General features: G+C 43.7%; 112 protein-coding genes, 5 tRNA genes and 1 pseudogene (1 of these 118 running past the window's edge). 32 read left to right on the forward strand and 86 right to left on the reverse strand.

What is annotated here, in order from left to right:
- Nucleotides 1-189, reverse strand: a 189-nt coding sequence (locus tag A8806_RS07515) for a helix-turn-helix domain-containing protein (RefSeq protein ID WP_146203261.1), incomplete at its 3' end; no start/stop codon positions are given.
- Between the two features lie 213 nt (nucleotides 190-402).
- On the opposite strand from A8806_RS07515, the gene A8806_RS07520 reads away from it, so the two are divergent.
- Nucleotides 403-1,260: a MurR/RpiR family transcriptional regulator gene (locus A8806_RS07520; RefSeq protein ID WP_109730584.1), complete on the forward strand. Its 858-nt coding sequence runs from the start codon at nucleotides 403-405 to the stop codon at nucleotides 1,258-1,260.
- A 68-nt stretch (nucleotides 1,261-1,328) separates the two neighbouring features.
- On the opposite strand, the gene A8806_RS07525 is transcribed toward A8806_RS07520, so the two are convergent.
- Complete coding sequence (locus A8806_RS07525; protein ID WP_109730585.1) at nucleotides 1,329-2,654, reverse strand: APC family permease; 1,326 nt, start codon at nucleotides 2,652-2,654, stop codon at nucleotides 1,329-1,331.
- 24 nt (nucleotides 2,655-2,678) lie between these two features.
- Nucleotides 2,679-3,800 carry a tyramine oxidase subunit B gene (locus A8806_RS07530; RefSeq protein WP_109730586.1) on the reverse strand — a complete coding sequence of 374 codons (1,122 nt, stop codon included), beginning with the start codon at nucleotides 3,798-3,800 and terminating at the stop codon, nucleotides 2,679-2,681.
- Nucleotides 3,801-4,153: 353 nt separating this feature from the next.
- Here A8806_RS07530 and A8806_RS07535 point away from each other — a divergent pair, with 353 nt between their 5' ends.
- From A8806_RS07535 to A8806_RS07545, 3 genes are read left to right on the forward strand one after another with little or no spacing between them, the layout of a single operon-like run.
- Nucleotides 4,154-5,557: a glycerate kinase type-2 family protein gene (locus tag A8806_RS07535; RefSeq protein WP_109730587.1), complete on the forward strand. Its 1,404-nt coding sequence runs from the start codon at nucleotides 4,154-4,156 to the stop codon at nucleotides 5,555-5,557.
- A 10-nt stretch (nucleotides 5,558-5,567) separates the two neighbouring features.
- Nucleotides 5,568-6,842, forward strand: coding sequence for a phosphopyruvate hydratase (eno, locus tag A8806_RS07540; RefSeq protein ID WP_109730588.1), 1,275 nt, complete (start codon nucleotides 5,568-5,570; stop codon nucleotides 6,840-6,842).
- A gap of 42 nt (nucleotides 6,843-6,884) precedes the next feature.
- Entirely contained in the window at nucleotides 6,885-8,147 is a 1,263-nt protein-coding gene (locus A8806_RS07545) for a Glu/Leu/Phe/Val family dehydrogenase (protein WP_109730589.1), read from the forward strand.
- A gap of 85 nt (nucleotides 8,148-8,232) precedes the next feature.
- Here A8806_RS07545 and A8806_RS26125 read toward each other — a convergent pair whose 3' ends face one another.
- A complete protein-coding gene (locus tag A8806_RS26125; RefSeq protein ID WP_181368624.1) occupies nucleotides 8,233-8,394 on the reverse strand; it encodes a hypothetical protein in 162 nt (53 codons plus the stop codon).
- 187 nt (nucleotides 8,395-8,581) lie between these two features.
- On the opposite strand from A8806_RS26125, the gene A8806_RS07550 reads away from it, so the two are divergent.
- Together A8806_RS07550 and A8806_RS07555 are read left to right on the forward strand one after the other, a co-directional pair.
- Nucleotides 8,582-9,775, forward strand: a complete 1,194-nt coding sequence (locus A8806_RS07550; RefSeq protein WP_109730590.1) for a helix-turn-helix domain-containing protein — start codon at nucleotides 8,582-8,584, stop codon at nucleotides 9,773-9,775.
- 131 nt (nucleotides 9,776-9,906) lie between these two features.
- On the forward strand, nucleotides 9,907-11,919 hold the full coding sequence (locus A8806_RS07555; RefSeq protein ID WP_109730591.1) for a beta-galactosidase: 2,013 nt from the start codon (nucleotides 9,907-9,909) through the stop codon (nucleotides 11,917-11,919).
- Between the two features lie 44 nt (nucleotides 11,920-11,963).
- Here A8806_RS07555 and A8806_RS07560 read toward each other — a convergent pair whose 3' ends face one another.
- Nucleotides 11,964-13,313: an APC family permease gene (locus tag A8806_RS07560; RefSeq protein ID WP_109730592.1), complete on the reverse strand. Its 1,350-nt coding sequence runs from the start codon at nucleotides 13,311-13,313 to the stop codon at nucleotides 11,964-11,966.
- A gap of 2 nt (nucleotides 13,314-13,315) precedes the next feature.
- On the reverse strand, nucleotides 13,316-15,064 hold the full coding sequence (locus A8806_RS07565; RefSeq protein ID WP_109730593.1) for a PatB family C-S lyase: 1,749 nt from the start codon (nucleotides 15,062-15,064) through the stop codon (nucleotides 13,316-13,318).
- Between the two features lie 271 nt (nucleotides 15,065-15,335).
- Between A8806_RS07565 and A8806_RS07570 the strand changes: the two genes are divergently transcribed.
- Complete coding sequence (locus A8806_RS07570) at nucleotides 15,336-15,854, forward strand: MarR family winged helix-turn-helix transcriptional regulator (protein ID WP_109730594.1); 519 nt, start codon at nucleotides 15,336-15,338, stop codon at nucleotides 15,852-15,854.
- A gap of 103 nt (nucleotides 15,855-15,957) precedes the next feature.
- Here the strand turns inward: A8806_RS07570 and A8806_RS07575 are convergent, their stop codons facing one another.
- The 21 genes from A8806_RS07575 to A8806_RS07680 form a co-directional block, all read right to left on the reverse strand.
- Nucleotides 15,958-16,485, reverse strand: a complete 528-nt coding sequence (locus A8806_RS07575; RefSeq protein ID WP_181368625.1) for a GNAT family N-acetyltransferase — start codon at nucleotides 16,483-16,485, stop codon at nucleotides 15,958-15,960.
- An 85-nt stretch (nucleotides 16,486-16,570) separates the two neighbouring features.
- Nucleotides 16,571-17,032, reverse strand: a complete 462-nt coding sequence (locus A8806_RS07580) for a hypothetical protein (protein WP_109730596.1) — start codon at nucleotides 17,030-17,032, stop codon at nucleotides 16,571-16,573.
- 75 nt (nucleotides 17,033-17,107) lie between these two features.
- Nucleotides 17,108-17,683, reverse strand: a complete 576-nt coding sequence (locus A8806_RS07585; RefSeq protein ID WP_109730597.1) for a GNAT family N-acetyltransferase — start codon at nucleotides 17,681-17,683, stop codon at nucleotides 17,108-17,110.
- Between the two features lie 68 nt (nucleotides 17,684-17,751).
- Nucleotides 17,752-18,105 (reverse strand): DUF4299 family protein, encoded by a 354-nt coding sequence (locus tag A8806_RS07590; RefSeq protein WP_109730598.1) that lies wholly within the window; start codon nucleotides 18,103-18,105, stop codon nucleotides 17,752-17,754.
- Nucleotides 18,106-18,171: 66 nt separating this feature from the next.
- Complete coding sequence (locus tag A8806_RS07595) at nucleotides 18,172-19,065, reverse strand: carbon-nitrogen hydrolase family protein (RefSeq protein ID WP_109730599.1); 894 nt, start codon at nucleotides 19,063-19,065, stop codon at nucleotides 18,172-18,174.
- Nucleotides 19,066-19,123: 58 nt separating this feature from the next.
- On the reverse strand, nucleotides 19,124-19,840 hold the full coding sequence (locus A8806_RS07600) for a hypothetical protein (RefSeq protein ID WP_109730600.1): 717 nt from the start codon (nucleotides 19,838-19,840) through the stop codon (nucleotides 19,124-19,126).
- Nucleotides 19,841-19,898: 58 nt separating this feature from the next.
- Nucleotides 19,899-20,504, reverse strand: coding sequence for a DUF6064 family protein (locus A8806_RS07605; protein ID WP_109730601.1), 606 nt, complete (start codon nucleotides 20,502-20,504; stop codon nucleotides 19,899-19,901).
- A gap of 24 nt (nucleotides 20,505-20,528) precedes the next feature.
- A complete protein-coding gene (locus tag A8806_RS07610) occupies nucleotides 20,529-21,023 on the reverse strand; it encodes a GNAT family N-acetyltransferase (RefSeq protein ID WP_109730602.1) in 495 nt (164 codons plus the stop codon).
- 4 nt (nucleotides 21,024-21,027) lie between these two features.
- Nucleotides 21,028-21,360 (reverse strand): DUF3795 domain-containing protein, encoded by a 333-nt coding sequence (locus tag A8806_RS07615; protein WP_109730603.1) that lies wholly within the window; start codon nucleotides 21,358-21,360, stop codon nucleotides 21,028-21,030.
- Nucleotides 21,361-21,393: 33 nt separating this feature from the next.
- A complete protein-coding gene (locus tag A8806_RS07620) occupies nucleotides 21,394-21,816 on the reverse strand; it encodes a GNAT family N-acetyltransferase (protein WP_109730604.1) in 423 nt (140 codons plus the stop codon).
- A 70-nt stretch (nucleotides 21,817-21,886) separates the two neighbouring features.
- Nucleotides 21,887-22,612, reverse strand: a complete 726-nt coding sequence (locus A8806_RS07625) for a helix-turn-helix transcriptional regulator (RefSeq protein WP_109730605.1) — start codon at nucleotides 22,610-22,612, stop codon at nucleotides 21,887-21,889.
- A 262-nt stretch (nucleotides 22,613-22,874) separates the two neighbouring features.
- Nucleotides 22,875-23,099, reverse strand: a complete 225-nt coding sequence (locus A8806_RS07630; RefSeq protein WP_109730606.1) for a hypothetical protein — start codon at nucleotides 23,097-23,099, stop codon at nucleotides 22,875-22,877.
- A 315-nt stretch (nucleotides 23,100-23,414) separates the two neighbouring features.
- Nucleotides 23,415-23,774, reverse strand: a complete 360-nt coding sequence (locus A8806_RS07635) for a hypothetical protein (RefSeq protein WP_109730607.1) — start codon at nucleotides 23,772-23,774, stop codon at nucleotides 23,415-23,417.
- Between the two features lie 83 nt (nucleotides 23,775-23,857).
- Nucleotides 23,858-24,349, reverse strand: coding sequence for a nucleotidyltransferase domain-containing protein (locus A8806_RS07640; RefSeq protein WP_109730608.1), 492 nt, complete (start codon nucleotides 24,347-24,349; stop codon nucleotides 23,858-23,860).
- On the reverse strand, nucleotides 24,331-25,014 hold the full coding sequence (locus tag A8806_RS07645; RefSeq protein WP_109730609.1) for a phosphatase PAP2 family protein: 684 nt from the start codon (nucleotides 25,012-25,014) through the stop codon (nucleotides 24,331-24,333). Before A8806_RS07645 ends, A8806_RS07640 begins: the two co-directional genes overlap by 19 nt.
- Before the next feature lie 387 nt (nucleotides 25,015-25,401).
- A complete protein-coding gene (locus tag A8806_RS07655; RefSeq protein WP_109730610.1) occupies nucleotides 25,402-25,731 on the reverse strand; it encodes a helix-turn-helix domain-containing protein in 330 nt (109 codons plus the stop codon).
- Nucleotides 25,732-25,802: 71 nt separating this feature from the next.
- Nucleotides 25,803-26,471, reverse strand: a complete 669-nt coding sequence (locus A8806_RS07660; protein WP_109730611.1) for a class I SAM-dependent methyltransferase — start codon at nucleotides 26,469-26,471, stop codon at nucleotides 25,803-25,805.
- 21 nt (nucleotides 26,472-26,492) lie between these two features.
- Entirely contained in the window at nucleotides 26,493-27,350 is an 858-nt protein-coding gene (locus tag A8806_RS07665) for an alpha/beta fold hydrolase (RefSeq protein ID WP_109730612.1), read from the reverse strand.
- Nucleotides 27,351-27,392: 42 nt separating this feature from the next.
- Nucleotides 27,393-27,833 (reverse strand): DUF3795 domain-containing protein, encoded by a 441-nt coding sequence (locus A8806_RS07670; RefSeq protein ID WP_109730613.1) that lies wholly within the window; start codon nucleotides 27,831-27,833, stop codon nucleotides 27,393-27,395.
- A gap of 275 nt (nucleotides 27,834-28,108) precedes the next feature.
- Nucleotides 28,109-28,474, reverse strand: coding sequence for a hypothetical protein (locus A8806_RS07675; protein WP_109730614.1), 366 nt, complete (start codon nucleotides 28,472-28,474; stop codon nucleotides 28,109-28,111).
- Nucleotides 28,467-28,862 (reverse strand): hypothetical protein, encoded by a 396-nt coding sequence (locus A8806_RS07680; RefSeq protein WP_109730615.1) that lies wholly within the window; start codon nucleotides 28,860-28,862, stop codon nucleotides 28,467-28,469. Before A8806_RS07680 ends, A8806_RS07675 begins: the two co-directional genes overlap by 8 nt.
- Nucleotides 28,863-29,067: 205 nt before the next feature.
- Here A8806_RS07680 and A8806_RS07685 point away from each other — a divergent pair, with 205 nt between their 5' ends.
- Nucleotides 29,068-29,715 carry a hypothetical protein gene (locus A8806_RS07685; protein WP_109730616.1) on the forward strand — a complete coding sequence of 216 codons (648 nt, stop codon included), beginning with the start codon at nucleotides 29,068-29,070 and terminating at the stop codon, nucleotides 29,713-29,715.
- Between the two features lie 92 nt (nucleotides 29,716-29,807).
- Here the strand turns inward: A8806_RS07685 and A8806_RS07690 are convergent, their stop codons facing one another.
- Complete coding sequence (locus tag A8806_RS07690) at nucleotides 29,808-30,185, reverse strand: carboxymuconolactone decarboxylase family protein (protein ID WP_109730617.1); 378 nt, start codon at nucleotides 30,183-30,185, stop codon at nucleotides 29,808-29,810.
- Nucleotides 30,186-30,275: 90 nt separating this feature from the next.
- On the opposite strand from A8806_RS07690, the gene A8806_RS07695 reads away from it, so the two are divergent.
- Nucleotides 30,276-30,629, forward strand: coding sequence for a MerR family transcriptional regulator (locus tag A8806_RS07695; protein WP_109730618.1), 354 nt, complete (start codon nucleotides 30,276-30,278; stop codon nucleotides 30,627-30,629).
- Nucleotides 30,630-30,894: 265 nt separating this feature from the next.
- On the opposite strand, the gene A8806_RS07700 is transcribed toward A8806_RS07695, so the two are convergent.
- From A8806_RS07700 to A8806_RS07755, 13 genes are all read right to left on the reverse strand, one after another.
- A complete protein-coding gene (locus tag A8806_RS07700; protein ID WP_109730619.1) occupies nucleotides 30,895-31,785 on the reverse strand; it encodes a Fic family protein in 891 nt (296 codons plus the stop codon).
- 249 nt (nucleotides 31,786-32,034) lie between these two features.
- Nucleotides 32,035-32,172: a hypothetical protein gene (locus tag A8806_RS26130; RefSeq protein WP_181368626.1), complete on the reverse strand. Its 138-nt coding sequence runs from the start codon at nucleotides 32,170-32,172 to the stop codon at nucleotides 32,035-32,037.
- Between the two features lie 17 nt (nucleotides 32,173-32,189).
- The gene (locus A8806_RS07705; RefSeq protein ID WP_109730620.1) at nucleotides 32,190-32,480 is read right to left on the reverse strand and encodes a hypothetical protein; all 291 of its coding nucleotides are present in this window, start codon (nucleotides 32,478-32,480) and stop codon (nucleotides 32,190-32,192) included.
- A gap of 64 nt (nucleotides 32,481-32,544) precedes the next feature.
- On the reverse strand, nucleotides 32,545-33,192 hold the full coding sequence (locus A8806_RS07710; protein ID WP_109730621.1) for a TetR/AcrR family transcriptional regulator: 648 nt from the start codon (nucleotides 33,190-33,192) through the stop codon (nucleotides 32,545-32,547).
- A 224-nt stretch (nucleotides 33,193-33,416) separates the two neighbouring features.
- Complete coding sequence (locus tag A8806_RS07715) at nucleotides 33,417-34,058, reverse strand: TetR/AcrR family transcriptional regulator (RefSeq protein WP_109730622.1); 642 nt, start codon at nucleotides 34,056-34,058, stop codon at nucleotides 33,417-33,419.
- A 75-nt stretch (nucleotides 34,059-34,133) separates the two neighbouring features.
- Nucleotides 34,134-35,060 carry a DUF4097 family beta strand repeat-containing protein gene (locus A8806_RS07720; protein WP_109730623.1) on the reverse strand — a complete coding sequence of 309 codons (927 nt, stop codon included), beginning with the start codon at nucleotides 35,058-35,060 and terminating at the stop codon, nucleotides 34,134-34,136.
- Nucleotides 35,061-35,134: 74 nt separating this feature from the next.
- Nucleotides 35,135-35,833 (reverse strand): helix-turn-helix domain-containing protein, encoded by a 699-nt coding sequence (locus A8806_RS07725; protein WP_109730842.1) that lies wholly within the window; start codon nucleotides 35,831-35,833, stop codon nucleotides 35,135-35,137.
- An 80-nt stretch (nucleotides 35,834-35,913) separates the two neighbouring features.
- Nucleotides 35,914-36,120, reverse strand: coding sequence for a helix-turn-helix domain-containing protein (locus A8806_RS07730; protein WP_109730624.1), 207 nt, complete (start codon nucleotides 36,118-36,120; stop codon nucleotides 35,914-35,916).
- A 129-nt stretch (nucleotides 36,121-36,249) separates the two neighbouring features.
- Nucleotides 36,250-36,320 (reverse strand) — tRNA-Cys (locus tag A8806_RS07735).
- Nucleotides 36,321-36,324: 4 nt separating this feature from the next.
- Nucleotides 36,325-36,396 (reverse strand) — tRNA-Glu (locus tag A8806_RS07740).
- 240 nt (nucleotides 36,397-36,636) lie between these two features.
- A complete protein-coding gene (locus tag A8806_RS07745) occupies nucleotides 36,637-37,734 on the reverse strand; it encodes a DUF3810 domain-containing protein (RefSeq protein ID WP_109730625.1) in 1,098 nt (365 codons plus the stop codon).
- A gap of 169 nt (nucleotides 37,735-37,903) precedes the next feature.
- On the reverse strand, nucleotides 37,904-39,670 hold the full coding sequence (locus tag A8806_RS07750; protein WP_109730626.1) for a glycoside hydrolase family 3 protein: 1,767 nt from the start codon (nucleotides 39,668-39,670) through the stop codon (nucleotides 37,904-37,906).
- Nucleotides 39,671-39,733: 63 nt separating this feature from the next.
- Entirely contained in the window at nucleotides 39,734-40,570 is an 837-nt protein-coding gene (locus A8806_RS07755) for an HAD family hydrolase (protein ID WP_109730627.1), read from the reverse strand.
- A 243-nt stretch (nucleotides 40,571-40,813) separates the two neighbouring features.
- On the opposite strand from A8806_RS07755, the gene A8806_RS07760 reads away from it, so the two are divergent.
- Nucleotides 40,814-42,046 (forward strand): helix-turn-helix domain-containing protein, encoded by a 1,233-nt coding sequence (locus A8806_RS07760; protein ID WP_109730628.1) that lies wholly within the window; start codon nucleotides 40,814-40,816, stop codon nucleotides 42,044-42,046.
- Between the two features lie 64 nt (nucleotides 42,047-42,110).
- Here A8806_RS07760 and A8806_RS07765 read toward each other — a convergent pair whose 3' ends face one another.
- The 7 genes from A8806_RS07765 to A8806_RS07795 form a co-directional block, all read right to left on the reverse strand.
- Complete coding sequence (locus A8806_RS07765; RefSeq protein ID WP_109730629.1) at nucleotides 42,111-43,154, reverse strand: ribonucleotide-diphosphate reductase subunit beta; 1,044 nt, start codon at nucleotides 43,152-43,154, stop codon at nucleotides 42,111-42,113.
- A 25-nt stretch (nucleotides 43,155-43,179) separates the two neighbouring features.
- Nucleotides 43,180-45,714 (reverse strand): ribonucleoside-diphosphate reductase subunit alpha, encoded by a 2,535-nt coding sequence (locus tag A8806_RS07770; protein ID WP_109730630.1) that lies wholly within the window; start codon nucleotides 45,712-45,714, stop codon nucleotides 43,180-43,182.
- Nucleotides 45,715-45,876: 162 nt separating this feature from the next.
- Nucleotides 45,877-46,857, reverse strand: a complete 981-nt coding sequence (locus A8806_RS07775; protein ID WP_109730631.1) for a glycoside hydrolase family 43 protein — start codon at nucleotides 46,855-46,857, stop codon at nucleotides 45,877-45,879.
- Nucleotides 46,850-48,367, reverse strand: coding sequence for an arabinosylfuranosidase ArfA (gene arfA, locus A8806_RS07780; RefSeq protein ID WP_109730632.1), 1,518 nt, complete (start codon nucleotides 48,365-48,367; stop codon nucleotides 46,850-46,852). The genes A8806_RS07775 and arfA overlap by 8 nt, the downstream gene beginning before the upstream one ends.
- A 10-nt stretch (nucleotides 48,368-48,377) precedes the next feature.
- Nucleotides 48,378-49,205, reverse strand: a complete 828-nt coding sequence (locus tag A8806_RS07785) for a carbohydrate ABC transporter permease (RefSeq protein ID WP_109730633.1) — start codon at nucleotides 49,203-49,205, stop codon at nucleotides 48,378-48,380.
- Entirely contained in the window at nucleotides 49,202-50,095 is an 894-nt protein-coding gene (locus A8806_RS07790) for a carbohydrate ABC transporter permease (protein ID WP_109730634.1), read from the reverse strand. Before A8806_RS07790 ends, A8806_RS07785 begins: the two co-directional genes overlap by 4 nt.
- A 60-nt stretch (nucleotides 50,096-50,155) precedes the next feature.
- Nucleotides 50,156-51,424 (reverse strand): ABC transporter substrate-binding protein, encoded by a 1,269-nt coding sequence (locus A8806_RS07795; RefSeq protein ID WP_109730635.1) that lies wholly within the window; start codon nucleotides 51,422-51,424, stop codon nucleotides 50,156-50,158.
- A gap of 219 nt (nucleotides 51,425-51,643) precedes the next feature.
- On the opposite strand from A8806_RS07795, the gene A8806_RS07800 reads away from it, so the two are divergent.
- Nucleotides 51,644-52,342: a response regulator transcription factor gene (locus A8806_RS07800; RefSeq protein WP_109730636.1), complete on the forward strand. Its 699-nt coding sequence runs from the start codon at nucleotides 51,644-51,646 to the stop codon at nucleotides 52,340-52,342.
- A gap of 10 nt (nucleotides 52,343-52,352) precedes the next feature.
- Entirely contained in the window at nucleotides 52,353-53,561 is a 1,209-nt protein-coding gene (locus A8806_RS07805) for a sensor histidine kinase (protein ID WP_181368627.1), read from the forward strand.
- Nucleotides 53,562-53,604: 43 nt separating this feature from the next.
- Here A8806_RS07805 and A8806_RS07810 read toward each other — a convergent pair whose 3' ends face one another.
- A complete protein-coding gene (locus A8806_RS07810) occupies nucleotides 53,605-54,207 on the reverse strand; it encodes an ECF transporter S component (RefSeq protein WP_109730638.1) in 603 nt (200 codons plus the stop codon).
- Between the two features lie 241 nt (nucleotides 54,208-54,448).
- Here A8806_RS07810 and A8806_RS07815 point away from each other — a divergent pair, with 241 nt between their 5' ends.
- From A8806_RS07815 to A8806_RS07845, 7 genes are all read left to right on the forward strand, one after another.
- Nucleotides 54,449-55,156: a LytR/AlgR family response regulator transcription factor gene (locus tag A8806_RS07815; protein WP_109730639.1), complete on the forward strand. Its 708-nt coding sequence runs from the start codon at nucleotides 54,449-54,451 to the stop codon at nucleotides 55,154-55,156.
- Nucleotides 55,153-56,478, forward strand: a complete 1,326-nt coding sequence (locus tag A8806_RS07820) for an ATP-binding protein (RefSeq protein ID WP_109730640.1) — start codon at nucleotides 55,153-55,155, stop codon at nucleotides 56,476-56,478. The genes A8806_RS07815 and A8806_RS07820 overlap by 4 nt, the downstream gene beginning before the upstream one ends.
- 168 nt (nucleotides 56,479-56,646) lie before the next feature.
- On the forward strand, nucleotides 56,647-59,070 hold the full coding sequence (locus A8806_RS07825; protein ID WP_109730641.1) for a glycoside hydrolase family 3 C-terminal domain-containing protein: 2,424 nt from the start codon (nucleotides 56,647-56,649) through the stop codon (nucleotides 59,068-59,070).
- 22 nt (nucleotides 59,071-59,092) lie between these two features.
- Nucleotides 59,093-59,692, forward strand: a complete 600-nt coding sequence (locus A8806_RS07830) for a hypothetical protein (protein WP_109730642.1) — start codon at nucleotides 59,093-59,095, stop codon at nucleotides 59,690-59,692.
- A 176-nt stretch (nucleotides 59,693-59,868) separates the two neighbouring features.
- The gene (locus A8806_RS07835; RefSeq protein WP_242995998.1) at nucleotides 59,869-60,408 is read left to right on the forward strand and encodes a sigma-70 family RNA polymerase sigma factor; all 540 of its coding nucleotides are present in this window, start codon (nucleotides 59,869-59,871) and stop codon (nucleotides 60,406-60,408) included.
- The gene (locus A8806_RS07840) at nucleotides 60,401-61,144 is read left to right on the forward strand and encodes a DUF4179 domain-containing protein (protein ID WP_109730643.1); all 744 of its coding nucleotides are present in this window, start codon (nucleotides 60,401-60,403) and stop codon (nucleotides 61,142-61,144) included. Before A8806_RS07835 ends, A8806_RS07840 begins: the two co-directional genes overlap by 8 nt.
- A 33-nt stretch (nucleotides 61,145-61,177) precedes the next feature.
- Nucleotides 61,178-62,665, forward strand: coding sequence for a L,D-transpeptidase family protein (locus tag A8806_RS07845; protein ID WP_181368628.1), 1,488 nt, complete (start codon nucleotides 61,178-61,180; stop codon nucleotides 62,663-62,665).
- A gap of 73 nt (nucleotides 62,666-62,738) precedes the next feature.
- On the opposite strand, the gene A8806_RS07850 is transcribed toward A8806_RS07845, so the two are convergent.
- A complete protein-coding gene (locus A8806_RS07850) occupies nucleotides 62,739-65,723 on the reverse strand; it encodes a glycoside hydrolase family 3 C-terminal domain-containing protein (protein ID WP_242996000.1) in 2,985 nt (994 codons plus the stop codon).
- A 227-nt stretch (nucleotides 65,724-65,950) separates the two neighbouring features.
- Here A8806_RS07850 and A8806_RS07855 point away from each other — a divergent pair, with 227 nt between their 5' ends.
- From A8806_RS07855 to A8806_RS07870, 4 genes are all read left to right on the forward strand, one after another.
- The gene (locus tag A8806_RS07855; protein ID WP_109730645.1) at nucleotides 65,951-66,679 is read left to right on the forward strand and encodes a LytR/AlgR family response regulator transcription factor; all 729 of its coding nucleotides are present in this window, start codon (nucleotides 65,951-65,953) and stop codon (nucleotides 66,677-66,679) included.
- Nucleotides 66,680-67,963, forward strand: a complete 1,284-nt coding sequence (locus tag A8806_RS07860) for a sensor histidine kinase (protein WP_109730646.1) — start codon at nucleotides 66,680-66,682, stop codon at nucleotides 67,961-67,963. It abuts the gene before it with no gap.
- A 382-nt stretch (nucleotides 67,964-68,345) separates the two neighbouring features.
- Nucleotides 68,346-69,227 (forward strand): Rpn family recombination-promoting nuclease/putative transposase, encoded by an 882-nt coding sequence (locus A8806_RS07865; protein ID WP_109730647.1) that lies wholly within the window; start codon nucleotides 68,346-68,348, stop codon nucleotides 69,225-69,227.
- Nucleotides 69,228-69,514: 287 nt separating this feature from the next.
- Nucleotides 69,515-70,384 carry an Rpn family recombination-promoting nuclease/putative transposase gene (locus A8806_RS07870; RefSeq protein ID WP_109730648.1) on the forward strand — a complete coding sequence of 290 codons (870 nt, stop codon included), beginning with the start codon at nucleotides 69,515-69,517 and terminating at the stop codon, nucleotides 70,382-70,384.
- A gap of 127 nt (nucleotides 70,385-70,511) precedes the next feature.
- On the opposite strand, the gene A8806_RS07875 is transcribed toward A8806_RS07870, so the two are convergent.
- From A8806_RS07875 to A8806_RS07985, 24 genes are all read right to left on the reverse strand, one after another.
- Nucleotides 70,512-72,113, reverse strand: coding sequence for an alpha-L-rhamnosidase-related protein (locus A8806_RS07875; RefSeq protein ID WP_109730649.1), 1,602 nt, complete (start codon nucleotides 72,111-72,113; stop codon nucleotides 70,512-70,514).
- 3 nt (nucleotides 72,114-72,116) lie between these two features.
- Entirely contained in the window at nucleotides 72,117-73,532 is a 1,416-nt protein-coding gene (locus A8806_RS07880) for a glycoside hydrolase family 1 protein (RefSeq protein ID WP_109730650.1), read from the reverse strand.
- A 22-nt stretch (nucleotides 73,533-73,554) separates the two neighbouring features.
- Nucleotides 73,555-74,478, reverse strand: coding sequence for an ROK family protein (locus A8806_RS07885; RefSeq protein WP_109730651.1), 924 nt, complete (start codon nucleotides 74,476-74,478; stop codon nucleotides 73,555-73,557).
- Nucleotides 74,479-74,495: 17 nt separating this feature from the next.
- Complete coding sequence (locus tag A8806_RS07890) at nucleotides 74,496-75,422, reverse strand: nucleoside hydrolase (RefSeq protein ID WP_109730652.1); 927 nt, start codon at nucleotides 75,420-75,422, stop codon at nucleotides 74,496-74,498.
- 22 nt (nucleotides 75,423-75,444) lie between these two features.
- Nucleotides 75,445-76,875: an MFS transporter gene (locus tag A8806_RS07895; protein ID WP_109730653.1), complete on the reverse strand. Its 1,431-nt coding sequence runs from the start codon at nucleotides 76,873-76,875 to the stop codon at nucleotides 75,445-75,447.
- A gap of 13 nt (nucleotides 76,876-76,888) precedes the next feature.
- Nucleotides 76,889-77,497 (reverse strand): hypothetical protein, encoded by a 609-nt coding sequence (locus A8806_RS07900; protein WP_109730654.1) that lies wholly within the window; start codon nucleotides 77,495-77,497, stop codon nucleotides 76,889-76,891.
- Between the two features lie 47 nt (nucleotides 77,498-77,544).
- Nucleotides 77,545-79,074, reverse strand: coding sequence for an alpha-N-arabinofuranosidase (locus tag A8806_RS07905; RefSeq protein ID WP_109730655.1), 1,530 nt, complete (start codon nucleotides 79,072-79,074; stop codon nucleotides 77,545-77,547).
- A gap of 95 nt (nucleotides 79,075-79,169) precedes the next feature.
- A complete protein-coding gene (locus tag A8806_RS07910) occupies nucleotides 79,170-80,387 on the reverse strand; it encodes a helix-turn-helix domain-containing protein (RefSeq protein ID WP_109730656.1) in 1,218 nt (405 codons plus the stop codon).
- 161 nt (nucleotides 80,388-80,548) lie between these two features.
- Nucleotides 80,549-82,504, reverse strand: coding sequence for an NlpC/P60 family protein (locus tag A8806_RS07915; protein ID WP_242996001.1), 1,956 nt, complete (start codon nucleotides 82,502-82,504; stop codon nucleotides 80,549-80,551).
- A gap of 39 nt (nucleotides 82,505-82,543) precedes the next feature.
- Nucleotides 82,544-82,666: a hypothetical protein gene (locus tag A8806_RS26745; protein WP_278321107.1), complete on the reverse strand. Its 123-nt coding sequence runs from the start codon at nucleotides 82,664-82,666 to the stop codon at nucleotides 82,544-82,546.
- A gap of 90 nt (nucleotides 82,667-82,756) precedes the next feature.
- Entirely contained in the window at nucleotides 82,757-83,167 is a 411-nt protein-coding gene (locus tag A8806_RS07920; protein WP_109730657.1) for a YbaN family protein, read from the reverse strand.
- Nucleotides 83,168-83,379: 212 nt separating this feature from the next.
- A tRNA-Asn gene (locus A8806_RS07925) sits at nucleotides 83,380-83,451 on the reverse strand.
- A 36-nt stretch (nucleotides 83,452-83,487) separates the two neighbouring features.
- Nucleotides 83,488-83,560, reverse strand: a tRNA-Ala gene (locus tag A8806_RS07930).
- Between the two features lie 122 nt (nucleotides 83,561-83,682).
- Nucleotides 83,683-84,735: a sulfate/molybdate ABC transporter ATP-binding protein gene (locus tag A8806_RS07935; protein ID WP_109730658.1), complete on the reverse strand. Its 1,053-nt coding sequence runs from the start codon at nucleotides 84,733-84,735 to the stop codon at nucleotides 83,683-83,685.
- A gap of 19 nt (nucleotides 84,736-84,754) precedes the next feature.
- The gene (modB, locus tag A8806_RS07940) at nucleotides 84,755-85,459 is read right to left on the reverse strand and encodes a molybdate ABC transporter permease subunit (RefSeq protein WP_109730659.1); all 705 of its coding nucleotides are present in this window, start codon (nucleotides 85,457-85,459) and stop codon (nucleotides 84,755-84,757) included.
- A gap of 36 nt (nucleotides 85,460-85,495) precedes the next feature.
- Nucleotides 85,496-86,410 carry a molybdate ABC transporter substrate-binding protein gene (modA, locus tag A8806_RS07945; protein ID WP_109730660.1) on the reverse strand — a complete coding sequence of 305 codons (915 nt, stop codon included), beginning with the start codon at nucleotides 86,408-86,410 and terminating at the stop codon, nucleotides 85,496-85,498.
- Between the two features lie 144 nt (nucleotides 86,411-86,554).
- Nucleotides 86,555-87,499, reverse strand: coding sequence for an NTP transferase domain-containing protein (locus A8806_RS07950; protein WP_109730661.1), 945 nt, complete (start codon nucleotides 87,497-87,499; stop codon nucleotides 86,555-86,557).
- Nucleotides 87,500-87,925: 426 nt separating this feature from the next.
- Nucleotides 87,926-88,915, reverse strand: a complete 990-nt coding sequence (locus A8806_RS07955; RefSeq protein WP_109730662.1) for a hypothetical protein — start codon at nucleotides 88,913-88,915, stop codon at nucleotides 87,926-87,928.
- Between the two features lie 38 nt (nucleotides 88,916-88,953).
- Nucleotides 88,954-89,496 (reverse strand): hypothetical protein, encoded by a 543-nt coding sequence (locus A8806_RS07960; RefSeq protein WP_109730663.1) that lies wholly within the window; start codon nucleotides 89,494-89,496, stop codon nucleotides 88,954-88,956.
- Between the two features lie 51 nt (nucleotides 89,497-89,547).
- Nucleotides 89,548-90,117 (reverse strand): hypothetical protein, encoded by a 570-nt coding sequence (locus tag A8806_RS07965; RefSeq protein ID WP_109730664.1) that lies wholly within the window; start codon nucleotides 90,115-90,117, stop codon nucleotides 89,548-89,550.
- Nucleotides 90,118-90,128: 11 nt separating this feature from the next.
- Nucleotides 90,129-90,722, reverse strand: a complete 594-nt coding sequence (locus A8806_RS07970) for a hypothetical protein (protein WP_109730665.1) — start codon at nucleotides 90,720-90,722, stop codon at nucleotides 90,129-90,131.
- 9 nt (nucleotides 90,723-90,731) lie between these two features.
- Complete coding sequence (locus tag A8806_RS07975) at nucleotides 90,732-91,241, reverse strand: tRNA (uracil-5-)-methyltransferase (protein WP_109730666.1); 510 nt, start codon at nucleotides 91,239-91,241, stop codon at nucleotides 90,732-90,734.
- Nucleotides 91,242-91,257: 16 nt separating this feature from the next.
- Nucleotides 91,258-91,845 (reverse strand): hypothetical protein, encoded by a 588-nt coding sequence (locus A8806_RS07980; RefSeq protein WP_109730667.1) that lies wholly within the window; start codon nucleotides 91,843-91,845, stop codon nucleotides 91,258-91,260.
- On the reverse strand, nucleotides 91,835-95,455 hold the full coding sequence (locus A8806_RS07985; RefSeq protein ID WP_109730668.1) for a hypothetical protein: 3,621 nt from the start codon (nucleotides 95,453-95,455) through the stop codon (nucleotides 91,835-91,837). Before A8806_RS07985 ends, A8806_RS07980 begins: the two co-directional genes overlap by 11 nt.
- A gap of 268 nt (nucleotides 95,456-95,723) precedes the next feature.
- Between A8806_RS07985 and A8806_RS07990 the strand changes: the two genes are divergently transcribed.
- On the forward strand, nucleotides 95,724-96,548 hold the full coding sequence (locus A8806_RS07990; RefSeq protein WP_109730669.1) for a LytTR family transcriptional regulator: 825 nt from the start codon (nucleotides 95,724-95,726) through the stop codon (nucleotides 96,546-96,548).
- 29 nt (nucleotides 96,549-96,577) lie between these two features.
- On the opposite strand, the gene A8806_RS07995 is transcribed toward A8806_RS07990, so the two are convergent.
- From A8806_RS07995 to A8806_RS08030, 8 genes are all read right to left on the reverse strand, one after another.
- Nucleotides 96,578-97,492 (reverse strand): sugar phosphate isomerase/epimerase family protein, encoded by a 915-nt coding sequence (locus A8806_RS07995; RefSeq protein ID WP_109730670.1) that lies wholly within the window; start codon nucleotides 97,490-97,492, stop codon nucleotides 96,578-96,580.
- A 16-nt stretch (nucleotides 97,493-97,508) separates the two neighbouring features.
- Nucleotides 97,509-98,465: a flavodoxin family protein gene (locus A8806_RS08000; protein ID WP_109730671.1), complete on the reverse strand. Its 957-nt coding sequence runs from the start codon at nucleotides 98,463-98,465 to the stop codon at nucleotides 97,509-97,511.
- Between the two features lie 11 nt (nucleotides 98,466-98,476).
- Nucleotides 98,477-98,869 (reverse strand): C-glycoside deglycosidase beta subunit domain-containing protein, encoded by a 393-nt coding sequence (locus tag A8806_RS08005; RefSeq protein ID WP_109730672.1) that lies wholly within the window; start codon nucleotides 98,867-98,869, stop codon nucleotides 98,477-98,479.
- Nucleotides 98,870-98,879: 10 nt separating this feature from the next.
- Nucleotides 98,880-99,881 carry a sugar phosphate isomerase/epimerase family protein gene (locus tag A8806_RS08010; protein ID WP_109730673.1) on the reverse strand — a complete coding sequence of 334 codons (1,002 nt, stop codon included), beginning with the start codon at nucleotides 99,879-99,881 and terminating at the stop codon, nucleotides 98,880-98,882.
- 17 nt (nucleotides 99,882-99,898) lie between these two features.
- Nucleotides 99,899-100,969, reverse strand: coding sequence for a Gfo/Idh/MocA family protein (locus A8806_RS08015; RefSeq protein ID WP_109730674.1), 1,071 nt, complete (start codon nucleotides 100,967-100,969; stop codon nucleotides 99,899-99,901).
- 27 nt (nucleotides 100,970-100,996) lie between these two features.
- Nucleotides 100,997-102,112, reverse strand: a complete 1,116-nt coding sequence (locus tag A8806_RS08020; protein ID WP_109730675.1) for a Gfo/Idh/MocA family protein — start codon at nucleotides 102,110-102,112, stop codon at nucleotides 100,997-100,999.
- A 34-nt stretch (nucleotides 102,113-102,146) separates the two neighbouring features.
- The gene (locus tag A8806_RS08025) at nucleotides 102,147-103,511 is read right to left on the reverse strand and encodes an MFS transporter (protein ID WP_109730676.1); all 1,365 of its coding nucleotides are present in this window, start codon (nucleotides 103,509-103,511) and stop codon (nucleotides 102,147-102,149) included.
- A gap of 211 nt (nucleotides 103,512-103,722) precedes the next feature.
- Nucleotides 103,723-106,128, reverse strand: coding sequence for a GH39 family glycosyl hydrolase (locus A8806_RS08030; RefSeq protein ID WP_181368629.1), 2,406 nt, complete (start codon nucleotides 106,126-106,128; stop codon nucleotides 103,723-103,725).
- Nucleotides 106,129-106,357: 229 nt separating this feature from the next.
- On the opposite strand from A8806_RS08030, the gene A8806_RS08035 reads away from it, so the two are divergent.
- From A8806_RS08035 to rhuM (A8806_RS26410), 8 genes and pseudogenes are all read left to right on the forward strand, one after another.
- Nucleotides 106,358-106,624, forward strand: a complete 267-nt coding sequence (locus tag A8806_RS08035) for a TnpV protein (protein ID WP_109730678.1) — start codon at nucleotides 106,358-106,360, stop codon at nucleotides 106,622-106,624.
- A gap of 2 nt (nucleotides 106,625-106,626) precedes the next feature.
- Entirely contained in the window at nucleotides 106,627-106,854 is a 228-nt protein-coding gene (locus A8806_RS08040; protein ID WP_242996002.1) for a hypothetical protein, read from the forward strand.
- 279 nt (nucleotides 106,855-107,133) lie between these two features.
- On the forward strand, nucleotides 107,134-107,751 hold the full coding sequence (locus A8806_RS08045) for a TetR/AcrR family transcriptional regulator (RefSeq protein WP_109730679.1): 618 nt from the start codon (nucleotides 107,134-107,136) through the stop codon (nucleotides 107,749-107,751).
- 108 nt (nucleotides 107,752-107,859) lie between these two features.
- Nucleotides 107,860-109,635, forward strand: coding sequence for an ABC transporter ATP-binding protein (locus tag A8806_RS08050; protein WP_109730680.1), 1,776 nt, complete (start codon nucleotides 107,860-107,862; stop codon nucleotides 109,633-109,635).
- Nucleotides 109,632-111,362 carry an ABC transporter ATP-binding protein gene (locus A8806_RS08055; RefSeq protein ID WP_109730681.1) on the forward strand — a complete coding sequence of 577 codons (1,731 nt, stop codon included), beginning with the start codon at nucleotides 109,632-109,634 and terminating at the stop codon, nucleotides 111,360-111,362. The genes A8806_RS08050 and A8806_RS08055 overlap by 4 nt, the downstream gene beginning before the upstream one ends.
- 197 nt (nucleotides 111,363-111,559) lie before the next feature.
- A pseudogene (locus A8806_RS08060) lies at nucleotides 111,560-111,829 on the forward strand (RNA polymerase sigma factor); the annotation flags it as partial.
- A gap of 168 nt (nucleotides 111,830-111,997) precedes the next feature.
- The gene (rhuM, locus tag A8806_RS26990) at nucleotides 111,998-112,234 is read left to right on the forward strand and encodes a RhuM family protein (RefSeq protein WP_242996008.1); all 237 of its coding nucleotides are present in this window, start codon (nucleotides 111,998-112,000) and stop codon (nucleotides 112,232-112,234) included.
- A complete protein-coding gene (gene rhuM / locus A8806_RS26410) occupies nucleotides 112,191-112,475 on the forward strand; it encodes a RhuM family protein (protein WP_207657855.1) in 285 nt (94 codons plus the stop codon). The genes rhuM (A8806_RS26990) and rhuM (A8806_RS26410) overlap by 44 nt, the downstream gene beginning before the upstream one ends.
- 49 nt (nucleotides 112,476-112,524) lie before the next feature.
- Here the strand turns inward: rhuM (A8806_RS26410) and A8806_RS08070 are convergent.
- From A8806_RS08070 to A8806_RS08085, 4 genes are all read right to left on the reverse strand, one after another.
- Nucleotides 112,525-112,596, reverse strand: a tRNA-Asn gene (locus A8806_RS08070).
- Between the two features lie 65 nt (nucleotides 112,597-112,661).
- Nucleotides 112,662-113,480 carry a CvpA family protein gene (locus A8806_RS08075; protein ID WP_109730683.1) on the reverse strand — a complete coding sequence of 273 codons (819 nt, stop codon included), beginning with the start codon at nucleotides 113,478-113,480 and terminating at the stop codon, nucleotides 112,662-112,664.
- Nucleotides 113,481-113,488: 8 nt separating this feature from the next.
- The gene (locus tag A8806_RS08080) at nucleotides 113,489-114,682 is read right to left on the reverse strand and encodes a DUF5711 family protein (RefSeq protein WP_109730684.1); all 1,194 of its coding nucleotides are present in this window, start codon (nucleotides 114,680-114,682) and stop codon (nucleotides 113,489-113,491) included.
- A 285-nt stretch (nucleotides 114,683-114,967) separates the two neighbouring features.
- Nucleotides 114,968-115,343: the end of a LysM peptidoglycan-binding domain-containing protein gene (locus A8806_RS08085; protein WP_109730685.1), read on the reverse strand. Its footprint extends 824 nt past the window's final position; 376 of the gene's 1,200 nt are visible here — the last part of the coding sequence; its start codon lies beyond the right edge, outside the window; its stop codon occupies nucleotides 114,968-114,970.

The following is a 115,343-nucleotide window of genomic DNA, read 5'->3' on the forward strand; positions in this document are numbered from 1 at the left end:
GTTGAAGCTGCCTTTATTCCAAGTGTTAGCAACCCGATTTTTAAAGACTTCATCGGATATGGTGGACGGGTCCTTACAAAGGTACTTGGAAATCTCACGAAAAGACTTGCTTTCATCTAGAGATTGTTCAATATAGCGACGGTCCTCGATTGTAAGATGTTTATGATTCCCTGGTATAAGTTTTGACATAGTGTTATCCTCCTTATGCCGCCGGTTTGGACAACTGATAGAACTATACCGCTAGAAGGAATCATATGCAAGAGTAAACCCTACTTATCCAAGACTAAGTCCTACATAGGATGAACAGGGTAGGATTTAGAAAAATAATTTACGCTGCGTTGACGCATGATGTCAAAAATGATAAGATTATGTAAATATATTTACAATAGGAAGGTAAAGCAAATGTCTGACTTTTCAAAACGTATAGCCTCAGAAACACCCTCATTTACAAATTCACAGAAAAATGTGGCCGACTATATTTCAGGTCATCTGAACAAGGTCGCTTTCTATACGCTGGACGAGCTGTCTAGGAAGATCGGTGTCAGTACGACTACAATCATCCGTTTTTCACGTGTTTTAGGATATGACGGCTTCTCCGAGATGCAGAAAGCAATCCAAGAAGATATCTATGCCAATTCTGCCCCGAAAGCCAGACTTTCTGAAAGGCTTCCGGATACAGCGCAGCCTCCGGATAACGAGCTCCTGTCAGATTGTTTCCAGAATGATATCGAGAATATCCGTCAGACTCTCGCGGCACAGAAAGGTGATGACCTTGATGCGGCAGTGGATTCGATTATTCGTGCCCGCTCCGTCTACATCCTGGGCATGAGAAGCTCCTTCTCCCCCGCTTATTATATGGCCTCACGCCTCGGTGAGATCCGAAAAAATGTACACCTAATCCAGTCAGTCGGCATGATCTACCCAGAAGAAATCGTCAATGCAGGGGAAGATGATGTCTGTATTGCCTATCTTTTTCCGCGTTATTCAAAGGTCAGCTCTTCCATCATCTCATGGATGAAGAATGCCGGCAGTAAGGTGATCCTGATTACAAGCCTGAACTATCAGGCAGTGAGCGGATATGGAGATATCATTCTTCCATGTGCGATTTCCAGCCTTTCCTATAAGAATTCATTTGCTGCGCCACTCTGCCTCACCAACTACCTGATAACGGCAATGGCCAGACAGAACCACAAGGAGGCTCAATCCATTCTGGAAAAGACGGAATCTATCCTGAGTCAGGGATTTTACCTCGGCCTGTAAATCACAGAAAAAAAGTCCTACAGCGCGGCATCCCAGCCATTCTGCAGGACTTTTTTGTATTACCTGTATTATATAGATTTCTGCATTTCACCTTCAGTCTCTGCCCCTTCATGTTTTGCAGCATAGACATAATAGAATACAATCCCGATTCCAATAATCACAATCATAGGAAGCAGCAGCTTAGGACTTCCAGCAAGAGTAACTACCAGAATAAATCCACATGAAGCGATTTCAAGGACCGGCCATATATAATACCAGATTCCCTTCATCTTAAATGCTGCTTCATCATATGCCTTTGGCAGCACCTTCTTTAATCTTACAGATACAAATGCTGAATGGATCAGGCTTACCATGACAAAAGCTGTAGCCACATCTATATACTCCATAATAGATTCACTCATAAAGCTCAAAAGAATAGCTACGGCCACTGAAAACCAGACAGCTACGATAGGTGCATTTCTCTTCCCTGCTGTCTTCTTAAAGAGCGCGGGCATGCTTCCCTGACAGGACATGTTATGCAGCTCATGGGTCAGGCACACATACATCCCGTTCAAGGTTGAAATCGTTGCAAACATTGCCCCAAGCGTCACAAGCGCTGTGACTGCCGGCATTCCAAACTGCATGGATGCGATAGAAACCGGCGTGTCAATGCCAAGCTCTGTATAGGGCATCATACCACATAATACTGCAGTCATTCCACAATACAGCAGTGTAACAATTACCATACATAAAAACATAGCTTTAGGCAGGTTTTTTTGTGGTTTGTGGACATTTCCGGCCCATTCTGTCATCGTATTGATTCCTACAAACCCAAAATATGCCGGAATAATCTGGCCTATAACCGGGCCCGCCCCCTTCGGGAACATTGGCGTTAGATTGCTTAGTTTCACATGAGGAATCCCCATAATAACAAATACCAGCATTGCCGCCATCAAAATAATAACAATCAGACTCTGGAACCTGGCCGCCGCTTCAAACCCGAAAGAGTGAATGACTCCAAACAGAAGAAGTGCAATCACGGCAACCACGTAAACATTTGCCCCGGGGATATACAGTCTTACATACTTTGCAATCGTATGCGCACAATAAGGAAGCCAGATTGCCGTCCAGATAATATAAAGCCAGCCATACATAAATGTACTTAACTTCCCGCTGGTCTTCTTTACCATCACATAGCTTGAGCCCTCCACAGGCAGTATACAGCCAATCTGTGCACTCTGGATGCAGACTGGGACCGTTAAAAGGGCACCGATTATGTATACCAGCCACACTGCAGGCCCCATTGCCTCCGCCTGATATCCGCTTGCTACAAAGGATGATGCACCGATAATAGTTCCGATCAGCATGAATGTAGCAGTCATTAAGCCAATTTTACCTTTTTCTTTATTCTCCATATATCCTGTCCTCTCACTCTCCCACTATTTTTGATAAGGATCATCCCATAAAACAAGCTTCTGCCCAATCCCCTCTTTTAATGCAGTCTGGTACAGGTCATATCCAAGTCCCACATCGAAAGTAGCCATACCACATGCAACAAATGTAACCCTCTCTTTGCTGTCTGCACGCCCTTCCTTTTCTCCCAGAATCACTTCACCGATACTCGTGGATTCAACCAGTGGGCGGATCTTTCCATCATCAATCAGAGTATAGATAGGTCCTCCGATTACGGATGCATAAGAAGCAGCCTTATCCCCAGACTCAACGGCTTCCTGCACATATGCCTCGTGCAGCCTTACATTATCATAGATCAGTTTTGTATTCATCCAGAAGGAATCGTCTGACTGCATTGGTCCTGTAATCAGCAGTGTCACGCCTTCCTGAAGCCATTCATCTTTAATATATAATGGTTTCAGACGAGATGCTGCAACCGTGATTACCTCTCCGGCCCTTACTGCTTCTTCCAAATCTGTCGTCACAATTCCATCGATTCCGAGTTCTTCCTTTGCCCATCCTAAAAACTTCTTTCCGGCTTCTTCAAAAATATCATAACATACGATTTTCTTTGCATTCGGAAGCTGAGTCAGAATAGAACGGAGGCAGGAACGGTTAATCTGCCCACAGCCTAAAACGGTTACAACTTCTGAATCTTTTCTGGCAAGATGTCTCGCTGCAACTCCCGGTACTGCGCCTGTTCTTGCAGCACTCAACAGGTTCGCAGACATAAATGAGAGTGGTTCACCTGTATCTTTATCATTCAAAGTTACGGTCAGCACAGATCTTGGCAGCCCCTTCTTAGGGTTCTCTGCATTGGAGCCATACCATTTATTGCCGCATACATCAAACCGGCCTCCCAGATAAGCAGGCATTGCCACAAATCTTCTATCAGGACCGGCAACCGGCATATTCGGGAACGGGGATTCCTTCGGGAATACAATTCCCAAGCCGTGGCTGTTATGGTTGCTTCCCCCCATCAGGTAATCTCCCTTACTTAATAAAGTAAAGACTTCCTCCGCGTTATCGATACATTTTACAGCATCGAGCACTCCTGCTTTAATTGTGTCCTGTTCTGATAAATATAAGAATTCTGTTTTGTGTGACATGTTTTTGTCTCCTTTCATATTGAGCCTGTCGGCAAATTGCTTAGTTTTTTTCTTCACATGTGAATGTTTTTGTTTATGTTTTATTTAATACATATACCCTATCGCGTTATATCGCAATTGTCAATATTATTTTCGTTTTTATTCTGTTTTTTCGTTTTTTCAGCATTATTAACTAATTCCGATTTCATTTTTTGTTAATTATGCCGTTTCTGAATTATAATATTGATTTTTGCAATATATCGCAATATACTATTTGTATCATTTGATACATTATCTGATACATATGAAATGCATCAAATCAGGCTGCTTCTATAAACCAACCAGCATGCAAACCTATATAAAAGGAGGATCTTATGAAGAAAATCAAGAATTACGAACAACTCACCTCACATGGCGATGTTCTATCCAGAAAAATTGTACTGGATATTACAGAACAAACTCTTAAGAAACTGGATTCCTATGAACGCATTAAAAGTATCATGCACCTCGACGGTGACATGCTTCATATAGGAACCAAGACGTGGGACCTATCAAAAAAGAAGAACGTTTACCTGCTGGGGGCCGGAAAAGCCTGCAACCATATGGCTATGGCAGTTGATGAGGTACTCGGGAACCGGCTTACAAAGGGAATTGCAATTGTAAAAATCAAAGAAGAAACAGATCGTTTTCAAAATACGGACGTCTATGTTGGAGGTCACCCTCTCCCAAACCAGGCTGGATATGAAGCCTGCCTTAAGATCCTCGACCTGGTAGATCAGGCAGGCCCGGACGATTTATTCATCGTTGTCATTAGCGGTGGAAGTTCCGCCCTTATGAGCTGTCCGCGTGAAGGAATCACACTGGAAGATGAAATTAAGACTACCGACATCATGTTGAAATCCGGGGCCGGAATCTATGAAGTAAACGCCATCCGCCGCCATATCTCTGCCCTGAATGGTGGTATGCTTGCAAAACGGATCGAATCTGTCGGTGCAGAACTCATTGGTTTCGGAATCAGCGATGCAGTCGGAACCCCTGCAACCGGCGACATTGGGATTCCTTATAAGAAGTATGCCAGCACTCCGATGGGCCCTGATAAAACAACACTCGAAGATGCACGGCGGGTTATCCGTGAATTCGACGTAGCCGATAAGCTTCCAAAGAATGTCGTGGACTATTTGATGAACGTCGGGCCAGAAGGCGAGACGCCAAAGGCTTTCCCAAATAACACCTATTTTCTTTTGAACACGCTTCCTGATTCCTGCATTTATGCCAAAGAAATTGCAGAGGCGATGGGAATCCCAGCAATCATACTTTCCTCATTCCTAGAAGGAGAAAGTAAGGACGCCGGTACATTTTTCGCTTCTATTGCAAGAGAATCACAGGCCTACGGCAACCCAGTCCAGCCGCCGTGCGTCATTTTAAGCTCCGGTGAAACCACAACGAAGATTCTGGACAATAAACTCATCACAGGCCACGGCGGACCCGGACAGGAACTAACTTTAAGCTTTGCCATCGCCGCGCAGAAAACCAAGGGGGCCTGCATGCTGTCCATCGACTCCGAAGGAACAGACGGTACCACCCCCGTTGCAGGAGGCATATGCGATTCGACAAGCTACACCAATGCTGTTTCCAAAAAGATCGATGTCCACGCCGCACTGAGGGGGCACGCCTGCTATGAAGCCCTCTCCGAGATGGAGGATGCGGTATTTACAGGCAATACCGGTACCAACCTTTGTGACTTTAATGTTCTGTATATTCCGGAAACAAACGAATAGGAGGAAAACCATGAAATCAATCATTAAATCCGTACATGCACGACAGATTGTAGACTGTAAATGCCGCCCGATGGTGGAGGTAGACGTCGTAACGAGCGATGGGTACACCGGCAGAGGCTGCGCCCCAACCGGGTCTTCCGTGGGAATGTCCGAATGCTGTGTCCTCAGAGACAACAACCCGGAGGAATATCATGGGCTCAGTGTACATAAGGCGGTAGACAATGTAAACAAATTTATCGCACCAGCCCTGATTGGAATGGATGTTACCGACCAGAAAGGGATTGACGAAAAGATGATTTCTCTGGACGGCACCCCGGAAAAAAAGAACCTCGGAGGCAATGCGATTTATTCCGTCTCTATTGCCACTTTCCGGGCAGCTGCCGAAGCAGCACACCAGCCGCTCTACAACTATATCGCCGGTGGTCCGGTTAAAACAGTACCTGTGCCAAGCTTTAATGTTGTAAACGGGGGCCGCTACGCATCACTAACACAGCCTTTCAACGAGTTCATCATCATGCCTTATGGGGCAGACACAATAGATGAGGCTGTTGAGATGGGAATTAATACATTCCAGGAACTGGAGACGGTCATTACAAAATATACCGGGAAGAAACCAGAAGTCGCCCCCTCCTATGGATATGCGGCGCCATCAGAGGATCCCGAGGTCATCCTCAACCTGATCTCAGAAGCTATTGACCACTGTGGCTATACCGGACGGATCGGATTTGCATTCGACTGTGCTTCCAGTGAAATGTATGACCGTCATGATGACACCTATCTTTTAAAAGGGCAGAGGGTGAATTCCCGGCAATTAATTGATTATACAAAATATCTGACTGAAAAGTTTAACTTTGTATTTATAGAGGACCTTCTGGATGAAGAGGATTGGGAATCTTATCCGAAAGCACATAAAGAAATCACCCGGACTAATATCATCGGAGACGATTTTATTGTCACAAACCCCGACCGCCTCAAACGTGCATATGAATTAGATGCATTAGATGGTTTTATCCTGAAACCCAATCAGGTAGGAACCATCACCGAGGCATTATCCGCCTACAATTATGCTATGGATCACAATCTGCTGGCAATCCCATCCGGAAGGGCAGGCGGTGTCATTGGCGATATCGTCATGGATCTTGCCGTAGGACTTCAGGTCGGCTTTATTAAAAACGGTGCCCCGCGCTCTGGGGAGAGAATTGACAAACTGAATTTCCTCATGCGTGCCCGCGACTTAAACCCGGGCTGCAGACTTGCAGACATATCCCCTCTGCTGAAATTTTAAACACACACTAAAAATATAAATTCTATAAGGAAGGTAATGAAAATGAGTCCAAAATATAATCCCTACGAAAATATGCTCTCTGTTGTAAGCAATGCTGCAGATATCCTTGGTTATGTGCCCAGTGATTACGAGGCAATCAAATATCCGGAACGCGAACTCAAAGTTGCCGTGCCTGTTCGCATGGATGACGGAAGCGTCAGAGTCTTTGAAGGTTTCCGCGTACAGCATTCCACGTCCCGAGGTCCCGCAAAGGGAGGTATCCGTTATCATCAGAATGTGGACCTCGACGAAGTAAAGGCTCTCGCAGCGTGGATGACTTTCAAATGTGCTGTCGTAAATATTCCTTACGGCGGCGGAAAAGGCGGAATCATTTGTGATCCAACAAAACTCTCAGAATCAGAGCTTCGAAGCCTGACAAGACGTTTCACAGCCATGATCGCCCCCATCATCGGACCGGACCAGGATATTCCGGCACCTGATGTTGGCACAAATGCAAACGTCATGGGCTGGATCATGGATACTTACAGCATGTTAAAGGGCCACTGCGTCCCGGGAGTTGTTACCGGGAAACCAATCGCACTCGGAGGCGCACTCGGAAGAAACGAAGCAACCGGGCGCGGCGTCATGATTACCACTTTGAATATCCTGAAGGCACACGCATTCTCTCCAGAAAATTCCACGGTTGCAATACAGGGAATGGGAAATGTCGGAAGCGTATCCGCAAAACTTCTTTACGAACAAGGACTGAAAGTGGCCGCTGTCAGCGATGTTTCAGGCGCTCTCTACGATCCCGACGGACTCGATATCCCGTCTATCTTAGAGTACCTTTCGCAAAAGCGTGGAAACCTTCTCGAAGGATATGACGCTGGCAATGCAAAATGGATCACCAACGCAGAATTGCTTGAGCTTCCTGTTGACGTGCTCATTCCAGCGGCACTTGAGAACCAGATTAACGCCTCCAATGCCGACAAAATTCAGGCAAAGATCATTGTAGAAGCTGCCAATGGCCCTACAACGATTGATGCTGATAAGATTCTTGACAAGAGAGGAATCGTTATCGTCCCAGATATCCTTTCTAATGCAGGAGGTGTTGTTGTTTCCTACTTTGAATGGGTTCAAAATATCCAGTCTATTTCATGGAGCGAAGAACATGTAAACGAACAATTGAAAGATATTATGGATCAGGCTTTTCAGTCCGTATGGGACATCGCAAAAGATAAAGATGTTTCCCTTCGCACCGGCGCATATCTTATTGCAGTAAAGCGTGTAGTCGACGCTAAAAATATGCGTGGAATCTGGCCTTAAGAACAAAAAAAGAGGTATGGACGCTCTCCCCTGAGAGCCCATGCCCCTTTTTCTGCCAAAAACAAATCCCCACACGGGGATGACATCACAATATAATATATATGACTAACAAAGCTGCACTTATAATGATGAACGGCTTCTGAACCTTATTCGCCAATACATTCAGTTTCGGATTATTCACAAAAAACAGTATCAGATAGATACATGAACAAATCAGCGCGACAGCCAGCACAATATTCTTAAGCATTCTTTTTTCCTCCCAATTTATCTTACGTTGCTACATACCTGTAACACATTATAATCCATTTGAACAAATAAATCCACTTATAATTTATTCCTGTTGACTATCCAATCCGGCAGGGATAGTATTTGCCTTAACAATGTAGTAAGATATTTAACATGAGATAACAATTAGAAACAAGGAGGATAAGAGTATGAACCGGGAATTTTTACTGAATCAGTGGGTCAGCATACTACACTGTAATATCTGCCTCGTAAACAGAGATTATAAGATTGAAAATTGTTTCGGAGATCTGGCACCAGAGTCGAATCCTCTTTACACGGACGCTCCATTTCTGAAATATCTGGCCAGCCATGAAAGTAAGGAATACCCGGTTATTTACTGTGAGTTCGATTCCGTAGTTTATGCCGTAATGGATATGGAAAATTTGAAATTAATCATTGGCCCGGTCAGTATCTTAAAGCCAGCCAGAGAGCTTGATGCTTTTATGGTGAAAGCCCATTCTGTAAGCAGCAAAGCAGGGCATCAGACTGCATATTGTGAGATCAAAGTGTTCAGCGCCGGAATACTGGCAATCTATCATTATCTGACAGGAAGAGAACTCTCCTTTGATGAATTGTGGGAGAAAAATAACCTTCATGGGCCGAAAATAGGAGAGGCAAGGGAAAGTGTGCAAAAAGTGATTTTTTCCCATCAGGAACGGGAGATGCCCCATAATCCTTATGATCAGGAACAAAGAGAACTGGACAGTATCCGCCGCGGTGATAAAGAAATGCTAAGACGCAGCCTGCTGGAAACGTACCGGGGCGAAGTAGGCCAGCTGTCACTTAATGAAGTTCGTCAGGCTAAAAACATAGCCATCTGTGTCCTTACTCTGGCCTCCAGGGCGGCCATTGAGGGAGGTATGCTGCCGGAAGAAGCATTTTCAATGGTTGACGGGTTTATACTAAAAATCGAAGAGATGTCGAATATTGCCGCGATTGAGACAGTAATGCGAAAGGCAGAGTATGAATTTGCGGAACAGGTGGAACTGGTCCACACGCAAAAAGAGAAGAATCCACTGATCGAAAAGACAAAGAATTATATCTTTCAAAATCTTCACAGTGACATCAGGATCGGCGAAATCGGGCATAAGGCAGGTGTTTCACCGGCCTATCTTTCCGATTTGTTCCGGCGGGTCGAGGGGATCACGATACAGCAATATATACGCAGAGAAAAGGTACGTCTCGCCGAAAACCTGCTCCGCTATTCGGAATATGAAGTGAAGGATATCGCGTCTTATTTATCCTTTTGTTCCCAAAGCCACCTTGGGCGGGTATTTAAGGAAGAGACAGGGATGACACCAACAAAATACAGGGCAAAGTATGGCGCTTCTAAAAATAGCTAAAATTCATGATATTCAGCTAAAATTCATGATATATCATTTAACCTTCTTATACTATTATAAGATCATAAAACAGGTTACTGCTCACGGCCATAGGCCAAGTATAGCAGCTACAATAGTTCAGGAGGAAAAGTATGAAAGAACTTCTATTTGGCACCGCATATTATGATGAGTATATGCCCTGCGAGAGGCTGGACAAAGATGTTGAAATGATGAAAAAGGCCGGTATTAATGTGGTAAGGATAGCGGAATCCACATGGAGCACATGTGAGCCACAGGAAGGGGCATTCGATTTTACACATGTAGAACGGGTAATGGATGTCATGGAACAGGCCGGAATTTCCGTTATTATCGGAACACCAACATATGCAGTTCCAACATGGATGGTAAAATCCTATCCGGACGTTATCGCCACCACGGTAAACGGCAGGGGGCTTTACGGAGCCCGGCAGATTATGGATATTACCCACCCGGTCTACCGGTACTATGCCGAAAGAGTCATCCGAGAACTAATGAAACATACCGCACACAAGAAATGTGTCATCGGCTATCAAATTGACAATGAAACAAAGTATTATGGGACAGCCGGAAATAATGTGCAGGAGAGATTTGTCAAATACATCCGGCACAAGTTCCACGATGATCTGGACGCGATGAACACCGAGTTTGGGCTGGATTACTGGAGCAACCGCATCAACGCGTGGGAGGATTTTCCGGATGTACGCGGAACCGTCAACGGCAGTCTCGGTGCCGAATTTGAAAAATTCCAGAGAACGCTGGTAGATGAATTTCTGGGATGGCAGGCGGATATTGTAAATGAGTACCGCAGAAAGGATCAGTTCCTTACCCACAATTTTGATTTCGAATGGCGCGGATATTCCTTTGGAGTTCAGCCGGATGTCAATCATTATCAAGCGTCAAAATGCCTTACCGTTGCAGGAGCGGATATCTATCATCCCTCACAGGATGGACTGACCGGCACCGAGATTGCCTTTGGCGGCGATATGACCAGATCACTAAAACAAGACAATTATCTGGTATTAGAGACAGAGGCCCAGGGATTCCCGGGCTGGACCCCCTATAAGGGACAGCTCCGTCTGCAGGCCTACAGCCACATAGCTTCCGGGGCTAACAGTGTCATGTACTGGCACTGGCATTCCATTCATAACTCCTTCGAAACGTATTGGAAAGGACTCTTAAGTCATGATTTCGAAGAAAATGAGACTTACAGGGAGGCCTGTGTCATCGGGAAAGAATTCAGGGAAATCGGAAGCCATCTGGTAAACCTGAAAAAGAAAAACAAGACTGCGATCCTTGTCAGCAATGAGGCACTGACCGCTTTAAAATGGTTCGGGATAGAAGCCTCCGCTGCGGGCCCGGGAAACACATGGTATAACGATGTGGTCCGCTGGCTATATGATGCACTTTACGATATGAATGTGGAGTGCGATTTCATCTGGCCCGAATCAGATAACTTAGACCAGTACCAGTTGATTCTTGTGCCCGCACTTTATGCGGCGCCGGATGAACTGTTGAAGAAATTAGACCGGTATGTGAAAAACGGGGGCAGTATGGTCGCCACGTTTAAGACGGCCTTTGCCAATGAGAATCTGAAAGTAAACTACGATGTCCAGCCGCATATTTTAAAAGACTGTCTCGGAGTCCGCTACCATCAGTTCACATTTCCGAAAAATGTCGGACTCGCGGGAAGAATTACAGATCACGAACACGACACAGAGGCAAAGGTATTCATGGAACTGTTAATATCAGAAGGCGCAGAAGTTATGGCTTCTTATGAACATTATAACTGGGGGCAGTATGCGGCAGTAACAAAGAACCATTACGGAAACGGAACGGCATATTATATCGGCTGCATGACGGCGCAGGGTGTATTGGAGAATCTGCTCACAGATGCACTTAAGAATGCAGGAATTCCAAGTTTATCCGAGAAAAAATCCCCCCTTATTGTTCGTCAGGGTATCAATGATTTTGGAAAAAATGTGTACTTTTATTTTAACTATTCAGCAGAAAAACAAGTTGTAACACATGAATTTTCAGACAGCACAGACCTTTTGACCAAAGAAGAAGTCCGGACAGGGGACACCATTTCTATTCCGGCCTGGGGTGTGAAGATTCTGGAAGGATAATCATTCGGAAATAGCATCGGGGAGCGTTTATCCGCTCCCCGATATTATATCTTTTCATAGCTGACATTTATAACTGCCTTTTTGTTTCTAAGTGCTGCCAGCAGCATGGATCCGCCTAATAACAGGCAGTTTCCGAGTAATTCTATAAATTCGCAGTCTATCAGAAGTACAACCATCTGCATCACGGCAATGCATCCGGTGGCAATACACACGATTTTTAATTTACGGTCTGATACATGCATTGGTGAACGAGTCCAAACCTCAGGCAATACTTTAGGCAGGCGGATTGTATAAAAGCATACCAATGCAGTTTGCGCACGCATTAAAATAACTGTACAGTTTGAAAGTGTATCCAGATTTAAACCAAGAATCAACGGTACAAGACTGACTCCATAACACAACAGGAGCATCAAGTAAGGAGTATGAAATCTGGAATGCCTTTTCATAAAGATTTTCGGAAGCCATCCATCGTTTGCCTGCTGTATCATCGGGTCAAGAACGCCTCCAATGGATGCGTTTAATGTGGTGGCTATTGCAAATAACGCTCCAGCACACATGAAAAAGATGTACAGCCAGTAAGGGAAAATTTCAAATGCCACTTTTGAGAGCGGCTGTCCGGCAACCCGCACCACTGGGAGGACTCCGGCTGATACTACTCCGATGATTGCGTAGACAGCCCCCACTCCTAGTGTGCTGCGCATCATAATCTGTGGAATGTCTTTTGTCGGATTTTTTGCCATTGCACTAAAATTAATAAGATTCTTTGCACCATCTGTAGCAAAAGAGAGCAAGGCCACTGCAACCAAAAATCCGCCGGTTCCGCCATAGAAAAAGTCCGGAGCTGTAAAATAAGCCGGGATGTCGACTTTGGCAAATCCGAATACCGCATACAGAGTAAGTGCAGCCGCCATAATAACAACCATAATGACCTGTGCAGCCGCATATGTTTTTACTCCAAGAAAATTTAAAAAGAACATCAGGGATACAAATATTATTTCCACCGCCAGCCGATTAATACCCGGAACCAATTCTAACAGATAGTCTGCAAAAGAGACTCCATATAATGCAATAATGACTACTTGGAACAGCATGATATAAACACTGATACCAGTAATATATTTAGGGGCTATCAGGGCCATCTGGGTATAACTTCCACCCTCTAAACGTATTGTACCACCCAGATAGCTATAAGGTATGATGGATACCGCCATCAGCAGGGCAGCTAATAAATAGGCGAAAATGACTGCATGCCCGGTATTGGCAATAGCTGTACCGGTCATGGTAATAACTCCGGTGCCGATAACCATCCCAATAGCGGTTGCATAAAGAGCACCGCGTCCCAGGGTCCGCTCTGTTTGTTGTACAGAGGTATACGCTGTGTCTGGATGCTTCATCTTTATATCACCTCTTTCAAGCTTTCAAAATCAGGTAAATCAGCAATATGAGAACCGTAATGAGCATAAGCTACCGTGCTGTCCGGCATTACGATAAACAACGCTGGAAGCTGCTGGCTGCGCCCCTCACTTTTTTCTCCTAAAAACGTAGGTAAAAGAAGCTTTTGTACACCGCCTATAGATTCCAGAAGCTGACTGCTTCCCCCTGACAATTGAGGAAGGGTGTCTGCTTCAAATACATTGTACCGGTCATATAGTTTTGCATCAGGATCACAAATCAAATCAAACGGGAACGGATTTTCTTTACAGGCTTCTGCTATATTCTTACGCTCTGACTGTAGAACTACCTTAAGGTCAAATCCACATTCCTGAAGCTTCGACCACATACCACGCAATTGCCCCAACATCATCTGACATATCGGGCAGCTATAGTAACGCGAGAATACAAGGATAGTTGGTTTTTCCATATTTTCAGAGAGATCCAGGCCAGTTTTTTCCGGTGTATCATATATAAACCCGATTATTTTATCTCCCTTTTCCAATGTTTTGTGATACGGTCTGCCTTCCATTTCCCAACGATTCTTTAATACAGTCATGGCTTCTGAAAAACGCTGCATAGACGCTTCAAGTGTTGTACGGCTGCAGGCGAGGTTGATTCTTTCAAATCCACGTCCGGAAGGTCCAAAAATATAGCCTTCGTCCAGATACAGTTTTGCCTCTTTTTGCATAAAGTGCTCCAGTTCCTTGTGGGTCATTCCGAGTGAGCGCATATCAAGCCAGAGCAGATAGGTTCCTTCCAGAGGAAACACTTTTATTTCAGGAAAATGTTCTTTCATAAATGTATCTATGTATTTTGCATTTCCAGCAATTACTTCCAAAAGCTGCTCCAGCCATTCATCACATAATTCATACGCTGCTTCGCAAGCCTTATAAGAGAATGTATTCTGGTGGGATACCAGATTCATCATGTGTACCGCCCGTGCTTTGGCACGTACAACCGGGTCAGCAATGATAATATTAGAGCATTGGACTCCTGCCAGATTGAAAGTTTTGCTGGGTGCAGTACATACTGCACAAATCTGACGCGCGGTTTCGGATAACGTGGCCATAACAGTATGCTTATATCCCGGCATGATCAGGTCATGATGAATTTCATCGTCTACAATAAATACATTATGGCGTGCACAGATGTCCACTACTTTTTCCAACTCTTCAATCCCCCATACCCGGCCGACCGGATTATGTGGATTACAGAATAAAAGGACTTTTGCATCCGCGCGGGAGGCCAGCTCTTCCAATCTATCATAATCAATACTGTAACGATCTCCTTCAAGAAGCAGTTCATTGTATAAAATAGTACGCCCTCTGGCAAGTACAGATAAGTCAAAGGGATAATAAACAGGAGAAATTACAATTACGCCATCTCCGGGATTACTCATTGCATCGATCAGCATACCCAGAGCATATACCACGCCTGGAGTACAAATGATTTCTTCCGGCCGGACCTCATAATTATGTCTGCGTTTCATAAAACTACATACTGCGTGATAAAAACTTTCTGTTGGGTCAGTATAACCCAGAATTGCATCCTGTGTATATTGCTGCAGGGCATTTACAATCTCCGGTGCGGTTGGGAATTCCATATCTGCTGTAGAAAGCGGAACGCACTTAACAGAAGCACCCGGCACAGCATTCCATTTAGATGAACCATACATGGAACGATCAGGAATTGAATGAAAATCATATTGCATATTAGTTACCTCCTTATACCTTTTCGCAAAGACTTTTTGTTTCCCATCTCAACAATACCACTTTTTGTTGAGCTGGTAAACAAAATTTATTATTTTCATCATAATACCATAAAATGCAATTCGTATTTTGTTTATATTGCATAAATTTATATGGGTTTGAAATGTCAAATGATGTGAAATAAGTATTCAGGTTTTGTTGACTAGGTAATCATTATTTGATACAGTAGTTTATAAGAAAAGTGTCTCGTATACATGAAGAAAGGAACAGAAAATGGAAGGAAAAAAGGAGTTATCTTTGTTGAATGTGCAGAACCGTTCAGACTTTGATTCTTATGTGGCTATGATGGAGGATGTATATCGTTTTGTACTGTATGGTATGGATAACTATAATCGACAGCATGATTATGGAACCGGAGAATCATTGAGCATGGTTGAAATGCATACATTAGATATGATTGATATGCAACCCGGATTATGTGTAAAAGATGTAGCTAAACTGTGGAACCGGACCCTTGGGGCTGCTTCGAAAAATGTCAATGCATTATGCAAAAAAGGGGTTGTTGTCAAAAAAAAGCTGCCTGGGAATGATAAAAACATACATCTTTATACAACTCCCAAAGGGCAGAAACTCACAAAATTACACCGGCAATATGACAGGGATGAAATAGCAGATGTGGTGGGGTTGATGCTTGTAAGGCATACCGAAGCAGAATTGAAAACATTTCACGAGGTGATAAAAACAGGTATTCAGATTTACGAGAAAAACAACCAGCAGATAAGTGATTTATAATGAATCAGGGGGTTCTCTTTCAATATGCCAAACATGAAAGAGGGCCTTTTTGTATAACACAATTAACAACATTTTGTTGAATTGTTCAACAAAAAATAATTGTCTAATCCAATTCTAGAGACATCTCATACATGCACTCTTGACGCTCTTCGCTTGATCCCCTATTCTTCCTCCCGCCAGAACAGCTGGTTTGCAGAAGTCCCAATTTTTTCATAACCTTTCGGCTCGCAGCATTCTCTGTATCGCAATACGCAACAAAATGGCAAATATTTAATCTTTCTTTCGCAAAATTCATAGCTGCGGCTGCGGCTTCACTCGCATAACCACAATTATGATATGTCGGATTCAATATCCAGCCAAGTTCCGCTGTGTCCCGCTTTTCATTCAGATATATGCTGACAGCTCCGATATGTATCTCATTCATCAGTATAGCAAACTCATAAAAAAGAGGTTCTGGCTGCTGCCATTCCTTTTCACATGCTATGAGAAATTCCCTGGTTTCATCTAATGTCTCTTTCGGCATATGCACCATATATTTCGTATTTTCGATATCTGAAGCATATACATGTGTCGTCTCAAGGTATTCTGTCCCAAGCGGACACAAAATTAATCTATTTGTCTTAATTTTCATTGTTAACTCCATTATATCAGCATTCGTGTAATAATGCGGATTTTCCTGTTCTGTACACAGGTAGTTGATATACTACAAGCTATGACTATTTAATACGTTCGGCATATATTTCCGCATTTATATGCCATTCTCCATCATCTTTTACAGTAATATTCTGCCAGTGAAATTTATTATCCTCAATCTTGACGAAAACCCATTTTCTTTTTTCATCGCCCGTGTAGGTAAGAACAATCATTTCTCCCTGTTTTCTCGCTTCAAGCCGTATTATTTTTCCCGTATAACCATAAGCTACATCCCATGCATGAGTATCCGGATTGTAGATACGAAGTGATGTTCCGTATTCATAATCCGGCAGAATGATAACATCCTGTACTGCCATACCTTCAAGAACCCATGAAAAATGCCATTCCCCCCTGATTGGACATGGATTGTTACTTTCAACATAATTGATTTCCCAACTGCCTATAAGCTTCCCAAAATAATCAAATTCTTCTGGCAGGGCATCATTCTTCTTTTCACTTATCAGCGCTTCTAAAAATTCCCTCATATGACAATCCTCCTGCTGCAATAGGTAATCCCTATTACCATTCAAATTATTCTTTTAGATAAAGCGGGATTTGTTTCAAGCATTGAAATACATATCATAAACAATATATCCCTTTATATTTTTCAATGCTCCAGCATAAGTTTCTTGACACATCATACAGCGTGGCTCTTTCATCGGTATCCCACTTGTTGGAAAAAGGTTAAACTCTGAAGATGTTTTAAATCCAATGCGATTATAAAAATGATAATCGCCCTCAACTGTAATCCCTTTATAACCCGCATTTCTAACTTTTTCAATGCCCTGGGTAATCATTGCAGAGCCAATTCCCCGATGTAAGTAGTCTGCATGAACGGCTACGGGTGCAAGCATAACGATATTTTTTTCTTCCCTATCATCAATATGTACTCCATTTGGTGTTGCAGATATTGGAAATCTGGAAAAAAGAAAATGACCTACTAATTTGCCATCTAATTCAGCAACAAATGATAATTCGGGAATATAATATTCCGAGTCACGTATTTCTTCTATTAGAGCAATAATATCTGTTCCATCCGAGTAGTCGGTTCCTTCACTAAATGAACGCAAAATCAGCGAAATTATTTCTTTATAATCTTTATGTGTTTCTCGTCGTATTATTATATCATTTCTCAACGATTTGCTCCCTTTCTATATTCTTAGTAATTTCATCTCACACTTTAAGACACAAGCCAAAAATTACATTATTTTAATATTTGATTTAATTCTTCTAATGATAACCCTCTAATCAGTATATTATTATCTTTTTCATCAATAACAAACTTCATAAGTTTATTTATTGCCTCATAATAATCTATATCTCCTAAAACTCCATTATTCGTTGTGCTTACAAGCATTAGTTTCCACTCATTAACTTCTGTATTATTAACTTTATACAATGATTTTGGATTTTTAGGAAAAGAAGTTAAAGTGTCTTCTGTTAGTGCAAAGGCACCAAATGGCTTATTATCTTTTCCATTGTAAAAGTTTGGATTTCCTATATACGCATTTTCCCAATTATTAGTCTCTTTTTTCTTAAACTTATCAAATAATCCCATAATCAATCCCCTTCTTAAATTCAAGTTTTTTAGACATACTGAGATTTATCAGATCCACCTTATACTTTATTTGGTGCGCACAAACGGTTCGTTTACTTCCTTACTCAACAAATCCGTATATGCCTGTGGTTTCCGATACGCGTTGCCCCAGGTTTCAGTTTTTCTATAAGCCCTGATTTGATCCAAATTAAATTCAGCGATTAAAATCTGTTCCGAAACATCGGTTGCTTCGATGATAGTATTATCAAGGTAGCTTCCATCTTTATCAAATACAATTGGGGAAAAGGCACAGGACTGCCCCCAGTTATCCGCAGGATAATTCGCCATAGCAACGCCTGTCATATTTTCAAAAGCTCTCGAACTAAGTTGATTTTTCCTTGCCGGATTTATGTCACAGGCATTGGGGACAAGAATAATCTCCGCACCTTTCAGCATAAGTACCCTTGCACTTTCCGGAAATTCTCTATCGTAACAAATCATTATGCCAATCTGTACCCCGTCAAATTCACATACTTTGAATTCATCTCCATTTTGTAGTAATTTTTCCAATGAAAAATCGCAAGTATGCACCTTGGCATACTCTAAAATGACTTCGCCATTTCTATCAATGATAATTGCCGTGTTTTGTGGCTTTGATGTGGTTTTAGACAGATATGTGGCACAAATACCAATATGCAGTTCCTTTGCAATATTTTTCAAGTCTTTAACATATTCACTGTCAATTCCTACAGCATCTTCTAACCATAAGGCGCGTTCTTTATCAAAGCCAGTACGAAGTGGATTATCAAAAGCATCCTCAAAGGGCGGCGCATATCCATTCGACCACATTTCTGGGAATAGAACAAGGTCTGCCCCCATATGCGAGGCTTCTAAAACGTATTGGATTGCTAATTGCAAATTAGCACTTTTGTCATTCGGCACTGCTTTTTGCTGTACCAGTGCAATCTTTAATCTGTCCATGCTTCCTCCGCAAATAGTCATACTTACAAATTCCGGTTTTTTAACTTAATAGACTGTTTCACTCTTCTACGTAAATATTGATATCTTTTGTATTATTGATACTAATAACAGGTTTCCCTGAACCTGATTCAAACCTGTTCTGTTTCAGTATGCTCTGCGGACCATTTACCGTACCGTCTTGAACCGTGTTTAGATCTATTCTGACATTATCCGGTAATTTATCTAAATAAACAGAGACCTCCCGAAATGCATTTGCTTCGGAACCCTCGAGTGTAATATTGTGGTCCAATTGATCCGCCTCCAGATCAAGAACTAAAACTGATTTGTTGGCGTGTACTAACACATCTGAATTTAATGTTTCAAAATGAATTTGACCAAATTCCCCTGTTGTTTCAATTTTTTCAAATTCTTTCCGAGGTATGTAAATAACGAAAGAGCCAAGAACATTATTATCGGCCTCAGGATCTTCCATCCAAATGTCTATGTCAAGCGTATCATCATTCTTCTCATAGCGAACTTCATATTTATGATCCTTGTTCAAGTCTGCATTATTAAATTCAAAATATTTATTTACACCTTGCTTTACGATAATGGATTTGGCATTCCCTCTCAGATTAACATGACCAATATCTTCAGCCGAAATATTATCATATACTTGTTTCTCATCTTCTTTACCCGTAAAATTCAGAGTGTTTTTCTCTTGCTTACAGGAAATACATAAAAATGCACAAAAAATACTTAAACATAGAAAACATATTGCTTTTATTTTTCCCATTATGCCCCCCCTTGATTTCTGATCAGATAAGTTATGCTATACATACGGAAATAAATCATCAATATTTCTTTTGTGTTTGCCTCATTTCATTCACAAATAGGACAATACCATATAAACCGCAAATCAACAGAATAATATCTTCATAGGCATTAAAAATTACCGATTTTATCCCTGTTAATCCCCAAATGGTTAACAGAGCAAGAAGCAATTTGTTTTTCCTTTGGTAGCACGCATAAATAATTATACTTAAGCTTACAATAGGACAAGGCATAATATATGTTACCATTTTTGGAAAAGAGTTCCCTAAAAATAAGGAAACAAACGGATAGAACAAATAGAATAACAATAATAGTATTTGTAACATATTAGGCTTCTTAATCACATCATTTCTGTTATTCCAGCTTTCAAATAAAAACAAAGCTCCACACAATAAATATAGTGGAAATGCAAAATATTTTTGAATAGGCTCCGTTCCATACCATGCAAAAAAAACGATACCTATAAATAAATTTGCAACCCCTAATGCAAATTTCGCGGCCCAGTTTACTTTATGCGTATAAGATAATATAATTGCTGATATCACAAATATAAATAAGCCTATTTGAATTATATTTGTCTGTTCATTATAATTTCCGATAACAGTCCAAAATGCCCTTGCGTCCATTCCATTACCTCTACAACTTCAAATCTATAACCTCCACCATATAGTATCCTTTCTGGCATATTCTTTGAAACCGCATCTTATTAGAATTCTTTGCGATGAAGCACCATCAACATCTGTTTCAGCTATAATATGATTTACTTCGTCCTGCTTCAAAGCCCAATTACAAAACGACTGAACCGTTTCTGTCATATAACCTTTATGCTCAAAATCCCGCCCTAAGCCATAACCTATTTCAACTTCTCCATCACTGTTAGGAACATCTTTAAAATCAATTGATCCAACCACACAATGATCCGACTTTTTAACAACAAACCAAAAAGTGTGCCATAGGTAATTTACTGGGTCTTTTTGAACCTTTTCTACTTGTCCGCATACAATTTCACGAAACAATCCCTCCATAGGTTCCGCCTTATATGAGCATAGTAGTTCCTTTTCAAGCTTTCTAATGTTATACGTCCATAGTTCAAGCTGCTCTGGGGTAAGTGCAATAATATTAAGTCGCTCTGTTTCGATTCTCATTATTCTATCCCTTCAGATTATTCAGCGCATCTGGATTATTTGAGAAAATCATTCCAACCGTTTCACACGTTTCCATGTCGGGGCAGTCACCGCATGTCGTCACACCTTTTTTCAATGCGCACTGACGAACACCGCAAAAATTATCACAAAATACAGTTTTTGCTCCATCAGCACGACACCCCTCACAGTTGATATGTTCAGGCAGAATGGGCGCATCATTTAACTCAGCCCAAAGTTTTGCAGTTTTCTCACGCAATGCCTGGTCATCGTTGATCGTTGCAATATATGCATCACATTTTTCACAGTCCAATCCACAGTATGCAATCTTATTCTTCATAATTATGTACCTCCTACAATTTTAATTTTTGAATTAAGCTTTCTTCCATATCATTTGATATTCCATCTGACCCGTTTCTTTTTCAATGTTCCTTTGGGATATTTGAAAACCCTGCTTTTCATAAAATCTAACTGCATTCTTATTTTGTTCATATACATTCAAAACAAGTTCTGACTTAAAACTCTGCAAAAAGTGAATAAGTTTCCCGCCGATACCTTTTGATTGAAACTCTTCTTTCATAAAAATTCCTGCAATATAATTTTCTACTAATCCTGCAAATCCTTTTATTACACCATTTTCAAACACATATACTTCGGCAGAGGATATGGCAGTTCGCACATCTTCAAAGTGGTTGTGCCAATACTCTTCGGGTATGAAATTGTGTGCGCTTATATTGACACTCAGCCAAATATTCATTATCGTGTTAAGGTCGTTTTCGGTTGCTTTTCTTATCATATCTTTTCCTCTGCAAATTCTCCGTTCTAACAAACTGGAATAGGTTTATTTTTTAGTGCCCTACACCACGCTATTCATATACACTCTCATATATCTTCTCGCCATCTTTAAGAATTTTGCTGGTATCTTTATTTATCTCAATTAATTCTTCTACTTGTTCTTCTGAAAAAGTATATTCGTATCTCCCATATTCATCCAAACAATAGACTGAGTGTTGCATTTTGCCTTCATTATCCCTTCCACTCCACAGTATTTGAATATTATCCCCATTTTCCATCATATAATAATTTAAAGTTGCATTGTGAAAATGAAGGGTAAAATCAAAGTACTCTGGCATTGACTGATTTGGCAACGTATAATAGGTTTCTTCGTTAATTATCTTTTTATAATAACCTAACTGCTCATCAAAACGAAATCCATTCATTTCTATACCCTTATTAAACTTCGCTTCTAAAGAGTTCTTTGCATTTTTCCAAGCGATGCCCCAGCCTCCCCCACAAATCACTAATGCTATCACAGTACAAACTAGAATTAAAATTGCATTTTTCTTAAACCTTTTACTAAACGTTATTTCCGTATTCAATTTTTTAGCCATCTTCTTATCCTCCTTTAACATAACGTCTAGGGAGATATTAAATTCATCACTCATAAAAATCAGAGTTTCTAAATCTGGATAGTTCTTTTCTTTCTCCCAATTTGATACTGTCTGTCGCGTAACATGAAAAATCCGGGCAAATTCTTCTTGTGTCATTTTTCTTTCTTTTCGTATGTCAGTAATTGTCTGTCCTAATCTCATGTGTGCCTCCTTTCAGTATCTATAATGGGCTTAATTCTTTCAGATGGCTAGCAAGTCCAAATTGCATTGAATAAATATACCTCGCAAATATTATTTACGTGTCCAAGTTTAGCGTATCATACCGCCGTAATTCAACATTTTTAGTCTACAACTTCAAATTCCTCAAATAAACTTCAATTTTACAACCTGACAAAACTGAAATTGGAAGACTACAAACAATTTTCATCCATCAGGCAGAAAAACAGATGATTATTTGATAAGTTTACTTTTCTTCTAAAATAATAATTTGTGGTGGCAATGGCCCCAAAATTCTTTGAGAAATTCTTGCACCATATTCAACTTTATTGATTTCAACGATAGGATTTGATCCCAATAACTTTATATTGCATTCATATCCTTGTTGAGTTAGATAATCAATAACTTCAGGCATTGCATCACTAATATTTTTATAGCGATTATCAAGCTCGATTTTAATTTTCTTTTCCATAAATAAAACTCCTTTCATTTAAATTCATGAGCGTACTTCTTCGTGTACACATCCAAAATAGTATATAGAAGAATCACTTAAAGTTTATATGTGGGGTATATTCTTCCATTTCGTCACCTCATCTTACTTATTATCTTACCATTTCTTTTAGCTAATATCACTATAAATTATTTTATTATCCAATATCCATCTTACGCTTTTTTATTTCTTCAGACTCTTCGTCATCCACTTCCTGAACCTGTGCTTCACCAGTTCCCGAAAGTGCTTCAAAAAGGACGCATTTATCCTTTATCCATGATTTGAAAAGGAATTGATTCAATTATCCAGACGTACCTTCTGGTTAATTAATGTCCATCCATCAGGTAATAATATAAATAGGGTTGAAAAGAAAAACAGAAAGGCAATTATAAGAAAAAGAAACAGACTGATTCCCTTTGGGATAGCTACAATTATAGGGGGTGTACATATATTTTTAGATATAGTTTCTCCATCCCCATTAATAGCATTACTTTCTGAAATTGTCCATGTCTCAATTCCAGTTGTCTTATCTAATAATTCATAAGGATTATAAGAACTACAAAAGAACACATTCATCGTTAAGCACATAGTAAAAAGAAGCATAATGAAAATGACTTCAATGCGGGATAGATGATTTTTCTTATTATTTATTTCCATTATAATTCCCTTCTTTATCTATTGCTGCGATCAATGTGTTCTACTTAGGACACCATATAAATTAGGCTTTGCAATGTTATGAATTATTTTAATATACTATCAAGAATTGAGATATCGTGCTTGTCTTTATCTCTTAATTCATAGCCTGAATGAAAGATTTTTTGCCCCTTTAAAGATATACATGGAATTGTCTTTCCTTCAAAAACAGCTTTACCAAAAAAGTCTTTGTCAAACTCATACCAGCCACCTTCTAAATCTGCTTGTCTCGAAGTTCCGTCTTCATTCAAAACAAATGGGTGTATATCTAAATATCCATACTTTTCGCTATAAAGCTCAATTCTAACAGGTTTCCAGTCAGTATCTACTTTATATCCATATTCAATAAGCATGTCTAGCAATTTTTCTGTGTGTTGAGCATCAAAATTTATATCAATATCTCTATGAACCCTTGTTTGTTTTCCTGCCAATATATCAACGCCCCATCCACCATCAATCCAATATACTATACCTGTATTTTCCATCATATTGATGACAGCTAGTAAATCTTCTTTAGTTGTTATTTCTTTTTTGTCCATTCCATTCTCCCCCTTAGAGCTTCAATATTTTCAGTATAACTATACAGCATAACCAAGAATGTACTTAACAGTACGCCTCCGACAATGTCTGTCATCCAATGTACACCTGACACCAGTCTTCCTATCACCATAAATATTATAAATAATGAAATAATAACAGTTACTACGTTTTTCACTACAGGTTTGTTAATTCTCTTTCTCAGCTGCATAATAGCCGTCGGCATCACGCATAACACAAGTAATGTTGTTGACGAAGGGTAGGATGCCTCTAATCTTCCCGCAATAAGAACAGGTCTATAATTGATTACAAACACTTCAAATAGAATGTAGACTGCCATAACAAGAATATAGAACACACCTAAAATGAGAATGTCAAAATCCACTTTGAAGAGACTCCTTCGTTTTATTAACTGAGCCAATCCGAGTAAGCCAAAACCTAATACAAATACGGCCGGAACAAGTCCCAGCCAGTCTGTAACTTCGTAAAGCCACATGTGAACACCCGTAAAATCGTGAAAGGCTCCGTTCAAGCTGGCAAATCCTACAATAGATTTTTGTGGACCGATAGCCTGCAGATCAAACTTAGTAACTGCAAGGGTCCATAATAAAAATGCAATTAACGCCGTCAATGTGATACACAAATTTGTTTTCTTGTACTTGTTCATCTTAATACTTCCTCTTTTCGTTTTGATATTTGGCTGTCTGCCTGAAAACATCCTAACGAAAGCAATGAAAATATTAAAGAATTGGATTGTCACATCAACGATACGCTTCGTGTCATGCCCATTTTATAAGCATTATTGACTTAATGATCAAAAATAAGAATGTTAAGCCTGCAGCATATGGTTCTGTGCTCATTATAAAAAACATAGTTAGCAAAACACTAAGTAAGAGGGATATCTTTGACTTATTCTGCAGCCAAATACGATTATTGCAATTCTGTAATGCCAAAGTAAGAAATCCCCAAAGCACAATAGAAATCAACCCTATCATATATGGAACTTTAATATATGGTTCACACTCTGTAAGGTTTATAAGAGACACTTCTTCGATTACACCACCCCTTTCCTGACCAAAAAAGGGAAAAAGAAAAGCATACTCAAACTGCAATCCAATGTGCCAAAAATAATATCTTTTAATTTATGAACTTTAGTCTCAAGTTCCGTCTCAGCAGCATCTAATATTTCTTCACCCGAAAGCAAATCATCCAGTGATACTGAAAAAAACTTTGATATAGCCCTTAATGAATCAATATTGGGATAACCTTTTCCAGACTCCCATTTAGATATTGCTGTTCTCGAAACATATAATTCATTTGCAAGCTCTTCTTGCGTCATTCCTCTGTTTTTCCTAAGCTCCTGCAATTTTTCATTAAACTCCAATGGGGTTGTCTCCTTCACAAATTCAATTTTTCCAGTCTAATAAAACCGGGATATGTATCATAACTATAAATCTATTTCATTCCCCAGATGCCAACCTGCATATTAGATATCCATAATATCTCTACAACTCTGAATTTACAGTCACGAAGCAATTTTAAATGCTCTGTTAAAGTAATGGGGAAATAGTTTTGGTTGTAACGGCTTATATGCTCATCACTTTCTGCAGCTGTTTTCCCTTGTTCCATCTGATATAATTTCCATTTTTCCAAATATATATTTTTCCCCAACTCGCTAAATGGAGCAAAATTTTCAAAACTTATAAATATACCATTTTCTCTCAATGACTGGTAACAGTTCTGAACAGCTTTCCTGCGCTCTTCTTTCTGCAAATAGTGATTTACCTGTATTGCAGTTATGACATCATACTCATTAGAATTTGTTAATTCCTGAATATCACATAGGATAAATTCTGTATTTGGATAGGGAAACCGTTCTTTTGCAATTTCAAGCATTTCAGATGAACAATCGCAAAAAGTGAATTTCTCAACTCCAATATTTTCGAAAGCTATTTCAGCCATTTTACCAGTCCCACATCCTACATCAAGCCAATGTAATGCATTGAGATTGCATGACTTAACTAAATCAATTACCTGTTGGTAAAATTCATCATAATATGGAAGTGTCTGTTTGATTTTCATATCATATTCTTTTGAAGTAAAAGCAGATATATTTTCACTCAATGATAACACCTCCTCAGTAAATCAGCAGTACAGACCATGAAAATTCAGAAAACGAGTAATTGATTCCGCGATCATTTCTGGTTCTTCCCTATGAACATAGTGGCCACACGGCAGATCAATAAACTTTGCATTCTCATTTTCCGAAAAATACTCCCGATGAATCTTTCCCCACTCCGGAATCTGTTTCAGGTTTCCCTTGTCATGAGATAAAAAGCACAGCACTGGCAGAAACGGGCATTTACCTTCTCCCGCTTTGTGCGCATTTTGTTTTATTAGATTGATTTCATCAATCATATTTTTACTAAGCAGCTGCTTCGAGGTAATCATATACATTTCTGCCTGCTGTTTTTTGTTTAGATGATTATACTTGACTGCCGGATGGGTTTTTACCATAATTTTTGCAGCGGGTTTGCGCAACAAGTGTGCAAGCCACACCTGCCGGGAAAGAAACCGCGGAACCACCAGCGAATCATAAGCTTTAGGTACTGCCATATCAAGACCTATAATGGCCTTAATTTCCTCAGGGTATTTTTGACTCCAATATATCGCTTCGAGACCAGACATTGAATGGGCTGCCGGAATAAACGGCCCGGTGATATCGGCTTTTCTTAACGCCTCCCTCGTTTCTTCCAGAACAGTGTCAATGTCTCTGGGAAGTCCGGTTTGCCCGCTCCATCCATATCCGGGGCGTTCGACTACCACCATATTAACTTTCCCTGCCAGAAGGTGCCACAACGGTTTAAAATCATAAGTGGGACATTCCGTACCAGAGCCTGATAAAAATACAATTGTATTTTCAAAGTCTGTGGGATGTTTGGGGACACGATAAACATGCATATATGTATCATTTACTTTAACGATCTTCCCTGGTGCCTGCATTCATTCCTCCATTCTTGAACCTAGTACAGCTTTGCCAACTGGTCAATACTTCATTATTTCAGATTTTATTGATTCCATCTTCTCCTGACACTCACTACATTCTCTATCATGAATAGAGATAATGCCTCCGCATTTTGGACAAGTATATTTCTCTTTCTGATTTTCCATAAACACCTCCAGCCCGTTGTTTCGAACAAATTCACTATTTTCCATAAGGCTTGCCTGATATCTCTCGTTGTAACTTTTCTCAAGGTTTTTAATCATTTTGCATGGATAGTCTGTACACTCGAAGCAATATGAGTATCCTTTCACTTTCATACAGTCTTTTATTTTACATTTGCGGCAGTGCTTAGGTTTGCCTTCATCACTATTCAGACAACCCATACATGGCTTTTTATGATAACAGTGTTTATAACATACCTTACAGTTCATCCCACAAGGGGCAAACATAATAGTGTCAATACACTCATCTGGCATTTTCATATGATTCTCCCTTCGTGTCATATATTTAACCTGATTGCATCACTTGTTCTAAAAATCCAACGCCATACTTCCTTTCCATAACCTTACCCCTTCTTTGTCCTTTTTATCAAAATGAGGGCAAGAATGGAAACAACCATATATCCGATGATGGCAATTACAGATGCCTCAATGCCAAATTCTCCTCCTAATAAAAAATGATTTGCTGTCCAGCACATAGTTAAACATGGAATATCTATTTGGTTCCACACCGATATGCAGAATACCGCCGACAATTATTATATTCCACAGACTGTGTACAATTGCGCTGTTCCAAATATTACCGCTTTCGTATGTAACAGATCTGCTCCGATAAGATGGGATAAGGCAAAGATGACGGATGAAATGATAACCGCGGCATTAAATTTTACAGCACCTGTAACCGTATAACAAATCTCACCTGTACTCATAGGCGTGATTTCCCATTTTCCGGCCATATGAAAATAAGCACTTCCTACTGCATCAGGTAATCCAATTACTGTAACAGCCTGACCGATTAATACAGCGGCAAGCTGTGATATGATAAGAGAAACATAAGCCAATACTACAGTTGCTATGGCTTGTTTTGTAGTTACTTTTGCAGGTGTACTTAATAGTTTATACATCTTTTACTGCTCCTTGCAGATTCTGATCCGGTATTATATCTTCAATTTTCACATTAGAAGTCTCATCTACCGGTTTAAAATAATAAAATGTGATATCTTCCCCGATTTCCCATTTTGAAAAATCCAGACCTGATTTTGAACAGTCCAATACCAGCTCATCAGATGAAAAATCATCGGTTTCCTGATTCAGCCTTACCGTCATTGTTTTATCAGTATCCTCTTTAGCCACTATTTGTGCATAAGAATGATATAAGTGGTCATACTCACCACCTGTTCTGAGATCATCCCGGGCACCATCCGTTCCGTCCCGGAAGCCCCAGTTTATCACAATCCACCCTGTAATTACAATGAATATTGCAGCAATGATTAACGCGATTCTTTTCTTCATACGCCTTGTCCTCTGAAGCTCCTAAAAAGCTCCATGAATGTAATCTCACAAGTATCCTGAACAAAATCCTTGATATTAGTATACTGAACCAGTATCAAAATATCAAGGATTGACTGGTTGTACACCAGACGATGGTTGACGTTCGTCTATCAGAGCTATAGAATGTAATTAAATACTACAAATATTTATGAAAGGGGATGTTTCTATGAAAAAAGGTACTATCTCTCTGTTTGGTCTGGTTTTAGTCCTGATTATGACTGTCGTACTTACCGGCTGTTCCAGTAATAAATCTGCCGATAGCGGGCAGACCGGGGATTCCTCTGACAAGGCACAAAGTAATGCTGCAAATTCTTCCGAAACTCCGTCTCCAGAACCCCCAGAACTACAGCCCGAAGAAAATCCCCCTTCACAAAATACAGATGATTCTATAGAATTATCCGGTTATATGAATGAAGAGAGCCTGCCATCTATGGTTCAGGAATTGGGACTTACGAAAGCAGAAGGTGAACAGTTTGGAGAATTAGGCGAACGATTTGAAGGGAACGGTATTTCCGTAGAATGGCAGCCTTCGTCCGGGACCAATCCCTCTATTCCCATCACAGTCCAATGCTCGGATAATTACAGTGTAAGCATGCAGGGTGTGTCTTGCGGAAATTCTTATGAAGACACAAAATCCAGTCTTCTTCAGAACGGCTGGCGGGCCGTTGGAACAGATACCAAGCACCCTAATTCATTTTTAATGGAAACAGATAATAATGAAAGGTTCCTGATATCACTGACACTGGATAGTTCAGACAGCGTAAGTGAATGGGATTGGTGTAACTGGCCGCAGGGGAATCTGGTTGTACAATAGGAAGATAATACAAAGAGTTTATAAAGTACTAAGGCCAGTGGCTGCTATTTTATGGTTCTTGCTTTGAGCCGCCCACTATTGGACGGCTCTTGTTAATATCCCCTCTCCGCAAATATCTTTTTCGCAGTAAAAACAGCATTCAATACTCTCGGAAATCCCGTATATGGGATACATTGTAAAAATGTCTCTATGACCTTCTGCGGCGGGATGCCTACATTTAAAGCCCCATTGATATGAACCTCCAGCTGCGGTTCGCAGCCCCCTAAAGTAAGCAGGCTGGTAATTGTAATCAGTTCCCTCTCCTGCATACTCATTTCTTTTCTTGTGTAAATATCTCCAAATGCAAATTCAACTATGAATTTACCCAGATCCGGTGAGATATCCTCCAGTGACCGAATGACAGCCTCACCGCCTGCACCGTCAATTTCTTTTAAGCGTTTCATTCCATTTTCATATCTCGTTTCTTTCATTTGATTTTACCTCCTTAAGCGATTACAATATAAGCATATTTCTTAGACTATACTGTAAGTCAAGAGTTTTTTAGGAGGTGGGTATAACTTATGACAATAGGTGAATTATCAAAGGTGACAAATATCAGCGAATATACACTGCGATATTATGAGAAGAAGGGATTGATCCGCGTAAGCCGTGATCCTATAGGCAGGCGCTGCTACGAGCAGGGCGATATAGAATGGGTAAAATTTATCCAAAGGTTAAAAGATACCGGCATGCTTCTGAGAGATATCGAAAAATATTCAAAGCTTCGATATGAAGGGGCAGCTACCATGCCGGAACGGTTAGAGATGCTTCAGGGGCACAGGTTGTATGTTCTTGAACAGCAGAAGAAATGGGCTGAATATCTGGATAATCTGGATTGTAAGATCGAGTTCTATAAAAACAGTATTCCTGATTAGCACACTATCAGTATCTTCTTTATCCCTTTCTTATCTTGCGAAATATATTTCTTATCTTGTCCACCCGAAAACTTATGTTCCCGCATGCGAACATAGGGTATAAACAGCAGCAATTTGTATAAAAGTACCCTCATTTTAAATTGCAGCTGTATCCCCTTTTGTTATTTGCTTCGAAAAAAATTGAGCCGCCCAGTATTGGACGGCTCTCTTTATAAAAAACGCTATATTTAGCATAATTCTTATTAACATTCTTCATTTATTCGTTTTAATACTGGATTCTAAAGTAATCCAGATAAGCTTTATATTCATCCTGCGCTGTCAGGCAGGTATCCGTCAAATACCCTTTTTCATTGCCCCATTCCTTCAAGCCACGATAGTAGAACATTTTCAGACTATCATCAAGGATAAACGGAACAATATTGTATTTCAGGCACTCTTTAAACATAATCAACCTACCCACACGACCGTTTCCATCCTGAAACGGATGAATTCTTTCAAACTTCACATGAAAGTCCAGAATATCTTCAAAAGTTTTTTCTTTCTTAATATTATACTCTGTCAGCAGTACTTTCATTTTATCAGCAACTTCTTCTGGAAGTGCAGTGGACAAGCCGCCCACCTCATTAGGCATTTTTTTATAATCACCCACAGTGAACCAATCTTTCCGGGAGTCACTGGTCCCATTTTTTAAGATCAAATGAAGCCCTTTGATGAACTTTTCTGTCAATGTCAGTTTTGCATTGTCAATAATCATATCAATACAGCGAAAATGATTGGCCGTTTCAATTATATCGTCCACATTAAGAACTTCATTTTCTACACCAATGGTATTCGTTTCAAAAATATATCTGGTTAGATCATGGGTCAGATGGCTGCCTTCCATATGGTTCGAGTTATAAGTCATATCAATCTGTGTCTTGTGGTAAATACCACCAGAATATTTCTTTTTCTTTTCATCCTGCAGAATATCCAACAATGTTTTAGGCTGTTCTTTTTTCTTATTGGAACGCTCCGGCTTTTCTGCATTTTCCGGAATATTCCAAGTCTTGCCGGTAAGAAATGCACCGCTTACTCGTCCCTGAGCGCAATAGTTTCTTACGCTGCGTTCCGAAACATTCCATTTTTTTGCTATCTTAGTAACTGAAAGATATCGCATATGCTCCCCTCCGTTAAGAATTGAATCAATAATTATACTAATCTATGTATAGTATATCACATTATCGGCAATGTTTTTCAATTATTTATGTGACTTCTAGTATTTAATTGCCGTTTCTGGTAATTTCAAAGTCCATAGTTACTGATTTGCTGATTTTAACATGAACATAAACGTACAACTTTCAAGAAAGATAAACCACCAGACGCAAAACATTTGATGTCTGCAGACCATTTTATAGAGTTTCTATTCTCAACTCCTACATGCTCCCTTTCTGCCTCGTTTCTTTATATTGATATAGTAAGTATTACTCGATATTATTTCTGCCGCAGCCACTACTGATATCGCTGCTATGGCAATGTACTTTATTACTAAAAACACTCTTTTCATAAATAGGCCTCCTGTAATTATTTTTTCCTTAATATTGCCAGTTCAATAATTTGTGCAAGTAAAATCAGACCGCCGCATATAAAACAGGCTTTTGCAGCTTTATGATATCCTTTTTCATCAAGCGGTACAGCACCTGCTATAAGCCCGGCACCTGTCAAAAATGCGAATGTTTTTCCTATCAGGCGGACAGGACGGATACTCCACATTAAGTTAAGTGATTTATCAAGTATTTTAGCTGCCCCCTCAAAAGTCTTTTCAATCGTATCTCCAAAATGTTCCATTGTGTTTTCAAATTTTTGTTCTGTCATATTTTAATCCTCCTACTCAATAATTGATTTTTATGTATAGTTCTGTAAGGAAAATGAGTGTCTATTAATCATCAAGTTCCATTTCTTTAAAGGAATGCACTGCAATCTCTTTGATTTCATCATCAATAAGCGGAAGTCCCATAGCCTCAAGCATTGTTCCGATACAGGTTAACTTGTCCATCATCTCCTCTACGGAACCGGGGTAAACAGATGGCGCCAGCCACAAATTTATCAATAACGGAAGTAATTCTGAAAGTTCTTTGGGAAATTTTGCTTTTATTGATCCATCATGCTGCCCTTCTTTAATTAATTCGAACCATAAAGGGGCAATTAACCGTCTGTCCGTTTCAATCATTCTTGCTAATATTCGTGGGTTTTTCAGCATAGGAAGAGTATGTTTGTTTAATTGTGACCTTTTCACATCCACACGGTTAATCTTAATGACTTCACGCATTTTCTGCAGGCCATTCAAATCTTTACGCTGTTTGACAATTGTAAAAGGATTGTTTTCAAAGAACATTTTATCTCCTATCGCGTCCATAATTTCTTCTTTAGACCTAAAGTGATGATAAACTGCCCCTCTGGTTAACCCGCCAAGCTCCTCTACGATATCCTGAATGGTTGTGCTGTCATATCCCTTTTCCAAAAATAAACGCTGTGATACTTCCATTATCTTTTCGATAGTAACTTCAGGAAATTTGTTTCGAGCCATAATAATCCTCCCTTCTCTTAGTTTTCTCATACTTAACATTAGCGTTCATAATCATTCATTCTGTATGTATGATTATAGGTAAAAATAAATTACCCCTTTCAGGTAATCTATTTTCCCTTGCTCAGTGTGTCGTGCATTCCTGATATCTGCGGATTTCTCCGCACACTTTCTGTCCCTAAAGTTATATTGAACCAATTCGCAATCCGCTTCGCTGTTTCCTCGATTCAGTGAAATAATACGTCACACATTTTTTCAATCGCCCTGGCCATTTCGTCATCCATAAGATCAAGGCCAACACTTTCCAGCATAATCCTGATATATTTTAGTTTCAGCAAGAACTTCTCTTTTGTCGTATTGAATATCATCGGGCTTAACCAGATACTGAAAAAAACAGTTATTATCTCGGCAAGGACATCAGCATCTTCACATTTAATAGATCCATCAATGATTCCCTCTTCAATATAAACCTGTGTCATAGGAATCACTGAGTTTTGGCAGTCCAGCAGATACGCAGATACTAATTTGGGACTTTTATAAAAAGTCTGGGAGAGCATGGAATACATCTGTATCTGTTCATCATCAAAAAGGGGAGCGATTAACAACTTCTGTAATTTTTCCAATCCGTTTAATGAAGTCTCCTCTTTTAATTTATAAAAAGAAGTTGTTTCGTTAAACATATAAGCAGTAACAGCATCTAACATTTCTTCCTTTCCTCTAAAATGATGATAAATAGCACCTCTTGTAAGCCCGCATGCATCTGCAATACCCTGCAATGTGACTTTTTCATATCCGTTTTCAAGAAAGAGCTTTTTTGCTGTATCCAGTATCATTTTTTCGGTGATTTCGGGGAATTTATTTCCTGCCATTTTCGAATTATCTCCCTTATGCAATCTTCATACATTCTGTATGTATGATTATGATAACATTGTCTTTAAGAAAAGTCAATGGCAGATGCCAACAACTGCTGTAATATTCCCATTCTTAGTTTCCACCCTAACCGTAGATGTTGGATTATCCCCTACGGTTCCGATGGTTTTGTCTCCGTCAATTTCAATTTGTTTCTGAAAATTTGTGGATATAGCACCGTTTTTTGTAATGGCTTCAAATTCAAATTCCAGCTTTTCCGGAAGTACCAGATTAATGTTATCGTTTTTATTAAATAACATCAGATCGCCGTCAACGTTTGTGTAGCACACCGACAGTCTGCCGGAATTTTCTGCTGTAAATCTGCCGAAACCGATAGCTGACTGAAATTCAGCATTGCCGCTGGTAGAAGTATAGGTGACACTTCCGTCTATTTCTTTACACATAACATTTCCGCATGTGGTTTTAATCCAGATCGACTCTGCCGTTAAACTGCCTAATTTGAACGTACCGCTTGTTGATGACAGATGCATCTGATCTGCCTGTGCGTGGCTGACCTGTACGGTTCCCGATGTACTGTCAATCTGGAGATCTGATACATTTAAATCGATATCAGATAAATTAATGTTTCCGTCCGTCGTTGTAATTGAAAGATTGTTTTGATAGGACAATGGTAGATAAATTTCAATATGACGGTTAAAATCGCCTTTAAAAATCGGTTTCCCGCCTTCACTGATGTGAAGACTGTTTTTTCTCTGTTTTACTTTGGCAAAATAACTCTTCTTTTTTACCGTCATGTATTCCTTTATTATTAACGTATCGTCATCAGAATCATAAAAAGTGATGTCTTCCTCGTCATAGGATATCGTGATATCTGATACATCAGTCAGAGAAAACCGTAATTCATTTGCAGTCTCATGGGTATCTGTCTTGGAACATCCTGCGAATAGCAGCAGGCAGAGTAATACAGGTGCACAAAATATAACATGGTTTTTAGTTATCATAAATAATCCCCCACTTTCTAAATGAATTATTCATTCATATTACTTGTAAAAATTAAAGGGCACTGTAAGCCCTGTTAATTTTGTTTTTTATATGCTGCTGTAATATTATCTATACATATTTTTTTAGCGCTCTCCAACGAAATTTCACTTATTTCAAAAGAGGTGTAACGCATATCCATAGCCCACCAGGACAGGGTTTCCGTGATATACATCACGTTCAGGTCCAGATCTTCCAATTGCCTGACATCTCCTCTGTCCATGAAGATAGATAAATACTGTCTCATGGCTGCAAAAAATTTCTTCCGATATTCCCGGTAATGATCACTTAAATATTTGAAATCAAAATAATTCTTCTCGATAAACAGACAGCCTACTGCGTATTGAGCCAAAAGATCAAAAGAATCAGAGATAAGTTCCCCGAAAGTATAACCGATAGCATTATTTTCAAGATGGCGGGAAAACTCTGTACCTATATCTTCAAATAACGTGACAATTTTAGTTTCAATTCCTATAAATAAATCATTTGTAATCGGACGTTCAAACTCGTGGTTTACAAAATCCGGATCAATGATTGAAGCCAATATGAAATTTAATATCTCCTTTTTCCCACTAAAATCGAGGTATATCGTACCAACAGAAACCCCTACAGCCTTGGCAATATGACTGATCTGTGTTTTAGAATACCCCTGCCTTAAGAACAGCATTGCCGCCGCATCAGCAGTAATTTTCATTCGTTCGTTCAAAATCGCCCCTCCTCTGAATGAATCATTCATTTTTATAATTTTACATCTTTTCAGTGAAATTGTCAATATGAAAATAGTCCCCCTAGAAATTAGCAAGTTATCTATAGGTACTATTTTTTATCAGTCAAACCTAACATATAATCGGCAGACACATTATAAAACTTGCAAAGAGCTACAAGATAAACAATCGGTATAGAACGCTTATCAAGTTCATATTGAGAATATGTTGTTTGAGCCACACCTAACAATTTGGATATTTTTTCTTGGGATAAATCCAGATCCTGTCGTAATTCTTTCATCCGTTCAGGATATTTCATATGACATCATCTCATTAATTACAGATTTTCTATTTACCCTTAAAAATTCGTTAAGGATTTGTCAACACTTTAAATACAAAAAAACAAAGGAAACACTAAATTTACAGCATTTCCTTTGCTTTACATAAGAGGCACAGACCGGATTTGAACCGGTGATCAGGGTGTTGCAGACCCACGCCTTACCACTTGGCTACTGCGCCATAATGACCCCGACGGGAATCGAACCCGTGTTACCGCCGTGAAAGGGCGATGTCTTAACCGCTTGACCACGGGGCCATTGTACAATATTATGCCGCTGCTTTTGCAGTGACCGTTGTTTATATTATCATATCCTTTGGTAAATTGCAAGCCCTTTTCTAAGATTTTGCCCTTAGTTTATTTAATAAGTCAGTAAAACGTAAAAGAAAACACCCTCTACTTTGACGAGTCAGGGTGTTTTCTTAACATTCAGCAGGTCAACCACTTTTGGCGATTGCTCCTTTTATGTACTTAGAATAGCATAAATAATTGAAAAAGTCATTTTTTAAAGTAAGCCACAATCAGGTCGACCATCCTTCCATAGCTCTGCACGCCGTCTGACTGTCCGTTTGCCTTGAGGTATGTATCGTTGACTTTATTAGAGACTTCGGCTACTGCACCGTCGTACTTTGCCCAGAACTGATTGTTGGCCTTTAGGTCAGCCTCCACGTTCCCGCCAAGCAGGGGGCGGACTTCTTCCCATGCTTCTGCATCGGCTCTGTGGAGCGCGTTCATGCTGTATACCCAGCCAGACAGGTACCCGCTGTACTGGAAGTCCACTCTTCCTGCGTCCTTGCATGCAAGAAATGCTATAAAGTTGGCTTCTTCTTCCTGCATGAATCCCCTGAGGTGGGACAATTCATGGCAGGCGGTAAATGGAATGTTGTAGGGCGTCATATCTTTGTTATAATTCGCTTCTACCGTGAAGGGAAGGTATATCCCTGTCAGTCCCTGATAAGATAGAATCTGGGATAGCAGAAGTTTCTTAGGCGGGGGATAGTAACCCGCCAGTTCCGGGTAGTGTGTCCCAAGCTGCTTCAGTGCCTCTACCGCTTCGTCACCTTCCGGGCCATCCAGCTGCATCACACCGGAGCCGTCCCGATTCACCCTGTCTGCCCTTGCGTTCACTTCATCTGTCAGCCGGATGCATACCTGCTTCAGATCGTCTGCCGTATATTCAGATGTATACAATCCTGCCTGTTCAGAAAAAGAATCGCTCTTGTAATTAATACCGCAGTTCATGACATAGAGAAAAAGCAGCACCGATGCTGTCAGAAAAAGTCCTGACGCCCATTTCAGCATGACTGCACCACCCTGTTTCGACCGGAATGCCGACACACCTGCATGGATGAGTGTTCCAATCAGAAGTACGATCAGCGTATAAAAACACAGCTCTGACAGAGACCACGGGAATAAGCCTGAAAACCGGCCAAACGTGGATACGATGACAGGATAAATATGGGCAGAATACCACTCTGCCATATCAGGTGATTTTCCTGCCCATACTGTCATGGCCGCGCTTACTGCAAGCAAAATGCATCCTGCGGTCATTCGTTTTTCTATTGTATTATCCTTTTTTCTGCTGTTTTTTCTCATCTTTATTCCCGGCTGCCTGTACCTGTTATCCTGTGTTTTTCAGTTCTTTTATTATTACATCACAGATACTTTCAGAAGTCAATAAACCATTACCACCCTGGTTTTAATTTCCATACGTAACATAATACAACCAGTAAGCAGGCCATCCGGAAATCCTGAAGCCCCTGAACTACAGTCTCGCGTCAAACAATCCGCAGAAGCTGTCAATCGGATCGATCCCCTTGAATGCATCTTCCCCTTCCATCAGATCTTCTACGAGTGCATCGAATGTCGTATCTTTGGAATCATATGTGTTGATATAGGTGCGAACCTGAGGAATATCTGCGAGCATCGTCGGCTGTCCGCATCCGATCGCCACTACCGGAACCTCGAATACATACCACGGGATTTCCCCGCCCCCTTTTGATAATCCGAAGCTCGGTCTTCCGCCTGAAACATCACAGAGTGTAATGACAAGGTCCATGTCCTTTACGAAGTCGGCAATTGCATTCTTTCCTGCAAAATATAGGTTCACATCCGGTTTTTCCCCGGCCTCTATTTTCTTCTTCATCTGGTCCAGAGGGCTTTCATAGATGAAGGCATCAAATCCTTTGTCACACAGCCTTTGTTTTAAGGCCTCTGCCGGGTTTCCGCCGCCTGCTCCCATAAGCTTCATGAGGGCTGACATGCCATTCTCCGCGCCTTTTACATGCACGATCATAATTCTCTTATAGCGCTCAGGTGTAAGCGGAAGGACATCTTTGTCTTTATATTTTACAAGGGTGATGCAGTCATTGCTGATTGTCTTCTGCATTTCCTTATGCTCTTCTTTTCCAAGAACTGCATCTGCTGTTTCCGGCTGCGGCACAAGGTCTTCCTTTGCCTTTTTATGCAGGCCGAGATGTGCCTTCAGTCCGAGAATACGCGTTAAGGCCTCTCTCATTCTCTCTTCGCCGATCAAGCCATTCTTATATGCATCCAGCATCGTGTTAAAATCTTCATCCGGATCATTGAAGAACAGGAACATGTCACATCCTGAGTTGATAGATTTCGGAAGCATTTCCTTACGGGACATCCTGTCCGTCATGGCTACCATATGGGATGCATCCGTTACCACCATTCCATTGAATCCGAGTTTCTCACGGAGAAGCACTGTCATAATCTCATGACTTAAAGTAGCAGGCATCATATCTTCATCCTTTAAGTCAGGATTGATTGCCTTTGCGTATTCCGGCAGCATGATATGTCCGCCCATAATGGCATCCAGACCTTTATCAATCAGAGTTTTATAAACCATTCCATAGGTTTTGTCCCACTCTTCTACATCAAAATAGTTCACATTGTTGGACAGGTGCGCATCTCTGAAATCCTGTCCGTTTCCCGGGAAATGCTTGGCGGCACATGCAAACCCGTCAATCGTATGCGCACCTTCCAGATATGCGGCGCTCATACGTGCCACACGCTCTGCATCACCGCCGAATGCACGTGACACAACTTCTGTATTTTCCCAGTTGTACAGGATATCGCTGACCGGGGCGAAAGCCATATTGCAGCCGATCGCAGCCGCCTCCTCATTCGCCATTTTGCCAAGTGCAAATGCATATTCTTCCTTATCCGTTGCAGCAATTTTAACACCGGAACCGATCATCGTTCCATCCGCACATGCCCCGTCCCCTCCTGCCTCAGTATTGCAGGCAATGAACAGCGGGACCTTTGCATATTTCTGAAGTTTGCGGTTCTGTTCCTGTATTGCTTTTCCCGGGGCCGGATTATAACGGCAGCCTCCGAGGTGGTACTTCTCCATCAATTCCTTCAGGTACTCTTCATCATGAGATGCCGTCAGCTGGAAAAAAAGCTGTCCCACCTTCTCCTCTGCGCTCATACCGTCAATCGTTTCCTCTACCCACTTAATATCTTCCTCTGATAAAAAATACGGGTTTTGTCTCAAATCTACCATGTTATTCTCCTTTCGTCCTGCCTCTCCTGTTATATGGCTTACTGTCAGCCGTCTTGTTTTTTATTACTTCAGGTTATCCATAAACTCAGCTATCTTCTTCTCCTGATAGGCACCTTCATAACTTCCGTCAAAAAGCCTCAAAGCACCCTCGTTCCGAAACTCTTCCCATGACTCATTTTCGTGGCGTACCAGAATCGGATAAAAGAACACCCCGTTTTTCGAGGCAGCTTCATAGTCCCCCGGCGCATCTCCTGTCATAAGCACATTCCTGACATTATATCCCTTTTTCACAAGTTCGCCGATACAGAATGCCTTGCTTCCCGTATCCTGTGCCAGTAAAATGTCGACATGTTTCAGCAGTCCGTACAATTCCCATTCCTCTTCTACTGCCTGCAGATTCGCAGAAGAGACAATCGCAATATCCGCCTTTTCATGTGCCGCCGCAAGTGCTTCTTTAACACCTGCAAAAGGTTTTTTCACGTCAAACGGAAGATCATTAATCTTCTCATTCACCTTTACGGACCAGGAAAGAGCCTTTTTCAGGGCAATGCTTTCTTTCTCTCTGATCGCATCAGCCAGTGCCTGGTTTGACAGTTCACTGCTTTCCTCCACCCACTTTTCCAGCGCGGGCAGATCCTCTATTTCCATATACGTTTCATGAACCTCCCCCAGCATTTTGGCAAGGCCCTTAAAGCGGTTGATTCCCCGGGTCATGGTGTACAGGTTGATCTCATTCCACCTTTCAAGAATCGGCTCTTTCCACTGCTCAAGCCCCCACTCCTCCACCATACACGGACCAAAACACCGGATGTGCTTGATATCCATTGTATCCATTGCACAGCCGTCTGAATCCACACAGATTAAAAACTCTTTCTTCTTTTCATAATTTTTCAGATTCATTTTTCACTCCTCTTTTTTCCGTCCTCACCGGAATCCCGGTTTACAATCCGGCTATGATGCCTTAACTGCCACACTGTATGACTTAATTTTAAATCTTTCTTACTATTTATGTGAGGATTATTTTTAGCAACAATCATACTTTTTTTATATATTCTTGTAATTTGCACAAAATAATACGATAATAGATAATAATACTACGATTTTTTATGAAAGTACTTTGTACCTATATGAGGAGGATTTATTATGAAATATCACTCAGATCTTGAATTGTTCCAGAAGCTCCTGCAGAATTTGCATTTGAATGTATCACTTTTAAAAAAATCATCTGACCCGGTCCCGGATATAACCCTTGGATTGTACAGCCTGATCAAAACCGATTTTGATTTTCAGGGGCAGTTCTGGAACAGGATTGAACTATTTGAAGAAAACAAAATATACAGGGTTAATAATTCATTCTGGTACCGCTATCTTCTATTTCAGCTTCCCGATACCGATGAACCCACATTTGCCCTGATCGGCCCGTATGCACTGATGAATATAAGTGAAAAAATGACTCTTGATACCGCCCGCAGGCTGAACCTTCCTGCTGCCCTGTATCCCCAGCTCCAAAAATTTTATGAGGGAATCCCACAGCTGAGTGACGAAAGTGTCCTTCTCTCTATCATTAATGTGTTTGGCGAAAGATTCTGGGGCCGGATGGATAACTTTTCCCTGCAGGATGTGGAGAATTCTGTCATTGCCGATCTGGATCCCGTGGCAGAACGCCCGGATTATAAAGAACCTGAAGAAGCGCTCCTCAGTATGCAGATTCTGGAGGACCGCTACGCAGGCGAAAATGAACTGATGCTGGCCGTTTCCCAGGGGCAGACACTCAAGGCAGAGGCCTTTCTTAACCGTTTTGGGCAGCAGGTCATGGAAAAACGCAGTGCCGACCCGATCCGGAACGAAAAAAACTACCTGATCATCCTCAATACACTGCTAAGGAAAGCAGCTGAAAATGGAGCTGTACACCCGCTCCATATTGACAGCCTGTCTTCCCGCTTTGCCCACAGGATTGAGATGCTGGCTGCTCTGGAGAACGTTCCTGCGTTACAAAAAGAAATGGTGCATAAGTACTGCCTGCTTGTAAAGAACCATTCCATGAAAGGATACTCCCTGCTCATCCAGAAGGTCCTCACCCGCATTGACTCAGACCTGACCGCGGACCTTGGCCTGAAGGCCCAGGCAGAACTGCTACAGGTAAATCCCAGCTATCTCTCTGCCCTCTTCAAAAAAGAAACCGGAAGCACCCTCACCGAATACGTCAATAAAAAACGCATAGAACACGCACTGTTCCTCTTAAACTCCACAAACATGCAGATACAGACAGTCGCCCAGTACTGCGGCATCGCAGACGTAAACTACTTCACCAAAACCTTCAAAAAACTAATCGGAAAAACCCCAAAAGAATACCGGGCAACACTAGGGCGCGTTTAACCAAACAGACCATACAGCCCCCCACCGGTACGTCCCTGACCACTTTTTGCAGGCGTCCGCCCCCTTACAAATCATCCACCAGCGCGCTGCTTTTCGCGTAGGCGGTGCTTCGTGCCTCGAAGAAGTCTGTTTTGATCATATTTGCATTTGAGAACTGGCTCACCCACTCCATACTTTCAGGTTCTTTTTCGTGCCCCTCGTAGATCGGCCCGAATCCGAGCCCCATGCATCTTAGGTTGCCCAGATATTGGATATAATCGGTCACCATGTCCCGGTTCAGTCCCTGTACTTCGTCCCCGATCACGTAATGCCCCCACCGGATCTCCTGTTCACAGCCTTCTTTGATCATTTCCCTGTAAATGCGTTCCTTATCGTCTGTGAACAGCTCCGGCTCTTCCTTTTTCAGTTCCATCAGAATGCTTCTAAACAGCCACAGGTGCGTGTTCTCATCGCGGTTAATGTAACGGATTTCCTGAACTGATCCGGGCATCCTGCGGTTTCTCCCCAGATTGTAGAAAAACATGAACCCGCTGTAAAAATAAACCCCCTCCAGTATATAGTTCGCCACTAAAGTCCGTACCAGCATTTCCGGGCTTTTTTCCTTCTGGAATTCATTGTACAGATTCCCGATGAATTCATTACGTTCCAGAAGATGCGCATCCTCTTTCCATTGGTAGAGCACATCGTTGCGCTCCTGAGGCTCACAGATCGTATCCAGCATGTAGCTGTAGCTCTGACTGTGCACTGCCTCCTGAAAGGTCTGGATGGACAGGCAAAGGTTTACTTCGTTTGCAGTAATGTATTCTCCAATATTGGGGAGATTTGCTGTCTGGATGCTGTCCAGAAAAATCAGGAAGGACAGAATCTTATCATATGCCCTCCGCTCTGGTTTCGGCAGCACCTTATAGTCCTTCATATCCACACTCAGGTTGATTTCTTCCGGCACCCAGAAGTTATTCATCGCCTGACGGTACCAGTCGCTGACCCAGTTATATTTCATGTGGTTAAAATCATTCAGATTGGTGGTATTACCCCCGATCATTTTTCTTTTCGTTACTTCTGTATCCCCATCAGGATTGAACAGGGGCTTCTTTCTCAGTTCTGTCATTGTCGAATTTCTCCTTTTCTCTATGTTAAGAGGAACATACCTCGCACTCCTCAACTTCAAGGCTTCTGGACCTGATATAATAAATCGTCTTCACGCCTTCCTCCCAGGCCAGAAGGTACAAATCCAGCACGCCCCGGAAGGTGTATTCATTCGTAATATAAAGGTTCATGCTCTGTGCCTGATCAATATGCCGCTGCCGGATTCCGCATGCACGGACGGACCACGTCTGGTCGATCAGGTGTGCATTCTTATAATACCAGAATGTTTCCATCGAAAGCTCCGGTGCAACCCTCGGCATCAGGCCGTTTTTCTTCTCCTCAAGGAAATACCGGTTCATAATCGGGTCAAGCCCTGCGGTTGTCCCGGCTATGATGCTCGTACTGCTTGTGGGGGCAGTCGCCAGAAGATAGCCGTTGCGCAGTCCCTGTGCGGCAACTTTCTGGGCAAGCTGTTTCCATCTGTCATCTGTCAGATTCCTCTGGCGGAAGTATTCGCCCGTCTGCCACGCGCTCCCTTCAAAATATTCATAGCTTCCCTTTTCTTCTGCAATATTGGTGCTTGCCAGAACTGCCGCATAGTGAATATCGGAAAATACCTTTTCCACAAAATCCAGATGCTCCTGACTCTCCCACTTAATACCGTGCTTTGCAAGCATATGATGATACCCGCTTACCCCCAGACCTACAGGGCGGTATTTATGGTTGTTAATCTTTGCATAGGGTACCGGGAAAAAGTTCAGGTCAATGACATTATCCAGTGCGCGCACGGCGCTTTCCGTAAGATAAGACAACTCCTCGAAATTCTCAACCTGAATATTTCCAAGGGACAGGCTCGCAAGATTGCATACAACGAACTCTCCCGGCTTTGTTACCGTCACAACAACCTTCTCTCCGTCCACCTCCTGTGTGGTCTGTTCCACCAGTTCGATGGCGCTCATATTCTGTGCAATCTCCGTACACAGGTTGCTGCAGTAAATGATTCCTTTATGGCTGTTTGGATTTGCACGGTTTACATGGTCCCGGTTAAACGCAAACGGCGTCCCTGTCTCAACCGCACTCCGGATAATCAGACGCAGGATATCCTTGATCGGAATGACACGCTTCTTGATCCGCTCATCCCGCACACAGTCCAGATATTTTTCCTCCCATTCTTCCCCAAAAGAATCTTCGAGGGCATATCCTTTCACTGTCAGAATGTCGTGGGGGCACATCAGGTACCAGTCTCCGTCTATGTGTTCCTTTGCCTGTTTCCAGAAATAGTCTGGATAGCAGACCGCGGGGAATACATCGTGGGCTTTCATTCTCTCATCCCCGTTGTTCGTCCTGAGACTTAAGAATTCCGGCAGGTCCCGGTGCCATACATCCAGATAAACGGCAACCGCACCCTGACGGACCCCGAGCTGGTCCACGGCAACGGCCGTATCATTTGCCAGCCGGATCCAGCGGATTACACCGCCTGCTGCCCCTTCAAAACCGCGGATGGCACTGCCGCTCGCACGCACTTTTCCAAAATACATCCCCATACCGCCGCCGAATTTGCTGACCTTTGCAAAATTATCAATGCTTCGGTAGATCCCGTCCAGACTATCCGGCACCGTATCAATAAAGCAGGAGGAAAGCTGGTGGTAAGGCTTTCTCGCATTTGAAAGTGTGGGCGTTGCCATTGTCACCTTCAGCGTACTCAGCATATCGTAGAAGCGATGCACCCAGCCGCTTCTTTTATTCGTTTCTTTCATTGCAAGATGCATGGCAATCCCCATGAACATCTCCTGCGGCGTCTCAAGAGGCGAACCCTTTCTGTTCGAAATCACATAGCGTCCAAGAAGCAGGTCCAGCCCTGAGTAAGTAAACAGGTCATTTCTGCGTGGGTCAATCCATGACTCGAATTCATCAATCTCTTCTTTTGAATAGCTTTTCAGGATGTAACTTCCATACAGACCTTCTTCCGTCAGCCAGCTGATCTTCTCATAAAAACTGTTTATATTGGCTGTTTCCATTGCCTCCGCCAGTGACAGGTCAAACTGGAGCATCCGGAATCTTGCCGCTATCATCTCCCATTTCGGCGCATCCTGTGTCGTGAGCTCCACCGCCGCTTTCATCAGGACTGCCAGCATTTCCTTCCCGGAAAGCCCCGGGCTTAAAAATGCCTGAAACCTTGCATTCAGCCTGTCCAGATCATACTCTTCCTGTGGGAACTCCTTCTGAATCCCTGCCAGCACCCCGGCCAGACGCGGCATATCCTGAAACCTTGCTTCTATCCTGAATCTGGATTCCCTGCGCCTTGTGCGCTCCTCACGATATAGGATATAGCTTTTCATTTCCTTATAGTAGTTCCCCTCCATCAGAGTCTGCTCCGCCATATCCTGAATCTCTTCTACAGAAAGTATCTTTTCCCCCGAAATCACCTGTGCCGGAAACTTTTCCTCAATACCGGTTAATATCCTCTTCTTTTCCTCTTCCGTAATCTCAGAGCCAACACTCGCAAATGCGCGTCCTATTGCAGCCTTGATTTTTTCCGGGCAGTAAGTCTCCCCTGTTCCGTCTCTCTTACATATCTTCATACTCTATATACGCCTTTCATACCATTTATTGTAGTGTACAAAATATATTACCACAATATATGGTGATATTCAATCCCTACCGTATTGATATATCAGAATAATCAAAAAAGGCCTCCGCAGTCAACATCTTCGTTGTTTTTCAGTGGAAGGCCTTTGTAAGGTTTATTTTAAATACTTGTTTTTTAAATCGAATACCGGATCACCGTTTTCGTTCCATTCTACATCAATCATCATAGTATGGCGGTTAGGGTCATACAACGGATCACCTGTAATCTCATCATAACAGCGGGCATGGAATACGCAGATATCTTTTGTCCCATCTTCTGATTTTACAAATGAATTATGTCCCGGACCAAATATGCCTTTTTCTCTGTCTGTAGCTAAAACCGGGCATTTACATTTCACCCAGTTATTAGGGTCAAGAATATCTTCACCCTCACGAATAGACAACATCCCCATGCAGTATGCTTCACCAGTACTGCTGGCAGAATAAGTCAGGTAAATTGTGTGGCCGTGCTTCAGGACCGCGGGGCCTTCATTTACCCAGAACCCAATCCGTTCCCATGAATAATCCGGTGACGAAAGCAGTACCTGCGCTGTCGAAAGCTTATCGGGCCGTTCCAGCCGTGCGATATATAAGTTGGAAATCTTTTTCCCTGCCCCTGTTTTTTCGGCCCAAATATAATAATATTCTCCGTTATATTCCATGACCGTTGCATCCAGCGAAAAATCCTGAAATGAAAATTCATCCCCATCTGCTGCCTGCATCTTTCCCAGTTCTCTCCATTCATCCTGAAACGGGTCATTTCCCTGGCATTCCAGCACATATGGCCTGATGGCCCAGATATCATTAATATCTCCTGCTGCATAATAAATATACCATTTCCCCCATAAATAGTGGAGTTCAGGCGCCCAGATATGGAAGCTCTGCTCTCCTGATGGATGCTTTCTCCATAAAACCTTTTCCTCTGCACCTGCTAAATCTCCTATCTTGTCTGCCCTTCTCAAAATAATTCTGTCATATTCCGGCACAGACGCAGTAAAATAATATATCCCGTCAGAATATCCAGAAATGTGGGGATCTGCCCTGTTTGGTATAAACGGTCTGTTATATAATGTAGTTACATAATGGTCTCTATTCATTGCTCTTCACCCTAACTCTTATCATATTCCATGAATACGGCTTTAGTTTACAGTCTATCCGTGTTTTCTGTGTTCCTGTAACCACAGCAGTATGAGGCTTTACCTTTTCATGGTCGCTCCTGTTGTCAGCCTTAATATCTTCGTGAAATAGCACGGTGTGCTCTGCCGCATGTTCTGCACAGAATCCCTGCATATCCACATGTACTTCCGCTGCTTCGTCTCTTCTGTTTACCAGATACAAGACCAATTCATCCATTTCCGCATTATGTATCACCACCTGATCTAAATATGGAATTTCCCTGCCTTTCCCGGATAAATAGGAAGGAGCCCTCAAAACACTCTCCAACAGGGTTCCCCTGCCGTATTTTGACATATAAGAAAACGGATAAAAAATCGGCTGCACCCAGACTTCGGCTCCGGGCTCTGTCATAATGGCCGCACTAATATTCGTAAGCAAAGACTGACATGCCGCCTTTACTCTCCCGCTGTTTTTTATCATTGCCATCAGCATACTCGCAAACAGCAGTGAGTCCTCCATCGTATAGATCTGTTCACTAAAGGCAGGGGCAGTCTCCCAGTCTCTGGACGCGACTGAACCGGCTACATCTTCGCCCGGAATCTCCCATACGCCCCATTCGTCAAAGCAGATATCTATCTTTTTACCAGACCGCTTCTTGCTCTTTACCGTATCGCATATACCAATTACTGTCTGAATGTAGTCTTCCATCTCCACAGACTGTGAAAGGAACTCTTCGGTCCCTTTCTCCTGCCCTCCGTAGTATTGGTGCAGAGAAATGTAATCTGCAAATTCATATGTATATTCCAATACAATTCGCTCCCAGTCCGTATAGGTCGCCACATCCGTTGATGAACTGCCGCATACGACCGTTTTTATGTTTTCGTCCAGTGATTTCATTGCATGAGCGGTCTGTGCAGCCAGTTTTCCATAGTCTTCGGGTGTCTTATGCCCAATCTGCCAGATGCCGTCCATCTCATTTCCCAGACACCATATCGGAATTCCATACGGTGTCTCATGACCATTCTCACATCTAAAGTCACTGTATGCTGTTCCAACCGGCAGATTACAGTATTCCAGCAGGGAGACTGCGTTTTCGACGCCCCGGGTTCCCAGATTAACCGCAAATACCGGTACAATCTCTGCCTTTTTTGACCATTGTACAAATTCATCTGTACCGAACTGGTTTGTCTCTATGGATTTCCATGCCAGTTCTCTGCGCCTCGGACGGTCTTCCTTTTTTCCCACACCGTCCCTCCAGTCATAGCAGGATACAAAATTGCCTCCGGGGTATCTGACACAGGTAACCCCCATCTCCTTTACCTTCTCAATCACATCTTTGCGGAATCCATCCTCATCCGCCTCCTGATGTCCCGGTTCATAAATACCACTGTACACGACCCTTCCCATATGCTCTACAAATGAACCATATATGAGGGGACTGATTTCCGACTTTCGGAAATCCCTGTTTATAATCAATTCAGCCTTATACATACTCTCTTTTCTACTCCTTCACTCCTGATGTGGCAATTCCTTCAATGAAAAATCTTTGCCCGAATAAGAACAGCAGCAGCAGCGGACAGATAGAAATAACCGTCGCCGCCAGTGTCGGACCGTATTTGATGGAGTTACTTCCCACAAGCACTGCCAGTCCGGCGGATAATGTTCTGTTCTCAACGGAGCTCGTCAGCATCATCGGGTATAAAAGATCATTCCAGTTATTCATGAAATGATAGATTCCCAGACTAATCAATGCCGGTTTTGACAACGGTATTACAATGCGCCTGTAAATCTGCAGATTGTTCAGCCCGTCTATCCTTGCCGCCTCTTCTAAAGACTTAGGAATCCGCGAAAAGAACGAGGTCAGCATATAAATACCATAGGCCCCGGATGCTCTCGGAAGAATAAGCCCCAGCAGGGTATCAAGTATCCCGAGCCTGTATTCTTCTATGTAGAGCGGGATCATAATAATCTGGAACGGTACCATCATGGTCAGCAGGATGATCGTGAACAGCACCTTTTTTCCTTTGAACTCCATTCTTGCAAACGCATATGCGGCCAGAGAATCGAACAACAGACTGATTACTGTTACACTTCCCGCAAAAACAACCGTATTCTTCAGCATACTCAGTATCGGTATTGCCTCAACCACGTATTCATACTGGACAGTAAGCCATTCCTTCGGAAGGAATGCGGGCGGCCATCTGATAACATCTGCATCGGATTTAAAAGACGATACTATCAGCCATACCAGCGGAACGAACACAATAAGGGCAACGAGGCATAAAATAATACTGCCCGCTATACTGAATATCTTCCCTCTCTTTTTCATGCCTGCTCCTCCTTTCTTCCGATGTATTTCCTCATGCAGATTGTAATAATTGCAATGATTATGAACAGATATACCGAGATCGCCGATGCATATCCCAGGTCATGCTCTGTCCTGAAGCCTCTGTCATAAATATAGCTCACCAGTGTTTCCGTCTTATGCTGCGGTCCGCCTCCGGTCATAACATATATCTGGTCAAATGCCTGAAATGCAAGGATAAAGGTCGTAACCGCACAGAACCCTATAGTCTGCTTTATAGAAGGAACCGTGATATACATAAACTTCTTCAGTCCGGTTGCACCATCCAGATCTGCCGCCTCATATAATGAGTACGGAATATCCAGAGTCGCAGCGGTTATGATCGTCAGTGTGTAGCCAAAATTCCTCCAGACAGTGACCATAACAATAACCGCCATCGCGTATGTAGGATTGGACATCAGGTTCGGCATGATAACCCCTGCTTTTTTGAGAAGGTACGCAAGCATCCCCGAATTGGAATTCAAGAGCATGGACCATAATATACTGATTGCAGTCATGGAACATACATACGGGATATAGAAAGATGCCCTCAGGAACTTATGTAGTTTAGTATTTTTCTGCATAAACATAGTCAGAATTAATGCCAGCAATATCTGTACCGGAACTTCTATCACCGTAAAAACGAGTGTATTTTTTGTCGCATTCAATACACGGGCATCCTGAAACATTTTCAGGTAATTATCCAATCCTGCAAAGGAAATGCCATTCATATACAGGTCCATATTCATAAGGCTTATTATGAATGCAGAAATCAGTGGAACAAATACAAAAACAGTCAGAACAATCATGGATGGAAGAATGAACAAATATGCCGTCTTCTGATTTTTGCCTCCTGCTTTTCTTGTCTTCTCCATATTGTTTTACTCCTTTCGCAGGGAAAGTCCTGACTAAATCAGGACTTTCCCAAACGCCTGTTATTTTGAAACAATCTCATCCAGTCTTCCTGCTGCATCCTGAACTTCAGTCTTCACATCAGCTCCCATCAGGATATTCTCCATCATAGGTTTCATGACGTCATTATCAATCTGTGTTCCATATTCATAACCGAGATGCCAGTCTCTTCCTATGGAAGACGCCTCTGAAACACTGTTGAGTATTTCATTAGACTTAATGTCCTCATCCTCAAGCAGGGAGTAAGACCATACTGGGAATCCGTTGCGTACGGACCATTCTTTCAGTACATCATCTGTCAGCCAGTATGACATGAATTTGTAGACAGCCTTTTTTGATGCATCGTCTGCTCCTTTTGGAATCATATATGAGCAGCCGCCTTCTGCGGAATATGCTCCTTCACTTCCGGAAGGCATGGCAGCGATACCATAATTCATGCCGAGATCATTCAGCACATTAATATTCCACGGGCCAGCAAGACACATGCCGATCTGTCCTGACTGGAACATCGTATCAGCCTCTGCAGATGTCAGACCATCCGGTGATACACCGGCTTTCTTCAGTTCCTGAAGCCAGGTAAGTGTCTCCACATTTGTATCAGAGTTTAAAAGATTTTCGTTGGTTGCCGTATTAATAACATCTCCGCCGTTCCCCCACAGATATTGCACATAGTACCCGAAATCAGAAGGAATCGCCAAACCGTATTTACCTTCATCTGCGCTGGTCAGTGCCTTCGCACACTCTTCCAGTTCAGCAAACGTAGACGGCGGTGCATCCGGGTTTAATCCTGCATCACTGAACATGTCTTTGTTGTAGTATAAATACTGCAGGTTATACTGCATCGGTACGCCGTATAATTTGTCCCCGACATATGATTTTGCCACAACATTTTCATAATAGTTATCTTCATTTGTTCCGGTTGTGTCCCAGAAATCACTAATATCTTCGAGAGAATCGTTATTTACATATTCCTGTATATACTCGATTCCTACTAAGACAAATGATGGTGCTGTACCTGTCGATATGGCTGCCGGCAGCTTTGACTGAAGTGTATCGTTGTCCATAATATCGACTTCTACAGTAATCCCGTCTTTATTTGTCTCATTATAGTCTTTGATAATTTCTTTTAGCACATCTCCGTCAGATCCTGTGAATACAGTCCACAGCGACAGTTTTGTTTCATCTGTGTTTTTGCTTTCGTCTTTTTTTGCCTCCTGCTTTGAACAACCAGCAAACAAAGAACACACCATAGCAGATGCCAATAAGATACTTCCGATTTTCTTAAACTTCATAATACCATCCTCCTGTTAAATTCCTTTTTCTATCTTACTTTGTGTTTCACTTGTTAAAACGATTCTAATACAAAAAGCTTAAATTTATCTTAAAAATATCAGGTATTTTTTACACTTTGAACTGTTTTTTATTTATTTTAATCTATTTTTTATGTTTTTTGCACAATCTATTGCTTTTCTTTTTTTTAATAGATATATTGTAATAGAGGTGATTTTAAAATGAAAGTTTTAATTATAGAAGACACGAAGCCGCTTGCACAGACACTTGCCGATCTGGCAGGAGAGGCCGGGAATTCAGCCGACATTGCTTTCGACGGTGACACAGGTTTGGAATACGCCAGGAGTGGATTATATGATGCAATCGTTCTGGATGTCATGCTGCCCGGTATGGACGGATTTGAAGTATTGAAGAGTATTCGAAATGAGAAGATTAAAACGCCTGTCATGATGCTGACAGCACGAGGTGATCTCAAAGACCGCATTTATGGTCTGGACAGTGGTGCCGATTATTATCTGACGAAACCATTTGAAACAGCGGAATTTCAGGCATGTCTCCGCGCTATCATGAGAAGGCAGAGCCCTATCATAGAAGAGGACCTCCGTTTTGGCGATATTACACTCTCAACCTCTCTCCATGAATTAAAATGCGGTGAAAAAAGCATTAAGCTGAATTCCAAGGAGTATGAACTGCTGCGTCTCCTTATGCTGAATAACAAAAATATACTTTCCAAGGATATCATCATTAACAAAGTCTGGGGATATGATTCCGATGCCACCTACAATAACCTGGAGGCCTATATCTCTTTTCTCCGCCGTAAGCTGCATTTGTTATCATCCAATGTGACAATCTGTATTGCAAGAAAAGTAGGCTATTATCTGGATAATGGGCAAAAGTCCTCTTCCGGCCGGAATTTGTAAAAGGAGAAACATGATTAAAAAGCTTCGCAAACAAATTATTGCTGCCATCATGAGTGTATTTTCAATTTTACTGCTTATTATCCTTGTAAGTATCTATATATCTACAAAACAGACTCTGGAAAGCAGCTGCTGGGACAAACTGGAATCAGCGATTTATAAAACGTATTCGAATAATTCACCGCTTATTCAGGATACCTCCCTGCCTATACTGGTTGTAACAGTTGATTATAAAAATAATATCAAACTGCTGGTGAATGACATAGAAAGTCTCTCCGCAGATGACATCAGCGGCATCGTACATGAGGTACTGACAAGTAAATCAAAATCCTCCGTTATTGACGGCCATTTACGTTTTCTCAGGAAAAGTATTGGTATCTCTGATATCCGCATTGCTGTGGCGGATATCCAGACGGAACAGTCCCTCCTCAGGAAACAGTTCTGGCAGCTATTAGTCATCGGGGTTATCTCAATCCTCACGTTTGGAATACTGAGTATCGTGTTATCTGACAAGCTGACAAAACCAGTCCAAAATACGATTCTCTCCCAAAAAGACTTTATCGCCAATGCTTCCCATAAGCTTAAGACCCCTCTGACAATTATCCTTTCAAATTCAGAAATGCTTTTAAACGCAGAGGAACATTCCGGCAGATCGGACAACTATTCCGTGCAGCGGCTGAATTTTATCCACAGTGAATCTTTACGGATGAAGGTCCTGATAGAGCAGCTGCTTCAGCTTGCCAAACTGGACAGTTCAACCCTGCCAGTCCACAAGGATAAGCTGGACCTCAGCTTCCTCGTCTGCAACAGCATCTTAACTTATGAGCCGGTTATATATGATCTTGGGAAAAAATTAGATTTTGATTGTACAGAAAATATTACAGTACTTGGAAACGCAGAGAGTCTGAGGCAGGTTATCGATATTTTGATTGATAATGCAATCAAATATTCCCTGCCTGAGACTACGATAACGGTTTCATTGACAGAACTCAAACGAAGCGCACTTTTTACCGTTGAAAGCAATGGTGAGCCGATAAGTCCGGAGGACATTAACCGGATTTTCCAAAAATTTTATAGAATCGGAACCGACAGTACGGGTTACGGGCTTGGACTGTCCATCGCACAATCAATCATAGCGGAACACAATGGACTCATCTGGGCTGAAACCGACGGGATATCCAAAAACAAATTTTTAGTACAGTTAAATAGTGTTGTTGAATGATATCTTCAGTCTTTTTAGTTTCTAATATCTGCTGCCAGGCTCTTTACGCCGCCTTTCCCGGCTTCACTAAGAGTCCTGACCTCAGCAGTGCCGGTCTCACGGCATTATAGAGGAACGCCACTAATACAGTGGATACCACCGCATTTACAAACGTCGTTGCTGTACTCCATTTGGCCAGAACCTCCGCCATCTGCTGTGGCTGGCCCAAAATATACTGCTTATAAAAATACCCGGCAATCGGATCCGCAATTACGTTGAATCCAAGTCCTGCGACAGATGCAATGATACTCCATTTAAAAATGTATTTTTTGTCGCTGCTCTCATTAATTTTAGCGATCCGGTGTGCAACTAAGCCCACAATCAGTCCAATGCAGAGCTTTAAAACAAATGTCTTCGGAGCTCCTGTAATGTAGATTGGGTCCATAATATCCGCAAATGTCATCCCGATTGCGCCAGCCAGACCTCCGTACCAGCCGCCCAGCAGCAGCGCCCCGAGAACACAAAATGCATTCCCGATATGGATTGACGTAGCGTCTCCCCCCGGCATCGGAATCTTTATCTGAAGATAAGTAAATGTTACATAACAAAGCGTGGCCAGTATTGCAGTCTGGGCAAGCTTTAAAACTGTCTGATTTTTCTGTTCCATAGTTCATACTTCCTTTCACCTTTAGATGCTGTCTATGATACTACTAAAGTGGTTCTGTAAAAACATCCAGTTATTCACGAAATAACCAGTCCAGTTCTGGATCATGCATTGCCGGACATGCTTTATCTTGTCTCAGGCGGCAGTTTTTGTTATAGTAAACTCAGACAGAAATGCTTCACACATGCCCTTTCATTTCGTTAAGAGGGACATCGGTTAAAAGATGCCCTAACAGGAGAATCACATGATTAGAATCGCAATTGTAGAGGATGAGGACAGCTATATCGAACAGCTGACCGGGTACCTCCAAGAATACCGGGAAACTGCAAATGAAGACTTCGATATCACCGTCTACCGGGATGGTGATGCCGTTGTCGCCAGTTATAAAGCACAGTTTGACATTATCCTGATGGATATCCAAATGCGCTTTGTGGACGGCATGACCGCGGCAGAAGAGATACGGAGCCAGGATTCAGAAGTTGTCATCATCTTCATTACCAACATGACGCAGTATGCCATTCGAGGCTATGAGGTTGATGCTCTCGATTATATCCTGAAGCCGGTCTCTTATTTTGCATTCAGCCAGAAATTGAGCCGTGCCATAGCCAGAATTAAGAAGCGGGAAAGTAAATACGTCACTGTCTCTGTGAAAGGCGGCATCCTGCGCCTGAATGTATCGGATATCTATTATATAGAAAGTGCCGGGCATGACCTGATCTACCACTGCGCAGGCGGGAACCACACGGCATCAGGCACTATGAAGTCCGCAGAGGAAGAATTCGGGGGAATGAGTTTTTCCCGCGGCAACAAGTGTTACCTGATTAATCTGGAACACGTGGAAGGAATTCAGGACAAGTGCGCGGTTGTCCGGGGAGAACACCTGCAGCTGAGCCGTCCCCGCATGAACACATTTATGCAGGACCTGACCAAATACTGGGGGGAGATTAAATGAACCAGACAGATATAAACCTCATACTGCCCGACATCCCGAGGCTGTACACTGCACTTGCCGAATGGCTTGCCTGCATCCTGTGTATTCTGGAGATGAAACGGCGCATAAATGGCTGGAAGCTGGCCCTTACCTCTGCCGGAGCGCTTATACTCCAGGCCGCTTTTCTGACCTTAACAAAAGAACTCGGCGATTTCTGGTGGATTCTATGTATGGCCGCCGCTGTCGGGCTGATGTACCTTTTTCTCTTCCGCTGCTGTGACACCCATCTCAGGGACATCGGCTATTACTGTGTACGTGCCTTCGTTATCGCCGAGCTGGCCGCATCTCTGGAGTGGCAGATTGACTGCTATTTTTACTATACCATGAACTGGCAGGCCGGCTGGCTTCGGGTATTATTGCTGGTCGTGATCTATGCGGCAGTTTTTTTTACGGCGTGGGTGCTGTACCGGAAAACAACCTCCGGCGAAGACGGGCTTCAGATTACCTCAAAGGAACTTACTGCCTGCATTATCATCGGGCTGGCAGTCTTTCTTATGAGCAATCTTGGATTCGTGTCAAATTCAACCCCATTTGCCGGACATCAGACTGCCGAGATCTTCAACGTCAGGACTCTCATAGACCTTGGAGGCGCGGCAATCCTATATGCCTACCATATCCAGAGGATCGACCTGCGGACCAAACTGGAGCTGGAAAGTGTACAGAACATTCTTCACAACCAGTATATCCAGTACCAGCAGTCTCAGGAAGCAATGGACATTATCAACTATAAATATCACGACCTGAAGCACCATATTATTGCCCTCAAGTCGGAGGGAAACGACCAGAAAAGGAATGAATATCTGGATAAAATGGAAGAAGAAATACAGCACTATGAGGCCCAGAATAAAACCGGGAACCAGGTACTGGACACACTTCTTACTTCTAAGAATCTGTATTGTATGAAGAATCAGATCTCCATGACCAGCGTAGCGGACGGGAGTTCCTTTGGCTTCATGGATGTCATGGATATCTGCTCCATCTTTGGAAATGCCTTAGATAACGCGATAGAATGTGAGAAAAAAATAGCCGATCCTGAAAAAAGACTGATTCATGTATCCGCATTTACACAGAAAAACTTCCTGATCATACGCTTTGAAAATTATTATGAAGGGGTTCTTACGTTTGACGAGCAGCTCCCTGTAACGACTAAGAAAGAGCCCCAGTTCCACGGGTACGGCCTGAAAAGCCTGCGGTATACCGTTCGGAAATACGGTGGCGAAGTTGATGTCAGCGCACAGGATAACTGGTTTAACCTGAAGATTCTGATTCCCTTGAAGATGTAAAACAGACACCGAATTTGGCAATATGCATGAATTTCGGTGTCTGTTTTTATGTAATTTTACTAACAGTTTTGCAATTTGTGCAAAAAAAACGCAGTTTATGCGTAAACCCGCACGGATGTAAAACTTCTGTTAAAATCTTATTATCCAATACTAAAGGAGGAGAATCAGGTGAAACATCAGGATCTTATCGATAAAATGACGCTCGCGGAGAAGGCAGCGTTTTTAAGTGGAAAGTCAGAATGGGAAACGAGAGATTTTAAGCGTCTCGGTATCCCTTCTATTTTTTGTTCCGACGGCCCTCACGGAATCCGCAAACAGGACGGCGCCGGAGACCATCTCGGTCTGAATGCATCCCTGCCGTCGACCTGCTTTCCAACCGCTGCTGCTGTGGCAAACAGCTGGGATGAAGAACTCGGGCAGGAACTTGGCGATGCGCTGGGTGAGGAAGCAGGTTCCTTAGGTGTCAACGTTCTTCTCGGCCCGGGTCTGAATATAAAAAGAAGTCCGTTATGCGGAAGAAACTTCGAGTATTATTCAGAGGACCCATATCTTGCCGGAAAGATGGCCGCATCTTATATCAGGGGAATTCAGAAGCGCGGCGTGTACGCATGTCCAAAGCATTTTGCAGTAAATAGCCAGGAACTGCGCCGTATGGCAATGAATGCTGTTCTGGACGAACGTACTCTGAGGGAAATCTACCTGACCGGATTTGAAATCGCCGTGAAAGAAGGCGGCGCAAAGGCCATCATGACAAGCTACAATGAAGTAAACGGTACATATGCCAATGAAAACACACATTTGCTGAAAGACATTCTGCGGGATGAATGGGGCTTTGACGGCATCGTCATTACGGACTGGGGCGGTTCCAACAGCCATACCCGCGGTGTTTTGGCAGGATCTGACCTCGAAATGCCTACTCCCGGACTCGACTCAGCACGTGAAATTTTGCAGTCCATAAAAGACGGAACTCTCAAAATGGAAGAACTGGATTCCTGTGTGGATCATCTCTTAGATGCGGTACTCACACTCAGCAAAAATGCTGAAACTATGAAACGCAGTTTTTCAGAGACCGCCCATCACGGGCTTGCCAGAAGAGCTGCAAGTGAAAGTGCAGTACTGTTAAAGAATACAGATCAGATCCTCCCTCTTGCCGCCAAGAGTAAAGTTGCAGTCATCGGAGACTTTGCCTTCGCACCGAGATACCAGGGGGCAGGATCTTCTGTTGTGAATGCTACTTTCGTTGAGACAACCGAAAGAAACATCCAGAATTACGACCTTCAGGTTACAGGATCCAGCCGCGGCTATCAGCGGACAGGCGGTGAAGATGCGGCCCTGAAAAAAGAAGCTTTGGACCTTGCAGGGAAAGCGGATGTCGTACTCTACTATTTTGGTCTGGACGAACTCAGCGAATCCGAAGGAATGGACCGTACACATATGCGTATCCCACAGAATCAGATTGACCTTCTCGAGGCACTGGTTCAGGTCAACCCTAATATCGTAGGCGTAGTAAGTGCGGGTGCTTCTTTTGAAATGCCGTGGCACTACTGCTGTAAGGCTATCCTCCACGGTTATCTGACCGGGCAGGCAGGAGCCAGTGCTATGTTGGATATACTGACCGGCAAAGTCAATCCTTCCGGCCGCCTGAGTGAAACTTATCCGGTCAAATATGAAGATACACCGGCTTTCAGGAATTTTCCGGGCACAGAGAGGAATTCCGAATACCGGGAGGGCCTCTTCGTCGGCTACCGGTACTATGATACTGCAAAAGTACGGGTACAATATCCCTTCGGCTACGGGCTTTCCTATACTACTTTCGAATATTCTGACTTAAAGACTGATGAGTGGGGTGCAACGTTCACTATTAAAAACACAGGGGCACGGGACGGTGCGGAAGTCGCCCAACTCTATGTTTCAAAGCCTGATAAGGAAGTTTTCCGTCCTGTGAAGGAATTGAAAGGATTCAGGAAGGTATTTTTAAAAGCAGGTGAAAGCAAAGAAGTGACCATTCCTTTTGATGATAAAACATTCCGTTACTGGAATGTCTTAACAAATCAATGGGAAATCGAAGGAGGTAATTACCAGATTATGATCGGCGCCTGTGTTGCAGATATCAGGCTGACGGCAGATGTACAGATCGAAGGGTCAACAGACTTCTTCCCATACAAGAAAGAAACTCTCCCTTCCTACTATTCCGGATTGGTACAGCAGGTCGATGATAAAGAATTCGAGACACTGCTCGGACACCCGGTCCCGGATGGGAAATGGACCGGAGAGCTCGGTGTCAATGACGCTATCTGCCAGATGTACTATGCCAAAAGCGGTCTTGCCAGACTGATATACCGGGTCCTCACACACCTGAAGAAAAAGAGCGAGGCCAAAGGAAAGCCTGATTTGAACATATTGTTTATCTATAATATGCCTTTCAGGGGAATTGCAAAGATGACCGCAGGTGCCGTCAGCATGGACATGGCGTACGGTATGGTAGAAGTTGTAAACGGACATTTTTTCAAAGGAATGAAGAAAATCATTGGTGGCTTCTTTGCCAATTCTAAAGCCAATAAAGCATATGAATCGAAACTTGCAGGAAAGTAAAATACAGGAGGTTTAATCAATTATGGAAAGCGAAGTTAAAAAGGCCGGTTTCTGGAGTAATTTTAAGGAAAAGCATCCCGGCATCGCACAGTTTATCGTATTTTTTATCATCAGTAACGGGGTCACCGTACTCCAGATGATCATGATGCCGCTCATCAAGTATTTGTTCGGCTTCACATCTCTGGTAAGCACGGCATTTCAGGTACTGCCTGTAGGGCATAATCTGGACGGAAGCATTTATTATGTATTCGACTATGCTGCAGGCTCTATCGCAGGCGGGGGCGGCGGTGGTCTCGCCTATTTCCTCGCCGTTGAGATCACGCTTCTGCTTGCACAGATTATCAATTTCTTCCTTCAGCGGAATGTAACCTTTAAGTCTAATACGAGCGTGGTAAAAGCCGCTGTATGGTATTTCATCGCGTGGGTAATTATTTCCGTCGGGGCTGCCGCACTGCAGGGACTTTATAAAACACCAATCTATGATTTCTGCATGAATATGATGGGGCAGGGTGCCGGTATGACAGTCGCGGATATCATAACCATGCTGATCAACTGTGTCATCTCCTTCTGGGTATTCTTCCCGATCATGAAGATTATTTTTAAAGAGAAAAAAGAAGCATAAAACAAAATCAGATAACATACAAAAAGGACTTGCCGGTGTGCAGGTCCTTTTTTGTATGAAATGATATTTTTTGTAGCAATTTACTTTTAATTATCGTCTAATAAGTATAAGGGTATTTTACAGACATCAAACAGTTACGGTTCACACAGAACCTGCAGCTTACAGGGGGGAACAAAGTGGAAGAAGTAAAACGATCCACGGATATCAGACTGGTTAGAAAAGCAATCCGGGGCAGTGTCGACGCCTATGGTGAACTTATAACAATACATAAAGGTTATCTGTACCGGATGGCATACCTGCATTCCGGCAGTGAGGATGCCGCGCTGGAAATTGTGCAGGAAACGGTACTGAAGGGCTTTCATTCTATTAAAACCCTTCAGAATCCTGCGGTATTCAGGTCCTGGATGACCACAATCCTGATACATGTATCCAGTGATTATTATAGGAGGAATATTCCATTTTCAGAGCTTCCTGAAGAAGAACAGGAGCAGGAAAACAGCGGAATCTCCGCAGAAGAAAGACTGGACCTGTATGCCGCAATCCGCAGGCTTCCCGAGCATTACAGAATGGTCATCGTTCTGAAATATTTTGACGGGCTGAAACAGGATGAGATCGCCGGGATCATGAACATTCCCCGGGGAAGTGTTTCTTCATATCTGACACGTGCTAAAAAAGAACTCAGAAAAAGCCTGGAGGAGGGATATTTAAATGGATAAAAGATTTGAACAGATTCCCGTATCCGAAAAGCTGGACGGCGTGATTGACCACTGCATGGAGCAGCTTCATAAGGAGCAGAAAAGTAAGAGAAAAAAATGGATGAAAAAGACATTTATTTCACTTGGTACAGCCGCTGCTGTTTTCGTGTGTGCCGTTTTCTTCGGGGCAAGTAATCCCAATGCAGCCGAGAGTATCCCTCTGATCGGGCATATCACCCGTTTGATGCAGGGGGAACAAAAGCCTGCCCAGGAGTATATACAGGAATCTAATGGCGTAAAAATAACAGTATCTGAAGTGACACATGACAATCACTGGATTTCTATGAATGTGGTATTTTACAGTAAATCTGGTTTTCCGCAAGAGATGTATGCCAGTACATCTGGTACAGAATGTGGTCTGCTTGAATTTATATCCGAAATCCGTTTTGATTTTTATGATCAGACAATTGCTGATTCTTCGTATATGAAAGGTAGCTTTACAGATGAAAATACTTATTCCGGGAAAATCAATATTCCGATTGACCAGCGAATCCCCGCATCCGCCAGAAAAGATATAAAAATCCCAAAAGAATTCGACTTCATCTGGAATATCAGTATTATCTATGACTGGCCCTATGATTTATGGGAATACGCTTTGAATGAAGAAAAGCCATACCACACCAGCTTTTTACCTAACAATGGATTTGGCGGAACCTGGGATTTTCAATTCAGTATCCCGCTGAACGTTAACCAATAATCGTTTTCTGAGCCAAGAAACGGAGGATACCATATGCATACACAAAGAAAAAGAAGAACTGCCGGCAAAAAATATTCAAACATAGGACACAGAAATATGCCTGATATCTACACTTCTGCGCCAAAAAAGAGCTGGATTATCATAGGCAGCATTCTCTGTCTGCTTCTTCTTATTTACATAGCCATCTCCGTGTTTTTTATGAGCCATTTTTTTATGAACACCGGGATTAACGGACACAACTTTTCCGGAAAGACAGTCTCAGACGCCGAAAGGTATCTGAAGGATCAGGTAAGCGATTATTCCCTGACAATCTGGGGAATGGACGGAACGACAGATGTCATCAAAGGGGCTGATATTTCCCTTGTATATGTCGATAATAATCAGATAGAAAATATCCTGAAAAAACAAAATCCATTTCTATGGCCCCAGTCTGTTTTTTCCAAGAAAGCCGTCAGCATTACCATTGAATTATCTTATAATAAGGACGCTCTGGATCAGGCTGTCGGTTCGCTCCATGCGGTAACCACCGTGCAGACCCCGCCTGTGTCTGCACAGCCAGAATTCGATGGCACCCAGTTTGTCATCAAACCAGAAACTTACGGAACCGCGGTTGACATGAACGTATTAAAAGAAAAAATCACATCCGCCATTATGAAGTTTTCTTCCGAAATCAATCTCGAGAAGGAAAAATGCTATGCACTCCCCAAATACACCTCTGAGTCAAAAGAGTTGAAGCAGGCCTGTGCCGAAATGAATAAATACTGCAAGGCAAGTATTACTTACCCGATGAATGAAGCCGTAGTGGTCGATAAAATGCTCATCTCAACATGGCTTACAACCGATGACAATATGAATGTCATTTTTCATGAGGACGCCGTTAAAAACTGGCTGGAAGAATTTGGTGACAAGTATGATACCATCGGCACTACAAGGACCTTCACAACCCCGTCCGGCAAAAGTGCCACCGTGACGGGAGGCACCTACGGATGGTCGGTCGATGAGGATACCGAATTCGAGAATCTGAAGAACAACATCAAAAACGGCGAAACCGTAACAAGAGAACCAGAATACTATATCGGGGGAACCGCCGCTGCCCATGCAATGCCCGACTGGGGAGATACCTTCGTTGATGTGGACCTGAGCGAACAGCACATGTGGTATGTCGTAAATGGTTCTATCGCCCTTGAAACAGATGTAATCACCGGAGAACCAATCCCTGAAAAAATCACTCCCGAGGGCACTTACTCTCTGCAGGATAAAAAGATGCATGAAATACTGGTCGGCAGTATCGATCCCGCCACCGGGAAACCTTCCTATGAGACAGAAGTGACCTACTGGATGCGCATCACATGGGATACGGGCATCGGTCTGCACGATGCCACATGGCAGAGTGGATTTGGGGGAAACCTGTATCAGATCCCCAATATCGGATCGCACGGATGCATTAATATGCCACTTGACATGGCCGGTTCTTTGTACGACATGATAGAAATAGGAACGCCTGTCATTGTTCACTATTAACAAGCTTATACCACGATGAAAAAGAGCCGGAACCAGACATATTTGTATCTGATTCCGACTCTTGACTATCCGGCTAGACCGTTTTCCGTTTCTTATACTTTTTGAAAAGCAGTATTTCACTTCCTACAAAGAGTATAGCCAGCAGTACATCCACACCGATAAATATCTTTACCCATCCCGGTGTCCCCGTTTCCTTAGCCATTGCATTGGAATTTGCCAGCGCATACAGGTTCTCATGACTCGCCCTGCGAAGTGCAGTAACGGTATTGGCATCCTCTGTATTTGTGATCAGGCCATCTCCGCCTGTCATGGAAAGCCCCTGTGTTAAACCGCTGCGGATCCCCCTGTTCAGATCCATATAGAAGTCAGCAAGCGGGTCCATCGCATCTGTGATTACAGCTCCGTGGAATCCCCATTCATCCCGCAGCACAGTCTGAAGCAGTGACTGGCAGCTTCCTGCCCACTGGGTTCCGATTGAGTTAAAGGATGACATGCATCCAAGGCTTCCACCTTCTTTAAAGCTCTTTTCAAATGCCTTTAGATAGATTTCCCTGATCGACTGTTCCGTTGCCCAGGTACATATACCGTTTGTTCTGTTTGTTTCCTGGTCATTCAAAGCGAAATGTTTTACATAGCAGATAACTCCCTGTGAAGTGGCTCCGCCTACTTCTTTGCCGCCTATGATGCCTGCCAGTGTACCGTCTTCTGAATAATACTCAAAATTTCTTCCCGCAAATGCACTGCGGTGGGTATTCATGGCAGGACCATACCATCCTGTCACGCCGAGTTCTACACACTCTTTTCCAACCTGTTCTCCCCTCGCCTGTGCCAGTTCTTTATTCCATGTGGCTGCAATCATAGCTGCCGGAGGATATGCCACTCCGCTGATACTGGAGTTGAAATTGCTCGTAATCCCTGCTGGTCCGTCACATGCAGTGGATTCAGCCGCCTCAGCAGAATCTACAGCTATCATATGGAAACCTCCGTCAGCAACCAGTGCAGACATTTCATCTACAGTCATCTGGTCAAGCAGCTCATCCCATTTAGCATCATCATAATCAAGTCCCTTCATATCCTGTATTGTCAGGCCATTGTCAGCCCCTGTCACAGGCATTTCTGCATCCGGGTCATCATATTCTGAAGCATCATATGTATTTTTGCATTGATAATCTGCAATCTGCTCTGATGTCATTTCTACATTTCCCGGTGCTTTTGTAACTTCATCATAGTTGGCAAATCCATCTTTTCTGCTGAGATAAGTCACATCTCCCCTTGCAAAATCGAACTGATTTGTTACAGCTGTTTCGTCAGTAGAACGCTTTCCGTCATTCTCGTCATTATATATGATATCTTTCTCAACAGTAATTTTCTCTGAATCTAATATTGTATGAGAATCGCTGTTAAGTGTAATTGCATAGTCACCATGCTCAAGAACATAACTCTTGTTGTTTATGTCATCATAGGATGCCATATCTTCATAGTTGAAGGTAATACTAATTGTCTGTGAATCTCCCGGTTCCAGAATTTCTGTTTTTTCGAAATCAAGAAGATTCGTACTTGCTTTTTCAATTCCACCATTATAATACGGAGGCGTATAATAAATCTCCACAACATCTTTCCCGGCAGTATCACCAGTATTCTCCACAACCACCTCTAATGTAACGGATGTTCCATCGTCTTTTATGCTGGTGATTTCCTTATCAAAAGTTGTATAAGACAGACCGTAGCCAAACGGATACTGTACCACGGAATCATAATCAATCTGCCCTTCAGCTGCCGCTGTTTCATAATATTTGTATCCTACATAAATGCCTTCCACATAGTTTACAAACTTAGCTTTATTCTCCTCTGATCCTGTGATTTCATTTGAATTACTGTAGTCGAAATTCCCAAAATTATTGTAAACAGGTGTAGACATTAAATCATACACATAGGTATCTACCAGTTTTCCTGAAGGATTTACATCTCCGCACATGATAGAGCCGAGTGCATTAAATCCTGTCTCCCCTGCGCCTGCACACCACAGTGCAGCCTTGATATTTTCATACTCGTCAAGCCATCCAAGCTCCATTGCATTTGCTGAGTTTATAATAACGTAAACTTTTTCAAAGCTGTCATTTACACGCTCAACCATCTCTGCTTCTCTTGCTGTTAATTCCAGATAGCTCTTTTCTGAACTCAAATCTTCTTCATTTGTAGAATATGTAACTTCTCCTCCCATCTGAGTTGTATTGTATGTATTCTCATCTGACATTTTCTCGGGCAGGTCAGGGCCTTCTCCGCCTGCACGAGTGATTACTATGACTGCCGTATCAGAAAACGCCTCTGCATCCTCAAAAATACTGTTTTCATCATATTCTTCCATAGTCGGCTGGGGTGATGTCCAGTCTACTTCTCCCATACCGATAGACGGCCGGTCTGAACGATACTCTTTATAGAAGTCTGTCAGTGCAGTATTCAGTTCAAATCCAGCATTTTCAAGTCCCTGAAGCAACGACACAGCATTTTCTTCAGAAACACTTCCTGAACCCGTACCGCCATAAATAGGCTGCGTACTCCCCCAACCGAATACATTCAGTTTAGTACCCTTATTGACAGGCAGTGCATTATCTTCATTTTTTAAAAGTACAACGCCTTCATCAGCAATCTCTTCGCATAACTCTATGGATGCTTGTTTTGTCTCTTCACTTAACCCTTCAGAGCCTGTCATCACTTTATTAATCAGAGAGTACTCTATATTCAGACAGATTACATTTGCTGCAACAGCAACCGCGAGAATACTGGCCAGAATAGACTGGCCACGCACCATTTTCCTGATACCCACTTCTTTTCTGGCCACTGCAATACTCACGATAACCGCTGCTATAATCACAACTACTGCTATAATCAGCGGCACTTTAATCGCATTCAGTGTACTGTACACATCATCCATTGATACTGAAACTGCACCGCCGAAAAGCATATCATAAATCTTTCGGTAAGCAAAATAGGCGGCTGCCACTATTACTGCCACTATAATCAGCGGCTTTAACCATTTGTTCTTTTTCTCTTCCATCATAACTCCTTTTCATACTTTATTTGCGCGCGCTTTTTAAAACTATTATGATTTTAACAGCCATAAAAGCATTTTTATATTTATTCGACATGACAGGTAAAAATATAGTATGAAATGCACCCGTAATTTCTAAATGAAATGACATCAAAACAAAATGGTAGTATAATAAAATCTGTTTAAAGATATAAGACTTTAAAAGAGGTATGTCTTATCACAGGAGGAGTTAACATATGAACACTTATCGTGCAGCAATATGCGAGGATAGTCCGAGGACTCTCGATGTCATACACGAACAGCTTTCTGAGGAGTTCTCCCGACGGGATTTCAATATAGTTTTTGACTGTTATACTGAACCAAAGAAGCTGTTGGAAGTCTGTCATTCTAACAGGAAATATCAAATCCTTTTTCTCGATATTGATATGCCCGAAATTAACGGGATTGAATTGTGCCGCAGAATACGGAGTGATTATCCTGAGGTGATTACAGTGTTCATCTCTGGAAAGGAAAAGATGGTCTTCCAGACTTTCGAAGTGCGTCCTTTTCGTTTTATCCGCAAGAGTCATTTTACGGAGGAACTCCCTGCACTGGTAAATGACATCATTCATGAAATGAGGATGCAGGAAGGCACCTCTGTTTCTGTAGAAGAACGTTACTCCGGTAATATTTATTCACTGAATACCAATCAAATAATCTATATTGAATCTCTCGTTAAAAACTGCCGTATAGTACTTACCACTCAGGAACTTTTAATTCAATACCGGATTAAGGATTTTGAAGCTCTGCTGAAACAATATGGTTTCCTGCGCCCACACAGAAGTTTCCTTGTTAATTACAGGTACATATTTAGCATTCAAAAAAACACCTTAATACTTGATAATAAAGAAACAATTCCTTTGAGCAGAAATCGGATTACTACGATAAAAGAAGAATTTATTACATTGAATTACGGAGGCGCTTAAATGTTTCAAACAATATTAATATGGACGGAGGCAACATTTACCTTCGCTTTCCTGATTCTTGCACTTGCCTGTACATATCCTTTTAAGAAAAACAGATTTCCAGCGTATGCGGTCACCATATTCTGGATTCTCCTTTTTACGGCAGTGTATAAACCGTTGGAAATCTATACCGGAAGCTTTTACGTTTACCTTGCTGTTGTGTTTATATTTGCATTTCTGTTCACCTTTTTATTCCAAAAGCAGGGATTGTTTGCCAAAACAGCATTTATCATCGCTTACATCTGCAGCATTGTTTTTATAAAATCAAGTCTCCTTCCTCTTTTATCCGCTACGCATCAAACTCTGGATGGAGAACTTACAGCTGCCGGACATGCCATATTTTATACGGCCCTCGCGATGTGTACTTTGTTTTTCAGTTCTCATCCACTGATTTTTCAGCCCCAGCTGCCTCAAAAGTATATTTGTTTAATGACACTCTCCCCATTTGCTATTGCAGTTCTGGCTCAGATGTATATTTCTTTTGCCAGACAGAATGACTCTAATTTATTTTTTTCTGTTGCAATGCCGCTCTGTATCCTATGTATAATACTGATTAATTACTACCTGAATTATCTGATTATTTCTACTTTTGAAAATGTACTTGAAACTAATAGTTTTAACCAGAAACTGCAGTTACAGATTGATAATATGAACCGCTCTTCGGCAATAATCTCACAAATACGTCAGGAAAAGCACGAACTGAGGAATAATTATTTTTATATACAGTCACTGGTGAAAAGAAAAAATTATGAAGAACTTGAAAAATATCTGGATACAGAACTTGAATATCGTTTTAATACTATGGAAGAATTTCAGACCGGCAATGTCATGCTTGACCACCTGCTCACACAGAAAGTCAGTGAGGCACGGGAACAACAGATTCATGTAATTACAGACATTCTCCTGATATCGAAAATTTCTATAAAAGATAACGACTTATGTGCTGTGCTAATGAACCTGTTGGATAACGCTATAGATGCCAGCAAAGCAGAAATCGAAAAAGATATTCATATCACACTTTCTGTAGTTAAAAATTACCTGAATATTCAGGTGAAAAATAAATGCTCCTATGATGTTCTGAAAGAAAACAAGACCTTGAAGACAACTAAAAATGATAAAGATAATCATGGGCTTGGGCTTAAAATCATCCACTCCATTGTTGATAAGTATAATGGAATTTTTAAAGCCAGTATGGAAAACGGTTACTTTGTCGTACATATTATGCTGGAATTGAATGATATGTAGGTTACTGTCTATTATTTGGGGCCGGCTCTTTGGCAATGTTATGCTAAGGCCCCAGCGTGGTAACCGGCTGGGGACTGAACAGTAACACAGTCTGTTTCCTTATTCCAATTTCGTCAAATTGCCTAATTGCTCTTTCCGTTATCCCATGCTATACTCTCATCAGAAACTTCGAAAGGTAATCGCCTTTCATTTTTCAGTCGGCATCTCGCCGATTTATCCCATTAATTACTTATTAGAACCGCAGAAAACAATGAATTCCCTACATTTTTAAGGTACTTCTGTCTTTTACATATTTACATATCGTGATATGATAATAATAAATCAGAATAACTCCTTACATGTGTACCATTCATTTTCTGCACAGGAAAGGAGATTTCATTTTATGACCAAAGACAACTTTATTATGTTACCCACTGTAGACTTTTGTTTCAAGGAACTGATGCAGAACTCCAAAGTCAGGAAAGGCTTCATTTCAGCATTGCTGAACCTGTCACCGGACGAAGTAGAGGATACGGTCCTTTTACCCACGCTGCTTCCGAGAGACTCGGCTGATGACAAACTGGGAATTATGGATGTACGGGTACTGCTTAAAGACGGGACGCAGATGAACATGGAAATGCAGGTCAAATACTTTGAATACTGGGATGAACGCGCCTTGTTCTACCTTAGTAAGATGTTTGACAGCCAGATCCGCAAGGGTGAATCCTATGAAAAACTGCAGAAGTGTATTCATGTAAGTATTTTAGACTTCATCCATTTTCCGAATGACAACAAGTGTTACCGCAGGATTCATTTCCGGGATGACAGCACCTATGAACTGTATTCCGATAAAATGGAGCTTCAGATACTGGAGTTAAAAAAACTGTCTCCGGACGTTAAGACCAGTGAGGATGTACTTACATGGATGAAGTTCTTCAGTGGAAAAAGCAGAAAGGAGTTTCAGAATATGGCTAAGACAAATGAATATCTGGATGAAGCATACAATACACTGCTCAATTTAAGTGCTGATGAGAAGAAACGGTTAGAATATGAGGCACGGGAAAAAGCTTTGAAGGATTATAATACCCAGATCAGCAGTGCTGAAAAAAGAGGACTTAAGGCTGGAGAAGAGATTGGGCGCAAGGCTGGGGAAGAAAGTGGGCTGCGCAGAGGCATTCAGGAGGCCCGGCAGGTTTTCAAACTATATATGCAGGGCAAATCTCCGGAAGAAATTGCGGACCTCTGTGATATCAGTATAGACAAAGTGAAGCAAATTTTAGATTAACTCATTTACTGCTACAATCCTCCTAAAAGGCCTGAGTTGAGGGATACCCTTTCGGGTATCCCCCATAGAAACATCGAAAGGTATTCACCTTTCATTTATCAATCGGCATCTCGCCGATTTATCCCATCAATTACTTATTAGAACCGCAGAAAACAATGAATTCTCTACATTTTTAAGGTACTTCTGTCTTTTACATATCTACATATCGTGATATGATAATAATAAATCAGAATAACTCCTTACATGTGTACCATTCGTTTTCTGCACAGGAAAGGAGATTTCATTTTATGACCAAAGACAACTTTATTATGTTACCCACTGTGGACTTTTGTTTCAAGGAACTGATGCAGAACCCCAAAGTCAGGAAAGGCTTTATTTCTGCTTTGCTGAATCTGTCCCCGGATGAAGTTGAGGATACGGTTCTTCTGCCCACTCTGCTTCCCAGAGACTCAGCTGATGACAAGCAGGGGATCATGGATGTACGGGTACTGCTTAAGAACGGGACGCAAATGAATATGGAAATGCAGGTCAAATATTTCGAATACTGGGATGAACGCGCCTTGTTCTATCTCAGTAAGATGTTTGACAGTCAGATTCACAAAGGCGAGTCCTATGAAAAACTGCAGAAGTGTATTCATGTAAGTATTTTAGACTTCATCCATTTTCCGAATGACAAAGAATGTTACCGAAGGATTCATTTCCGGGATGATAAGACATCTCATCTTTATTCGGATAAAATGGAGCTTCAGATACTGGAACTGAAAAAGCTGCCTTCAGATGTAAAGACCAGTCAGGACGTTCTTACATGGATGAAGTTCTTCAGTGGAAAAAGCAGAAAGGAGTTTCAGAATATGGCTAAGACAAACGAATATCTGGATGAAGCATACAATACATTGCTTAATCTAAGTGCAGACGAGAAAAAACGTCTGGAATATGAGGCCCGTGAAAAGGCATTGAAAGATTATAATACCCAGATCAGCAGTGCTGAAAAAAGAGGACTTAAGGCTGGGGAAGAAAGCGGGTTACGAAGAGGCAAAGAGTTGGGCATTCAAGAGGCCCGGCAGGTTTTCAAACTATATATGCAGGGCAAATCTCCGGAAGAAATTGCGGACCTCTGTGATATCAGTATAGACAAAGTGAAGCAAATTTTAGAATAATCATGTTCTCACATTTCAGATCATTAAGCACATATGCCCCCCGCCTTTTATAATATCCATTATGGAACCAAAAGGCGGGGGCACTTTATCAGTTACTGTTCACAGACAAGCCGGTAAACAGTAACCTTTATCGGTCCTGTATTACCGGCACAGTATCACCAGTAAAGTATTCTCTTAAAAGCCATGCAGGAGTGCAGCTCCACGCATGACAGAAGCTGTTTACCTGTGACGATCCATATGGGGATGCATGGGGATCTTCAGGGTCAAAAGCCTCCCAGAAGGTATCGGCTCCCAGATTGATCATTCCTCCCCAGTAAGTCCGCATCAGTTCCAGCGCCTTCTCCTTTTCACCCACATGAAGCAGTGCCTCGATGACATGGTGATAGGCATAAGGTGTAGCAACTCCCATCTCCGGATTTTCTTCCAGAAGATGCAGCATTAATGCACGGCTCTTCTCTTTTTCAAATACGTCTGCAAGAACCATCCATGCCTGACTGGACCACGATATCTGATGATCCGCGCCACTTACAAAGAAGCCTTTTTCCTCATCCCAGAAGTGGCTTACTGCTTTTTCCAGAGCATCGGCAAGCATGACCCGGAGTTCCTCTTTGGCCGCCTCATCTCCTGCAAGGCTTGCCAGAACTTCTCCCTGGCGCAGACAGTATATCCATACTGCATGAGCAGCCGCCTGACGGTCAAGTCCGTCTTTCCAGTCAATAAATGCCATCATTGGGTTTTCTGTTTTCGGGACACCATCCTCCATATCATTCAGAGCCAGTACGATCTGGCGGTAGGCCGTGCCCCACAGTTCTTTTACAATTTCCAGATCTTTTGTCTCCTGATAATAGTCGTAAAGAATGGACACGAAAAACAAAGAATAATCGAATAAAAATGTGTCATCTACCTGCATAACAGGCTCAGTAAAAAGACACGCTCCGACTTTCCCGTCTTCACGGATCAGCCCGGCAAAAAGGTACATACACCGTTTCACCAGATTCAGATTCCGGAAGGTTGCATAATTGGCTTTTGCCTGTAGACGCAGGTCACCGATCCACAGACGGCGGTCACGCTTAGGACCGTCCTCAAACACATGCTGCATACAATCCTGAAGTGTTTTTAAGCTTGCCTTGTCGATTGCTTTGAGGTCCTCCGGCAGAGAGGAAAGTGGCTCTGCCTCCTCCAGAGACACTGCTGAAACTGCAGTCAGTTCCACATTTTCCACCACCACCTGAAACTTTGCCGAGGTATCGACAGCAAAGATTTCCAGATAGCGGAATGCGTACCGCCTCGGAAGTTTCAGTTCACATGGGAGCACATCGATATGTATCAGTTCCTCCTGAATCCACCCTTTGCTGATCCAGCCATGATAAGTGGAGGAATCGTCCAGAATTTCTCCCGGGATTTCTGCAAATTTCAGGCGAAGATAAGCGGGCGCATCCTGCGGGCTTCCCGCCGAATTCAGCTTCAGGGTCACGTAACCGACATGATGGTCTCCGAAATCAAGACAGATACTGTCATCCTTCTTAAGGAGTTTTCCCGGCATAAGGGTGATATCCTCACGTGAGGAAATCTCTGCAATGCCATCCGCCGTTTTCGTTACTGACACAAGTGAAACAGGTTTTACCTTTGTTTCAATGAGCTGAAAATCCAACTCCTGTGCCTTCTTTATAAAGGTATCCACAGTCTTTCTCTTCATATCAGGCAGGATACTTACTAACGCTTCTCCCATCTCTTATTCCTCCTCGTGCAGCACCGCACCATTTGTGGAAATCACATCCCGGTACCAGTAGAAAGATTTTTTCCTGTATCTTTCTAACGTTCCTGTGCCGTCATCGTACCTGTCTACATAAATATAACCATAACGTTTCTTAAGCTCTGCAGTAGAAGCGCTCACAAGGTCTATGCATCCCCATGAGGTATATCCCATGACCTCGACACCATCCTCGATGGCTTCCTCTACCTGTAGAAGGTGCTGTTTCAGATAATCTATGCGGTATCCGTCCTCAACTGTCATTTCTCCGTCTGCATTCCTGATAAGCTCATCCACTGCACCGAGTCCGTTTTCCACAATGAATAATGGTTTCTGGTAACGGTCATAGTAGTAATTCAGCACATAGCGCAGTCCCTTAGGATCAATCTGCCATCCCCACTGGCTGGCGTCAAGATATGGATTCGGAACACCCCCTAAAAGGTTGCCTTTTCCCTCTTTTCGCTTTGCAGGATCAGCGGTGTCGCAGATGCTCATATAATAACTAAAGGAAACAAAATCAACTGTGTTTTTCAGAATTTCTTCGTCCCCCGGTGCAAACTGGATTTCGATATTGTTCTCCCTGAAATAGCGTTTCATATATCCCGGATATCTTCCTCTTACATGAACATCCCCAAAAAAGTCATTCATGTGAGTACTCTCCATGACCTTAATTACATCGTCAGGTGACGGCGTAAGAGGGTACGTAGGCATACTTAAAATCATACAGCCGACCTTTGCTTCAGGCATCATCTCATGGGCAATCTTTGTCGCCAGGGCACTGGCCACAAGTTCATGATGGACAGCCTGATAAAGATCATTTTTAGACAACTTTTCTTTGTCTGTATAGATCCCTCCGCTTAAGAAGGGTTCGTGAAGCACCGAGTTGATTTCATTAAAGGTGAGCCAGTACTTAACTTTCTTACCGTATCTGTCAAAAATCGTCCTTACATACTTCTCATAAAAATCAATCATCCTGCGGTTCACCCATCCGTTATAGGTCCGGGAAAGGTGGAGCGGTGTTTCATAATGTGAGATCGTAACGAGAGGTTCCATACCATATTTCAGACATTCGTCAAACAGGTCGTCATAAAACCGGAGCCCTTTTTCGTTCGGGGTATCCTCATCCCCCTGCGGGAAAATACGGCTCCAGGCAATCGAAGTACGGAATACCTTGAATCCCATCTCCGCAAACAGTTTGACATCCTCCTTATATCTGTGGTAAAAGTCAATACCCACGAGCTTCATATTATCCGGTGCAGGCTCTGCTGTGCGGGGCCCTGCGATCCCGTGTGGAGTCACATCCTGTGTGCTTAACCCTTTGCCGTCTTCATCATATGCCCCTTCGCACTGGTTGGCAGCAACCGCGCCGCCCCATAGGAAATCCTTTGGAAATGTCATATTATAAATTCTCCTTTCATGGTTATGAGTTATAAATATTTCTATAATGATACAATGCCCCGATCAGATTCGCATCATTGTAATATCTGCAATTCGTAATTCGCGGTACCGGTACATACGGGCTGACGCTTCTCAACGGGATCTTCCCTGTCAGTTCTGTCATACTTTTGTTTACATATTCCAGGAGCAAAGGCTGCTGGCTGATTCCCCCTCCGATTGCAATGATGTCTAAATCAAGGAGAATATTCAGGTTATAAATTTGGACTGCAAGGGCATCTGTATAATCCTTCAGCCCCTTTAAAACAAGCTCGTCTCCCTCGTTTGCCATGCTGAATATGCTGATGCCGTCATAACTTTCCCAATCCACACCTGTATACTTTGCCACTGCCCGGGCCAGACCCTGTGCCCCTCCCGATATCCCCCAGTAGCTGTCCATTTCCTGAGGCAGATCGTCTTTCGTGCAAATATAGCTGTATTCCCCCGCTGTAAAGCGGTTCCCCCGGTAAATCCTGCCATTTAGGATAATTCCCCCTGCGACACCGGACCCGAGAACTACCACGGCCCCGTTCGTACAATCTTTCAGGCTTCCCTTCCAGTATTCAGCCAGGGCAGCACATTTCCCATCATTTTCCACACTCACAGGCATTCCATACCGCTTAGACAGCTCCACTGCCACGGAACTGCCGCAGAGGTAAGGCAGGTATCCTGCCGTCACACAATACCCTGTCTTGTTATCCAGCATTCCCGGCATACTGACGGCAATCCCCGATATACGGGACCTGTATTTTTCTACAACGGAATTCAAAATCTGATAGAAATCTTCTTTTGTATGGTTCTCATAAGCCGGGGTAGGTACCTTATCTTTTTCCAGAATAATGGCATTCTCATCCATCATGGCATACTTCGTAAAGGTACCGCCGGCATCAAATACAAGATAGTTCTTCATGTTCTTAACCTTCCATGTTACTTTTCATTTCCAAAGTTGATATAAAGCTTTGCAAAGAAATCTTCCAGTGTCAGCCGGGCATCCAGATATTTGTACACCCGGATTTCCCGGTTATTCTGCCCGTAAATATAAGTCATATCTTCTGCGATTCGCGGTGCGGGAACTAAATCATAGCTTACCTTCTCCAACTCTTCCATGAGGACCGCGATTGTTCCCTGATCCCCCAGTCCCCAGATTTCCCCGTGGGGCCATTCCATCTCATAAGCTGCCGCCTTTTGGTTAAATTCCACCATCTGTTCAAACAGATATTTCCCGATTTTCCCGCAGGGACGGACTTTCATCTGCAGCTCAGCCAGAGAAACTGCCATGACTTTATACAGGCTTTTCGGTACCTGCCACAGCGGTACATGTGAAGAAAAAATCACGTTTGCGGCATGTATATCCATGAGCAGGTTAAACTCGAACCCGCCCTCCGGATAATCTCCTCCGCCAATCCAGATGACAGTCATGCGGTCCGCAATCTCTGGTGCAAGAAGCAGTGCCGAAGCCACGTCCGTGACCGCACCCTGGCAGGCGACGTACAGCGGACGCGCATCCTCTTTCATCGCCTCCTGTATAATGAAGCGTGCTGCAGGACTGTCGATCGGTGTATGCTCGTCTTCCAATCCTTTGGGAGCACCCAGAACGACAGGACACTGATCCTTCACACCCATTAATTCCATAACTTTCAATATTTCATCATAGCTTGCCTGCGCAGTGCCTAGTTCCCCATATTCCTGAGGATTCTTACAGAAGTGTCCGGCAGCTATGCCTCTGATATCAAATCTCGGGGTCATCAGATGATGTGCCACCGCAAACTGGTCATCTGCCTCATTTTTACAATCTGTATGCACAATGACCCTTACTTTTTTATTTTCCGGAACTGTATATGCGTAATCCCACATGACTTCTCCTTTCATAACCATTTTAATCAGCCATCTGCCGTTTATCCAGTTCCGCACGGATTTCCGGATACTTCTTATCGAGATCATAAGGAATCAGAACGATGATGGCAATAATTGTTGACACCAGTGACAGTCCTCCGAACGCAAAGTTGATCGCTGTCTGGGTCTTTGGAAACATCTGTGCAAGGTTCTGTCCTGCCGAGAGTGCCTTATCCATAGCGCCTGCATCATATGCGCCCCAGACGAGAAGAGCGGATACAATGGCTGAAGCCGACGCACTTGCAAGTTTATTCAGGAAACCGGAGATAGCAGTCTGTGTACCCGCAAGACTCTTTCCGCATTTCCATTCTGTGTAATCGAAGATGTCCGGCATCATGGAGTAGAACATACTGGAACGGAATCCAAATCCAAGTCCGATGACAGCCAGTGCGATTGTCGCTACGGTTCCGTTTGAGGTAAAGAATAATACACCGTAACCGATTGCATCCACGACAGCGCCGAACTGCATCAGTTTTACCTTGTGAATCCCTTTTCCATTCAAAAATGCAGCAAGCAGCATCGTCGGAATTGCCAGTATCGTCAAGAGGGATAAGGCTGTCGGCATCGCACTCACATCGCCGACAATATAACTATAGTAATACTGCATCGCACCATACATTCCCAGATAACCTACGAACAGGAAATATACGAGGAACAGAAGCATGATGTAATATTTGTTTTTAAATACGTTGCCCATATCCTGCAAAAAAGACGTCTTCTGTGCAGACTGTGTAGGCGGGTTGATTTCCACAGTACTGAAAACGCAGATGCACATGATTGCTACGACAATGATTCCCAGTACAATATTGGTGTTTCTGTATCCTGCTGCAAGGGCAGCGCCTGTTGCATCAGAAGACCCTGCAAAGAAGTAAACCATTGGAATGACAAACAGGGAAGAAGTCAGTGATCCCAGGTTTGCGAAAACCATACGTGTTGTTGCAATATTCGTTCTCTCTGACGGTACCGGTGATAATGCTGTTACAATCGGCGCCATCGGGATATTTACCAGCGTGTAGCCAAATGAAAAAATGATATATGTAATGTAAGCCCATGCCAGTTTGGAGCCTGCACCCCAGCCGGTAGGAACAGAAAACAGAAGAACCATTCCAATTGCAAGTACAGGAGCGCCTGCCAGCATCCACGGGCGGTAACGTCCCATTTTAGTATCTGTATGATCTACAAATGATCCAACCATGTAGTCTGTCAGGGCATCAATAAATTTTGTAATAACAAACATAAATCCTGCGGCACCGGCAGAGATGCCTGCACAGTTCGTATAGTAAAACAACAGGTATGTATTTGCCAGCAGATACGCCAGATTACAGGCATAGTCACTGATTCCGAATCCGATACGCTGTCTCCATTTAAAGCTAGTTGTTTTATAATATGACGGTTCGTGTTTTAATTGCTGCATTTTTCTTCCTCCTCTATTCTCCTGCTGCGGCAGTAACCGGCTTCATCGTGCCTGCTGCCTCCTTTAAGTTATAAAGCTCCTTCAGAAGCCGTGTTTCTTCCTTCTCTGTCAGGTTATGTTCTATGCGGAACACAACCGTCTTCTTCTTTCCCTGTTCCATCAAAAGCTGCTTCATGGCCCCCGGTGTGCCAAAGACGCTTTGATCTGCATCGATGATGTTGTTACCGGCCGTCCAGACATCCGCTTTCACACGGATACCGTACGACCTGTTGACTGTCTCCCTGACGCTGTCCATATAGTAATAACGATAGGCATTGACCTGCCGTTTCCTGCGGTGACGCCTGCCAAAACCGAGCCCAAACGTTCCAATCACTGCATAAAGGGAATCGCCGTCCTCAACCAGAAACTGTCCGGTGAAGATCAGCGTGTGGTCGATACGAATCTGAAAAATCAGTGATCCGGCTGCGACCACAAAGCAGATCAGGCACATGGCAAATGCACTCATCTGTGGCATCAATATTGCGGCGCAAAGTACAATCGCCATATCTAATACAAGATTTACGCCTGCCAGCAGCATACGGTACGCTGCAAATTCCTTCTTTTTATCCTGAAACTGAGCCATTATTTCCTCCTGTTCCCCTTTTAGGAACCATAATCGTCCTGTTACTCTTATTTTCTTACAAAATGCATAACCTGTATGGAAGCCTTTGGCAGACGCACTGCAAAATCATTCTCCCTGCGGGACGGCGCCCGTCCTGTCTTTTCGCGGATTTTGTCCGGTTCCTCTTTTGTATTGCAGTCGTGGGGATCTTCACTTTCAAGGATCTGCCCGGACACATACTGTACATCATCTGAAAATGCAATCACGATTTCCTGATCTTTTTCCATATCAGCATTGATCAGGTTCACAAAAATTCCTTCCTCTTTCTCAGAAGCAAAAATAAATGTTTTATCAGATGTCTCTCCGACTGTTTCCAAACCTAAGCCTTCCCGGTGCACTTTGTACATATTGAATACATCGTAATTCGGTGTCAGTATACATGTTTCGCCTTCCGTAAGGAATAAGGAATTCAGCACATTGACAGTCTGTGCTACGCACGCCATTTTCACGCTCTCACAATTTTTATGAAGGATATCCAGAGTAAGCGCCGTTGTAATAGCATCGCGCATTGTACACTGCTGGTACAGAGCCGGTCTGTTTGAAAAAGCGGCTCCATGCCAGTTGCCCCATTCTCCTATGATCAAATCACAGTCCGGCTTTGGAGTCTTAAAAAATCCTTCTTCCTCCGGAAGCGCCTCGATTCCCTCACGGATTAGCGCCGCCTGTTCCTGTATCACTTCATCAAGCTCCAGACATCCCTTAATCACCAGGTCCCAGTCACGTTCATCAAATTCGGTTTCCTTTTGTTCGAGATTTTCCAGATTCCAGTTATAAAAATGTAAGTCGTATCCGTCCAAAGGCGGCCTTCTGAATTTTCCAAGCTCCTGGAAAAACTGCTTCGTCCATTCCACTCGTTCCTTCGGCTTGTTCCCGTCCGGTCCTGATGCGATTCTCTTCATTTCTGTCTTAGGTTTCCCGCCGTTCTCCAGAGAAATAAAGTTGGGAAACGCAGAAGCATATTTCCGGTATTCATTCGCATAGCTTTCCGGTGTCATACATCCGCCGCCTGCCCAGACCTCGTTGCCTATTCCCCATAGTTCCACGCCAAAGGGTTTCTCTGCCCCGTTCTGCTTACGCTCTTTTGCAAGTGAAGTTTCATCCTCTCTGTTGCAGTACTCCATCCATTCCCGCATTTCTTCTGTACCAGAAGTCATCATGTTAATGTTCAGCCAGGGTCTGGCCCCCGTAAGCTCGCACAGCCTAATAAATTCATGCGTTCCAAACTGGTTGGAATCCAGTTCATAGGTCCCGAAATTCTCATTATAAGTTACTGGACGCTCATTTCCCGGACCGATTCCATTTCGCCAGTGGTAGGTGTCTGCATAACATCCGCCCGGCCATCGTATAACCGGAGGCTGCAGCCTTTTCAGGGCATCCACCACATCTTTTCTCAGACCGTTGTAATTAGGGATCTTTGACTCTTCACCCACCCATATTCCGTCATAAATACAACTGCCAAGGAATTCGATAAAATGTCCGTGAAGCTCTTTGCTGATTTTACCTTTCTTACTGTCAATCTTGATTTCAACTGTGTTCATGTTTTCCTCCTCTATCTGTTATTGACATTGTACTTAAGAAAGCAGGAACTTTATATTAAAATAACAGCATTATTGTCAAAATCCGAACATCTTACTTACATATTTGCTCCATTTCCTGTATCCTCTGAACGGAATTCTTTCTGCTTATACTTTTCTCTGTACTGTCTGGGTGTCATCTTCATATATTTTTTGAATACGCTCCCGAAATGGCTCTGGGAATAAAAGCACACATAATCGCTGATTTCTGACAGACTTGCTTCTGAATACTTCAACAGGTTGGCTGCGCGCTCTACACGGACTTTCTGAATATAATCCTGCACACTCATTCCGGTGTCACTGCGGAAAACCCTCGTAAGGTGCCCCGGGCTGATACCGATTGCCCTTGCCGCATCTTCCAGATAAATTTTATGGTGGTAATTCTGGTGAATGTAATCCCTGCATTGTTCTGTATAATTGGAAGAGGCCTTTTTCTCCTTCGTTTCTGCCACAAGTTTCGTGAAGTCGAGCACACTTCTGCGCATATACTCCACCATCTGGTCCATCCTTGTGCATCGGTCGATACGGTTAATATATAAATCGCTTAACCGGTATGACTCTGCCGGGGATACGCCTCCTGCAATCGCTTCCCTTGTCACGGCTGTCACGGAAACAATCGCCAAATTCCGCTGGTGGTTCAGTCTTTTCACAGACAGCATCCCTGCGCCCTCGACAAGGGCATCCATGCGCTCCAGAACATGTTTCGTGTCTCCTTCACGCACGCAGTCCATCACATATCGCTCCTCCCGGTATGTATGGTGGTATATTTCATCATCTATTTTTCGCAGCTCCATCATGGCATCTTCTTTTTCATTCAGCTCTTTTTTATCTTCGGCCAGATTATTTCCGACCATTAAAGTGTCCACGCCCAGACTTACATTTTCCAGAAGCTCATAGAGAAAACTGACAAAGTTCAGTATCTTGAGAAGTGATATTGTAACCGGCGGCTTCTCATACTCATGGCTGATATGATAGGCTTTGTAGTAGCTGTGAATTTCCTCATAGCTTAACTCCTCCGTACAGACCGGTCCTGTGAGATAATAACCTCCCCCAGATTTCACTGCAGCAAAATAGACCTTTGTATCATCCTTATAGATCACAGGGATATCCTGTTTCCGGCTTTTCTCTATTAAATACCGGGCCAGTTCTCCAGAGTGGAGGAAGGGACTTTCCTGGTCCAGAAACGTTCCGAAGCTTTTTACATCCATCTCTTCATCGGAGGTATAGAATAACGGTAATCCCCACAAAAGTTCTAATTTTCTCATTAAATCTGACATCTCTATCTCCTCTTTTATCAATCTTTTACATATATTCTAATGCATAACACACAGAATACCAACAAAAAAGAGATATGTGCCGCCTGGGCATCACATATCTCTTTTTCCTATTGTATATTGTTCTATCACTCCCCGCCTCCGGCGGAAATGAACAGCCTCTTTTATTTTACAAGGTGGACCTGTGCCTGATTCACTCCCATCGAGAGTGCCCTCTCATGGTCATTTACATAAATATCAATATGTTTCCCTTTTATAGCTCCGCCGCAGTCTTCTGCTGTAAATACATGTCCCCCTATGATGACCTTCGTTCCATAAGGTATCACATCCGGATCAACCGCGATCGTCCGGCCTTCCACAACCGGTGTCCCTGTCGCAGTTATCCCGGTCTCCACGTCGCAGCAGATCTCACAGGAACAATAATAAGTCAGTTCAAAATCACCGAGGTCCTCACCGTACATATCATCCGTGGCATTTACCTCCCCGATGCTGCCTGCATATGCGTAACTGCTGTCATCCAGTACACGTGTCGCCCAGACTGCCTCGTTTTTATCCACACTGCCTTGTACGATCCCATAATCAGTTCCCATCGCTTCGACTGTCCTGCTGTCTCCGGCATAAATTACTACGTGGTGGATATGTCCGTCCTTTGCATAGAAAATCAAATCACCGGGCTTTGCATCCCCGACCGGAATCTTCGTTCCGTACTGTGCCTGGTCCTCAGCCACTCTCGGAAGGTCATAACCATACTGCTTATAGATGCTCTGTACAAACCCGGAACAGTCCGCCCCTTCTGTCAGGCTGGTCCCGCCCCAGATATAGGGATTGCCAATAAACTGTGAGGCATACTCTACCAGAGACTCTCTCACTTCCGCTCCCGGTACGCCCGACTTCACGGAAGTCAGCGTATAATAACATGCCTGATTGTTCTCCGGTTCAATAATCTCACTCGCAGTCGGGAAACTATCCTCCCCGCTTTTTTCGATCTGCCTGTCCACATCTTTTCCGGTCTTCAGATATCTCTTGTTTACGAATCCCCTGACATCGCCTGATTCTACATATACCCACTCCTCATTCTCATCGGCGAGGATATAGCACAGACTGTCCGCTTTTAGTGTTCCGACAATACGGGAATTCATTCCTTTGCCTTCTCTCACATTCAAAAGGCCGATTGTGGTCAGCGCATATTTCTTGTCCACCACTGTCCTGTTCACAGTCGCATGTGTATGTAAAAATGCCTCATTCTCACCCTGAGGAACAAGTTCCTTTGCAAGAGTGACGACAGTCTCAATTCCGGTATACTCTTTTTTCTCTTTCTCAGCCTTTTCCTTTGCCTGATTCTGGAATTCCTTCAAAAGCTTCTGTGCATCATCACCACGCAGAACCTCATCCGCTTTCACAAATCCCCTGACAGTACCTGACTCCACATACAGCCAGCCGCCTTTTTCCTCCTGAAGGACATATAAAAGCCCGTCCTTGTTAAGAGAACCTACAGCACGTGCATCTGCTGTCATCTCTTCCCTGACATTCACGGATGTACGGGCAAATGCATATCGTCTTGCCACTGTCCAGAACCGGAAATCCTTCTTTACATTTGGAATCCGTATGATCTGCTGTCCGGCTACCAGTGCTGCATTTGTAGACGGCTTATTCGCATCTTCCGCCTCCTGCTTCTTACTGTCATCTTCTTTTTTGTCCTCTGTTCCTTCAGCATCTGACGGTTTCTCTGACTGAGCCGGATCTTCCGGTGAAATAGAATCATCCGGTGTGCTTCCGCCTTCGTTTACAGAACCATCCTGATTCTGATTTTCATCGCCTGAGCTGCTGCCGTTCTGGCCGTCACCTTTCCCTTCTTCGACAGAACCGGAACCGTCGCCCTTACCGCCTTCGTCTTTATCTCCCGGAGTACTGCCCTCCGGCTTCTCTGGCTCTCCTTCGCTGCCCGTGCTGCCCTGTTCCTTTTCATCTTCACGTTCGCCGGTTACCGGATCGACTTTTATCTTTGTCTCTTTATCGAGCAGATATCCGGTCTCCTCATCCAGGTAAACGGAACCATCCTCCAGCATGGCAAGGACCTCTTCTGAAATATCGACCATCGTCTCTGTACCGTCAATTGTCAAAGCCTGCTTTGGAAGTTCTGCCTTACCACTTTCCTCTGCCTACGCCTGACCCGCTGTCTGTCCGCCTGATATATCCGCTGCCAGTACAGGTGCTGCCTGTACCGTAATCATGCCAGCTGATAATACTACTGCCAGAACTCTCTTGTATTCTTTTGCCTTCATCCTAATTAATTCCTCCCGCCGTTCTAAACCGGAATCTTTCCTGCGTAATCTTCCGTATGATCTCTATCTTTTTATTGTACTCCCGGCGGTTTATAATTGCAATCTTATTTCTCGATCTGATTCCGGTTTTATAGTCTTCACCCGCAGGAAAAAATACAGTACATGGCATACCCAGACAACCGCGAGACAGATTCTCCCAACCGGGACATTGCTCATCAGAATAAATCCGACCGCCATGACAGCCGTTACCATCCCTATGATAGAAAACTTTGTTTTCATTGTCATTGCTTTCTGCTTTACAAAACTCTCCAGATGTTTCTGATATAATTTTGTCTGCAGAAACCAACTGTGCAGACGTTTTGAACTTTTTGCAAAACAGAACACTGTCGCCATATAAAAAGGCACTGTAGGCAGAATCGGCAGAACTATGCCAACCGTCCCCATAGCGAGTGTCAGAAATCCTAAAATGATCCAGAATATTTTTAGTGGGTTCTTCTTCATAAATGATCCTCCTTCATATGCCATCTTAAAAATGACCTGTACCCCAATCCATTTTACAGATTGGTTAGTTTTGCCTAACATTGTATATTAATAATACTATATTTTGAAAAAAATAAAACAGATATAATTGAGAATTTTTCTCATTATATCTGTTTTTTCTATATAATACAAAAACATCCCATAAACTTAATGTCTATGAGATGCTTCTTAAGCTCCCCGAGTTGGGTTCGAACCAACGACCCTTCGGTTAACAGCCGAATGCTCTACCACTGAGCTATCGAGGATTATATGAATTTGATTTGTTCCAAACTGGAACGAAATGGAGAATACGAGATTCGAACTCGTGACCTCCTGCTTGCAAGGCAGGCGCTCTCCCAACTGAGCTAATCCCCCGAAAAGTGTATTGCTTTTAACAACTTTTATAAAATATCATATTATACAAATTATGTCAATACATTTTCAAATATTTCTTTTGATTTTTTATCCGAGAAATTGAAATATCTGCTGAAAGGCTTTTACCCTTTCAGCAGCAGTATTTTATCCTCTGGTATCTCCAGATAATCCGGCAGGCCCTTTTCGTCAAGCCTGTCCCACCATTCTCTCTGCACAAACCAGCATATTTCCTCCATATCCCCGCTGCAGCCTTTTAGAAAATACTTCCTCTCAAACTGAAGCTCAGCCATACTGCTCAGTTTCACAGGAAGGCTGTTTACAGTCGGTTCCCCCCACACAGGTATGAATTCATGGGCTCTAAATCCGATGCAGCATATATCTTCCGGGACCTTTCTTTTCAGTTTAAGGCGTATCCCCCAGTCCGGGACTTCGAGTGTCTTATCATCCAGACGGTTTACATTGGTGATATTCTTGCATCCGGTCAGCCGTGCGGCTTCCTTCCACTGCGGATCCGCAAATATCTCCTTTGTTTTGCCGAAACAGATTACTTTCCCGGCATCCATGATGAGAAGTTCCTCACAGAACCGGTATATCTCATCTCTGCTGTGTGAAACAAGTATGACTGTACCTTTGTAATCCTCCAGCATTTCAATCATTTCCTGCTGGAGCCGGTCCTTCAGGAACACATCCAACGCCGAAAACGGTTCGTCCAGAAGGATCACCCCCGGTTCATATGCCATGATTCTGGCTAACGCGACACGCTGCTGCTGGCCCCCGGACAGTTCCCCCGGAAGTCGGTCCTCCAGACCTTCCAATTGGAACTTCTTAAGCATCTCACAGACCCTTTTACTTTTTTCCTGCTTCGTCCCCCTCAGCCCTGCTGCGATATTGGATTTTACAGTCATCGTAGGAAACAAGGCATAATTCTGGAACAGATATCCGACTTTCCTGTTCTGGGGCTTTAAATTTACTTTATGTGCCGAGTCAAACAGTACCTTATCATCGATCACTATCTTCCCCGTATCCGGCTTTACAATCCCCGCTATACTCTTTAGCGTCATGCTTTTCCCACAGCCTGAGGCACCCAGTATCCCGATCCGTCGGCTCTCACTCTTTAAGTTCATACTGAGTGTAAAATTCCCCAGTTTTTCCTGAAATGTTATGTCAACAGCCATTGCTTAACTTCTCCCGTCCCTACCAGCGCTTTATGTGCTTCATATTTTTACCGCTTAACAAGTTCATCAGAAATATGATCCCAAATGCAATCAGCATCACGATGACAACCCAGACGCCTGCAGTGAGGTAATTTCCGTCCTGTATGACCATCGCTATTCTCTGGGATATCGTCCCCGTCTTGCCCGGTATGTTTCCGGCAAGCATGGAGGTAGCCCCGTACTCGCCCATCGCCCTCGCAAATGTCAGGATCGTCCCCGACATGATGCCCGGTCCCGCGGACGGAACGGCCACCTTCCAGAAGATCGCGGTCTCGCTCATCCCCAGCGTCCTCGCCGCATAGATCAGGTTTACGTCGATCTGCTCAAATGCAGCCCGTGCATTGCGGTACATCAGTGGGAAAGCAATCACTGTCGCGGCAATTATACAGCCGGTCCACGTCTGCACAATCTTGAGGTCAAAGGTCTCAAATAAAAAAATGCCAAGCGGTCTTCTCCGGCTGAACAGCAAAAGAAGGAAGAAACCCGCCACCGTCGGAGGCAGGACCATAGGCAGTGTCAGAATCCCGTCTGCTACCGCCTTCATCTTCGGCCCCGCCTTCAGTACTTTTCTGGCCGCATAGATTCCCAGGAAGAATGAAATAATCGTCGCAACTACTCCTGTCTTCAGAGATATGTACAACGGACTCCAGTCGAGTTCCTTTATGATTTCTATAATCTCATCCATTTCCGTTTCCTCCCGGGATTAAATATTTCTTTTCTTCTATCTCTCTACATCCGTATCAAAATAATAGGACTCAAACACTGTTTTTGCCTCGTTGGACAGTATAAATTTATAAAAATCTTCCGCCGCTTTTGCCTGCAGGTCGTCTGCCTCGTCATTCACTACCTGGCATACCGGGTAGATTACATTTCCTGTTAAATCATAGCTGACTGTCTCCAGAATGTCCAGTTCATCTTCGAAGCCATAGGTATCTGAATAGTAGGTTGTTCCAACCTCACAGGAGCCTTCCACAACCGCGGAAAGAACTTTGCTTACGTTATCCTGTTCGCTGATTTCAACACCGCCGAGAGCTTCAGATATCTGTTCTGTTGTAATTGTATCGGGTTCGTCTGTCTTTTCTAATATACCGAGGTTGATCAGTGCCTGTCTTGTATATTTACCTACAGGCACACTTCCTCCTGCAAGGGCAATACTCTGTGCATCCTTCAAATTCTCAAGTCCTGTCACCTTTGTTTTGCTGTCCTTCAGCGTCACAACAACGACCTGGTTGTTTAATACATTGGCCCTCGTCCCCTCTTTTACGAGTCCGTCGCCCTCCAGTGTGTCCATCTGCTTCTGTGCCGCAGAAAAGAAGATATCACATTCATAGCCTTCCTGAATCTGGGTCAGGAGTGTTCCTGAGCTGTCTGCATTAAAAGTAATCTTTACATTTGGCTGCTTCTCATGATACATATCTGCAAGTTCTGTCATTACCGTATTCAGGCTGGCTGCTATGAACACCTGTATTTCTGTTTCATCCAGCTGGTCTGCACCCGCATCTTTTTTCTTGTCCTGAACCTCATCTTCCTGTTTTACATCATCTTTCTTTGCGTCAGAGCCAGAACCTCCTGAACACCCGGCCAGGCTGAATACCAGCATCGCCGCCATCATTGCTGCTAAAATACGCTTTTTCATAATTCTTCTCTCCTTTTATATATTTTTTCAAACCGTTCTATTTTTAAAAACAGTACGGTTTGAAAGAAAAACGGATTATAAATCCGTGTTTCTTCTTCCACATGTCAGGCAGGCTTTGAAAATTTTGCCTGCCCTCCTGATTATCTAATCCCGGAATCCTTTTCCGAAATACTTCTGATAGACCTCATCCGTATATGCCTGAACCTCCGAAACCATATCCCGGTAATTCTCCACCAGTTTCTTTCCTTCTTTTGTCAGCCTCGAGCCGCCGCCACCCTGCCCGCCTGTCCAGCGTTCTGTCAGCGGGAACCCCAGCTGGCGTTCTGCCTCTTTAATGATCCTGCTGCCCTTACTGTAGGAAAGCCCCATCTGAAGACAGGCCTCCTGAAGTGACCCCGTCTGTCCGAGCAGTTCCATCAGCTGGTAAATCCCCGGACCAAAGAATGCCTTGTTAGCCATCAGTTTAACCTGGGCCTTCGGCCTGACCGGATATCCTTCCCCCCTGCCGTAATTCCATTCCAGAAGTTCCTGATACTCATCCTTTGTATCTATATCCCGACAGACACCTTCATCCTCAACCTCCACATCCGTAACCGGTATCTGGGAGGCTCTGACCGCCCCCATGAGCCCGCCACCGCCATCATATTTCATCAAAGATTCTGCCACATCCCTGTGCATAATAATCGGGTGCCCGTGCTTTCCGTGATAAATAGTCCGCACAATCTTTCCATCGATCATCAGCACCTGCCGCATCGTCTCCGGCTTGATCGCAGGTATATCCGCGGGCATAATCAGAATCCGTTCACATTCTCCTGCAATCTTGCGTACTCCCAGAACCACCGAGTCAAACATTTCCGTCGTCTCATATCGTTCGTTTTTCACAAACTGAACGCCCGTATAAAAAAGATGCTCTTGCAGTTCCCGGGCCCGGTACCCTGTCACAACGACAACAGGATCGACTCCCAGCTTCTTAAGCATCGTCACAATATGAATGGCAATCGTAGAATCCCCGAAAGGAAGCATGGGCTTAAAATCTTTCATCCTCAATGACTGTCCGGCGGCAACAATAACCGCACCAGTCTTCTTCATGCACCCACCTCCATGTATGTCAGTTTCGTTTTACAATATAATCCTCCAAACATGATACTATTATATTAGATATTCTCAGAATAGGCAAGTAATGTCTGGTATTTATCTCCAATTTCAATTTGTCAAATTGCCTAATTGCGCTTTCCCTTATCTAGTGATATACTCTCGTCAGAAACTGAAGCATATAATACATTACTCAATCTGAGTGCTGAAAAAAGGGGCTTAAGGCTGGGGAGAAAATCGGCAAAAAATTAGGAGAGCAGGAAGGTAAACGCCGTACCCGACAGGTCTTCAAACTATTCATGCAGGGTAAATCACCTGAAATCGAAAGGCACAGAAAAATCCGATGCTGTAATTTAAACATGCAGCATCGGATTTTCCCCGTTCAGGGTAAATCCAACGGGGAATTGCCTGATTGATATACTCCTATTTTACACTGGTGTGCTTATATCTATACACTAGCGTCCCCATCAGCCCTGCGCCGGATAAAACAAGCAAAATAAGCCACAAGGCGGGGGTTCGGTCATCGCCGGTCTTCAGACCGGTTGTATCCGCCGGGCCGCCTGACGGCTTCGGCCAGAGCGTTGTATCCGAGACCCCGCCTTCTTTCACCGTAATCCGTCCATCTGCTGTCAGCCAAAGGGTCAAAGCACTCTGTTTCGTCCGCTTTGCAGGCGTAATGATGGGATTTCCATTATCATCCCAGTCAAGGATAATCTCCGTTCCTTTCGCAGAGGCAATGGTAAGTTCCATGTGGCCTATCAGTTTTCCATCCGCATCAGTTATGATTACCTGATGTATCCCGGAAGAAATCTTCTCAAATACTGCCTTTCCATCTGCGTCCGTCATAGCCGAAGCAGTACCGATAGAGACTGTGACTCCTGCAACAGGAGTCGTTGCTGCAGGAGCCATTGCAACAGGGGCCATTGCTAAAGGAGTCATTACTGCAAGAGCCATTGCCCCACTCTGTCTGGTATCCTCCCTAAGGACTGTAAGCGTCAAGTTATATGTTCTCTCATCCGGTGCTTTCGGCGCGTCCTCATAGACCGCGGTAAGGATTGTGTCACGCACCAGTCTTGACGCTTTGAAAACGCCGTTTTTCACCTGGCTGGTTACATCTTCCCCGGCATACGTAAGCGTTTTCAGCTGCTTTGCCGGATTTGGAATGACCGTATAGACAATCTCAGCATGCCGCTGCGCCTGAAAGCTCGTTTCGTGAAAGACGCCGTCCGCTGCAATCCGTCCCTCCGGGCTTTCTACGCTCACCGTATGCTCATTTGGCACCTCTGCGTTCAGTTCCATATCTCCTCCAGGTGTTGTCTCCCTGTCTGCTTCTGCAAAAACCGTTTCTCCTGTCCCTGCCAGAATCCCTGTTATCAGCAGCAGCGTGCATAGAAGCATCCCTATCTTTTTCAATCTCAACCACCTCCTGTATTCATACATGGTCACACTGACTATTCACCTTCATGAGGATTCATATAGGAAATCTGGAAGGTTAATGTTGCCTGATAGGACCCTGCCTTTGCTGCTTCCCAATCCGCCTGGGTGATCTCAGCCGTCAGGGGTGTCTTGGTTCCGGTCTTCGTGCTCTCATCGTATATCACGCTGGTAAAAGCTGTCGTTTTATCTTCCCCGCAAATCATAAATGGAATAGTGTAGGAATCCTTGATTGTATGGGCGAGGCTGGTCTGATTCGACAGCGTCACCGTCACATAGGAATCCGGCTCCAGATTACCTTCCTCATAGACAAGACTTCCGATGGAGGTGGAGGTGTTGTCAAAGGCAATCTGCGCCTGCCTGGGAATCACAACGATGTAGGAAGCGTCCTTCCGTGCCGAAAGCTGCGTGGCACCTTCCTTTTGCTCTGTAGTAAGCTGCTGGTCCTGCTCCTCTGCACGCGCCGTGAGCGTGCCGCCGGGAAGCATCACTGCAATGCAAAGGGGAACTGCAGTGCAAAGCAGCCCACTGACAAGACGCTGCTTTATGCTTTTTTTCATTAATTTGTTTCCTGATTCATTTCTATTTTGTATCATCTTTTCAATCCCCCCCTACTCACCTGTAGACGCTACAAGGGTATATGCTACCTGAAAGGTCACTGTGCCCGTGTAATCCCCTGCCTTGATGTCCGCACTGCCGTCTGCATCCGCAGGCGCTCCAAAAGTCAGTGTCCCTGTGCCTGGCAGGGCAGTCGTATCGTGTTCTTTGAAAGCCGCCACCGCCGTGTTGCTGTCTATCGAACTATTTCCCAGCTTAAGGGGCGCATAGATTTCGTAGCCCGTGTCATTGGTTCTTGCAAGTTTCACCTTTCCCTCTGTAAGCCCCCCGCTTACCTTGACCTGCACCTGATAATTCGGCTCCGCGTTGATCTTTGTGGCTGTAATCTGCATCGTAATATCCTTCGAAGAAAGCTTTACCGCCCGCGGGATTACTACCGTGTAATCCGGGGTCACGTTGTAGCTGAGACTGGTGCTCGCAGTTTGCTCACTCTCTCCTTTTCCGATGCTTGTCGATTCGTCAGCGGCAAATGCCGTCATGGAAAGGCTGCACACCAGTAGGATTGCTGCTGCAAAACCGACGGCAGGCCTGCTTCTTTTTCCCTTTTTTGCTTCTGTTTTCATGCTATTCCTCCTTACGGTTTTTCTTTTTCATAGGATATTTCAAACATCATCCTGCCTTCATACTCACCGCTCTGCTGCGCTTCGTCCGGCGCGCTGAAATGTATGCTGCCTCCTGCGACTTTGGCGTTAGAAGTACCCGTTAGTCCATAAAATTCGGCGGCAATATTATTCGTCCTACTTAAATCGATAAACTTATCCGATGTGGTGTCCCTGACACTGAGCATCGTAGTCAGCACCTGAGTGGAATCCGACTTACTAATCAGGCTGATGCCCCCCGCCCCATTAAAGGAATCCGCCTTCACGCGCACGCGCACCGTATAGCCCGGTTCCGTATTTGTCGCAGCCGTAATGGCTGCCACGCCGCCCTCCGCAGTGCCGCCCAGTTCTCCGTCCACACGGAAATCCATAGATGGGTAGATGGTGACCGCTTTAGGAATCGTAACGGTATAGCTGCTATCCACCTGAAGACTCACAGACAGGCTCTTTTCCTCATCTGCCGCCAGTGCCGTGAAGCCGCTTAAAAGCCCCAGCGCCGCCATCAGGCACAATGTAAGGCAAAGCCTGTTCAACCCGCGCTTGTTTTTCTGTCCTTTTTGCACGCTCATCTGTCCCTCCTATTCCACGATCAGCTCGAACTTCACTTCGGAGCCGTTTAACTCCGTCTGCTCATCGTTCATCATATAGCACTGGTATTTCAGGGTGCTGTCGGGATAACTTCCTGCCTCCAGAGACTGGTTCAAGGTGATGGTATAGAAGCCTTTGCCCGGCTTCACCAGATCTGACTTCCAAAGCTCAGTTCCATCGGGCAGCAACAGTGTCATGATAAAGTAGCAGTCATTGACTTCGGGATTATAGAGGTTCACTGCCTGCTCCATCTCATCTGCCCGGAAAGTCATGGACTTAAATCCGGGGATGGCGATTCCGGCGCTTTCGCCGCCTTTCTCCGGCTCCTTGACCCCCTGCCAATCCTCTGCGTCAGAGTCCACCGCTCCTGTACTTTTTGCGGGTTTGTCCGCCCCATCTGAAAGCTTCATTCCAAGATATACTCCGCCCCCCACCAGAAGCCCGGCAAGGAAGATCAGCAATGCAGTCTTCCATATTTTTTTATCTTTTTTCTGTTTCACGTTTATGTTGTCCTCCTTACTTGGCCGCTTCCAGTGCAATCGTGAACACGACCGTTCCCTTGTATACGCCCGCCTTTGTATTCGTCAGCTCCGACTGGGGCGTGAGCTGGAGCGTACCTATATGGGTATCCTGCGAAGCAATATCGCTGTAGGAGGTGATAACCTCTGTTCCTTTGACCGCTGTAAACTCCGCATCAGACGCTGCCCTTTTTGCCAGCGCTGCCGTCACGGCATCCGCCTCGTTCCCTGTCTGCTTTACATTTCCCGCCATGTCATAACGCTCCAAAGTAAGCTGTCCGCTCTTCACGCTGTCCGTCTCCTTCAGGCGTACGGTCAGACGCTTGCCCACGGCGATATTAGTTTTCGCACCCACAGAAATATCCACTGTGGAGGACTCTCCCGGCGTAAGGTTGACGCTGGCCGGGATGATTACCGTGTAAGCTCCCTCCTGAACATAGCTGCCGCTGCTTCCCACCTCCGTCCGGTGCTCCGTGCTTTCCGCTGCCTCTGCCTGCATGCCCGACAAAGCTATGCCTGATAAAAGCAGACCGCAGAGCAGCAACGCAGAGTGGAAGAAAGCTGCTTTTCTTTTTCTACTGCCCATTGATCGTACCTCCATTCTTCTCTATTGTGGCTGCAACATCGGTTGTGGCTGCACCGTTCAGGGTAAGCTCCAGATTACCGCCGTTCAAAGTGACCGTTCCGCCCGTCTCGGCTAATGAGACCGGCTTGCTCTTGGCATTGATAGGCAGCCATATGACCAGCGGCGCAGAGGGAGATTCAACTACCATCTCCGGCACACTCTTGACCGTTACCGTCCCGGCAATTGGATTTACACACTCATCCGCACCCGTCAGGTAACTGCTTTGATTCAGTTCCACCGCTCCTCCATTGACGATAAAAGAGGAGTTTGCATCCAGCGACAATGCAGGGAAAGCCACCTTCCTGTTATCCGGATCTTTCACCACGATACCTTTTTCATGCGCGCTTATCGCATTGCCTGGTAAGGTAATGTACTCGTACTCTAGCATATGTCTCAATACGTCACTTTCGTTTGCATCAGTGTAGTACTCTTCTGTCCGTGAGCAGAACTCGTAATCTGTTCCCGAAGACGTGGACTCGCTTCCATCCGTAATATCCTCTTTGCCGTACTGGCCGCCATTCGCCTTCAGTGTTCCCTTCCCCTCAATGGTAAATGTCGAAGATGTCAGGACAACGCCCTCCGCCTGCAGCCTTTCGCTGTCCTGAATCCGGCTTTCCAAGGTCAGGCTGTCTGCGCTTTCCGGAAGATTCAAAATAATCTGAGAATGGCTTGCCGTAAATACTCCTCCCTCAACATCATAGGAAGCTCCCAAGTAATTTTCTACGCCCACCTCAATGGAAGCCAGCTTCACATGCGTATGACTACTTTCATAACAGTATTTCTCCTCTCCAGTATTTGAATCCGTCCAGATGTAGAAGCCAGAAACACTTTCTGTGGTAATCGCCCCCATCTTGACCCAATAACTATACGGATACAAATTGGGTCCTTTCACATCGTCGCCTTTCTTTAGCATTCCCTCTGCATTCGTCCGCGTCAGGCTCGTTTCCCCAGCCACAGTAAGTGCCGTATTCTTTGCATTGTCAAAATGCATGGTCCCCAGCTTACTGCCATCCACCGTGAGGGCAATATTCTCCGTACCTGCCACCTGCACGTCACCGCTGGTGTTCAGTCCTTCTAGCTTAATGGAAAAATCCCGCGGCGAGGAACTGCTGCTGCCACCGATAGTCAGGGTATTGGCTGTCTGGTTCCCACTCTGTGTGATACGGTAATTTCCATGAAATGTCTCCGTGGTGTCTCCCTGGGTATAGCCGTCGCCGCTGACGGTGATGCTCCCACCAGAGAGATCCAGTACCTGCGTTGCCGTACCATAGCTGGCGTAAAAGCTGACTGCTCCGCTGTAGCTGCCCGCCCGGACGGACTGTGGATTCTGCACTTCGCCGGTTATTACCTTTGTGTAACTTCCCTTTGTTTTATCCGATTCCCGATTATCTGTATCTGTACGCACATTCACTTCCGTCACAGGAATCTTGATATTCATGGTGTAGTTCTCATCCGCATCGTTATATAGCGTGATCATGCCCTCGTCACTTGTAACAGGGGTCAGCATCAAGGATCGGGAATCTTCCGTGATGCTGTCGTAATCGATGGTAAATGTAAACTCTGCCTTCTGGAAATCCGCCTGATCCAGAGATACTGTATAGCTGGCTAAAGCTGTGTCTGACTTGGTATAGGCCGTGAGGCTCTTGTCCCCATCCATCGTTCCCGACCAGACCGCGCCCTCTGTTCCGTCGCGCCAGCCTGAGGTGCTGTAGCCCGTATCCGCATAGGTAAGCTCTACTTGAATCTTCGTACCTCTTTTTATCTGAAAACCGGGGACATTCTCATAGAGATCCGTAAGCGTCTCCCCTTTTTCATTCTTAACCGTATAGCCAGTGGCCAAGGTGGAATACTGCAGGGTCAGAGTGCAGGGATTGATTCGCTTCGCCTCGGTCAGTGCAATACGGTTCAATGCGGATTTATAGGAAGCCTTGCATTCATAACTGAAATCATTGGAGTCCGTGTACTGCACCGTGTAGGGTGTATCCATTGGCCAATAACTAAGCCACCCTTCCCCTATGGAAATGTCCGTACCCCCAATGCTCACCTTGCTTACGCCTGTCAGAGGGAGCTGCGAGCTATAAACCTTCTGTCCCTCAGGGTTGGATACAGCGCACCTGATACTGCCCGCAGACAAAAAACCGGCTTCGTCTATGGTCAGTGTTCCGCTGCTTCCTGAGGCAGCGCCGTTCCCCTCTCCGATATCGGTGGATACGCCGTCCGCCTGCAGGCGTCCGCTTGTCAGAATGACCTTGCCGCCGTTTCCGGCTGCGCCTCCGTTTCCGCCATCGTGCCCGTCCATGCCGTCATATCTGCCGTGCTTATCATGCTTCGTTCCGTCTGCACCTTCACCGCCGCTGGTGCCGGAGCCGGCCTTTCCCGGCCGGTCGTCTCTTAAAAAACTTTCACCCACTCCGCCAATCCCGGGACGGCCGTTAACATAGCCTTGGCCGCCACCGCCTCCTCCGCCTCCTCCGAGAGCGTAATCACCAATTGTCTCCGGCCGTTTCGTATGCGCGTAATAGCCCCCATAGCCGCCGTAACCGCCAGCCCCGGCTCCTCCGCCTCCTCCGCCGATTCCGGCCGCCGGATAACCACCTCCGCCTGTACCGCGCTGTCCGGTGCCGCCGTAAAGATCACCCTCAAGCACATAAAACAAGCCAAAACTGACGCCTGTGCCACTGCTGGCATCGCCTTTTTTATATTCGCCCGCCGTGGTGTCGATATTGCCGGCGGTGCCGCCCTGTCCTCCGGAAGCCCGCACTGTCACACCGGAGGAATCGATATTGACTGTTCCACAGTTCCCCCCTGCGTTCCCATCAACCGCATCTTGAATATCCGAAGAATAATGGTTTTTCAGATACATAGGAATGGCACTATAATTCAGATCTAACTCGTGGTACTTTTTCGCCGCTTCAAAATAATGGTCCCATGTATAGTAGCTCATGGCCTTGCCGCCCAAACCACCAGAACCGCCGATTCCGGCTCCGGCGCCTCCGCCGCCCGCGCCTCCGTTTTTCTGGTCGTTATCGGAGGAGCCTTTCAGTTCCGGCTTGTACGTCACGTTGGTACCGCCATCTCCGGCATTTCCGCCGATGGCATTCAGAGTTCCGCCACCGTAAATATTCAGCGCAGCGCCCTGCTGCACCTCGATACCGGCACTTCCTGGACGGAAACACCAGCCGTTGCCGCCCCATATTGTCACGTTGGCCTCTATGTATAGATTCAGGGTCGCACCCTTTTGGACCTGAATGCCGGGTTGGGAATCTTTCCCCTCCTGCGCATCGTCTCCGCCGATATTGTTGCTCACATGAAGCGTTACCGCAGCGCCTTCTTTGATGGTGATTTTTTTATAATGAAGGTTAAGGCGGATATCTCCATAGTCAAATATAGATGATTCATACTTCAGGCGGTATGTGCCGCTATCCAGCTCATGTTCCCAATCAAGACCGCTGATTTCCGTTTCACCGGCGGCCTGCACCGTCTGCTGTGTCCAAGGCAGTCCAGTCAGCATAACCACCGCCGCTATAAGCCCGGACAACACCTTCCCTGCCACTCCTCGTTTCATTCCCATAGCATCTCTGCTCCTCTCTTTTGCCGATTTTTCTATTTTTTATCTTCCTACACCGTGCTTTCACCAGTGTGACAATAACCTCTTTTTTTAAAGAATCATATGTTTAGAGTAGTTTATCATACGCTATTTTCCATGTCAAATGTTATAATTATCATGCAATAAATCAGAATTAACGGTAATTTTACGTGTATTATTTGTTCTATTTATATTGCAGTTTTTCATTCTTACTGCTATACTTGATTAATCACATGACAGGGGAGGAGAACATATGGGGAAGCCTATCATCACAGAATCTGAAATCATTCAGATGACACTGGAGAATGTCCGCAGTTTTTACCAGCGCAATCCAGACATAACCATCTCACCCATGACAGACAATTTCATGTGGATTGGTTCAAATGATTTTCAATGGTGTCAAAGTCTTGAAGAATTTAATCTGATTACCAAAAAGGAATTTAATGAGTCACCTGTCACGCTCTCAGATGAGGAGTATCACCTGCTTTTCCATGAACGGAATGTGTGGATAGTGTATGGACGTTACAAAGCGACGACGATGCTCAGGGATGGCTCAGTCATCCACGCACATGTACGCGGCACTTATGTATGGCGTAGAATTGATGGTGAAATAAAGCTGGCTCATGTTCATGGTTCCCATGCCCAAGACATTCCACTCAATCAGCTGTTGCCTCCACCAGAACCACTGACAGCAGACACGGACTACTTTGAGTATATGAAGCGCATGGATACAGTAAAAGCCAACGAGAAAAAGTTATCCTTCCGCGACAAGGATAAAAATCACCGCTATCTTCTCCCCTCCGAAATCCTATATATGAAGTCCGCACTCCAATGGACCATTGTCCATACGATTACTGGCAGTTTTCAGATCATAGGATTGTTAGCGGACCATGAGCCCGAAATGCCGGATACGTTCTGCCGAATCCATAAAAGCTATCTTGTCAACAGCATGTATATTGCTTCCATCCGCCGTTACAAAGCAGTCCTAAAAAATGGGGAGGAATTGCCGGTCAGCAAAGAGCGATACATGAATCTAAAACGCTATTTAGAAGACAAAAAATCCGATGCTGTAGTCTGATCGTACAGCATCGGATTTTCCACTTCAGATTAAATCACATAGTTTCTCAAGTATTTTGCACTCAGCACTACTGCCTTCTTTGCCTCCTCGAGACTTCCTTCAAACGCCTTATCCTCTACTTCGATACAAGTATATCCTTTGTACCCGATATCGGTAAGGGCGGATACATATCTGCCCCAGTCCACATCCCCGAGTCCCGGAAGTTTGGGTGACATGTATTCCAGCGGTGCCGCCATGATTCCTACATCGGCGAGCCTGTCTTCATATACCTTGATATCTTTGTAGTGTACATGGAAGATCTTGTCTTTAAACTCATACAATGGCTTAATATAGTCAATTCTCTGCCATACAAAATGAGACGGGTCATAATTTATGCCCAGATTCGGACTATCAAGAATCTCAAAAACCTTCCTCCAGTTTGCCGGTGAGGTCATCAGGTTTTGTCCCCCCGGCCATTCATCTTCGGTGAACAGCATCGGACAGTTTTCAATAGCGATCTTAACACCTTTCTCTTCTGCGTATTTCACAATCGGGGGCCATACCTCTTTCACAATTTCCAGATTTTCTGTGACTGTCTTTTGTGGGTCCCTTCCAATAAAAGTAGTAACCATATTCACATCCAGCATTGCAGATGCGTCTATCAGATTATAAAGATGTGTTATATAAGCCTCCCTCTTCTCCAGATCTGGTTCCAGTGTATTCGGATAGTATGCAAGAGAAGAGATTTCAACGCCCCTTTCTTTACAATACTCATTGATGTATTTCGCCTTTTCCTGATTCAGACCGGCCACATCGATATGGCTGACTCCTGCATAACGCCTTGATGCGCCCCCTTGCGGCCAGCATGCAACTTCCAGACATTCCAGATGGTTCTCTGCCGCAAAGTCAACAACCTCTTCAAAACGCATTTCCTCACATATCGCTGTGATAAATCCCAATTTCATGCTGTGACCTCCTATTTTACTTTAAATAATTCTGATATTGTTCTTTTAGTTCCTTCAGATTTGGTATTTGTCCGGGGCCGACTGCTTTTGTCTTAATCTCCGTAGAATGTTCCAGCTTACCGTCCCATCTTAATCTTGATCGTTTCTGTTCTTCCTCACTGAATGTAGCACAGATTTTTCCGTTTTCTATTGACAGGTCCCCATATATGCCGCAGACCGGGCACTCTATAGAGGTATGGTCTTTCGATACTGTCAGCATGCTGCAGTGGCAGACCGGGCAGATTCCTTCCTCTTCTCCGCGCCATTTGATACGTTCCTCCTCGGTCTCTGCATCCAGAGCGGCGGCAATATTGTATCCGATGCTTCTGGCACGTTCCATCTCTGAATCATTTCCAAGTACGTGTTCATAAGCCATAGCCCCAAAATACTGATGCATGTCTATCACATCGATCCCCATAGACATAGTAAATTCATACATAGTAGGCAGCATAAAAGAAAGCCAGTTTTCTGTCATGGCTCCTCCCACGGAAAGCAAGGCCCCGACACGCTTTTTAAAGCTTCTTTCATCCGGGAGCTGATCCACGGGCTTTCCTGCTTTTATGCCCTGATCAAATGTTCCTTTTCTAAAGGTGATGTCATGGGATGGTCCGATCCTGTCGCAGACTGTTTTAAATCTTCCTGTCGGTGATAATACATAGGTCGGGCTTCCTGCAATCACTGCATCGCATTCCATAAGCGCCTCATCAATGATATGCATATCGTCTTTCAGAGGACAGCCGCCTTTCCCGCGTCCCGTTGTCATTCCCACGACACAGGAGATACATCCTGTACAGGCTTTGATATCAAGGTCATCCGCGCGGATAAACTGCACCTCATGTCCCGCCTTTTCACACTCCATCAGTGCTGCTTTTATCATAACGTCTGTGTTGCCCATCTTTCTTCCGAAGGAAATTCCTAATACCTTTTTCTTCATCTTTTGTCCACCTACGCAATCTCTACTTCACGTTCCATCGTGCCAACAATCGGCACCGGAATATATGCGGTTCTCGTAGATACTGTCAGTTCCACCTTGTGGGTTCCCTTCGACAGGCCGTTTTCCTTCAGTACCCGTATATAAAGTGGTTCGCCGTACTCCCATTTGTATGATGTTACTGTCTGCATTTCATCTAAAGTAAACCAGTCTTCCTGATCAACGCTGCAGCGGATTTGTTCCCGCAGAATCTCTGTCCCGTCCAGCTTCACTTTTACATCGTTCACCATAGATAAAGGAATGGCACGGTAATATGTAATATGGGTCTGCAGTTCGAACCCGGTAATCTGATTGTCAGCCGTGATATTTTTGCATGTTCCTTTTATAAATACATTATTATCAAACATCGTTTATCCCCTATCCTTCCATTTCCTGAATATATCTGCGAAGCATTTCCTGATGTGCGGCAACCTGTTCTTTTTCAACCATAGGATGCCCCGGAAGAATCCAGCGGTTTCCTTCATATTCAGTTGACACATACCCGTCATAATCATGGTCATGAAGATACTGAAGCAGCCCCTTATAATCAACAGAGTATTCCTCACCATCAGCCATCTCCCACAGCTTAAAGTGGAAATGCTTAATATATTTCATGTATTTGTCCAGTGTTTCATACGGTGTATTCTCGTAACCATCAGCCAGCATAATATATGGCATATCCTTTTCTGTGGCAATTGCCGCAAGCTCCGGTTTCATATTATGCTGTTCATCAAATGCATGGGTACCGTCCAGTCCCTTGTCAAACAGGCTGTTAAAATATTCTACAACCTTTGGATTCGTTCCCAGTACCTTCATATTATAGTCGTTGTAAACCCTTGGAATCCTGTGGCAGAAGATACCGGCATCTACAACAAGCCCGCAGTACGGGGAATCCACTCGTACCATTTCCTCAATAAAGCCTCTTGTCTCCGGAATTCCGAAGCTCATGCCTGCATGTATCTCAAGGGCAAATGCAACATCATATTTCTCTGCATACGGAAGCAGCGGCTCGATTACAAATGCAGGCACCATAGATACTAAACGGATCAAATGAAATCCCATGCGGTGTGCAAGTTTTATCTCGTCAATGAGAAGGTCTATACACTCCCTTTTTGTTAATGTCCGGTTGTTGTACAAATTTGTATTTAAAAATACATCTGAACAGACTGGTTTTATTTTATAGGTTTCCATCAGGTAATCCCAGTGTTTCAGAGATTCCTCAGACGGATGTGGTGTGTTGTGGATCATCTGGTCCGGAAGTAGTTCCAGACCCTCAACTTTATGCTCTGCCAGATACTTCATGATGTCTTCCAGAGTCATCCTCTTATTCATATATTCATCCTGAAGGCTGTACAGGCTTACGCATGTTTTAATTGCCATATTATCTCCTCTTTTCTCTATTCAAAATCTACGGACTTCCCGGTTTTTGCGGATTCTCTGACTGCATCCATGACTGTCAGGACTCTCCGTGTCTCGGGGATTTTCACAAGGAAATCCTCTTCCCCATAATATGCTTTTTTATAATTTTCAAAATAATCTCTGTGGCAGGTATTCACCTTCGGCACGTCTTCTGTTACGATTTTTCCCGGTGCAGGCGGTCCGAAGGAACGTGTAGGACCTGCAGCCGTCATTGTCCTGGAGCCGCTTACGTTCGTAAGAAGCTCTGTTGTCCTGACAATCCTCCCTTCCGGTTCAAATCCGTCCACATAGGCAGTCCCCTTGTTTCCACCCATAATCCAGTGTCGTTCGAACCACTTATCCTGAGGTTTATCCGCCAACAGATAGGTTCCCAGTTCAACTTCCGCCATCACTTGATTGTCAAACCTCAGCAGAATCTTAAAATAATCATCCACTTCAAAATTAATGACATTTCTCACATCCGCATAGATGGACGTGATTTTTGCTTCCGGCATCATGAAGAGGATCTGGTCAATCAAATGTACTCCCCAGTCATAAAGCATGCCTCCGCCTTCGCTTATGTAAACATGCCAGTCATGCATATTTCCATTGAATCCATAGAGACTGTTTTTCATCATATAAACGTCCCCGAGAGCCTTTTGGTCAAAGATTTCTTTCATGATTCTGAAGTCCTGATCCAGACGCCTCTGATGGTGGACCGTAAATTTCACTCCGCACTCATTTGTCACACGGACCATGTCATCCAGTTCCTCCAAAGACATGGCTGCCGGCTTCTCACATATGATATCTTTTCCTGCCCTTGCAGCCTGTATGACCAGATCATGATGTTGGTTGTTATTTGCCGCAATCAGTACAACGTCCACTTCCGGGTCTGCCAAAAGCGCCTCGTTGCTTTCGTATCTTTTTAACCCTTCCTTAACATCATCCAATTGTTTCGGATCCCTGTCAGAAAACCCGATCAAACGAATGCCTTCCATCTGACTGAGCATTGTCTCATGCTCATGTCCCATAAAACCGTGACCAATCACTGCGATTCTGATATCTTCCATTTCTTCCTCCCGTTGAAACCTCAATCTTTAATCCAATTTGATTTCCTGACCTGACTCTGCGGCTTTATAGATCGTGTCCAGAATCTGGGTAACAACAAATGCCTGCTGCGGTTTTACAAGCGGTTCCTTATCTTCGATAATTGCCTCCAGCCACTGTTTACATTCCAGCACTTCCGGGGAACCGCCGCCATTTCCTTCAAAAAATGCAATGGCACCTGCATCTGAAATATGTTCTTCCGTTAAAATTCCGCCGGTTGTCTCATTGAATACAAGATCATATCCTTCCTGACTCATTCCTCCGATCATCTCTGCTCCCGCCTTCGTTCCGCAAAGAGTGGCAGCTGCTTCTCTTGAATCCTTTACATTCAATGCCCATGCAGACTCAAGGAAGATCGCCGCACCGTTTTTCATCTTGATATAACCGAACGCTGAATCTTCAACCTCATAAGTCTTTGGGTCCCACGGTCCGAACATATTGCCTTCTGTCGCTTCCGGAAGATGGCCCAGTTTTTCAAAAACAGATCCTGTAATGGATGCGGGCTCATAATTATCCATGCACCATAATGTGATATCCAGTGCATGCGTTCCAATATCGATCAGCGGACCGCCGCCCTGCTTTGACTTGTCCGGGAACACACCCCATGTAGGTACGGCTCTCCTTCTGACTGCATGTGCCTTTGCAAAATAGATTTCTCCAAGTTTCCCTTCTTCACAGGCCCTCTTAAGTGCCCGTGCGTCTGTACGGAAACGGTTCTGATATCCAATTGTAAATTTCTTTCCGGATTTCTCCCATGCATCCATCATTTTCTGTGCATCTTCTGTCGTCGCAGCCATCGGCTTCTCGCAAAGTACATGTTTCCCAGCGTTAAAAGCTGCTACTGTAACCGGGCAGTGTGAGTTATTTGGTGTGCATACATGCACCACGTCAATCTCTTCATCTTTCAGCATTTCGTTATAGTCTGTATAGACTTTTGCATCAGGCGTGCCGAATTTCTCAGCACCTGCCTTTGCACGTTCTTCAATAATGTCACAAAAAGCTACGATTTCGCACTTATCACTCTGTGATGTAAGCGCCGGGAAATGTTTTTGATTTGCGATTCCTCCGCATCCTACAACTGCCACCTGTAATTTTCCGTTCTTCATCTTCATATCCTCCTGATTATTTATTTGTTTTAATTTATTGATTTTGATTTTTTTCTTTTAATTTCTGACGGATATCATCTGCATCTTTGTCACTCATGTTCCATAAAAAACATGCGGCTGCAGCCACTATGAAAAGAATTGCCGGGATCAGGTTTACCACTGTATTAATTCCCTTCAATGCTGATACAGTCTGCTCTGCATTTGCCACATAACCGAAAGCCGCAAGAAGAAGCACTCCGATCGAACCGCCAAGTGCATTCCCGATCTTTGTCGCCAGCCCATATGTTGCATATGCTGTCCCGTCTGTCCGCACCCCGGTCTTTAACTCCATATAATCTACAGAGTCTGACACCATCGATAACGTCATTGGGAAACCGACATTAAACAGGCCAAATATCCAGCACCCTGCCAGAACCATTGTCATATTATCAAACGGTGCAAAATAAATGACTAAAAGTCCGACAGCCTGAATCAGCATAGATCCCATCAGGACGTTTCTTTTTCCAAATTTTTTCGCCGCCATCGGAACAAAGAAGGAACCGATTACAGCGCCAATAGAAGGAATCGTCATGATAAGGGCAATCATTGTGAAGGAGCCAAGGCAGTAGATCACATAAAACGCACACACTGCAATACGTCCCATGAATGCCGTCATCTGAAGTGTCATGATCAGCATGACAATCATCAGGTATTTATTTTTGACCAGATTATTGATCGTTGTTTTAAAGGAAAATTTTTGTATTTCCCCAATCGGCTGCACATTTTCTTTTGCTGTGAAGAACACGATTAAAAACAGCGGGATGGCTATGATTCCATAAATAACGGCTACCATCATATATCCATGTCCGTTTGCAACTTCTGCCCCTGAACCTGAAAATTTCAGTGCAAGACCTGCGGAACAGGCATTTACGATAATCATTCCAAGATTCATACCGATGTTTCTGGATGTATTAATTGTATTTCTCTGTGCCGCATCTTCTGTCATAACACCTGCCAGGGCCGCATAAGGAATATTGGTCAGTGTATACAGCATTCCCGCTATGATATATGTTGCCGCTGCCCATATAATCCCTGCCACGCTGGAACCGCCGAACGGGTTTGTAAATGTCAGGACACCGAACAATGCCAGAAACGGACATCCAAATGCTATGTACGGGCGGAACCTCCCGAATCTGGAGCGTGTCCGTTCTGCAATTGCCCCCATCATTGGATCATTAACAGCATCCCATATACGGGCGCCCATCATAATTACTGACACAATGGCCGGAGCAAGGCCGACAACATCTGTGTAAAACAATGTTAAATAAGAACCAACAAAAGTCCATACGAACTGTGATGCCAGATCTCCAAAACCGTAGCATATGACTGCTGCTTTTGAAGCCCTCTTTTGATTTTCCATAATATTTTCTCCATTCACTATTAGTAGTCACATTAGAATTGTAAGACGTCTTCCCGAATTCATTTTGTAAAATAAGTATATCCTGAGAAAACATAATTCGCTTTTATGCTGTTCCAATATACTTGTCTATATTTGCAGCCTGCAATAAAAAAAGAAACCAGTGCAACAATCGTAGTATGATTATTGCACCGATTTCTCTTTTCTTGTTTTTCTAGTAATCCTTATAAATATGGAACAAGGCAATTTCATGGGGCTGCAGTTCAGAAACAAATTCAAGCTCTCCCTGTCCGGAATATACCCTTTCCATGCTAAGATGGGGTGTACATATATTTCTCAGGTACTTCAAATCACTCCCTGAAAGCTCTGCCTCGCAATTAAAACGGAGCCATTCTGTAAGAATGCACCCATACTGATTATTCAGCAGATGTTTTTTTACGATATATTTCTGGTCTGATACCACGTTTTTAAGTCTGAAGGAGACCTCCAATATCTTATTATCTTCAAAAATGGCGTCTAAATTCCTAATATCCAGATCATCCTCATCTTTCATATAATAATTGGCGCTGTACCACTTAAAGTTAAAGCACACAATATAATAGTCGCCATGTTCATTTGCCGTCACAATATAATTGGGACCCGATGAGACAAATAAAGGTCCCAGCTGGTTGAGGAAGTCGATTGCATAATAGGCTGGTTTTCTTACCCCGTCTTTTGTAAGAAGCCCTACCCCTCCCTGTATTATATTTACAGAATCATAATACGTACTGATCCAGTCTGACCCCATCCAGAAACAGGCCGTATCCACCCTCCCCCACATGGCGGCTGTCATTTTCATAATAAACGCAGCCCTGAAGCAGCTGTCGTTCAAATAATTCCGATTGGAAAGGGCATTACTCCACTCTGTAATACACAGCTTCCTGTCTGCAACCTTGCATTCCTGCATGATATTTTTCACAATGTCGATCTGTTCAGAAAGGAAATCAAAATCAGTAATCCTCTGGGCGTAATTGACGTCCTGTTCATCGCTGAGTGACTGGTACGGAAACAAAATCATTGTTACAAAATCTGGAACACAATTCTCCTGACGGCATTGATTCAGGTAGGTCCTGAATATCTCTTCCTTCTTATCTATAATGATACTTGGTCCGCCGATCCGGGCCCCCGGCGCAGCTTCCTTAACTTGAAAATACCAGCTTTTATAATACTCGAAAAATTCTGCCGCGTCATAACCACTTTTCTGATGCTCCACATCAAACGTATATTCATAAAGCCAGCTGCTGATTTCGTCAAGGCCAAACCTTTTTGCAATATGCCACATAAAGCTTCTGACGATGTTTTCCCATTCCGCCTTTGTCTGATACTCCATCGCCTCTTCTTCATAGAACAGCATCTCTTTCCCGTTTTTCACCGCACATTCCGGCCTGCTGCCGAAATCAAGGTATGGTTTCATACCGTGGGACACCAGAAATTCCAGAATTGTGTCAATACTGTCAAAATTGTAATTACCTCTTCTCGAATCCTGCCGTATCTTTAATCTGGTGGAAAACAGATTCCATATGCGTACATATTTAAAATGAAGATTCTCTACCAAATACAGTGTATGGTACTGCAGGTTAGCCAGTGTCAGGTTATAAGCAGAACCGATATTAATAACCGTATTCCAGAATGGCCGGCTGGCCTTTGCATTCTGAATATCATTTTCTATCGTAATACCGCTGATACCTTGATTTGACTGGTCCGTATTCACCAGTTTTTCCAGCTTGCGTTTTATTTTTTCTTCCAGAAGCACGCTTTCCTTTGCCTCTGTGGTAACATGGGGCTTATTTTTCTTTCTGTACTGTGAGGGCGGCATCCCGAAATTTTCCTGAAAAACCTTGCTGAATACAGATGGATTCGAAAACCCGTTGTCGACTGCAATCTTTGTCAGTGGTTCATCCGAATACAGCAGATCATTGAGTGCATAATGCAGCCGGACACTAGAAACATATTCTGCAAAATATACCCCTGTCTCTTTCTTAAAAAACCGGGATAAGGAAGATGGGGATAAATATAACTTTTCTGCAAGGGTATTCAGGCTCAGCTGGTGCTGGTAGTTCATATTAATATAGTTAATCACTATTTGCAGACGCTCACTCGGGTCCTTAATAGATTCCTGCCTCCCAACCTGATACTGAACGAGGAATTTTTCTATCAGGCAGTCTAAAAGCTCATATTTCAGGCTATATATCATACAGTCCGTGCGGTGCTGGTTTTCAAGTGCATGATATACAATCTTATTCAGTATTTCCCGCAGTTTCGTATACGGCCTCGCTGTATCGGCGGCAGTATTGCAGATAAAAGTGAAACATTCATTCTGCATAACATCCGCCAGGACAAGATAGGATATTTTTATTGTAAACGCAATGGTATTATCACCGCAGTCAAACTGGTGCACAGTCCCCGCATTCACAAGTACGATCCCGTCCTTTCCAAAGGTATACGCTTTATCCGCAACAGATACCCTTGCTTCCCCTTCCAGAACATATAAAATTATAAGCTCCGGAACGGATGCCTTTTTTCCTCTTCTGTTCTGGATCAGCTCCACTTCTATCCCATCAAATTTCCACTTTTTTATCATCTGCCATCGCCCTTTGCATAAGTCTTCTTTCATTTTATCATATACGTTTGGTTCTTTCTACTTAAAAGAAGATGGCAGGGCGCTGTTCAATAAAAGCATTACACGCATTGCGCGGGATATGCGGCGGCTGCAAGAGTATATCGACCTTTTAGCAGCGCACGGCGTTTCACTCTATTGTGTGCAGGAACAGCTTTTGTTCAGGGGAGATTGAAAATGAAAGTATTGCCGCATGAGATGGAGTTACCTAAAGGAATATCACCCCGGCCTGTATAATTCCCTGCTTTTGAACGAAAAACTTTATCCGCACCTGTTAGAGCTTGAGCGAACAGCCAATAAACGCATAGAAACCATGCTGCCACGTATGATGGTAGCGGATGGTGTAACAGAGGAATTGAAAGGCCGCGATCCCATGGGCTGGGTACAGATGATGAACGTATTGAAAGCACAGGCAGAGGAAACCATATTGAATGAATTAATTTATAGCGAGGAGACATAGCAATGTTGACTTTTGAAAAAGTGTTAGAAGTTTTTACTGACCAGCTCCGTAAAGACCAGCTTTATGAGATGGTGCAGACCAGCCACGGTTATACATTGGTGGCATGGGAGGAAAACCGAAGCCAGTGGTACAGCGTAGAGATACAGAAAACGCCCGCCGACCTGTTGACAGCGCTGCTGGATATTTATGCTAACTTTCTGGAAGATGAAATCACAAAAAATGAAAGGTAATTAACACCGGAAGAAGAAAAAGAAATCAAAGTGAAATGCGGATTGCTGCAAGCACAGTGCGAAACAGAATAACTGCCAAGGAGAAACGGAGGCTTCACTTGTGGAGCTACCGTTTCTCTGGCTTCATGGATCCTTTTGGTGGTAACAGGTTTGATTTTCAAATCTTCGTTGTCATATTAAAAAATTGTTGAAAGTTTTGATATGGATATTGACAACCCCCTTTATTTGCCGTATCATATAACAGTGTTATATAGCAGTGCTATAAGAGGGGATGAGTTAATGAATGAAGTGGAACAGACAACATTAAATCTAATTCTTTCAGCCGCCATGCAGGAATTTCTTGAAAAAGGTTTCAAATCCGCTTCCTTGCGAAATATTGTCAAAACAGCGAGGGTCACAACGGGCGCGTTCTATGGTTACTATCACAGCAAGGAAGATTTATTTGAAGCACTGGTAGGTGAACAGTACGACTTTCTTTTGAACTGCTTCTGCAAGGCTCAGAAAGAATTTGCTGAAATCCCACCAGAAGAACAGCCAAACAATCTTACCGACGTTTCCGGCGAGTGTATGTACGAAATGCTTTTGTATGCCTATGAACATTTGAATGAATTTAAGCTCATTCTTTGCTGTTCAGAGGGGACGCGTTTTTCCAAACTGATTGATGAAATGGTAGAGGTAGAAACAAAAGGAACGCATGATTATTTGGCGGTGCTTGATGAGTTAGGCAGACCATCGCCGCCTATTGATGAACGGTTAGAGCATATATTGATTACCGGAATGTTTAATACATTTTTTGAGTTGATTATACATGAAATGCCGATTGAAGAAGCAAAGCATTATCTAAAAGAAATGAGAGCTTTTTACACCGCCGGGTGGATGAAAATTATGGGGCAATAAGCCCTATAATTTTTACAGATAAGTTAGTAACGACTAACTCGTTGCAGTGGATATTCGAGAACGCATATTACGTTTTCATATCATAAATTATTTTAAGGAGGTTTTTTAATGAAAAAGCAATCTAATCTATCAAGATTGATGGAGTATGCCGAGAAACATAAGATATTAACCTATCTTTCTTGGGTACTGTCCGTAACGAGTGCGCTGTTGGCTCTTGTGCCTTTTGGGTACATATGGCTTATCATTCACGACATACTGGAGGTTTCCCCTGAATTTCCACAGGCGGGGAATGTCACACGCTATGGCTGGTCTGCTGTATTGTTTGCGGTTATATCTGTTGTGGTTTATATATCCGCCTTGATGTGCTCGCACATCAGCGCGTTCCGGGTGGCCGCGAATATCCGAAAAGAACTTATGCGGCATATCACAACCCTGCCGCTTGGAGTGACGGAAAAGTATGGAAGCGGGAAGCTGCGACGGATCGTAAATAGTTCCAGTGCCGCTACCGAAACGTATCTTGCACATAGGCTACCCGACAAAGCGGGGGCGATTGCCACACCAATAGGACTGCTCTTTTTACTGCTCGCGTTTGATTGGCGGTTGGGACTTCTAAGCCTTGTTCCCGTTGCGCTTGGCTTTCTGATTATGATGAAAATGACCGGAAAAGATATGGCGCAGAGAATGGAGCAGTATCAAAATTCGCTTTCCGATATGTCAAATGAAGCCGTTGAATATGTAAGGGGCATACCCGTCGTAAAAACTTTTGGGCAGACAATTTTCTCTTTCAAACGCTTCAAAGACTCGATTGATAATTATGAAAAATGGGTAATCGCATACACAAAAGCATTAAGGCTCCCTATGATGTTTTATACAACCGCAATCAATGGTGTATTTGCCTTTCTAATCGCCGGAGGTATTCTCTTTACAAGGGGCGGAGTAACAAATGAGTTGTTGCTGAATCTTATTTTCTACATTGTAATTACGCCTGTTATCGGTACGACACTCACTAAAATCATGTTTATGAGCGAGGACGCACTGATTGTAAGTGACGCAATAAACAGGATTGATGAAGTGCTGTACGAGAAGCCACTGTCTGAAAGCCCAGTGAACAATATACCGTCTGATTATTCGATCGCATTAGAACACGTTACTTACAGCTATGATGGGGAGAAAAAAGCACTCAATGATGTATCTATGCGGATCAAGCAGGGAGAGACAATCGCATTAGTTGGAGCATCCGGCGGCGGCAAGACGACACTTGCAAATATCGTGACAAGATTTTTTGACCCAGTGGAGGGGCGCGTACTGATAGGAAATATGGACATACGCGATATTCCGAAAGAAACACTGATGAATAAAGTGTCTTTTGTATTTCAAAACAGCCGCCTGATTAAAGCGTCTATATTAGAAAATGTGCGTTTGGCAAAGCCGGGAGCGACACGCGAAGAAATCACCCATGCTTTGAAAGCTGCACAGTGCCTGGATATTATTGAAAAGTTACCGAACGGCATAGATACCGTTGTTGGAACAAATGGGGTGTACCTGTCAGGCGGCGAACAGCAGCGAATAGCGATTGCCCGCGCCATTTTGAAAAACGCACCTATCCTCATTCTTGATGAGGCGACGGCATTTGCCGACCCTGACAACGAGGTACTGATCCAGCAGGCATTATCTGCTCTTTCAAAAGGGAAAACAGTTATTATGATTGCACACAGGCTGTCGTCAATCACAGACACAGACTGCATTTATGTACTGCAAGACGGCAAAATTGCCGAAAGCGGCACACATAGCAAACTGATAGAGAGAAACGGCATATTCACGCGTATGTGGAAGAATTATTCCGAAGCGGCAGAATGGAGAATTGCAAAGGAGGCAAAAGCATGATTAAGACATTGCAAAGACGCTTTGCGTTATCAAAAGAGGGGGCCGTCGATTTAATAAAAGGGTGTATTGCCTGCGTTGCACAGGATATATCTTTTATGTTTCCTGTTGGGCTTCTGTATTACTTTGTCATGGATACTATGAATGGCGGTGTGAGTGAAAATCGCATAGCTTTTTATGTAGTTGGCGCTTTGGTTTGCTTATGCCTTATCTTTATCGCGACTTGGTTTCAATATAACACTACTTATTTAGCAACCTATGTGGAAAGTGGGGTAAGGCGTATTTCCTTAGCCGAGCAGCTCCGAAAAATCCCGTTATCCTTTTTTGGCAAAAAAGACCTTGCCGATTTGACAAATTCTATTATGGGAGACTGTGCAACACTTGAAACAGCATTTTCCCATTATGTCCCCGCCTTAGCAGGCTCCATTATTTCAACAACGCTGATCGCGATCTGCCTTTTTGTTTACGATTGGCGTATGGCTCTTGCGGCGGTTTGGGTTTTGCCGATTGCATTTGCAATCACATTCTTTTCAGCCCGCATACAAGGATATTTTAACCGTAAATCCGTAGCCGCAAATGTCGCTCTTGAAAGCGGTGTGCAGGAGTGCATTGAGAGTTTGCAGGACTTAAAAGCCAATAATGCGGAAGAGAGTTATCTGAAAGGACTCGGCAGAAAGATTGATTATGTAGAAAAGCGGCACATTATTTCAGAACTTGGAACAGCCCTTTTTGTTGTCTCGTCCACGCTAATATTAAAGTTTGGAATTGCCACGGTTGCGCTTGTAGGTTCAGCTCTGCTCATTCGCGGGGAGATTGATATTCCGCTGTTCTTTATGTTTTTACTTGTCGCTTCAAGGCTGTATGCTCCACTTGAAGGCGCATTGCAAAATCTTGCGGCGGTGATTTCTACCAAAACAAACATAGACCGCATGAATGAAATCCTTGATCACCCAATTCAGACAGGCAGCCGCCGGGTAACTAATAAAGGCTATGATATTGTTTTCGACCATGTGGGCTTCGCTTACAATACCGGGGAAACCGTATTGAAGGATGTCTCTTTAATTGCAAAACAAGGGGAAGTTACCGCATTGGTCGGTCCGTCCGGCGGCGGCAAAACGACGGTGTCGCGCCTTGCGGCAAGATTTTGGGATATAACCAAAGGCAAAATCACTGTCGGCGGTATGGATATATCGAAGATAGAACCGGAAACATTATTGTCGCTGTACTCCATTGTTTTTCAAGATGTGACGCTGTTTAACAATACAATCATGGAGAATATCAGAATAGGCAGAAAAGACGCGACAGATGAAGAAGTGATTGCGGCGGCAAAGTTGGCTAATTGTGAAGAATTTGCAGTAAAGCTCCCGGACGGTTACAACAGTATGATTGGTGAAAATGGTTGTGAATTGTCCGGCGGAGAAAGGCAGCGTATTTCAATCGCCCGCGCTTTTCTCAAAAATTCCCCTATCATTTTACTGGACGAAGCAACGGCAAGCCTTGATGTGGAAAATGAAACACTGATACAAGCTGCTTTGTCAAGGCTGATACAGGATAAGACCGTGCTTGTTATTGCTCACCGTATGCGTACTGTCAGCGGTGCGGATAAAGTGGTTGTGCTTTCGGACGGTTGCGTTGCAGAGCAAGGTGCACCAAAGCAACTGATGAATACAGGCAAGATTTATCCACACATGATAAAGTTACAAATGATTAGCCAGGACTGGGGTATTTAGTATGGATACTGAATGGTAATCAAAGAGCCAGGCGCAGAGCCGATAACCTACGAGAATATATCTCACGGTTACCGACTCTGCTTTTGCATAGGGCTTATGAAATGCGGATTGGCACCGACGGCTTTGAAAAATCAAGGCAGCTTTTTCTATGCGGCCACAGGAGGGCCGGACACTTCTCATTTCCAGCCGGTCAACTTACCGAGGGGCGGCAGCCCTACCGGGAAACACCGGAGGAACAAGTCTGCCACATGGAAACACTGGACGAGCTGCTTTCGGTATTGGAGAGCTGCACCGAGGCCCAGCGGCGGCGGTTCCTGCTCTACGCGCTGGACGGTTTGAGTTATGAGCAAATCGGCCAGCTTTGTGGCTGCTCAAAAAACGCTGCTTTCCAGAGCGTTGAAGCTGTCCGAAAAAAATTCAAAAAACTTTTAGGAAAGTACATGGACGATATGCCATTTTCAGTCTAACCAAGTGAGGGATAGTATATACCATCACCGAGAGGGACAAGCAGTTTCGTGCTGCCTGTCCCTCTCCCGTCTGCCGGGAGCCGGAGAAGTCGCCGCAAAATCCGCGAAATCCGGGGACGCACCATAGCTCCCTTGTTTACAAGGGCGCTTATTGTTCTTGGCTACCGGGTGCAATCACAGATTCCGACACGATTTTGCAGATGGGCAACAGACAGGCTTCACGAATATATACAAAAAGGGTTTGCAATGGATGATGAACGCTTGAAGCAAGGCGGCTCCCGATATTTCAGGGAACTGTTGCAGCGTATTCGGGATATTCGTTCATCAGAACTTAACTTTTATCAGCAGGTAACGGATATTTATGCAACTGCAACGGTTAAACCTACTTGTATCGCAGTTTCTTGATTTTGCAGAACTTCAGGCTTTAGAACAGATACCAATGTCAATGAAGGACTGGATTAATGCTTTAGATAATCAAATTATATCAAATAAGAGGAAATTGCTCGAAGGAAAAGGAAATATATCTCATAAGCAGGCAGTAGAAAAGGCCGAAAAGGAATTTGAAATATATAGGGCAAGAGAAATGAAGCCGATTGAAAGTGATTTTGATAGAGCATTAAAACTATTGAACGACTCTCTGATGTAATCCTTCAGCAATTTACCGAAGATTCATATGGCTTCAGTCCCTTTTTAAACTCCCCGAGTTGGGTTTGAACCAACGACCCTTCGGTTAACAGCCGAATGCTCTACCACTGAGCTATCGAGGATTATGAAGCTCCCTCAGGGAGCCTTTTTCTATTATATGCTGTTTTTATTATTTTATTCCATCTATTTAAAACTTCAGCAGTTTCTGAAGCAATATATTTTTATCATACAAAAATGTCAGGATCTGGCTGCTCTCGATCATATCAAAGCACTGCTTTCCGACAGTGCTGGTATAGACGAGTGTCAGGATCAGGAACCCGAGCCACACAATTAAGAGCGCTATAAAGATGCCCAGCAGTGCCCCCGCAAAACGGTTCAGGAGTCCTACAACCGGGAGTTCCCCGATGATATCCACCGCGGCCATCAACGCTTTTACGATGATGACGGCAAGCAGAAATGTAACCAGAAATGATATGATTTTGATTACCATTCTGGAGATATAGGATGCTACATATTCCGGGAAACTGGCCACGCTCAGTTCATTATAAATGGCTGAATTATTATTTTCCAGAATTGTATTCTTCATAAAAGTGGGGAGCGTGGATTCTTCAATCATCTTAATCTGGATGTCCTTCGGAATCTCCCCTATGACTTTCAGGACATCCTGCGCCGTGATCCCCAGACGGTCCCAGTCCAGGTCATTCAAACCGGCCAGCTGATCATCGCTTAAGCCTGCCAGCGGTGTCCCGCTTAAATCAACCTTTGCCAGCTCCTGAGTGGAAATCTCCGGCATAAAGGCTTCTATACATTTAGTCTCTATCATATCGTCGATCGGTGTATACTTTGTCAGTGCCTGTGCCACATAGGGGTTCAGCACGATCATAAGCACAATCGTAAGCACAGTAGAAAGGAGAGAGAGCCCTATCCGGAAAAAGCCCCTCACGAATCCAACTACTATGCAGATCAGAAATATCACTCCTACAATTATTAATAACCAGTTATTCATATTTTCTCCTATTTCGTCAAATAAACTATTCTCAGTTCATTGGCGCTTATCACCAGGTATCTGTTCACCCCTCTGGAAGGAATGACTTCCAGCGCTTCTGCCTTCAGGTCCCCTTTGAATCTCAGGACACCATTTTTCGTAATGATGCAGCATTTGGAACCGGCAAACATGATAATCTCATCTTTTACCATTTTTATATTGCTGTATTCTCCGGTAAACGCCTTGTTCATGATCTGTTTGCCGGACTTGTTGTAAAGCCGGGCCTCGTATCCTGATTTTCCTTTATTGAGGAGGACGAAGCCGATATATTTATCCGTGTGGAACACACTTTTAATTTCCTGATTCAGTTTTACTTCCTTTTTCTTCTGAGGCGCATCTTTGCCTTCATATACGATGAAGGAGCTGTCGCTGACTGCTACGGATGTGGCGTCATCCATAAAGTACACCTCCGGGATAATCTTCCCGTCATATTCTTCCATACTTACCTGATTGTCCGTCTTAGCTTTTCCTGCCTCCCCGAAATTATAGAATGCAACTCTGGACTTGAGTGCACCGTCTTTCGTGAACAAGTAGGATACTGCCAGCGTCGTGCCATCCCGTGACATGTCCAGCGCTAAGGGATAACCTGTGCTGTTAACAGTAACCTGATGTTCCACCAGGATATTTCCCGTGGCATCGTAAGATACAATCATCGGTGAGCTTTCATTTTTCAAAATAACACTTACAATTCCCTGATCCGATACTGACATCTTTTCTATCGGAAGAGTCGTCTCTATCTCACCTTTTAGACCTTCCTCTGTGAATACGAGGATTGAATTCCCGCCGCTGTCCGCGACGGCGAATGTGTTTTCATTTACATCAATGGCAGGATTCTGCATCTGACACGGCTGAATCCACTGTTCTTCGTTCTTTTTGTTAAGGAATACCACTCCGTCCCGACTATAACGGACGATTCCGTCTGCAAACTGGGCATATCTGTTCGTATCGGATGTCTCATCCTCATAATTCGCCGCCTCACGGACTTTCGTGTAAGACTGGTTTTTTACGAGCAGATATGTACCGCCTATTATCATAATTGCCAGAATAATCGTGATGCCCCACTTTTTAGCCCTGGCCCGCTTTCGCTTTCTGGCTGCTTTTTTTAGCTTCTCCAAATTCGCAGGCTCGGCGAGCTTTATATTTGGATTTTTCTTTTGCTTCATCTTGTTCCCCTTATTGCCGTCAATTCGTCTTATCCAAGGATTATACCATAAATACTAAACTCGTTAAGCACCTCGTTAAGTATTTAGGTATGCATTTACACTAAGCTCGGCAAAACCTCGCTAAGTATTAATAGTATACCATGTACACTAGATTCAAAAGGACCTCATCAAGTGTTCAGGTATGCATTTACACTAAGCTCGGCAAAACCTCGCTAAGTGTAAATAGTATATCATAAATACTAAACTCGTGAAAGACTCATGAAGAATTTAAGGATATGTTAAGGATTATGGCAGGACCAGCTTCTGTCCCACATAGATCAGGTTGCCGTTGGTCAGCCCGTTCATTTTGCATATTGCATCCACATGGCTGATATCGCCATACATCTTCTTGCTTATAATAGCCAGTGTGTCACCCTGCTCGACGATATAGACACCGTCGCTTCCATTTGCCCCCGCCTCTTTCGAATCCTCTTTGCCGGAATCTGCGTCCTGGGAGTCTGCATTTCCGGCATCGGCATTCTTATTATCGGCGGCATCCGGCTTGTCCACATCCTGCGCGCCGGCATCACCGGCTGATCCATCCGGGACGTTCTTGTCCTCCTCTTCGGCGGCCTGTCCACTGTCACCCTCTCCTATCTGCTTACCGGCGGCTTCCCCCGTA

Origin of the sequence: Faecalicatena orotica (assembly GCF_003149245.1) — a bacterium.
In the GTDB taxonomy this organism is placed as follows: Bacteria; Bacillota; Clostridia; order Lachnospirales; family Lachnospiraceae; genus Faecalicatena_A; species Faecalicatena_A orotica.

Excerpts from the sequence above, each read along its gene's own strand:
- A8806_RS07765 (WP_109730629.1), bottom strand. The coding sequence starts at position 43,154 with ATGACAGAACTGAGAAAGAAGCCCCTGTTCAATCCTGATGGGGATACA.
- A8806_RS07995 (WP_109730670.1), bottom strand. The coding sequence starts at position 97,492 with ATGAAATTGGGATTTATCACAGCGATATGTGAGGAAATGCGTTTTGAA.
- A8806_RS07560 (WP_109730592.1), bottom strand. The coding sequence starts at position 13,313 with ATGAAGCATCCAGACACAGCGTATACCTCTGTACAACAAACAGAGCGG.
- A8806_RS07775 (WP_109730631.1), bottom strand. The coding sequence starts at position 46,857 with ATGAATAGAGACCATTATGTAACTACATTATATAACAGACCGTTTATA.
- A8806_RS07815 (WP_109730639.1), top strand. The coding sequence starts at position 54,449 with ATGATTAGAATCGCAATTGTAGAGGATGAGGACAGCTATATCGAACAG.
- A8806_RS07730 (WP_109730624.1), bottom strand. The coding sequence starts at position 36,120 with ATGAAATATCCTGAACGGATGAAAGAATTACGACAGGATCTGGATTTA.
- A8806_RS08075 (WP_109730683.1), bottom strand. The coding sequence starts at position 113,480 with ATGAATAACTGGTTATTAATAATTGTAGGAGTGATATTTCTGATCTGC.
- A8806_RS07990 (WP_109730669.1), top strand. The coding sequence starts at position 95,724 with ATGGGGAAGCCTATCATCACAGAATCTGAAATCATTCAGATGACACTG.
- A8806_RS07800 (WP_109730636.1), top strand. The coding sequence starts at position 51,644 with ATGAAAGTTTTAATTATAGAAGACACGAAGCCGCTTGCACAGACACTT.
- A8806_RS07960 (WP_109730663.1), bottom strand. The coding sequence starts at position 89,496 with ATGAAAAAAAGCATAAAGCAGCGTCTTGTCAGTGGGCTGCTTTGCACT.
- A8806_RS07785 (WP_109730633.1), bottom strand. The coding sequence starts at position 49,205 with ATGAAAAAGAGAGGGAAGATATTCAGTATAGCGGGCAGTATTATTTTA.
- A8806_RS07665 (WP_109730612.1), bottom strand. The coding sequence starts at position 27,350 with ATGCAGGCACCAGGGAAGATCGTTAAAGTAAATGATACATATATGCAT.
- A8806_RS07625 (WP_109730605.1), bottom strand. The coding sequence starts at position 22,612 with ATGAGATTAGGACAGACAATTACTGACATACGAAAAGAAAGAAAAATG.
- rhuM (WP_207657855.1), top strand. The coding sequence starts at position 112,191 with ATGCAACTGCAACGGTTAAACCTACTTGTATCGCAGTTTCTTGATTTT.
- A8806_RS07615 (WP_109730603.1), bottom strand. The coding sequence starts at position 21,360 with ATGAAGAATAAGATTGCATACTGTGGATTGGACTGTGAAAAATGTGAT.
- modA (WP_109730660.1), bottom strand. The coding sequence starts at position 86,410 with ATGAAAAAGCGTATTTTAGCAGCAATGATGGCGGCGATGCTGGTATTC.
- A8806_RS07555 (WP_109730591.1), top strand. The coding sequence starts at position 9,907 with ATGAAAGAACTTCTATTTGGCACCGCATATTATGATGAGTATATGCCC.
- A8806_RS07910 (WP_109730656.1), bottom strand. The coding sequence starts at position 80,387 with ATGTCAGATTTAATGAGAAAATTAGAACTTTTGTGGGGATTACCGTTA.
- A8806_RS07880 (WP_109730650.1), bottom strand. The coding sequence starts at position 73,532 with ATGACATTTCCAAAGGATTTCCTATGGGGCGGCGCGGTTGCTGCCAAC.
- A8806_RS08035 (WP_109730678.1), top strand. The coding sequence starts at position 106,358 with ATGAGATGGAGTTACCTAAAGGAATATCACCCCGGCCTGTATAATTCC.
- A8806_RS07525 (WP_109730585.1), bottom strand. The coding sequence starts at position 2,654 with ATGGAGAATAAAGAAAAAGGTAAAATTGGCTTAATGACTGCTACATTC.
- A8806_RS07905 (WP_109730655.1), bottom strand. The coding sequence starts at position 79,074 with ATGAACACAGTTGAAATCAAGATTGACAGTAAGAAAGGTAAAATCAGC.
- A8806_RS07920 (WP_109730657.1), bottom strand. The coding sequence starts at position 83,167 with ATGAAGAAGAACCCACTAAAAATATTCTGGATCATTTTAGGATTTCTG.
- A8806_RS07590 (WP_109730598.1), bottom strand. The coding sequence starts at position 18,105 with ATGGGATTATTTGATAAGTTTAAGAAAAAAGAGACTAATAATTGGGAA.
- A8806_RS07600 (WP_109730600.1), bottom strand. The coding sequence starts at position 19,840 with ATGGGAAAAATAAAAGCAATATGTTTTCTATGTTTAAGTATTTTTTGT.
- A8806_RS07840 (WP_109730643.1), top strand. The coding sequence starts at position 60,401 with ATGGATAAAAGATTTGAACAGATTCCCGTATCCGAAAAGCTGGACGGC.
- A8806_RS07985 (WP_109730668.1), bottom strand. The coding sequence starts at position 95,455 with ATGGGAATGAAACGAGGAGTGGCAGGGAAGGTGTTGTCCGGGCTTATA.
- A8806_RS07725 (WP_109730842.1), bottom strand. The coding sequence starts at position 35,833 with ATGAATGATTCATTCAGAGGAGGGGCGATTTTGAACGAACGAATGAAA.
- A8806_RS08055 (WP_109730681.1), top strand. The coding sequence starts at position 109,632 with ATGATTAAGACATTGCAAAGACGCTTTGCGTTATCAAAAGAGGGGGCC.
- eno (WP_109730588.1), top strand. The coding sequence starts at position 5,568 with ATGAAATCAATCATTAAATCCGTACATGCACGACAGATTGTAGACTGT.
- A8806_RS08080 (WP_109730684.1), bottom strand. The coding sequence starts at position 114,682 with ATGAAGCAAAAGAAAAATCCAAATATAAAGCTCGCCGAGCCTGCGAAT.
- A8806_RS07550 (WP_109730590.1), top strand. The coding sequence starts at position 8,582 with ATGAACCGGGAATTTTTACTGAATCAGTGGGTCAGCATACTACACTGT.
- A8806_RS08010 (WP_109730673.1), bottom strand. The coding sequence starts at position 99,881 with ATGGCAATTAAAACATGCGTAAGCCTGTACAGCCTTCAGGATGAATAT.
- A8806_RS07715 (WP_109730622.1), bottom strand. The coding sequence starts at position 34,058 with ATGGCAGGAAATAAATTCCCCGAAATCACCGAAAAAATGATACTGGAT.
- A8806_RS07865 (WP_109730647.1), top strand. The coding sequence starts at position 68,346 with ATGACCAAAGACAACTTTATTATGTTACCCACTGTAGACTTTTGTTTC.
- A8806_RS07805 (WP_181368627.1), top strand. The coding sequence starts at position 52,353 with ATGATTAAAAAGCTTCGCAAACAAATTATTGCTGCCATCATGAGTGTA.
- arfA (WP_109730632.1), bottom strand. The coding sequence starts at position 48,367 with ATGTATAAGGCTGAATTGATTATAAACAGGGATTTCCGAAAGTCGGAA.
- A8806_RS07860 (WP_109730646.1), top strand. The coding sequence starts at position 66,680 with ATGTTTCAAACAATATTAATATGGACGGAGGCAACATTTACCTTCGCT.
- A8806_RS08000 (WP_109730671.1), bottom strand. The coding sequence starts at position 98,465 with ATGAAGAAAAAGGTATTAGGAATTTCCTTCGGAAGAAAGATGGGCAAC.
- A8806_RS26745 (WP_278321107.1), bottom strand. The coding sequence starts at position 82,666 with ATGAAGGCAAAAGAATACAAGAGAGTTCTGGCAGTAGTATTATCAGCT.
- A8806_RS07535 (WP_109730587.1), top strand. The coding sequence starts at position 4,154 with ATGAAGAAAATCAAGAATTACGAACAACTCACCTCACATGGCGATGTT.
- A8806_RS07685 (WP_109730616.1), top strand. The coding sequence starts at position 29,068 with ATGAAAAAAGGTACTATCTCTCTGTTTGGTCTGGTTTTAGTCCTGATT.
- A8806_RS07640 (WP_109730608.1), bottom strand. The coding sequence starts at position 24,349 with ATGGACAAAAAAGAAATAACAACTAAAGAAGATTTACTAGCTGTCATC.
- A8806_RS07635 (WP_109730607.1), bottom strand. The coding sequence starts at position 23,774 with ATGGAAATAAATAATAAGAAAAATCATCTATCCCGCATTGAAGTCATT.
- A8806_RS08050 (WP_109730680.1), top strand. The coding sequence starts at position 107,860 with ATGAAAAAGCAATCTAATCTATCAAGATTGATGGAGTATGCCGAGAAA.
- A8806_RS07845 (WP_181368628.1), top strand. The coding sequence starts at position 61,178 with ATGCATACACAAAGAAAAAGAAGAACTGCCGGCAAAAAATATTCAAAC.
- A8806_RS07530 (WP_109730586.1), bottom strand. The coding sequence starts at position 3,800 with ATGTCACACAAAACAGAATTCTTATATTTATCAGAACAGGACACAATT.
- A8806_RS07710 (WP_109730621.1), bottom strand. The coding sequence starts at position 33,192 with ATGGCTCGAAACAAATTTCCTGAAGTTACTATCGAAAAGATAATGGAA.
- A8806_RS07770 (WP_109730630.1), bottom strand. The coding sequence starts at position 45,714 with ATGAAGATATGTAAGAGAGACGGAACAGGGGAGACTTACTGCCCGGAA.
- A8806_RS07630 (WP_109730606.1), bottom strand. The coding sequence starts at position 23,099 with ATGGAAAAGAAAATTAAAATCGAGCTTGATAATCGCTATAAAAATATT.
- A8806_RS07580 (WP_109730596.1), bottom strand. The coding sequence starts at position 17,032 with ATGAGGGAATTTTTAGAAGCGCTGATAAGTGAAAAGAAGAATGATGCC.
- A8806_RS07760 (WP_109730628.1), top strand. The coding sequence starts at position 40,814 with ATGAAATATCACTCAGATCTTGAATTGTTCCAGAAGCTCCTGCAGAAT.
- A8806_RS08015 (WP_109730674.1), bottom strand. The coding sequence starts at position 100,969 with ATGGAAGATATCAGAATCGCAGTGATTGGTCACGGTTTTATGGGACAT.
- A8806_RS07605 (WP_109730601.1), bottom strand. The coding sequence starts at position 20,504 with ATGGACGCAAGGGCATTTTGGACTGTTATCGGAAATTATAATGAACAG.
- A8806_RS07565 (WP_109730593.1), bottom strand. The coding sequence starts at position 15,064 with ATGCAATATGATTTTCATTCAATTCCTGATCGTTCCATGTATGGTTCA.
- A8806_RS07720 (WP_109730623.1), bottom strand. The coding sequence starts at position 35,060 with ATGATAACTAAAAACCATGTTATATTTTGTGCACCTGTATTACTCTGC.
- A8806_RS07670 (WP_109730613.1), bottom strand. The coding sequence starts at position 27,833 with ATGAAAATGCCAGATGAGTGTATTGACACTATTATGTTTGCCCCTTGT.
- A8806_RS07855 (WP_109730645.1), top strand. The coding sequence starts at position 65,951 with ATGAACACTTATCGTGCAGCAATATGCGAGGATAGTCCGAGGACTCTC.
- A8806_RS07900 (WP_109730654.1), bottom strand. The coding sequence starts at position 77,497 with ATGGCTCAGTTTCAGGATAAAAAGAAGGAATTTGCAGCGTACCGTATG.
- A8806_RS08045 (WP_109730679.1), top strand. The coding sequence starts at position 107,134 with ATGAATGAAGTGGAACAGACAACATTAAATCTAATTCTTTCAGCCGCC.
- A8806_RS07620 (WP_109730604.1), bottom strand. The coding sequence starts at position 21,816 with ATGATAAGAAAAGCAACCGAAAACGACCTTAACACGATAATGAATATT.
- A8806_RS07520 (WP_109730584.1), top strand. The coding sequence starts at position 403 with ATGTCTGACTTTTCAAAACGTATAGCCTCAGAAACACCCTCATTTACA.
- A8806_RS07745 (WP_109730625.1), bottom strand. The coding sequence starts at position 37,734 with ATGAGAAAAAACAGCAGAAAAAAGGATAATACAATAGAAAAACGAATG.
- A8806_RS08030 (WP_181368629.1), bottom strand. The coding sequence starts at position 106,128 with ATGATAAAAAAGTGGAAATTTGATGGGATAGAAGTGGAGCTGATCCAG.
- A8806_RS07575 (WP_181368625.1), bottom strand. The coding sequence starts at position 16,485 with ATGAAAATTAAGACAAATAGATTAATTTTGTGTCCGCTTGGGACAGAA.
- A8806_RS07885 (WP_109730651.1), bottom strand. The coding sequence starts at position 74,478 with ATGAAGAACTATCTTGTATTTGATGCCGGCGGTACCTTTACGAAGTAT.
- A8806_RS08040 (WP_242996002.1), top strand. The coding sequence starts at position 106,627 with ATGTTGACTTTTGAAAAAGTGTTAGAAGTTTTTACTGACCAGCTCCGT.
- A8806_RS07950 (WP_109730661.1), bottom strand. The coding sequence starts at position 87,499 with ATGAAGAAGACTGGTGCGGTTATTGTTGCCGCCGGACAGTCATTGAGG.
- A8806_RS08005 (WP_109730672.1), bottom strand. The coding sequence starts at position 98,869 with ATGTTTGATAATAATGTATTTATAAAAGGAACATGCAAAAATATCACG.
- A8806_RS07830 (WP_109730642.1), top strand. The coding sequence starts at position 59,093 with ATGGAAAGCGAAGTTAAAAAGGCCGGTTTCTGGAGTAATTTTAAGGAA.
- A8806_RS07890 (WP_109730652.1), bottom strand. The coding sequence starts at position 75,422 with ATGTGGGATTACGCATATACAGTTCCGGAAAATAAAAAAGTAAGGGTC.
- A8806_RS07895 (WP_109730653.1), bottom strand. The coding sequence starts at position 76,875 with ATGCAGCAATTAAAACACGAACCGTCATATTATAAAACAACTAGCTTT.
- A8806_RS07970 (WP_109730665.1), bottom strand. The coding sequence starts at position 90,722 with ATGAGCGTGCAAAAAGGACAGAAAAACAAGCGCGGGTTGAACAGGCTT.
- A8806_RS07870 (WP_109730648.1), top strand. The coding sequence starts at position 69,515 with ATGACCAAAGACAACTTTATTATGTTACCCACTGTGGACTTTTGTTTC.
- A8806_RS07610 (WP_109730602.1), bottom strand. The coding sequence starts at position 21,023 with ATGAGAATCGAAACAGAGCGACTTAATATTATTGCACTTACCCCAGAG.
- A8806_RS07850 (WP_242996000.1), bottom strand. The coding sequence starts at position 65,723 with ATGATGGAAGAGAAAAAGAACAAATGGTTAAAGCCGCTGATTATAGTG.
- A8806_RS07965 (WP_109730664.1), bottom strand. The coding sequence starts at position 90,117 with ATGAAAACAGAAGCAAAAAAGGGAAAAAGAAGCAGGCCTGCCGTCGGT.
- A8806_RS07795 (WP_109730635.1), bottom strand. The coding sequence starts at position 51,424 with ATGAAGTTTAAGAAAATCGGAAGTATCTTATTGGCATCTGCTATGGTG.
- A8806_RS07935 (WP_109730658.1), bottom strand. The coding sequence starts at position 84,735 with ATGGCTGTTGACATAACATTTCAGGAAAAACTGGGGAATTTTACACTC.
- A8806_RS07750 (WP_109730626.1), bottom strand. The coding sequence starts at position 39,670 with ATGGTAGATTTGAGACAAAACCCGTATTTTTTATCAGAGGAAGATATT.
- A8806_RS07705 (WP_109730620.1), bottom strand. The coding sequence starts at position 32,480 with ATGACAGAACAAAAATTTGAAAACACAATGGAACATTTTGGAGATACG.
- A8806_RS07645 (WP_109730609.1), bottom strand. The coding sequence starts at position 25,014 with ATGAACAAGTACAAGAAAACAAATTTGTGTATCACATTGACGGCGTTA.
- A8806_RS07675 (WP_109730614.1), bottom strand. The coding sequence starts at position 28,474 with ATGTATAAACTATTAAGTACACCTGCAAAAGTAACTACAAAACAAGCC.
- A8806_RS08020 (WP_109730675.1), bottom strand. The coding sequence starts at position 102,112 with ATGAAGAACGGAAAATTACAGGTGGCAGTTGTAGGATGCGGAGGAATC.
- modB (WP_109730659.1), bottom strand. The coding sequence starts at position 85,459 with ATGGATGAGATTATAGAAATCATAAAGGAACTCGACTGGAGTCCGTTG.
- A8806_RS07545 (WP_109730589.1), top strand. The coding sequence starts at position 6,885 with ATGAGTCCAAAATATAATCCCTACGAAAATATGCTCTCTGTTGTAAGC.
- A8806_RS26130 (WP_181368626.1), bottom strand. The coding sequence starts at position 32,172 with ATGAAAAGAGTGTTTTTAGTAATAAAGTACATTGCCATAGCAGCGATA.
- A8806_RS26125 (WP_181368624.1), bottom strand. The coding sequence starts at position 8,394 with ATGCTTAAGAATATTGTGCTGGCTGTCGCGCTGATTTGTTCATGTATC.
- A8806_RS07755 (WP_109730627.1), bottom strand. The coding sequence starts at position 40,570 with ATGAATCTGAAAAATTATGAAAAGAAGAAAGAGTTTTTAATCTGTGTG.
- A8806_RS07570 (WP_109730594.1), top strand. The coding sequence starts at position 15,336 with ATGGAAGGAAAAAAGGAGTTATCTTTGTTGAATGTGCAGAACCGTTCA.
- A8806_RS07700 (WP_109730619.1), bottom strand. The coding sequence starts at position 31,785 with ATGCGATATCTTTCAGTTACTAAGATAGCAAAAAAATGGAATGTTTCG.
- A8806_RS07810 (WP_109730638.1), bottom strand. The coding sequence starts at position 54,207 with ATGGAACAGAAAAATCAGACAGTTTTAAAGCTTGCCCAGACTGCAATA.
- A8806_RS07820 (WP_109730640.1), top strand. The coding sequence starts at position 55,153 with ATGAACCAGACAGATATAAACCTCATACTGCCCGACATCCCGAGGCTG.
- A8806_RS07790 (WP_109730634.1), bottom strand. The coding sequence starts at position 50,095 with ATGGAGAAGACAAGAAAAGCAGGAGGCAAAAATCAGAAGACGGCATAT.
- A8806_RS08025 (WP_109730676.1), bottom strand. The coding sequence starts at position 103,511 with ATGGAAAATCAAAAGAGGGCTTCAAAAGCAGCAGTCATATGCTACGGT.
- A8806_RS07875 (WP_109730649.1), bottom strand. The coding sequence starts at position 72,113 with ATGGGAGAAGCGTTAGTAAGTATCCTGCCTGATATGAAGAGAAAGACT.
- A8806_RS07695 (WP_109730618.1), top strand. The coding sequence starts at position 30,276 with ATGACAATAGGTGAATTATCAAAGGTGACAAATATCAGCGAATATACA.
- A8806_RS07980 (WP_109730667.1), bottom strand. The coding sequence starts at position 91,845 with ATGGGCAGTAGAAAAAGAAAAGCAGCTTTCTTCCACTCTGCGTTGCTG.
- A8806_RS07595 (WP_109730599.1), bottom strand. The coding sequence starts at position 19,065 with ATGGACAGATTAAAGATTGCACTGGTACAGCAAAAAGCAGTGCCGAAT.
- A8806_RS07690 (WP_109730617.1), bottom strand. The coding sequence starts at position 30,185 with ATGAAAGAAACGAGATATGAAAATGGAATGAAACGCTTAAAAGAAATT.
- A8806_RS07680 (WP_109730615.1), bottom strand. The coding sequence starts at position 28,862 with ATGAAGAAAAGAATCGCGTTAATCATTGCTGCAATATTCATTGTAATT.